This window comes from Saccharopolyspora gregorii, assembly GCF_024734405.1.
Lineage (GTDB): Bacteria > Actinomycetota > Actinomycetes > Mycobacteriales > Pseudonocardiaceae > Saccharopolyspora_C > Saccharopolyspora_C gregorii.
In genome coordinates, this window is record NZ_CP059556.1 from 3,837,488 (window position 1) to 3,952,830 (window position 115,343).

Annotated in this window: 69 protein-coding genes and 1 riboswitch (2 of these 70 running past the window's edge); of the genes, 33 read left to right on the top strand and 36 right to left on the bottom strand. The window is 73.8% G+C overall.

Annotated elements, in window-relative coordinates:
- Together H1226_RS16710 and H1226_RS16715 are read right to left on the bottom strand one after the other, a co-directional pair.
- Window positions 1–21 carry the 5' end (the start) of a chitinase gene (locus H1226_RS16710; protein ID WP_258341561.1) on the bottom strand. It extends 981 nt beyond the left edge of the window, so the window shows 21 of its 1,002 coding nt (coding positions 1–21); it begins with the start codon at window positions 19–21; its stop codon lies beyond the left edge, outside the window.
- A gap of 17 nt (window positions 22–38) precedes the next feature.
- Window positions 39–1,052 carry a chitinase gene (locus H1226_RS16715; protein WP_258341562.1) on the bottom strand — a complete coding sequence of 338 codons (1,014 nt, stop codon included), beginning with the start codon at window positions 1,050–1,052 and terminating at the stop codon, window positions 39–41.
- 296 nt (window positions 1,053–1,348) lie between these two features.
- Here H1226_RS16715 and H1226_RS16720 point away from each other — a divergent pair, with 296 nt between their 5' ends.
- The 3 genes from H1226_RS16720 to H1226_RS16730 all read left to right on the top strand — a co-directional run bounded on the left by H1226_RS16720 (window position 1,349) and on the right by H1226_RS16730 (window position 3,784).
- A complete protein-coding gene (locus tag H1226_RS16720; protein ID WP_224967167.1) occupies window positions 1,349–2,236 on the top strand; it encodes a universal stress protein in 888 nt (295 codons plus the stop codon).
- Between the two features lie 97 nt (window positions 2,237–2,333).
- The gene (locus H1226_RS16725; protein WP_258341563.1) at window positions 2,334–3,035 is read left to right on the top strand and encodes a (2Fe-2S) ferredoxin domain-containing protein; all 702 of its coding nucleotides are present in this window, start codon (window positions 2,334–2,336) and stop codon (window positions 3,033–3,035) included.
- Window positions 3,036–3,169: 134 nt separating this feature from the next.
- On the top strand, window positions 3,170–3,784 hold the full coding sequence (locus H1226_RS16730) for a TetR/AcrR family transcriptional regulator (protein WP_258341564.1): 615 nt from the start codon (window positions 3,170–3,172) through the stop codon (window positions 3,782–3,784).
- Window positions 3,785–3,814: 30 nt separating this feature from the next.
- Here H1226_RS16730 and H1226_RS16735 read toward each other — a convergent pair whose 3' ends face one another.
- On the bottom strand, window positions 3,815–5,425 hold the full coding sequence (locus H1226_RS16735) for an FAD-dependent oxidoreductase (RefSeq protein WP_258341565.1): 1,611 nt from the start codon (window positions 5,423–5,425) through the stop codon (window positions 3,815–3,817).
- A 112-nt stretch (window positions 5,426–5,537) separates the two neighbouring features.
- Entirely contained in the window at window positions 5,538–6,449 is a 912-nt protein-coding gene (locus tag H1226_RS16740; RefSeq protein ID WP_258341566.1) for an AurF N-oxygenase family protein, read from the bottom strand.
- A gap of 309 nt (window positions 6,450–6,758) precedes the next feature.
- Here H1226_RS16740 and H1226_RS16745 point away from each other — a divergent pair, with 309 nt between their 5' ends.
- From H1226_RS16745 to H1226_RS16755, 3 genes are all read left to right on the top strand, one after another.
- Window positions 6,759–7,664: an alpha/beta hydrolase gene (locus tag H1226_RS16745; protein ID WP_258341567.1), complete on the top strand. Its 906-nt coding sequence runs from the start codon at window positions 6,759–6,761 to the stop codon at window positions 7,662–7,664.
- Window positions 7,665–7,780: 116 nt separating this feature from the next.
- Window positions 7,781–8,806, top strand: a complete 1,026-nt coding sequence (locus tag H1226_RS16750) for an SDR family NAD(P)-dependent oxidoreductase (RefSeq protein WP_258341569.1) — start codon at window positions 7,781–7,783, stop codon at window positions 8,804–8,806.
- Window positions 8,807–8,907: 101 nt separating this feature from the next.
- Window positions 8,908–10,113 carry a cytochrome P450 gene (locus H1226_RS16755; RefSeq protein WP_258341570.1) on the top strand — a complete coding sequence of 402 codons (1,206 nt, stop codon included), beginning with the start codon at window positions 8,908–8,910 and terminating at the stop codon, window positions 10,111–10,113.
- Window positions 10,114–10,160: 47 nt separating this feature from the next.
- Here H1226_RS16755 and H1226_RS16760 read toward each other — a convergent pair whose 3' ends face one another.
- From H1226_RS16760 to H1226_RS16775, 4 genes are all read right to left on the bottom strand, one after another.
- Window positions 10,161–10,961, bottom strand: coding sequence for an ESX secretion-associated protein EspG (locus H1226_RS16760; RefSeq protein ID WP_258341571.1), 801 nt, complete (start codon window positions 10,959–10,961; stop codon window positions 10,161–10,163).
- Entirely contained in the window at window positions 10,958–11,305 is a 348-nt protein-coding gene (locus H1226_RS16765; protein ID WP_258341572.1) for a hypothetical protein, read from the bottom strand. The genes H1226_RS16760 and H1226_RS16765 overlap by 4 nt, the downstream gene beginning before the upstream one ends.
- Before the next feature lie 9 nt (window positions 11,306–11,314).
- Entirely contained in the window at window positions 11,315–12,487 is a 1,173-nt protein-coding gene (locus H1226_RS28185) for a WXG100 family type VII secretion target (protein WP_309148737.1), read from the bottom strand.
- A 96-nt stretch (window positions 12,488–12,583) separates the two neighbouring features.
- Window positions 12,584–15,466, bottom strand: a complete 2,883-nt coding sequence (locus tag H1226_RS16775; protein WP_258341573.1) for an AfsR/SARP family transcriptional regulator — start codon at window positions 15,464–15,466, stop codon at window positions 12,584–12,586.
- A 251-nt stretch (window positions 15,467–15,717) separates the two neighbouring features.
- Between H1226_RS16775 and H1226_RS16780 the strand changes: the two genes are divergently transcribed.
- Complete coding sequence (locus H1226_RS16780) at window positions 15,718–16,287, top strand: acetyltransferase (protein ID WP_258341574.1); 570 nt, start codon at window positions 15,718–15,720, stop codon at window positions 16,285–16,287.
- Here the strand turns inward: H1226_RS16780 and H1226_RS16785 are convergent, their stop codons facing one another.
- Entirely contained in the window at window positions 16,288–17,265 is a 978-nt protein-coding gene (locus H1226_RS16785; protein WP_224957480.1) for a cation diffusion facilitator family transporter, read from the bottom strand.
- 83 nt (window positions 17,266–17,348) lie between these two features.
- Here H1226_RS16785 and H1226_RS16790 point away from each other — a divergent pair, with 83 nt between their 5' ends.
- The 3 genes from H1226_RS16790 (at window position 17,349) to H1226_RS16800 (ending at window position 19,283) form a co-directional block, all read left to right on the top strand.
- Window positions 17,349–18,287 carry a magnesium transporter CorA family protein gene (locus H1226_RS16790; RefSeq protein ID WP_258341575.1) on the top strand — a complete coding sequence of 313 codons (939 nt, stop codon included), beginning with the start codon at window positions 17,349–17,351 and terminating at the stop codon, window positions 18,285–18,287.
- Window positions 18,288–18,356: 69 nt separating this feature from the next.
- The gene (locus H1226_RS16795; protein WP_258341576.1) at window positions 18,357–18,731 is read left to right on the top strand and encodes an alpha/beta hydrolase family protein; all 375 of its coding nucleotides are present in this window, start codon (window positions 18,357–18,359) and stop codon (window positions 18,729–18,731) included.
- Window positions 18,732–18,950: 219 nt separating this feature from the next.
- A complete protein-coding gene (locus tag H1226_RS16800; RefSeq protein ID WP_258341577.1) occupies window positions 18,951–19,283 on the top strand; it encodes an alpha/beta hydrolase in 333 nt (110 codons plus the stop codon).
- A gap of 109 nt (window positions 19,284–19,392) precedes the next feature.
- Here the strand turns inward: H1226_RS16800 and H1226_RS16805 are convergent, their stop codons facing one another.
- Window positions 19,393–20,559 (bottom strand): FAD-dependent monooxygenase, encoded by a 1,167-nt coding sequence (locus H1226_RS16805; protein WP_258341578.1) that lies wholly within the window; start codon window positions 20,557–20,559, stop codon window positions 19,393–19,395.
- Window positions 20,560–20,786: 227 nt separating this feature from the next.
- Entirely contained in the window at window positions 20,787–21,611 is an 825-nt protein-coding gene (locus tag H1226_RS16810) for a GNAT family N-acetyltransferase (RefSeq protein WP_258341579.1), read from the bottom strand.
- Between the two features lie 305 nt (window positions 21,612–21,916).
- Here H1226_RS16810 and H1226_RS16815 point away from each other — a divergent pair, with 305 nt between their 5' ends.
- The 4 genes from H1226_RS16815 (at window position 21,917) to H1226_RS16830 (ending at window position 26,156) form a co-directional block, all read left to right on the top strand.
- A complete protein-coding gene (locus H1226_RS16815) occupies window positions 21,917–23,290 on the top strand; it encodes a flavin monoamine oxidase family protein (protein ID WP_258349436.1) in 1,374 nt (457 codons plus the stop codon).
- Window positions 23,291–23,327: 37 nt separating this feature from the next.
- A complete protein-coding gene (locus H1226_RS16820) occupies window positions 23,328–23,834 on the top strand; it encodes a flavin reductase family protein (RefSeq protein ID WP_224957475.1) in 507 nt (168 codons plus the stop codon).
- Window positions 23,835–23,962: 128 nt separating this feature from the next.
- The gene (locus tag H1226_RS16825) at window positions 23,963–25,351 is read left to right on the top strand and encodes an LLM class flavin-dependent oxidoreductase (protein ID WP_258341580.1); all 1,389 of its coding nucleotides are present in this window, start codon (window positions 23,963–23,965) and stop codon (window positions 25,349–25,351) included.
- 19 nt (window positions 25,352–25,370) lie between these two features.
- Window positions 25,371–26,156 (top strand): 2-keto-4-pentenoate hydratase, encoded by a 786-nt coding sequence (locus H1226_RS16830; protein ID WP_258341581.1) that lies wholly within the window; start codon window positions 25,371–25,373, stop codon window positions 26,154–26,156.
- Window positions 26,157–26,212: 56 nt separating this feature from the next.
- On the opposite strand, the gene H1226_RS16835 is transcribed toward H1226_RS16830, so the two are convergent.
- A complete protein-coding gene (locus tag H1226_RS16835) occupies window positions 26,213–27,541 on the bottom strand; it encodes a sugar porter family MFS transporter (protein WP_258341582.1) in 1,329 nt (442 codons plus the stop codon).
- Window positions 27,542–28,053: 512 nt separating this feature from the next.
- Between H1226_RS16835 and H1226_RS16840 the strand changes: the two genes are divergently transcribed.
- On the top strand, window positions 28,054–28,854 hold the full coding sequence (locus tag H1226_RS16840; protein WP_224957469.1) for an IclR family transcriptional regulator: 801 nt from the start codon (window positions 28,054–28,056) through the stop codon (window positions 28,852–28,854).
- A gap of 121 nt (window positions 28,855–28,975) precedes the next feature.
- Window positions 28,976–30,826 (top strand): Hsp70 family protein, encoded by a 1,851-nt coding sequence (locus tag H1226_RS16845; protein WP_258341583.1) that lies wholly within the window; start codon window positions 28,976–28,978, stop codon window positions 30,824–30,826.
- Window positions 30,827–31,097: 271 nt separating this feature from the next.
- Here H1226_RS16845 and H1226_RS16850 read toward each other — a convergent pair whose 3' ends face one another.
- Entirely contained in the window at window positions 31,098–31,676 is a 579-nt protein-coding gene (locus H1226_RS16850; RefSeq protein WP_258341584.1) for a TetR/AcrR family transcriptional regulator, read from the bottom strand.
- Between the two features lie 392 nt (window positions 31,677–32,068).
- Here H1226_RS16850 and H1226_RS16855 point away from each other — a divergent pair, with 392 nt between their 5' ends.
- Window positions 32,069–32,935: an LLM class flavin-dependent oxidoreductase gene (locus H1226_RS16855; protein ID WP_258341585.1), complete on the top strand. Its 867-nt coding sequence runs from the start codon at window positions 32,069–32,071 to the stop codon at window positions 32,933–32,935.
- Here H1226_RS16855 and H1226_RS16860 read toward each other — a convergent pair.
- The 3 genes from H1226_RS16860 to H1226_RS16870 are packed head-to-tail and all read right to left on the bottom strand — an operon-like array spanning window position 32,925 to window position 35,730.
- Window positions 32,925–33,698: an ABC transporter ATP-binding protein gene (locus H1226_RS16860; protein WP_224959612.1), complete on the bottom strand. Its 774-nt coding sequence runs from the start codon at window positions 33,696–33,698 to the stop codon at window positions 32,925–32,927. The two genes, H1226_RS16855 and H1226_RS16860, sit on opposite strands and share 11 nt — an antisense overlap.
- A complete protein-coding gene (locus tag H1226_RS16865) occupies window positions 33,695–34,717 on the bottom strand; it encodes a FecCD family ABC transporter permease (protein WP_258341586.1) in 1,023 nt (340 codons plus the stop codon). Before H1226_RS16865 ends, H1226_RS16860 begins: the two co-directional genes overlap by 4 nt.
- Window positions 34,714–35,730, bottom strand: a complete 1,017-nt coding sequence (locus H1226_RS16870; RefSeq protein WP_258341587.1) for an ABC transporter substrate-binding protein — start codon at window positions 35,728–35,730, stop codon at window positions 34,714–34,716. Before H1226_RS16870 ends, H1226_RS16865 begins: the two co-directional genes overlap by 4 nt.
- Before the next feature lie 62 nt (window positions 35,731–35,792).
- A riboswitch (cobalamin riboswitch) is annotated at window positions 35,793–35,983 on the bottom strand.
- A gap of 290 nt (window positions 35,984–36,273) precedes the next feature.
- Between H1226_RS16870 and H1226_RS16875 the strand changes: the two genes are divergently transcribed.
- Window positions 36,274–38,451, top strand: a complete 2,178-nt coding sequence (locus H1226_RS16875) for a DEAD/DEAH box helicase (protein ID WP_258341588.1) — start codon at window positions 36,274–36,276, stop codon at window positions 38,449–38,451.
- Between the two features lie 3 nt (window positions 38,452–38,454).
- Here the strand turns inward: H1226_RS16875 and H1226_RS16880 are convergent, their stop codons facing one another.
- From H1226_RS16880 to fabD, 10 genes are all read right to left on the bottom strand, one after another.
- Window positions 38,455–39,660 carry a cytochrome P450 gene (locus H1226_RS16880; RefSeq protein ID WP_258349437.1) on the bottom strand — a complete coding sequence of 402 codons (1,206 nt, stop codon included), beginning with the start codon at window positions 39,658–39,660 and terminating at the stop codon, window positions 38,455–38,457.
- Between the two features lie 109 nt (window positions 39,661–39,769).
- On the bottom strand, window positions 39,770–40,591 hold the full coding sequence (locus H1226_RS16885; protein WP_258341589.1) for an SAM-dependent methyltransferase: 822 nt from the start codon (window positions 40,589–40,591) through the stop codon (window positions 39,770–39,772).
- A gap of 398 nt (window positions 40,592–40,989) precedes the next feature.
- Entirely contained in the window at window positions 40,990–42,003 is a 1,014-nt protein-coding gene (locus H1226_RS16890) for an NADP-dependent oxidoreductase (protein WP_258341590.1), read from the bottom strand.
- Window positions 42,004–42,018: 15 nt separating this feature from the next.
- Window positions 42,019–44,463 (bottom strand): PfaD family polyunsaturated fatty acid/polyketide biosynthesis protein, encoded by a 2,445-nt coding sequence (locus H1226_RS16895; protein WP_258341591.1) that lies wholly within the window; start codon window positions 44,461–44,463, stop codon window positions 42,019–42,021.
- A gap of 1 nt (window position 44,464) precedes the next feature.
- On the bottom strand, window positions 44,465–50,476 hold the full coding sequence (locus H1226_RS16900; RefSeq protein ID WP_258341592.1) for an SDR family NAD(P)-dependent oxidoreductase: 6,012 nt from the start codon (window positions 50,474–50,476) through the stop codon (window positions 44,465–44,467).
- Complete coding sequence (locus tag H1226_RS16905) at window positions 50,473–75,000, bottom strand: SDR family NAD(P)-dependent oxidoreductase (protein WP_258341593.1); 24,528 nt, start codon at window positions 74,998–75,000, stop codon at window positions 50,473–50,475. Before H1226_RS16905 ends, H1226_RS16900 begins: the two co-directional genes overlap by 4 nt.
- Before the next feature lie 40 nt (window positions 75,001–75,040).
- Window positions 75,041–84,694 (bottom strand): SDR family NAD(P)-dependent oxidoreductase, encoded by a 9,654-nt coding sequence (locus H1226_RS16910; protein WP_258341594.1) that lies wholly within the window; start codon window positions 84,692–84,694, stop codon window positions 75,041–75,043.
- A 111-nt stretch (window positions 84,695–84,805) separates the two neighbouring features.
- Window positions 84,806–86,773, bottom strand: coding sequence for an asparagine synthase (glutamine-hydrolyzing) (asnB, locus tag H1226_RS16915; RefSeq protein ID WP_258341595.1), 1,968 nt, complete (start codon window positions 86,771–86,773; stop codon window positions 84,806–84,808).
- 4 nt (window positions 86,774–86,777) lie between these two features.
- Window positions 86,778–87,032 (bottom strand): acyl carrier protein, encoded by a 255-nt coding sequence (locus H1226_RS16920; RefSeq protein WP_258341596.1) that lies wholly within the window; start codon window positions 87,030–87,032, stop codon window positions 86,778–86,780.
- Window positions 87,033–87,076: 44 nt separating this feature from the next.
- Window positions 87,077–88,621: an ACP S-malonyltransferase gene (fabD, locus tag H1226_RS16925; protein ID WP_258341597.1), complete on the bottom strand. Its 1,545-nt coding sequence runs from the start codon at window positions 88,619–88,621 to the stop codon at window positions 87,077–87,079.
- A gap of 1,251 nt (window positions 88,622–89,872) precedes the next feature.
- Here fabD and H1226_RS16930 point away from each other — a divergent pair.
- On the top strand, window positions 89,873–90,982 hold the full coding sequence (locus H1226_RS16930) for a type I-E CRISPR-associated protein Cas7/Cse4/CasC (RefSeq protein ID WP_258341598.1): 1,110 nt from the start codon (window positions 89,873–89,875) through the stop codon (window positions 90,980–90,982).
- A 4-nt stretch (window positions 90,983–90,986) separates the two neighbouring features.
- On the opposite strand, the gene H1226_RS16935 is transcribed toward H1226_RS16930, so the two are convergent.
- Window positions 90,987–91,568 (bottom strand): TetR/AcrR family transcriptional regulator, encoded by a 582-nt coding sequence (locus H1226_RS16935; RefSeq protein ID WP_258341599.1) that lies wholly within the window; start codon window positions 91,566–91,568, stop codon window positions 90,987–90,989.
- 159 nt (window positions 91,569–91,727) lie between these two features.
- On the opposite strand from H1226_RS16935, the gene H1226_RS16940 reads away from it, so the two are divergent.
- Window positions 91,728–92,360 carry an MSMEG_1061 family FMN-dependent PPOX-type flavoprotein gene (locus tag H1226_RS16940; protein ID WP_258341600.1) on the top strand — a complete coding sequence of 211 codons (633 nt, stop codon included), beginning with the start codon at window positions 91,728–91,730 and terminating at the stop codon, window positions 92,358–92,360.
- Between the two features lie 39 nt (window positions 92,361–92,399).
- Here H1226_RS16940 and H1226_RS16945 read toward each other — a convergent pair whose 3' ends face one another.
- Window positions 92,400–96,569: a tetratricopeptide repeat protein gene (locus tag H1226_RS16945; protein ID WP_258341601.1), complete on the bottom strand. Its 4,170-nt coding sequence runs from the start codon at window positions 96,567–96,569 to the stop codon at window positions 92,400–92,402.
- Window positions 96,570–96,959: 390 nt separating this feature from the next.
- Here H1226_RS16945 and H1226_RS16950 point away from each other — a divergent pair, with 390 nt between their 5' ends.
- The gene (locus H1226_RS16950; RefSeq protein WP_258341602.1) at window positions 96,960–97,313 is read left to right on the top strand and encodes a hypothetical protein; all 354 of its coding nucleotides are present in this window, start codon (window positions 96,960–96,962) and stop codon (window positions 97,311–97,313) included.
- Between the two features lie 238 nt (window positions 97,314–97,551).
- Here the strand turns inward: H1226_RS16950 and H1226_RS16955 are convergent, their stop codons facing one another.
- Window positions 97,552–97,797: a hypothetical protein gene (locus tag H1226_RS16955; RefSeq protein ID WP_258341603.1), complete on the bottom strand. Its 246-nt coding sequence runs from the start codon at window positions 97,795–97,797 to the stop codon at window positions 97,552–97,554.
- A 562-nt stretch (window positions 97,798–98,359) separates the two neighbouring features.
- Here H1226_RS16955 and H1226_RS16960 point away from each other — a divergent pair.
- Genes H1226_RS16960 through H1226_RS16970 form a run of 3 tightly spaced genes read left to right on the top strand, consistent with a single transcriptional unit; the run spans window position 98,360 to window position 99,669 of the window.
- On the top strand, window positions 98,360–99,217 hold the full coding sequence (locus tag H1226_RS16960; RefSeq protein WP_258341604.1) for a helix-turn-helix domain-containing protein: 858 nt from the start codon (window positions 98,360–98,362) through the stop codon (window positions 99,215–99,217).
- A complete protein-coding gene (locus tag H1226_RS16965) occupies window positions 99,214–99,444 on the top strand; it encodes a DUF397 domain-containing protein (protein ID WP_258341605.1) in 231 nt (76 codons plus the stop codon). Before H1226_RS16960 ends, H1226_RS16965 begins: the two co-directional genes overlap by 4 nt.
- A 15-nt stretch (window positions 99,445–99,459) precedes the next feature.
- Window positions 99,460–99,669, top strand: a complete 210-nt coding sequence (locus tag H1226_RS16970) for a DUF397 domain-containing protein (protein ID WP_258341606.1) — start codon at window positions 99,460–99,462, stop codon at window positions 99,667–99,669.
- Between the two features lie 320 nt (window positions 99,670–99,989).
- On the opposite strand, the gene H1226_RS16975 is transcribed toward H1226_RS16970, so the two are convergent.
- Window positions 99,990–100,295 (bottom strand): HigA family addiction module antitoxin, encoded by a 306-nt coding sequence (locus H1226_RS16975; protein WP_258341607.1) that lies wholly within the window; start codon window positions 100,293–100,295, stop codon window positions 99,990–99,992.
- 473 nt (window positions 100,296–100,768) lie between these two features.
- Here H1226_RS16975 and H1226_RS16980 point away from each other — a divergent pair, with 473 nt between their 5' ends.
- From H1226_RS16980 to H1226_RS17000, 5 genes are all read left to right on the top strand, one after another.
- Window positions 100,769–102,394 (top strand): ABC-F family ATP-binding cassette domain-containing protein, encoded by a 1,626-nt coding sequence (locus H1226_RS16980; protein WP_258341608.1) that lies wholly within the window; start codon window positions 100,769–100,771, stop codon window positions 102,392–102,394.
- Between the two features lie 368 nt (window positions 102,395–102,762).
- Window positions 102,763–103,314 carry an asparagine synthase-related protein gene (locus tag H1226_RS16985; RefSeq protein ID WP_258341609.1) on the top strand — a complete coding sequence of 184 codons (552 nt, stop codon included), beginning with the start codon at window positions 102,763–102,765 and terminating at the stop codon, window positions 103,312–103,314.
- A 23-nt stretch (window positions 103,315–103,337) separates the two neighbouring features.
- A complete protein-coding gene (locus H1226_RS16990) occupies window positions 103,338–103,466 on the top strand; it encodes a hypothetical protein (protein WP_258341610.1) in 129 nt (42 codons plus the stop codon).
- The gene (locus H1226_RS16995) at window positions 103,466–103,735 is read left to right on the top strand and encodes a lasso peptide biosynthesis PqqD family chaperone (protein ID WP_258341611.1); all 270 of its coding nucleotides are present in this window, start codon (window positions 103,466–103,468) and stop codon (window positions 103,733–103,735) included. The genes H1226_RS16990 and H1226_RS16995 overlap by 1 nt, the downstream gene beginning before the upstream one ends.
- The gene (locus H1226_RS17000) at window positions 103,732–104,154 is read left to right on the top strand and encodes a lasso peptide biosynthesis B2 protein (protein ID WP_258341612.1); all 423 of its coding nucleotides are present in this window, start codon (window positions 103,732–103,734) and stop codon (window positions 104,152–104,154) included. Before H1226_RS16995 ends, H1226_RS17000 begins: the two co-directional genes overlap by 4 nt.
- Before the next feature lie 51 nt (window positions 104,155–104,205).
- Here the strand turns inward: H1226_RS17000 and H1226_RS17005 are convergent, their stop codons facing one another.
- The gene (locus H1226_RS17005; protein ID WP_258341613.1) at window positions 104,206–104,811 is read right to left on the bottom strand and encodes a TetR/AcrR family transcriptional regulator; all 606 of its coding nucleotides are present in this window, start codon (window positions 104,809–104,811) and stop codon (window positions 104,206–104,208) included.
- Window positions 104,812–104,893: 82 nt separating this feature from the next.
- On the opposite strand from H1226_RS17005, the gene H1226_RS17010 reads away from it, so the two are divergent.
- Window positions 104,894–106,117, top strand: coding sequence for an oxygenase MpaB family protein (locus tag H1226_RS17010; RefSeq protein WP_258341614.1), 1,224 nt, complete (start codon window positions 104,894–104,896; stop codon window positions 106,115–106,117).
- 30 nt (window positions 106,118–106,147) lie between these two features.
- On the opposite strand, the gene H1226_RS17015 is transcribed toward H1226_RS17010, so the two are convergent.
- Window positions 106,148–107,050, bottom strand: a complete 903-nt coding sequence (locus tag H1226_RS17015; protein ID WP_258341615.1) for a serine hydrolase — start codon at window positions 107,048–107,050, stop codon at window positions 106,148–106,150.
- Window positions 107,047–107,940, bottom strand: coding sequence for a LysR family transcriptional regulator (locus tag H1226_RS17020; protein ID WP_258341616.1), 894 nt, complete (start codon window positions 107,938–107,940; stop codon window positions 107,047–107,049). Before H1226_RS17020 ends, H1226_RS17015 begins: the two co-directional genes overlap by 4 nt.
- 129 nt (window positions 107,941–108,069) lie before the next feature.
- Between H1226_RS17020 and bla the strand changes: the two genes are divergently transcribed.
- Window positions 108,070–108,978, top strand: a complete 909-nt coding sequence (gene bla, locus H1226_RS17025; RefSeq protein ID WP_258341617.1) for a class A beta-lactamase — start codon at window positions 108,070–108,072, stop codon at window positions 108,976–108,978.
- A 311-nt stretch (window positions 108,979–109,289) separates the two neighbouring features.
- Here the strand turns inward: bla and fgd are convergent, their stop codons facing one another.
- From fgd to H1226_RS17040, 3 genes are all read right to left on the bottom strand, one after another.
- Window positions 109,290–110,297, bottom strand: coding sequence for a glucose-6-phosphate dehydrogenase (coenzyme-F420) (fgd, locus tag H1226_RS17030; RefSeq protein WP_258341618.1), 1,008 nt, complete (start codon window positions 110,295–110,297; stop codon window positions 109,290–109,292).
- A 679-nt stretch (window positions 110,298–110,976) separates the two neighbouring features.
- Entirely contained in the window at window positions 110,977–113,703 is a 2,727-nt protein-coding gene (locus tag H1226_RS17035) for an MFS transporter (protein WP_258341619.1), read from the bottom strand.
- 142 nt (window positions 113,704–113,845) lie between these two features.
- The gene (locus H1226_RS17040; RefSeq protein WP_258341620.1) at window positions 113,846–114,586 is read right to left on the bottom strand and encodes a FadR/GntR family transcriptional regulator; all 741 of its coding nucleotides are present in this window, start codon (window positions 114,584–114,586) and stop codon (window positions 113,846–113,848) included.
- Window positions 114,587–114,793: 207 nt separating this feature from the next.
- Here H1226_RS17040 and H1226_RS17045 point away from each other — a divergent pair, with 207 nt between their 5' ends.
- Complete coding sequence (locus H1226_RS17045; protein ID WP_224958654.1) at window positions 114,794–115,333, top strand: MaoC family dehydratase; 540 nt, start codon at window positions 114,794–114,796, stop codon at window positions 115,331–115,333.
- On the top strand, window positions 115,330–115,343 hold the beginning of the coding sequence (locus H1226_RS17050; RefSeq protein WP_258341621.1) for a CaiB/BaiF CoA transferase family protein. Its footprint extends 1,216 nt past the window's final position; 14 of the gene's 1,230 nt are visible here — the first part of the coding sequence; it begins with the start codon at window positions 115,330–115,332; its stop codon lies off the right edge, out of view. The genes H1226_RS17045 and H1226_RS17050 overlap by 4 nt, the downstream gene beginning before the upstream one ends.

A 115,343-nucleotide genomic window follows, 5' to 3' on the forward strand; every position in this document is an offset into this window, starting at 1 on the left:
CAGCTTCGGAAGCTTCTTCATCAGGTTTCTCCTGACCATCACTGGTATTCGGCGAGGATCTTGGTGAACTCGTACGGCGCCTGCTCGATGCTGCTGCACTTCCCGTCGGCCCAGCCGCCTTCTTCGGTGCACACGCGGTCCCGGTTCAGCGCCCAGTACGAGAAGCGGCCGATCTGGTGCTCGTTCGCGTAGTCGAGCAGCGCGCGGAAGGTGTCGGGGGTGAACAGCTCGCTCGGCTGGTCGGTGTGGCCGTTCATCAGGATGACGCCGGTGCGCGCGTAGGCGGCCGCGTCGTCGTACTCGGGGTGCAGTTCGCGCAGCTGCCCGTGGAACGCCTCGGCGACGGAGATCGCGCTGTTCGCCATGTCGTCGCCGGGGCCGCCGTAGTCGAAGTCCATGATCTTGAACAGGTCGATCTCGGCGCCGATGTCCTTGGCGCGCTGGATCTCCGCCTTGCCCGCCTCGTTGAGGCCGACCGTGGTCATCGGCAGGGTGAGGGTCACGTGCAGCTCGGGGTTGCGCTCCTTCAGCGTCTTGATCGCTTCGAAGCGCTTGGTCTCGCCCGCGACGTCGCCGAGGTCGTCGCCTTCGACGTCGAGGTCGATGTGGGTGAGCTCGTACTTGTCGATCACCTGCTGGTAGGCGTCGGCGAGCGCGGCCGAGTCGGCGCAGGCGGCACCGAGCTCGATGCCGTTGTAACCGCCGAAGGACACCGACAGGTCACCGCCCGCCGCGCGCACCGCGTCGGCCTTCGCCTGGACCGCGGTGTCGGTGGCGACCTCCTGGTCGGCCTTGCCGTCCCAGGTGGGAGTGCAGCTCCCTTCGTCGGGGGCGAGCACGAACGCGAAGATGTAGTCGCGCTGGCCGCTGGATTCGATCGCCTCGGCGATGTCCTGCGGATCGTTGTCCAGCGGCATGTAGTAGGGCGCGGCGCGCAGGTCGCCCGCGGCCGCCGGGGCGGGTGCGTGGGTGGCCGCGACCGCGGCGCCGGTGAACGGCAGCACCAGCAGCCCTGCCGCGAGCGCCGCCATGCGGATCGTTCTGGTCGTCAACGGGTACTCCCCTCATACCGGTCCGGCCGGGGTGGCCGGGCGGTGGTGCGGACGAGAGATCCGGAGCGCGCCGCGCTCGGCCCCGGGTCCGGCGCGGGCGCGGTCCCGATCAACTGCCGAACGCGCAGCACCGTATGTGGACTAGACCACACCGTCAACGGGTCCAGACCACTTTGGCGTAGATGCGACGCGACCCCGTCGCCGAGCGGCGACCACCCGGTCGGTGCGTCAGCATGGAGGCCCGCCGGCCGCGGATTCCCCGCCGCTCGGCGGACTCCCACGGTGAGGGGGACGAGATGAGCGAACTCGGAACCGGACCGCTCGTGGTGGGCGTCGACGGATCGGGCACCGCGCGCGGCGCCGTCCGGTGGGCCGCCGCGGAAGCCGCTCGCCGACGCCGCGCGCTGCGCATCGTCTACGCCGACGTGTTCGCCCTGCCCGCGCTGCCCGGGATCCCCGGCGTGCGGTGGTCGCACGCGCCCCGCGCCGAAGTGCGCGCCGAGGTGCGGAAGTGGCTCGCCGACGCCGCCGAGATCGCCCAGCGGCAGAGCCCCGACCTGGAGGTGCGCACCGAATCGGTGCCCGGGTCGCCCGCCTCGGTGCTGATCGAGGAGTCGGTCTCGGCCGGGCTCGTGGTCGTCGGCGACCGGGGGCTCGGCGGGTTCTCCGGGCTGCTCGCCGGTTCCGTCGCGGTCGCGGTGGCCGCGCACGGGCACTGCGCGACCGTGGTGGTCCGCGGGCGCGGCGAACCCGCGGACGGACCGGTCGTGGTGGGCCTGGACGGGTCCCGGCAGGCGCCGCTGCTGCTGGAGCACGGGTTCGCCGCGGCCGCCGCGCACGACGTGCCGCTGCACGTGGTGCACACCTGGAACCTCGTCGGCGTCGACTCGAAGTGGATGCGGGTGGGGCTCGCCGCCGACGAGATCGAGGAGGGTTCGCACCGGCTCCTCGCCGAACTGATCAGCGGCAGGCGGGAGCACCACCCGGACGTGCGGGTGCAGCGGTTCGTCGCCAAGGGATCGCCCGCCGCGACCCTGCTGGAGCACGCGGCCGGGGCGACGCTCGTCGTGGTCGGCACCCGCGGGCGCGGCGGATTCACCGGCATGCTGCTGGGCTCCACCAGCCAGGCCCTGATCCACCACGCGCCGTGCCCGGTGCTCATCGCCCGGACGCCGAAGCGGTGAGCTGCGTCCCGGACCACTCGGAATCCACCGCCGGGTGACGCATGATCGGGCGCGGCCGTCGCACCGGCGGCCTCCCCGAGCTCCCGGAGGTCACCGGATGCCCGAACGCGACGACGTGCCGCAGCGGGCGCTGGTGCTGGTCGTGCGGCCCACCCCGTCCGGCGTGGACGAACGGTCGCTCCGGGCCGTCGTGCGCGCCGTCGCCGAGCGGGCCGGCGGCCCCGTGCTCGCCGCGCACCTCGACCAGGGCGAACCCTCGGTGCACGACGTCCTGGACCGGCTCGACGCGAACGGCGCGAGCACCGCCGTGCTCGTCCCGCTGGCGCTGCCCGACGACCGGTACCTGGCGTCCTGGCTGGCCAAGGCCGTCGCGAACTGGCGGGAGACCCGCGCAGGCGCGCTCGACGTGCGGATGGCGCGCGGGCCGGCCGCCGCCACCGGTCTCGCCGAGGCGATCGCGGGGCTCGCCGACGAGACCGCGCCGATCACCGCCTCCCCCGCCGGGTTCCGCAGCCCCTCCTGGTCCGTGCTCGACGTCCCGGACCGGCACCTGTTCGTCTGCCGCGGCCCGCGCTGCACCGCGCACGGCGCGGGGCCGGTGCACCGTGCGCTCGCCGACCTCGTGCGCGGGACCACCGCCAAGGTGACGCCCGCGGGCTGCTTCGGCCCGTGCAACCTCGGCCCCCTCGTCATCGACCACCCCGGCGGCACCTGGCACCAGCACGTCGACGCCGACGGTGCCGCGAAGCTCCTCGACCGGCGGACGGGCCGCCGAGCGGGCGGTGCCGGGTGCCGATGATCAGCCAGGTGGAGGCGCTCGGGGACTGACGTGGGCAAACATGTGATGATGTGGGGACGATGCCGCGAACCAGTGAACTTCCGACCCCACCGGACTCCGAGGCCGGGCGGCGCGGTGAGCGACCGCGCCGCCGGATGAGCCCCGAGGAACGCCGGGAGCACCTGCTCGCCACCGCCCTGCAGCTCTACGGCGAGCGTGCCATGGACGACGTGTCCGTGGACGACATCGTGGCCGAGGCCGGGGTCTCCCGCGCCCTGTTCTACCGCTACTTCTCGAACCTGCGGGAAGTGCACGTCGCGGCGCTGACCACCGTCGTGGACGAGCTGATCGAGCGCATCACGCTGCCGCAGGACGGCGACCTGATCACGCAGCTGCGCTCCGCGCTGACCGAGTTCGTCTCCTCCGTGGAGGCGTTCGCCAGCAGCTACACCGCGTTGCTGCGCAGCGGTTCCACCATCGCCACCAGCGAGACGGAGACGCTGGTGGACAAGGTGCGCAACCACGTGGTGGACCTGGTGTGCCAGCGGATCGGCATCGTGGACCCGTCCGCGCTGCTGCTGCTGACGCTGCGCGGCTGGGTGGCGCTGGTGGAGACCACGTGCGTGACGTGGCTGGCCACGCACAACCCGCCGCGCGAGGTGTTCGAGCACTGGCTGACCGACCAGCTCATCACGATGGTCGGCACCACCGCGGGCCACAGCGAGCGGGCCGCCGAGGAGATCGCGCCCCTGCTGCGCGAACTGAGCTGACCGCCGGTCCGCCCGCGCTCGGCGGCGGAGTTACCGGCCGAAGCGGCGGGCCGCGCCCAGGAGTTCCGGCACGGTCGCGAACTTGACCCGCGGGCGCCCGGTCCGCTCGCCGCGCTCCCGCTCCGCCCGGTCGATGTTCAGCATGCCGCGCCGGCCGATGGACCGGGGCGCGCAAGCGCGCACCAGCCGGTCGAACCCGGTGCGCGCCGGTTCGCGCAGGTGCCCGGCGGCGGCGTCGTCGAGCAGCGAGCCGACGGTGTCGCGCGCGCACCCGCGGTTGGTGCCGATCCCGCCGGACGGGCCGCGCTTGGCCCAGCCCACCACGTAGGTGCCGGGCAGCGGGTTCCCCGCGGCGTCGAGCACCCGGCCGCCCCGGTTCGGCACGGTCGCGGTGACCTCGTCGAACGGCAGCCCGGCGATGGGGGTGGCGCGGTAGCCGATGGCGCGGACGAGCAGTCCGGTCGCGATCTCGCCGCCGTCGCGGACCCGCACCGCGCGCACCCGGTCGGTGCCGCGGACCTCGGCCGGGGCCGCGCCGAAGCGGAACACGAGGCGCTTGCCGTCGGCGGGAGCCTCGGCCAGGTCGACGTCCTCGACGGGGAGTTCGGCGAGCAACTGCGCCTTGCCGCCCGGTTCCGGTTCGGCGAACGCCTTGCGCACCTCGGGCCCGTCCTCGACGACGGCCCGCACCCCGGGGAGGTGGCGCATGGCGTGGAACTCGGGCGCGGTGAACGCGGCGTGCTCCGGTCCGCGCCGCGCCAGCAGCACCACCTCCCGCACCCGGCTGCCGCGCAACCGCTCCAGCGCGTGGTCGGCGATGTCGGTGCCCGCGAGCTCTTCCGGGTCGCTGAGCAGGATGCGCGCCACGTCCAGCGCCACGTTGCCGTTGCCCACGACGACGGCGCGCTCCGCGGACAGGTCCACGTCCAGGTCGGCGAAGTCCGGGTGCGCGTTGTACCAGGACACGAACGAGGTCGCGGAGACGCTGCCCGGCAGGTCCTCGCCGTCCACGCCGAGTTCGCGGTCCGTGGCCGCGCCGACCGCGTAGATCACCGCGTGGTGGTGCGCGGCCAGGTCCTCGTGCGCGACGTCCCGGCCCACCTCGACGTTCATGTGCATCCGCAGCCGCGGGTGCTGGTACAGCCAGGAGAAGCCGTCGGCGATCTTCTTCGTCGACTGGTGGTCCGGCGCCACCCCGGAGCGCAGCAGCCCGCCGGGCAGCGGCAGCCGGTCGAGCATGGTGATCTCGGCGCCGGTGTCGCGCAGCAGCGCCTGCGCCGTGTAGCAGGCGGCCGGTCCGGTGCCGACGATCGCGACGCGCAGCGTGCCCGGGTACTCCGGCAGCGAGCGCGGGAAGGTCGGCGCGGTCCACTCGTTGGACACGTCCGCGGTCTCGTAGTACTCCCGGTTCATCCGGGCGTACTCGGTGTCGGCGCCGCGCAACCGGTCCACCGGGAAGATCGCGTCCACCGGGCACGCGTCGGCGCAGGCCCCGCAGTCGATGCACGCCTGCGGGTCGACGTAGAGCATGTCGGTGCGGCCGAAGTCCGGTTCGTCCGGCGTGGGGTGGATGCAGTTGACCGGGCACACCGACACGCAGGAGGCGTCGGTGCAGCAGGTCTGGGTGATCGCGTAGGCCATGGTGGTTCCTCGTCCGCCCGACGCCTGCGCGCGGCAGGTCGTTCCGTTCGCTGCCCGGTGCTCCCCCGCCCGGGCCGCCGCGGGCACCGGTCCGCGGCGGCCGGCTCCGGGCTCAGATCATGTTGATGCGGCGGTAGATCGCCATCGCCGGGCGGTTCAGCAGGCCCGCCTCGGACAGGAAGTCCATCAGGTGCACGCAGCTGTTGCGCAGCATGGACTTGCGGTGCTCGTTGCGGTGCACCGCCGCGACCGCGCGGTCGGGGTCCAGGCCGACGGAGGCGTAGACCTCCTTCTGCACCAGGTTGGAGGCGACGATGTCGGCGACCACGGCGATGAGCACGGCGCTGGCGTTGCGGCGCACCCGGCCCGCGCCGCGCATGCTCTCCTTGATCTCCTGGCGGGCGAACTTCATGTGCCGCGCCTCCTCCACCACGTGGATCTTGCTGGTGGTGCGCACGATGCCGAGCACGTTCTCGCCGCGCATCCAGTCGCGCTGCATGACGTCGAGGATCTCCTCGGCCACCAGGATCCCGCCGTACGCGGACTCGGCGCTGGCGAGCGTCTTGAACAACCGGCCGAGCTGGGCGATGAGCCGCGGCGGCAGGTAGGCGGGGACGTCCATCTTGGCGCAGGCGCGGGCGAACATGATGGAGTGCCTGCACTCGTCGGCGATCTCGGTGAGGGCGAACTGGAACTCGGCGTTGGCCGGGTTCTTGACGTACTGGTCGCGCAGCACCATCTGCTGCAGGATCATCTCGAACCAGATGCCGATGCTCATCACCGAGCACACCTCGTGCCGGGTGAGCGTGACCCGCTGCTGCTCGGTGAGCTCGTCCCACAGCGGGGTGCCGTAGAGGGTGCTCCACTCCGGGTTCAGGCCGTACTCGTCCGGGGGCAGCGGCGATTCCCAGTCGACCTCGGTGGCCGGGTCGTAGGACAGGGTGGCCGCCGAGTCCAGCAACCGCTGCGAGACGTCTTCGTCCGCGGCGGTTCGCTGCGCGGATTCCGCTGGTGCGCTGGTCATCGTTGACACCTCCACTGGGCCCTCCCACGGGCCGGGCCGGCTGCGGGCTGGTGGGGCGGCCGGGTCGGGCGCGGCACCCCTGCGAGACACGGTGTCATATTAGACAGAGTGTCAATAAGGTGTCGAGCCGTCCTCCTCGACGGCACCCGACCAGCCGAGCGCGCCCGCGCGGCACGCGGCGAACGACGGCCCGCTCGCCGCCCGGAGGGCCCGGGCAGCCGCCCGCCGACTTCCCAGTCAGTCGACTGCCTTACAGTGGGTCGTGCGCCGACCGGTCCGCCGGGCGAGGCCGACGAAAGGAGCGATCCGATGTCCGTCCTGTCCCGCCCCGCGGTGGCCGCCCTCGCCGCGAAAGCCATGCAGCGCGCCGTCGCCCGGGTCCGCCCGCCGCGCGACCGGTTCCCCGAGTTCCCGGGCCGCACCGAGGAGCTCACCGTCCCCACCGCGGCGGGCCCGGCCCGCGCGGTGCTGTACCGGCCGGACGCGACCGGGGGAACCGTGCCGCTGCACGTCAACTTCCACGGCGGCGGCTTCGTCATGGGGCTGACCGAACTCGACGACCCGCTGTGCAGGCTCATCGCCGGGACCGCGGAGGTCGCGGTGCTCAACGTCGATTACGTCCTCGCGCCGCAGCACCCGTTCCCCGCCCCGCCGCGGCAGGCGTTCGACGTGGTCCGCTGGGCCGCCGAGCACGGCGATCGGTACGGCTGGGACGGCTCCCGGCTGTCGGTCGGCGGGCAGAGCGCAGGCGGCTCGCTCGCCGCCGCCGTCGCGCGCCAGGCCTTCGAGCAGGGCGGGCCGCGGATCGCGCTGCAGGCGCTGCACTACCCGTCGCTGGACCTGGTCACCCCGTTCCGGGACAAGGGATCGCCGCTGCCCAAGCCGATGCTGCGCCCGTGGATGGCGGAGGTCTTCAACGCCTCCTACCTCCGGGACCCGCGCTGGGCCGACGACCGGTTGCACTCCCCCGCCGCACCCGGGGACACCACCGACCTCACCGGCATCGCGCCCGCGCTGGTCGTCACCGCCGAGCACGACGTGCTGCGCGGCGAGGGCGAGCGCTACGCGGAACGGCTGCGCGAGGCGGGAGCGCTCGTGCGGCACCACGTGGTCGCCGGGGCCGACCACGGCTACGACGTGCGGGACCCGGACCGGGCCCGCGCCGGCTACGACCTGATCGCCCACCACGTGCGGCGAGCGCTGCACGCGGACTGACACCGCCCACCGGCTCCCGCAGCACGGGGCGCGAAGCCCGGCGCGGGAGGCGCAAAGCCGGACGGATCCCGCGCTCGGCACCGCCCCCGGGATCCGGTCGACAGGAGGGAAACCCGATGACCGCCACCCCGCTGTCCCCCGAGTCCACAGTGGCCGAATGGCTCGACCACCCCGCGGGCGGCCCGATCCTGCGCCGGATGCTGGCGGAGAACGGGCAGAGCGCCGCGGCGCTGCGCTCGGTGCGCCGGTTCCGGATGAGCAGGCTCGTCGCGCTCAGCGGCGGGCGGCTCAGCACCGAGGAGGTGGACCGGCTGGCCGCCGAGGCCAACGCCACCGCCGTCCCCGACGCGGCAGACGCTCCCACCCCGCCGCCGCGCCCGGAGTGGCGAGAGCGCACCACGCCCGGCCGCTTCACCGGCAGCACCGCCATCATCACCGGCGCGGGCTCCGGCATCGGCCGGGCCACCGCCTCCCGCGTCGCCCGCGAGGGCGGCCGGGTCGTGGCGGCCGACGTCGACCCGGGCCGCCTCGACGCGCTGGTCGCCGAGCACGCCGAGCACGAGGTGGTGCCGGTCCGCGCCGACATCACCGACCCGGACGGGATCGCCGCGATCGTGGCCGCCGCGGACGGCAGGGTCGACGCGCTCGCCAACGTCGCCGGGATCACCGACGGGATGGTGCCGCTGCACGAGGTGGACGACGAGCTGTGGCACCGGGTCTTCGAGGTCAACCTGCACGGCATGTTCCGGCTGACCCGCGCGGTGCTGCCGCTGATGCGCGCCGCCGGGCGGGGTTCGATCGTCAACGTGTCCTCGGAGGCGGCGCTGCGCGGCTCGACGGCGGGCACCGCCTACACCGCGTCGAAGCACGCGGTGGTCGGGCTGACCCGCAGCGCGGCGTTCATGTACGGACCGGACGGGATCCGGGTGAACTCGGTGGCGCCGGGCGGGGTGGCGACGGGCATCGAGGGCGCGATGAACTCGGCGCTGGGCCGGGAGCGGATCGAGCCGACGCTGGCGGCGCTGCCGGACATCGCCGAACCGGAGCACGTGGCCGCGTCGATCGCGTTCCTGCTCAGCGAGGATTCGGTGAACCTCAACGGCGTGCTGCTCCCCTCCGACGGAGGCTGGTCCGTCCAATGAGGACACCCGTTCGCGGCGGAGTGGCGTGGGGCGCTTGCTTTCAGTCAATCGACTGAATTAGTCTCGTGGGCGCCACCACACCGCCACCACCAGGAGCCCGCGTGAGCCAGCCAGCCCCGCCGAATGACCAGCCGATCTCCACGCGCCGCACCGGTTTCGACCCGGCACCGGACGTCGCCGCGCTGCGCTCACGCGACGGGATCACCCGGATCCGCACCCCGTTCGGCCCGTCCGCCTGGCTGCTCACCCGGCACGCCGACGTGCGGCGCATGCTCGGCGACGCCGACGCCTTCCGCAACGGCTGGGGTCCGGAGGACCTGGACGGCGCGCGGCGCGACCCGCGGCAGCTCTCCGGGGAGCGCAGCGGCAACCTGCTCGCGCTCGACCCGCCGGACCACACCCGGCTGCGCCGGATGCTCACCCCCGAGTTCACCGTCCGCCGGATGCGTCGCCTCGAACCGCGCATCGTCGAGATCGTCGACGAGCACCTGGACGCGCTCGAACGGCACGGCCCGCCCGCCGACCTCGTCGCCGAGTACGCGCTGCCGATCCCCTCGCTGGTCATCTGCGAACTGCTCGGCGTGCCGCCCACCGACCGGCCCGAGTTCCAGGAACGCACCAACCGCCAGCTCGACACCACCCTCCCGGAGGAGGAGAAGGTCGAGCTGTCCCGGCAGTCCCTCGCGTACATGACCGAGCTCGTCGCCCGGGCGCGGCAGGACCCGGGCGAGGACCTGCTCGGCATGCTCATCCGGGACCACGACGCGGAGCTGAGCAACGCCGAGCTGATCGGCATCGGGAACCTGCTGCTCGTCGCCGGGCACGAGACCACCTCGAACATGCTCGGCCTCGGCACGCTCGCGCTGCTGCGCCATCCCGAGCAGCTGCGCATCGTGCGCGACGAACCGGACCGCGTCCCGGGCGCCGTCGAAGAACTGCTGCGGTGGCTCAGCGTCGTCGGCAGCGGGTCGCCGCGGATGGCGACCCGGGACGTGGAGCTGGCGGGCGCCACGATCCGCCGCGGTGACCTCGTGTCGTTCAACCTGCCCGCCGCCAACCGGGACCCGGAACTGCTCGACGACCCTGAGCTGCTGGACGTGACGCGGTCCGCGAGCCCGCACGTCGGCTTCGGGCACGGCATCCACCACTGCATCGGCGCGCCGCTGGCGCGGATGGAGATGCGCATCGCGTTCCCCGCGCTGCTGCGGCGATTCCCGCAGCTGCGGCTGGCGATCCCGGAGGACGAGGTGGCGTTCGCCAGCGACCACGCCATCTACGGCCTCAAGGAACTCCCGATCACCTGGTGAACCGGAGCGCCGAGCTGGGGCGGCCGGGGCCCGCGGCGGCCGGCCGCTCAGCGGGCCGACCTGGCGGCGCCCACCAGCTCGGTGACCGCGACCTCCAGATCGGGCGGGCGCAACGGGTTGACGCTCACCCAGCCGCCCGCGGTGCCGATCCGCAGCCGCCCGGCCGGACCGTCCACCCAGGACAGTTCGGTGCCGTCCCGGACCACGCCGCCCCGGCCGCGCCGGGTGGCGCCGAGCTGTCCGCGCCCGGTCACCACCGGCAGCACCCGGACGAGCTGGTCGAGCTGCGCGGGATCGCCGCCGCAGTCGCGCACCAGCTCCCGGAGCCGCCGCTGCCGTTCGGCGTCCCGGTCCACCTCGTCGAGCACCCCGGCCGCCCCGTGCACCGCCCGCGCGGGCAGGGTGATCGGCATCGTGCGGGCCCCGCCGAGCCTCGGCAGCATCGCCAGCACGGCGCGGACCAGGTCGTCCTGCCCGATCCAGCGCACCTCCACCTGGTCGGACAGCGCATCGCCGAGCGGGCGGAGGCAGAGCACCGCCCACGACCGGTGCAGCAGCACCGCGACCGCGGTGGTCCCGTCCGGCCCGGTGAGCAGCAGGTCGATCGCCGCCCGGTGCGCCCCCAGCGCGTCCGCCAGGTCCGCCGCCGCCCCGGTGGGACCGGAACCGTCGGCGAGGCCGCGCAGCTCCAGCGTCTGACCGGCCGTGCGCAGCAGCACCTCCCGCTCGCCCGCGATCCGGCCGAACGACGGCACCTGCAGCGGGAACGGGCAGGCCACCCCGGCGTGCGTGGCGAGCAGGTCCAGCTCGACCAGCCCGAACCGGACGCCCTCGGCGGTGGCGATCACGATTCGCCCCCGGCCGCCGCGCGCAGCGCCCGGCTGGCCTCCGCCTCGCGGTCCCGGTAGCCGGTCACGGTCCGGCGCAGCGCGGTGTGGAACTCGTTGACGCCGGTGTCGGTGGCACCGACCTCCCCGGTCAGGCCGGTCGCGCCCGCTTCCGCGCGCAACCGCATCGCCAGGTGCAGCGCCGGTGGCGCCGTGCCGCGCAGCGGCAGCCGCTGCGCCAGTTCACCCGCGGTGCGCACCAGGCCCGCGGTGTCCTCGCCGATCGCGGCGAGCGCGGCGACCTGCGCGTCCAATTCTTCCGGTGTCAGCTGGAAACCGCCGCCCGGAACGTCCCCAGTGGTCATGCTCGATCCTCACTCCCCGATCACCGGGGGCATCACCGGCTCGTCGACGTCGAAGAGCCGCTGGTCGACGACGGGCAACCGGTTGCGGTGCTCGCCGGATTCCTCGTCCCGGCCCCGGGTGCCCGCCCCGGCCGGGGCCATGCCGCCGCGTCCACCGGACCGGCCCGCCGGGGACGCGCCCAGCGCGGCACCGCCGAACCGCCCGGCCGCACCGCCGATCCCCGCACGCCCACCGGGTGCCAGCGCCGCGTCGAGCGGTCCGCCGCCGACGAGCTTCCCCCACGGCACCCCGCCACCGGACGCACCGCCGAACCCGCCACCGGTGCCCGCCGCCGAGCTCGCGCCGAACCCCGCCGCGGTCGTCGCTGCGGGCTCCTCCCCCGCCTCGGCCGCACCCCCGGCACCGGCCGAGGCGGAGGTGATGTTCCGGCTGCTGCCCGCGAGGCACTGCTCGTAGCGCTGCATCACGTGCACCGCCTGCGCCTTCTGCTCGGCGGCGGCCACGCTGGCCAGGAACGCGCTGCCCGCGCCACCCGCGATGCCGCCGACGGCGGCGCCCATCATCGCGCCCGGGCCGGCGCCGACCCCCGCGGCACCCGCGCCGAGCGCCCCGCCGACGACGGTGCCGACCGCGGTGCCCGCGGCGGACCCGGCCGACCCGGCCGCCACCGGATCGACGCCCGGCGGCGGCATCTCGTTGCGCGCCGATTCGAGCGCGTCCCCCGCTTCCCGGGTCGCGCGCCCCACCGCGCCCGCGCGGGAGCCCGCGGCTCCGGTCCGCTCACCGAGGTCGCCGAGCGCACCGGAGGCCTGCCGGGCCGCCTGCCCGTCCCAGTTCCGCTCCAGCGCCCCCCGCTGGCCGCGGAGCCCGTCGGCGTGGCCGGTGAGCTCGGTGCCGTGGCGCTGCCACTCGTCGGCGACCCGGCCGACGTCACCGACGTCGGCGCCCTGCCACAGCATGTCGTAGAGCTGCTGGTGCGAGTACGCGTTCCAGTTCGTCCCGCCCTCCGCGAGCGGTGAGCCGAAGTAACCCTCCCAGGCGTTGCGCAGCGCCTCGACCACCGGCTGGGCCAGCACACCCGCCGGTCCGGCCTGCGCGAGCACCGCCACGGCCGCGTCGGCGAGGTCCTGCACCCCGTCCGAGGCCGTGCTGATCAGTTCATCGGCACCGTCGTCCGCCATGTCCCGTTCCATCTCCCCCAGGCGTGCGTGGAAAGCGACGAGGGAAAGCTATGGGGTGGCGATGAATTTTCGATGAAGCGCCCGGCGGCGGGGTGCTCAGCAGGAGCGGAGCGCCTCGCGGGCGGCGGCCAGCTCGTCCGGGCGCCCGGCGAGCTCGGCGAGCGCCACCGCCGCCTCGAAGTGCTCGCGCGCCTCGTCGCGCAGCCCCGCCAGCAGGCAGGTCCGGCCGAGCCGGTCGCGGAGCTCCACCTCCATCGACGCGTGCCCGCGCGCCGGGAACAGCTCCAGTGCGCGCCGCTGGGCGGCGAGCGCGGCGGTCAGGTCGCCGCGCGCCTGCTCGGCCGAGCCGAGCCGGGTGAGGCTGGTGGTGAGCAGCGCCGGATCGGCGGACCGCTCGGCCAGGTCGGCGGCGGCGCGCAACGCCTCGGCCGCGGCGTCGACCTCGCCGACCACGAGCCGGACGCTGCCGGTGTGGCACAGCGCCCGGCCCATCATCCCGGTGCTGCCGAGCTTCTCGCCGAGCGCGTGCAGGTCGGCGAACCACCGCAGCGCCGCCTCGTGCTCGCCGTCGAGGTGCCGCAGGTAGCCGATGACCGAACCGGCGCGCTCCACCGTCCGGTCGTCGCCGAGCTCGGTGGCGAGCCGGATCGCTTCGTCCAGCGCGGCGAGCCCTTCCGCGCGGGCACCGGCCATCGCGGTGGCCATGCCGATCCCGGTCTTCGCCCGGGCCTCCTCCCCGCGCTCGCCGCGGCGGCGCGCGGTGGCCGCGGCGTCCTCGAACAGGGTCAGCGCCTGCGGGTACCGGCAGCGGGCGATCTCCACGGCGCCGAGGCTGGAGCGCAGCGCGGCCACCATCCGCTGGTCGGTGGCCTCCGGGAGGTGGTCCAGGGCGATCCGCACCGCGTTGTGGCACTCGTGGGCCCGGCCGCGCGGCAGCAGCTGGTCGACGACGGCCTCGGCGATCCAGCAGGCGTGGTCGACGTGTCCGGTGGCCACCGCGTAGGCGACCACGTCGGACAGGTCGCCCGCCGAGTCCAGCCAGTCCGCGGCCTCCCGCACCCCGCGGAACGGGGCCGGGGCGCGCTCCGGCGGGATCACCTCGCCCGCGCAGCGCGCGGCGGACAGGTACAGGTCCAGCAGCCGCCCGGCGGCCGCGGTCGTTTCGGCGGTCTCGTCGGCGGCGAGGCGGCGGGCGAACACGGCGACCAGGTCGTGCAGCCGGTAGCGGCCCGCGACCGGCTGCTGCACGAGGTTCGCGTCGACGAGGTCCTCCAGCATCCGCAACGCCTGCGCGGGCGTGCGGTCCAGCATGGCGGCGACGGCGATGCAGTCCAGCTCCGGCGCGGGTGCGCGGCTGAGGGCGCGGAAGGCGGCGCGTTCCGGGACGGGGATCCTGCGGTAGGACAACCGGAACGCGGCTTCGACGCTGCGGTCTCCCGCGGTGAGCTCGCCGAGCCGCGCCTCGTCGTCGGAGAGCCGCGCCACCAGGTCGCCCGCGGTCCACATCGGACGGTTCTGCAGCCGGGCGCCCGCGATGCGCAGCGCCAGCGGCAGCCTTCCGCACAGCCGCACCAGTTCCGCGACGGCGGCGCGCTCCCGCTCGTCGCGCGGTTCGCCGACGACGCCGCCGAGCAGCCCGCGCGCCGCCGCGTCGTCCAGCGGGCCCAGCGAGACCCGGTGCGCCGCGTCGAGCCCGGCCAGCCTGCGGCGGCTGGTCACCAGCACGCGGCTGCCGGGCCCCGCGGGCAGCAGCGGGCGCACCTGCGCGGCGCTCGTCGCGTCGTCCAGCACCACCAGCAGCCGCAACCGGTTCGTCGCCGCGCGCCAGGAGGCCGCGAGCTCGTCCACGTCGTCCGGGATCGCGCTGTCGTCGACGCCGACGGCGCGCAGCAACCGCCGCAGCACCCGTTCCGGCGGCAGCGCCTCGCGGTCCTCGCGGTGGCCGTGCAGGTCCACGAACAGGCAGCCGGCCGGGCAGTGCGCGCGCAGCGCCCGGGCGGCGGTGACGGCGAGCGCCGTCTTGCCCGAACCGGCGACGCCGTCCACGGCGGCGACCGACACCGCACCGGGATCGGCCGCGCCGGTCAGCAGCGCCAGCTCCTGCTCCCGGCCGGCCAGCGGGCCCACGTCGGCGGGCAGTTCGTCGCGGGTGGCGGGACGGGCCGCGACCGCCCGGCGGCGCGGGGCGAGCGCCGCCTCGTCGCCGAGCAGCACGGCCCGCTGCACCCGCTGCGCCGCCGCTCCCGGTTCGACGCCGAGGTCTGCCACCATCCGCTCGCGCAGGTCGGTGAACACCGCGAGCGCGTCCGCCCGCCTGCCGCTGCCGTGCAGGGCGCGCATCAGCAGCACCGCGAGCGCCTCGTCGTCGGGGTGGGCGACGGCGAGCGCCGAGAGCTCGCCCACCGCTTCGGCGTGCCGCCCCAGCTCCAGCAGGCAGTCCGCCTGCTGCCGGGCGAGCGCGAGGCGGCGCTCGACCCACTCGCGCCGCCGGGCCGCCGCGCACGGACCGGGCAACCCGGCCAGGGGTTCGCCGCCGAACAGGGCGAGCGCGTCGGAGCAGTTCCGCACCGCGGTCTCCGGATCGCCCGCCCGCCGGGCGCGGTCCGCCGCGGCGGCGAGCTCGTCCAGCCGCGCCGAATCCAGCCCCACCCCGGCGCCGTGGAACCGGTAGCCACCCCGGTCGGCGCTGATCACCGGGTCCTGCTCGGTGCCCCCGAGGCTCTTGCGCAGCCGGTACACGTAACCGGGCACGACCTTCACGCCCGTCCCCGGCGGTTCGTCGCCCCAGACCTCGTCGAGCAACCGCTGCCTGCTGGTGGTCACGTCCGGCCGCAGCAGCAGGCTCACCAGGAACGCCTGTTGCCGCACCGGACCGAGGTCCAGCTCCGTCGTCCCGCGCCACGCGCGCAGCGGGCCGAGGACGGTGAACCCGAGTCCGGCGCCGGGCACCGGACGGCCGCCCTCCCGCTCCGCCGACATGATCCGGAGCTTACGGGGCCGCCGCCCGCCGGAGGCGCGGTTCGCCCGCACGGCCCCGGATTCACGCGGTCAGCGGGCCTCGTCCAGCCGCCGCGCCCGCACGGCTCGCTCGAACGGGGTGTCACCGCGCACCCGCTGCCCGGCGAGCTCGCGCCGGGGCATTGCCAGCCGAACGGAACAATGGTTAGGCTAACCTAACTAATACGGCGCGGTCGATCGAGCAGGCCCGCTCGCAACCCGACGGAGGCACCATGGCGTGGAGCAGGACCCCGCAGGACATCTCGTTCAGCACCTTCGACCTGAACTGGGGCTTTCTCGCCATCCGGCCCATCGACGTGCGCAACGACGTGACGCTGCTGCACCGGTGGCTGATCGACCCGCGCACCACGCCGCGCTCTCCGGGCCGGGTCTCCCGGGTGCGGCGGCTGCTCGAAGCGATGCTGGTGGAGCCGGAACGCCGCCTGTACCTCGGATTCCGGGACGACATCCCGGCTTTCCTGTTCGAGACCTTCCGCCCCGAGCACGATCCGCAGGCCCCGCGACCGGGCGCGGTGGGCGTGCGGATGCTGTCCGCGCCCGGCGAGGAGGACACCCCGGGGTTCTCCACCGCGATCCTGCGCACCATCGTGAAGCTGGTCCTCGACGACCCGGTCCACGACCGCGTCGTGCTGGAGTCCGATGTGGCCGAAGCCCGGCTGACCCGGCTCGCCGCCGGGTTCCACACCGAGCAGCGGATCACCGCGCACGGCAGTGAGATCTTCGTCAGCACCTGCTCCCGCGCGGACGTGCGCACCGAGTTCGGGCTGGAGGCCGCGGGCTGATCAGCCCCCGTCGAGGCCGTAGCGGGCGAGCCTGCGGGCGCGCACGTGCGGGTCCTCGCGCGGCACCGGCTCCAGGAAGATCTCGTCCAGGTCCGGGAACCGCGCGCGCAGCTCGTCGTCCAGCCGCACGCACAACCGCTCCACGTCCCCCGCGCTGAGGCTGTCCCGGAAGTCGAGGCGGGCGCACAGCAGCACCCGGTCGGTGCCGGTCATCATCGTCATCAGGTCCACGACGGCGCTGATCCCCTCGTGCCCGGCCAGGTGCTCGCGCACACCGCGCACCAGCGCCGGGCCCGCCGAGCGGCCGATCAGCAGCCCCATGTTGGCGCGTCCGAGCGCGTAGGCGACCCCCGCCAGCAGCACGCCGATCAGCAGCGACGCCACGCCGTCCCACACCCCGGAGCCAGTCAGCTGGTGCAGGCCGACCCCGGCGAACGCCAGCAACAGCCCGATCAGCGCCGCCCCGTCCTCGAAGAACACGGTGACCACCGTCGGGTCGTCGCTGCCGCGCATCCAGCGCACGAAGGTGGTGCCCTCGGCCTTCGCCTCGGCGCGGACCTGGAGCACGGCCCGCAGCCACGAGGTGCCCTCCAGCAGGAACGCGCCGCCGAGCACCGCGTAGGCGACCCACGGCAGGGTCTGCTCGGACTCGCCGCTCGCGACGGTGCGCACCCCTTCGATGATGGCGAACACCCCGCCGGAGACGAAGATCGACACGGCGGCGATCAGCGCCCAGAAGTAGCGGGCCTTGCCGTAGCCGAACGGGTGGCGCCGGTCGGCCGGCCGGGACGAGCGCCGCAGCCCCGTCAGCAGCAGGCCCTGCGTGGTGGTGTCGGCCGCCGAGTGCGCCGCCTCCGCCAGCATCGCCCCGGATCCGGTGATCAGGCCCGCCACCAGCTTGAGCAGCCCGATCGCCAGGTTCGCGCCCAGCGCGAGCAGCACCGTCGCCGTGCTCTCGCCGCTCTCCTCCTCGGCCATCGGCCGATCGTAGAGCAGCCGACCGCCCGGAGGCGGTCCTCGCGCGGGGGCCGGCCCGAGCCGCGCGCTGCTAGCGTCGGCGGATGGACATCCTGCGGTCGGTCGACGTCGAACGGATGCGGGCGCTGCGCGAGCGCGGCGAGTTCTTCTGGCTCGACCTGACGGACCCGAACGGCGACGAGCTCGCCACCGTCAGCTCCCTGTTCGACGTGCACGCGCTGGCCATCGAGGACAGCCACGAGTTCGGCCAGCGCGCCAAGATCGACGAGTACGAGCACGGTTCGCTGCTGGTGTTCTTCGGCGCCGAACCCGGCGAGCACGGGCACCCCGCGCTGGTCGAGGTCCACCTCCACCTGTCCGAGCAGGCGCTGATCACCGTCCGGCGCGTGCGGCTGACCGCGGTGGACGACGCGGCCCGCCACCTGTCCGAGAACCCGCCCGCGCACTTGGGCGAGGCGGTGCACGCCGTGCTGGACGCGCTCACCGACAGCCTGCTGACCGCGCTGGAGGGGTACGACGACGACATCGACGAACTGCACGACGCGGTCGCGCTGCAACCCACTCCGGCCACCCGCAGGCGGATCTTCGCGTTGCGCCGCCAGCTGTCCCGGCTGCGGCAGGTCGTGGTGCCGCAGCGGGACCTGCTCGCGCCGGGCGGCACCGTCCTCGACGCGGTGCCCGCGCTGCGGGGGAAGGGTTCGGCGGTCTCGATCCGGGACGTGCACGACCACCTGGACCAGGCGACGCGGCTGCTCGGCTCCTACCGGGAGCAGCTGGCGAGCCTGCTGGACCTGTACCTGGCGGAGGTCTCCACCCGGCTCAACGAGTTCATGCGGCGGCTGTCGGTGATCGCCACCGTGTTCCTGCCGCTGTCGTTCTTCGTCGGTTTCTTCGGGATGAACTTCGGGTGGATGCAGGACAAGATCACGCCCGCGTGGACGTTCTTCGTGTTCGGCATCGGGCTGCTGGTCGCCTCCGGCGCAGTCGTCGCCTGGTACCTGCGGCGCACCGGCGCCCGTTGACGTTCCGCCCCACCACCCGGCACGGCCGGTGCCCGGCGCGGGTGCCGAGCCCGGCGGTAGCGTCGAGCGGTGCGATTCGACGGGATCCGGTTCGACCCGCGGCTGGCCCCGCTGATCGACGAGACACGAGCCTTCTACGCCCGGCGCTCCCCCGGCCGCGGCCCGCGCGGTGCGGACGAACTCCGGTCGATGCGTGCCGCCGCACCCGTTCCCGCACCGTCGGATCCGCCCGCGAGGTGCGAACTCGCCGAGAGCGGCGGGCGTTCGGTTCCGGTCCGGGTGCAGCTGCCCCGCGCGGGTTCGCCCGCGGGGGTGCTGCTCGACCTCCACGGCGGCGGCTTCTACCTGGGTTCGGCCGCCGACCACGACGTCCGCAACCAGGACCTGGCCGACGCGCTCGGCATCACCGTCCTCCAGTTCGGGACCTACGGCCTGACTGCCTGACGCTGAACCTGCCCGGCGGGTCGGTTTCCTGTCAGCGGCGAAGCCGCTGAGCCGACGACCACCTGAGACACCGGCACCGCCGCGGGTTCTCAGCGGCTTCCTCGCGAGGACAGCGATGTCGCCGTGTGTCGGACACACATCAGACATCGATCCCGCAGCGAGGAAGTCGCTGAGGTTCCGCCACCCGAGCACTACGCGACAGAAGTAGCGAGACAGGCAGTGAGCGGGCGGACGCCGAGCGGGCGGTTGATCGCCGACGAGTACTTCATCGAGGCCTACGCGGGGCACGTGCCCGACCGCGCCCACCCGGACGTGTCACCGATCTACGCCGACCTGTCCGGCCTGCCGCCGGTGCGGCTGGTCGTCGGCGCGGAGGACGTGCTGCTCGGCGACAACCGCGCGATGGCCGCGCGGCTGGCCGCGGCCGGTGTCGACGTGGACCTGCGGGTCTACCCCGCCGCACCGCACGGTTTCACCGCCCACCCGACCCCGATGGCGGACGCCGCGCGGGCCGACGTGCGGCAGTGGCTCGCCGGACATCTCGGCGCGTGACGTGCGGGCGGGGGGCGCCGTTCGTCCCCGCCCGCTCCTCGCCGGTCGAGCGGCATCGCACGAGTTCCCGGCACCCGGCGTTGACCTGCCGCCGGGCGGCCGGTGCGCGCTACGGGCGGGTGGCGGCGGCTCGGGCGTCGTGCGAGTGGATCCAGTGCAGCGTGGTGCCGATGCCGGTGAGCTGGTGGTCGCGCCGCTCCGCTTCCGCACCGTCGGGCAGGTGCAGCAGGTCGGAGGCGATCCAGGAGCTGCGCTGCACCGCGCGGGTGCGGGCGCGCCGCAGCCGGGCGTAGCGCCGCAGCGCGGTGCCGCGGTCGCCGTCGCGGAGGCATTCGGCGAGGGTCACGGCGTCCTCGATGGTCTGGTTCGCGCCCTGCCCGTGGTGCGGCAGCATCGCGTGCGCCGCGTCGCCGAGCAGCACCGCGCCGCCGCGGTACCAGCGGTTCAGCGCCCGCTGCCCGAACAGCGCCCAGCGCTGCGGCAGCGAGGTGCGCTCGACCAGTTCCCGCACGCCGGGGTGCCAGTCCGCGAAGCGGTCCCGGATCCGCTCCACCGGCACGTCCTCGGTCCAGCCCGGCGCGGACCACCGCTCGGGTTCGTGCACGACGGCCAGGAAGTTCACGATCGAGCCATCGCCGATCGGGTAGTGCAGCAGGTGCGCGCCCGGACCCATCCAGAACTGGATCGCCTGCGGGTCCGGCAGCGACGGCAGCTGCTCGACCGGCACCAGCCCGCGGAATCCGCTGGTGCCCGAGTAGGTGGCGGGGTCCTCGCCGGTCACCCAGCGCCGCACGGCGGAGTGCACGCCGTCGGCGCCGACGACCACCTCGGCCTCGGTGACCGAGCCGTCGGCGAATTCGAGCCGGTGGCCGGAACCGGCCGCAGAGATCCCGACCAGCCTGCGGCCGAGCCGGACCCGGTCCCCGCACTCCGCCGCGAGCAGCCGTTGCAGGTCGGCGCGGTGCACGCCGTAGTAGGGGGCGCCGAAGCGGCGTTCGTAGTCGGCGGCGACCGGGTGGTCGTGCACCCGGGCGCCGCTGTCCCAGCGCCGGTAGATCAGCTCGGTGGGCACCGCACCGCAGCGGGCGAGCCCTTCGCCCAGGCCGAGTTCGCGCAGCACCCGGGTGCCGTTCGCGGACAGCGCCACGGCCGCGCCGACCTCCCGCAGCTCGGGAGCCTGCTCGTGCACCTCCGCGTCCACCCCGCGCCGCCGCAGCGCCAGCGCGAGCGTGAGCCCGCCGATCCCGCCGCCGATGATCGCCACCGGTGCCGCCATCGCCCTGCCACCCCGATTCCCACAACATCGTTCGTGTACGTACGGACACTGCGGAGGATCTGCCCGATCGCCCGTCCGGTCAAGACCTCTTGGACGCCCGTCGCAACGCGCACCGCGTCGCACTCGTCGCCCGTCCCGGCCTGCGGCGACGGCCCACCAGTCCCCTCCGGCGCGGCACCGCCCGGCGATCCCCCGCGAGTCCGTCCCGGCACCGGACGGCCGAGCGGTCACCGCACCCAGCGGTACGGGGTGGTGGTCGAGACGGCGCGCAGGCCGGAACGTTCCAGGATCGAGCGCGAGTACTCCGTGCAGTCGCTGTGCACCAACGACTTCCCGAGCTCCAGCGCGGCCCGCGCCCGCGCGGCGGTGAGCGCCCGGTAGATCCCGCGGCCGCGCCACTCCGGCCGGGTGGCGCCGCCCCAGATCCCGGCGAAGTCGGTGCCGGGCACGGGTTCGAGCCGTCCGGTGCACACGACGACCCCGGCAGCCTCGGCGAGCCACAGCTGCATGCCGTCGTCGAGCGCGAGCCTGCGCAGCACCGCATCGACCGCGGCGGCGGAGACGGGCTCGCCGAACACCTCGTCCTCCATCGCGCACATCGCCCGCACGTCGGGCTCGTCCACCACCCGGCGCAGCGCGACGCCCGCGGGCAGCGGCACGTCGGCGACGAGCGCCCGGACGGGGCCGATCATGATGGTCTCCGGCTCATCCGGCGCGAATCCGGCGGCGAGCAGGGCGTCGTGCAGGCCGGGGGCGCGGTCGTGGCCGCGGGTCTTCCACTCGACGCGCTCGATCGCCGGGTCCGCGCGGTAGTGCTCGACGACGTCGGCGACCAGCCGCCGGACCTGCCCGGCGCCGGCGCCACCGAGGTCCCGGTAGGTGACGAACCCGCGCCCGCCCGCGTAGGTCGCCAGGCGCAGCGGGCCGCACCTGGCCACCGACAGGGCGCCGGGGATCTCCGCATCGGTGCGCAGTTGGTCGTCGTAGGCCGCCAGCAGGCTCGTCGAGTCGTCCACGCGGATCATCTTCAGCGGCACCATCGGCGCGGACAACCGGTTTTCCGGGCGCGGCCCGGCTCCCCCGAGCGGACGAGCACTCGCGCGACGCGGTCACTCCTCCCGCACATCTGGACCGTTCGTTCACTTACCGAACACCCCATTCGGAGTAGTTCGCATCCGGCTCCGGATCGTGTCAAGTCTCGGTTTCCCGATACATCCTCCGAAAAACCCCTCGACGCGAGTCTTGACGCGGCGAAATCCGCGGGTCCACAATACGCTCGTTCCGTTCATATATTGAACGTTCTGTTCCTAGAACGAACACTCGAAGTCCGTCCCGCGGTGCGCACCCCGGTGCCGCCATCGCAGCTCCGTCCCACCCACCGGCAGCACAGCGCTCGGCCCACCGAGCGCGGCACCGACGACGAATGGAGTGCACAACCGTGACCGAAGAAACCGACGTCATCGTGGTCGGTGGCGGCGTCTCCGGCCTCATCGCGGCCCGCGAGCTCAGCGGACGCGGACTGCGGGTCACCGTGCTGGAAGCCAGGGACCGGCTGGGCGGCCGGGTGTGGACCGACCACCGGCTGGGCCGCGACCTGGAGATCGGCGGCACCTGGCTGCACTGGGTGCAGCCGCACGCGTGGGCCGAGGTCAGCCGGTACGGGCTGGAGGTCACCCGCGGACCGCGTCCGGAGGAGGCCTACTGGCTGGCGGGCGACGAGGTGCGCACCGGCGACCTCGACGAGTTCATGCGGCTCATCGACCCGGGCATGCGGCGGCTGCTGGACGAGACCATGCGGCGCATCCCCCGGCCCGACCAGCCCGCCGCGGGCGCCGAGATCGCCGACGTCGACGGGTTCAGCGTCCAGGACAAGCTCGACGAGCTCGACCTGCCCGTCGAGGAGTACCGGGCCAACGAAGCCGCCTGGGTCGGGCACTTCAACGCCCCGCTGCAGGACGGCGCGTTCACCGCCGCGCTGCGCTGGACGGCCGCCACCGCCGGGTCCTGGCACCTGATGCACGAGGCCTCCGCCGTGTTCCGGCTCGCCGCCGGGACCAAGGCGCTGGTCTCCGCGATCGCCGCCGACGGCGACGCCGACATCCGCACCTCCACCGAGGTCCGGCGGATCGAGCACGACGCCGACGGCGCCACCGTCACCACCGCCGCCGGCGACCGGCTCCGGGCCCGCCGGGTGGTGCTGACGCTGCCGCAGAACATCCTCGGCGAACTGGACGTCTCCCCCGCGCTGTGCGCCGAGAAGCGCGCCGCGACCGAGGAGCGGACCGCGTCGCGGGGCGTGAAGGCCTGGATCCGGGTCCGCGGCCCGATCCGCCCGTTCTTCGCCTACTCCTCGGCCGAGCACCCGCTGTCGGTGGTGCGCACCGAGTTCAACGGCGAGGAGGACGCGGTGCTGGTGGCCTTCGGCGCCGACTCGGAGCGCATCTCCCCGAACGACGTCGAGGCCGTGCGCGCCGCGCTGCGCGCGTGGCGCGACGACCTCGACGTGCTCGAAGTCTCCGGGCACGACTGGATGGCCGACCCGCATTCCAGGGAGACCTGGCTGATGCAGCGGCCGAACCAGCTCACCCAGTACTTCGAAGCCCAGCGGCGCCCCGAGGGCGTCCTTCACTTCGCGGGCGGCGACGTCGCCTCGCTGTGGGCGGGCTTCATCGACGGGGCCGTCGAGAGCGGCCTTCGCGTGGCACGTGAGATCAGCGACGACCTGCGCTGACGCACCCCTGACCAGAACCGGACGAGGAGGCACCACCATGACAACGTCGACTTCGATCATCGAGCCGCGCCAGTTCCGCGACGTGATGGGACATCTGCCCACCGGCGTCGTCGTCGTGGCCGGGCGCGACCACGAACGCGGGACGCCCGCCGGGCTCGTGGTCGGCACCTTCCAGTCCCTCTCGCTGGACCCGCCGCTGGTGTGCTTCAGCGTCGCCACCAGCTCCCGCAGCTGGCCGAAGATCCGCCCGAGCGGCTTCTTCAGCGCCAGCGTGCTCACCGACGGGCAGGACGCGGTGTGCCGCGCGATGTCCGGCAAGCAGGAGGACAAGTTCGCCGAGGTCGACTGGCACGAGTCGGCCGACGGCTGCCCGCAGATCATCGGCGCGCACGCCTGGATCGACTGCCGGACCGTGCAGGAGCTCGAAGGCGGCGACCACCTCATCGTGATCGGCGAGGTCCGCGGCATGGCCACCGGCAGCGGTGATCCGCTGGTGTTCCACCGCGGCAGGCTCGGCGGCTACCGCGAGCCCCTGCACGCCTGATCGCACGTCCCCGGCGCCGCGGCCTTCGGCAGCCGGATTCCCGCACCGCAGCACGCACTTCCCGGGGTGGGCCGTCGCGCGACGGCCCGCTCCGGTCCCCGGCACGCCCCGCTACCGAACTGGAGCCGATGATGTCTCGCCGCATTCGACTGTTCGCTTTCGACTTCCAAGGCCCGGCGCACCTGTCCGCGGGGCTCTGGCGGCACCCCGAGGACCAGGGCTCGCGCTACAAGGACGTCCGCTACTGGACCGAGTACGCGAAGATGCTGGAGGAGGCCCGCTTCGACGGCGTGTTCTTCGCCGACAACGCCGGGTACCACGACATCTACGAGGGCAGCGCCGCCGGCGCGCTCGCCGACGCCGCGCAGCTGCCGGCGAACGACCCGTCGCTGGTGATCTCGGCGATGGCCGCCGCCACCGAGCACCTCGGGTTCGGGCTCACCGGCTCCACCACCTACGAGCACCCGTACGCGCTGGCCCGGAAGTTCGCGACCCTCGACCACCTCACCGACGGGCGCATCGGCTGGAACCTGGTGACCTCCTACGCGGGCAGCGCCGCGCGCAACCTCGGCAACGGGCTGCTCACCCCGCACGACGAGCGCTACGACGTGGCGGCCGAGCACCTGGAGGTCTGCTACAAGCTGTGGGAGGACTCCTGGGAGGACGGCGCCGTGGTCCGCGACGCCGAGCGCGGGATGTGGGCCGACCCGTCGCGGGTGCACGACATCGACCACCGCGGCAAGTACTTCACCGTGCCCGGTTTCGCCCTGTGCGAGCCGTCCCCGCAGCGCACCCCGGTGCTGTTCCAGGCGGGCGGGTCCTCGAAGGGCCGCGCGCTGGCGGCCGCGCACGCCGAGGGCGTGTTCGTGAACTCGCTGTCCAAGACCTCGCTGCGGCGGCAGGTCGACGCGCTGCGCACCGAGGCCGCCGCGTTCGGCCGGGACCCGCGATCGCTGCGGGTGCTGCAGATGCTCAACGTCGTCGTCGCCCCCACCGACGCGCAGGCGCACGCCAAGCACGAGGAGTACCGCAAGCTGGTCAGCTACGCCGGCGCGATGGCCCGCTACAGCGGCTGGACCGCGCTGGACATGTCCCGCTTCGACCCGGACGTGCCGCTGCGCCACGTCAAGACCGACGCCGGGCAGACCATGGTCGACCTGTTCTCGAAGCTGGACCCGGACAAGGAGTGGACGCCGCGCGACATCGCCGAGTTCATCGGCATCGGCGGCAGCGGACCCACCATCGTCGGCTCCCCGCAGACCGTCGCCGACGAGCTGCAGAGCTGGATCGACGAGGCCGACATCGACGGCTTCAACCTCGGCCACGCCGTGAAGTACCGGGACATAGCGGACTTCGCCGAACTCGTCGTGCCCGAGCTGCAGCGCCGCGAGGTGATGTGGACCGAGTACGAGGGCCGCACCCTGCGCGAGAAGCTCCACGGCCCCGGCACCGTCCGCCTGCCCGCCGACCACCCGGCCCGCAAGACCGGCCGCACCCAGCTCGCCGCCGCGATCTGACCACCGGAGGAGGCTTCCCGTGCAGGACCAGGACATCCGCGACGTCGCCACGCTGCTGCGCGACGCACGCGCCAACCGGACCCCGGTGCCCGCGCCGACCACCAAGTGGCCGGAGCTGGACGCCGACGCCGCCTTCGCGGTGCAGCGGCACAACGCCGAGCTGGCCGTCGCGGGCGGCGACCGGATCGTCGGCTACAAGCTCGGCAACATCGCCAAGGCCATGCAGGCCGCGTTCGGGCTGGACCGGCCCGACTACGGGTACCTGCTGGCGAGCGGATTCGCGCCCGAGGGCGTGCCGATCGCGCGGGACCGGTTCATCGCCCCGTTCGTCGAGTTGGAACCGGCGTTCCTGCTGGCGGCACCGCTGCGCGGGCCGAACGTGACGGTCGCCGACGTGATCGGCGCCGTGGACTGCGCGATGCCGGCCATCGAGATCATCGACTCCCGGGTGCAGGACTGGGCGATCTCGCTGCCGGACACCGTGGCGGACAACGGTTCCACCGGGGCGGTGCTGCTCGGCGGGACGCCGCGGCGGCTCACCGAGCTGCGGCTGAGCGACACCAGGGGCGCGCTGCGGCTCGACGGCCGGGAGGTGGTGGCGGGCAACACCCGCAACGTGCTGGGCAACCCGCTGGCCGCGACGGCGTGGCTGTGCAACCGGCTCGCCGACTACGGCATCGGGTTCGAGGCCGGGCAGGTCGTGCTGCCGGGCAGCTGCCTGGAAGCGGTGCCGGTGGACCGGGCCGGGCACTGGTCCGGTGAGTTCACCGGCTGGGGTTCGGTCGAGTTCGAGGTCACCGAGTGACCTCCGCGCAAGTGACGGCGGGGTTCCGGGGCGCACCCGGAACCCCGCCGCGCGCGCTAGTCCTGGTCCGCGGTGGAGATCCCGGTCAGGGCGCGCCCGGTGGTCTCCGGCGCCAGCACCTGCGAGACGACGGCACCGACCACGCAGATCCCGGCCGCGACGAGCATCGTGGTGGCGGGCCCGAGGTCCTGCATCGACCACGGGAACAGGAAGGTGCCGATCGCGGCGCCGACCCGGCTGACCGCGGTGGCGAACCCGGTGCCGATGCCGCGCAGCTCGGTCGGCAGCACCTCGCCCGGGTAGACGCCGGTCAACCCGGTGCACATCGCGTTGGCGAAGGCGAACACCAGGAAGCAGGCCAGCACCAGCACCGGCGGTGCCGAGGACCACAGCGCGATGATCACCAGCACCACCGCGCAGACCCACTGCTGCGGGATGGTGAGCATCCGCCGCCCGACCCGCTCGATGAGCAGGCAGGAGACCACGACACCCGCCAGCGCGACCCCGTTGACGCCGATCGCGCCGACCAGGCCGTCCTCGCCGAGCCCGTAGCGGGCGAGCACGCTCGCGGAGAAGGTGGCGATGGCGAAGTACGGGGTCACGGTGCAGAACCAGAACACCGAGATGAACGTGGTGGAGCGCCAGTGCTCGCGGGAGAACAGCATGCCGAACCGGCCGGGCCGCTGCTGCTCCTCGGTGATGTCCGCGCGGTCGGCGCGGTCGGCGATCCAGGTGGTGGCGATCCGCTCGGCTTCCTCGGTGCGCCCCTTGCTCATCAGCCACCGCGGCGATTCGGGCACGCCGAGCCTGCCGAGGAACAGGATCACGGCGGGCACGGTGCTGGTGCCGAGCACGAGCCGCCAGTCCGCGTCGACCGCGGTGAGGGCGAAACCGACGATGAAGGCGCCGACGAACCCGATGTACCAGGCCACTTCGGCGAACGACAGGCACCGGCCGCGCAGCCGCGCCGGGGCGAACTCCGTCATCAGCGGCCAGCTGATCGAGTACTCGGCGCCGATCGCCACGCCCATCAGCAGCCGCACGAGGAACAGCTGCCAGCTGGAATCGACGAAGAACTGCAGCACCGAACCGACCACGAACAGCGCCAGGTCGAGGGTGAACATGGGTTTGCGCCCGAACCGGTCGGCGAGCCAGCCGCCGAGCGGCCCGCCCGCAAAGATGCCGATCAGCGCGGCGGCGCCGATCAGGCCTTCGCCGTAGACCGACATGTGCAGGTCGGTGGTGATGGCGCCGATCACGGTCCCGACGATGCCGAGCACGTAGCCGTCGATGAACATGCCGCCGGCGACGACGAGGGTCAGCCGGAGCAGGAACCGCTTCCGCTCCTCCGGCGTGCGGGTGGCGGCGACTGCGGTGGTGGTCACCAGTGCGTTTCCTTCCTGGTGGAGCACCCGCGAGCGCGGTCGGTGCGCGGCGGCGGGTGCGCGGAGGTGCGGCGGCGGGCCGCACGGTCGGGGGTGAACGCGCGGCACCGACCAGTCCCTAGCGCGTTCACCATGTGAACACAACGGCCGAGAATCCTTCGGGAAATCGGCGGCGGAGTCAAGGATCCACCGCACATCTCCGGATTCCGCCCAGGCCGGCGAACCGAACGAGCCGACACCGGAACCGGACACGACGTCCACCATGCGACCACGGAGGGTGCCGAGCCGAACACCGACAGCAGCGGCACCTCGTCGTGCCTCGCCCCCGTGCCCGGAACGCCGCGCCGGACCGTACCGGTCGCCGCGCACCCGGCCGCGCCCTCCCCCGGGCCCACCAGGAGGGACACCCCCACCACGCCACCGCGTCCACGAAGTGAACGCGGCTGTTAGGGTGGCCGCACGGCTCGGGCCGCGCGGCCCGGGAACGGGCCGGAGCGGGAGGCGGAAGCGGTATGGGCGACGACGACACGCCCGAACAGACCGGCATGGTCAACAAATCGGTGACCAAGGCCGTGCGCCTGCTCCGCGAGATCGCCGCCCAGCCGCGCAACGGCGCCACCGTCACCACCCTCGCGAAGGCCGCCGGGCTCAGCAGGCCCACCGCGTTCCGGCTGCTCTACAGCCTCGAGCAGGGCGGGCTGGTGGACCGGATCGACACCCACTACGTCCTCGGCTGGGAACTCGCCCGGCTCGGCCGCTCCGCCGACCCGTACGCGGGCCTGGTCGCGCACGCCCAGCCGCTGCTGGACGAACTGGCCGACTCGTTCAACGAGACCGTCACGCTGTCCATCCCGAACGCGCAGGACGGGCTCGACCTGGTCGCCGAAGCCGCCGGATCGCACGTCGTGGGCGTGCTCACCAGCAACCTCGTCGGGCAGCACTACCCGGTGCACGCCAGCTCCACCGGCAAGGTGCTGCTGGCCGACCTGCCCGCCGAGAAGCTGCGCGCGATGCTGCCCGAGAAGCTCGAAGCCTTCACCCCGGACACCATCACCGACCGCACCGCGCTGATCAAGGAACTGGAGCAGGTGCGGGAGCAGGGCTTCGCCATCATCGACAACGAGCTGGAGCACGAGCTGCTCTCGCTGTCGCGCCCCATCCGGGACAGCGCGGGAACGCTGGTGGCGATCCTCACCCTCAACGGGCCGCGCAGCCGCTTCGGCCGGGCCCGGATCCCCGAGGCGCTGCAGCACATGCAGCGGATCGCCGACCGGCTCACCGAGCTGTTCTGGCGCGACTCCCTCGCGGGCTGAGACCGGTTGCCCCCTTGTGGAGGTAGGGCGAATACCGCACCCGCGCATAGACTTGCCCGCGCTCGAGTTGTGATCGTTCTTCACTTTCACCGAACTCAGGGGGGCGCGCGTGCGGTACGGCGTGGGGATCGATCTCGGAACGTCCTTCACCTCGGCCGCGATCAGCGGCCCCGACGGCACCCGCATGGTGCCGATGTCCCCCGCGGTGATCGTGCCCTCGGTGGCGCGGCGCGGCGACGGCGGCATCCTGCTCACCGGCGAAGCGGCGGCGGACTCCGCGGGCGACCCCGCCTCGACCAGCCGGAACTTCAAGCGCCGCCTGGGTGATCCGACGCCGCTGGTGCTCGGCGGGTCGACCTACTCCCCCGCGGCGCTGATGGCGGCGCAGCTGCGGGACGTGCTGGCCACCGTCACCCGGATCTCCGGCGAGCCGCCGCACTCGGTGGTGCTGACCTACCCGGCGATCTGGGGGCCGTACCGGCGCGAGCACTTCACCGAGGTGCCCCGGCTGGCGCGCGTCCCGGACTTCCGGCTGATCACCGAGCCGGAGGCCGCGGCGACGCACTACTCCAGCGAACGGCGGCTCGGCGACGGCGAGATCATCGCCGTCTACGACCTCGGCGGCGGCACCTTCGACTCCACCGTGCTGCGGATGCGCGGCGGGGAGGTGGAGATCCTCGGCACCCCGGAGGGGATCGAGCACCTCGGCGGCATCGACTTCGACGAGGCGCTGTTCGCGCACGTGGACCAGCGGCTGGACGGGGCGGTGGGCGCGCTCGACCCGGCCGACCCGGAATCCGCGGCGGCGATCGCGGCCGTCCAGGCGGCGTGCGTGCGCGCCAAGGAGGAGCTCTCCACCGAACCCGACGTGCGGCTGAGCCTCCCGCTGCCCGCCGGGACCCGGGAGATCACCATCACCCGCCTGGAGTTCAACGAGATGATCAGGCCGTCGGTGCGGCTGACCATCGAGGCGCTGCACCGCACCACCGCCTCCGCCGGGCTGCGCACCGAGGACCTCTCGGCGGTGCTGCTCGCGGGCGGCTCGTCGCGGGTCCCGCTGATCTCGCAGCTCGTGGCGCAGGAGTTCGGGAAGCCGCTGCGGGTGACGCTGCACCCGAAGTACACCGTCGCGCTCGGCGCGGCGCTCGTGTCCGCCCGGCCGGCCCCGCGGCCCGAGCCCGTCCCCGCACCCGCCGCGACGCCGGGCCTGGCGGACGCTCCGACGACGCGCACGCCGCTCCCGCCTCCCCCGCCCCGCGCGGCGCCCGAGGAACCGACGGTCCGGGTCGCGGCCCCTCCCGGGCCGCCGTCCCGCCGGAAGTGGTGGTGGCCCGCGATCGCGGCGGCCGCGGTGGTCGTCGTCGGTCTCGTCGCCGTCCTCGCCGTCGCCACGCGATCCACCGCTCCCGGCGGACCGCTGCCGCTGTATGAGGGCGGCGCGGTCGCCGAGTCCTTCGCCGGGTACCTCGGGTCCGACAGCAACTGGAGCGGCACCGCCATCCCGCCGGAGGGGGTCGCGCACCCCGGCGAGATCGCGGCCACGCCCGACGGGGACGGGATGCGGGTGGTGTGGAGCGGGGACTCCACCGCGCAGGTCTACCTGCAGACCACGAACCCGGAGGGCTCGCTCGACCTGACGCCCTACGTCGACGGCGGTGGCGCGCTGGTCTTCGACGCGCGGCTCAACGCGGAACCGGGCGAGGGCACCGCGGAGATCGCCGAGCACTGCCACTACCCGTGCGCCGGCGCGCTGCCCGCCGCGAAGCTGTTCGGGGAGCTGCCGGTGGGGCGGACGACGACGGTGAAGATCCCGCTGACCTGCTTCACCGCGGCGGGCCTGGATCCGGAGCGGGTGAACACGCCGTTCCTGGTCTCCGCCCAACGACGCCTGGACGTCACCTTCTCCGACGTGCGCCTGGAACCCGACACGGCGGAGGACCCGGACACCAGACCCTGCACGTCGATCCGCTGACACCCAGGTGAACGCCCCACCCACCCAACCTCCCCAGGCAAGTGGCCCACTCACCCCACCAGGCTCACCAGGTGAGTGGCCCCTTCGACCAACCACGCTGGGCAAGCGGGCCACTCACCTCGGGTGGTCGCGGAACACGAGCCGGGTGACCCCGCGTAGCCGCTAGGTGAGTGGGCCATTCGACCAACCACGCTGGGCAAGCGGGTCACTCACCTCCGCAGGTTGCGCGCGGAGTGGGCGTTGGGTCGGGTCGGCTGGTGGGTGTTCGGGGTCAGGGCGCGGTGCGGAGGCCCGCGACGAGGACGTCGACGAGGCGGCGCGCGTCGTAGCGCGGGTCGTCTTCCGCGCCGATGCAGAGGTTCCCGACGCCGCGCATCAGCTCGATGGCCTCCAGGTCGGCGCGGATCTCCCCCGAGCGCGCGGCGGCGGCGAGCAATTCCGCGCACACCGGCAGCAGCCGGTCCAGGAAGTAGGCGTGCAGCGCCTCGAACCCGTCCTCGTCGGAGCGCAGCACCTTCGCCAGCCCGTGCTTGGTGACCAGGAAGTCGACGAACAGGTTGATCCACCGCCGCAACGCGGCGTACGGGGTCGCGCAGCCCTCCAGCAGCACCGGCCCGGCTTCGGCGCAGGCTTCGATCTGGTGCCGGTAGACGGCGATGATGAGATCGGACCGCGTCGGGAAGTGCCGGTAGATCGTGCCGGTTCCGACCCCGGCCTGCGCGGCGATGTCGCGCACCGGGGCTTCCACGCCGGAGCGGACGAACACCGCGGCGGCGGCGTCCAGCAGCGTCCTCTCGTTGCGCTGGGCGTCCGCCCGCTTGGGCCGCGCCGCGCCGTCGTCTCCGCCCACCGTGCTCCCCTCCCGATGCGGACTTGCCATGCGGAACGCTGTTCCGTATAGTTTCCGGAGTGCGGTTCCGGTTGTTCCATGATGCCAGAGCGGGGCGGCCACCGGAACGCCTCGCCCGACCGCGGCGCCGGCGCGAGCGGGAGCGCTCCACCGGCGCGGCTCCCCGCCCCGAGCGGACCCGGTGCGATCGAGCGACCACCGTGCGACGAACCTGAGGAGAACGGCACTTCCGCGACTCCTCGCCGGGGAAGCCGCGGCACGGCGACCGCGGATGCCGCCACCGCCGACCGGCCGACCCGCGCCGCACCCGTCCTGCCCACCACGATCCCACATCTGCACCAATTAAACGGAACTTTGTTCCGATTGCACTCGACAACACTGGAGGATCCCTCGTGACGCACTCCACCCGCCCCAGCTTCGGGATCGCGACCGCCCCGCAGAACCTGCACCACCGCGACCTCCTGGAGGTCTGGCGCGAGGCCGACGCGATCCCCGAGATCGAGCACGCCTGGCTGTTCGACCACCTGATGCCCATCGGCGGTGACCTGGACGGCCCCGTCTACGAGGGCTGGACGATGCTCGCCGCGCTCGCCGCCGCCACCCGCCGGTTGCGCGTCGGCGTGCTGGTGACCAGCAACCGGTTCCGGCCGCCGGCGGTGCTCGCGAAGATCGCCACCACGGTGGACGTCATCTCGGACGGACGGCTCGACTTCGGCATCGGCGTCGGCTCCCGGCCGGACCACCCGCTGGCCCACCGCGAGTACGCCGCGCACGGGATGCCGTTCCACGACACCGCCCGCGCGGTCGGCGCGCTCGACGAGGCGTGCACGGTGATCCGGCGGCTGTGGACCGAGGACGAGCCGTTCGACTTCGACGGCGAGCACGTGCAGCTCACCGGCGCGTTCGGCAACCCGAAGCCGGTGCAGCGCCCGCACCCGCCGATCCTCATCGGCGGGCGGGCCGCAGCGACGCTGCGGATCGTCGCCGCCCACGCGGACGTGTGGAACATCCCCGGCGGCGACATCGAGGACGCGAAGTCCCGCAGCGCCATGCTGGACCGCCGCTGCGCCGAGATCGGCCGCGACCCGGCGGAGATCACCCGCTCGATCCACCTGGCGGTGGACTACGAGCGGCCCGCCGAGACCCGTGAAGCGATCGGCGCGGCGGTCGAGGCCGGGTTCACCCACGTCGTGCTGGGCCTGCCCGCGCCGTTCCCGCCCGAGGTCGCCCGCTGGGTCGCCGACGAGCTCATCCGCTGACCGGCAGCTCCGGCAGGAACCGGACGTGCGGGTGGCCGTCCACTTCGGACACCTCGCAGCGGACGCCGTAGACCTCGGCGATGGTCCGCTCGGTCAGCACCTCCCGCGGGGTGCCCGCAGCCACCACCCGGCCGCCGGAGAGCACCGCCAGCTCGTCGCAGAACATCCCCGCCAGGTTCAGGTCGTGCAGCGCGATCACGCTGGTCACCGGCAGCCGCCGCACCAGCGCCAGCAGGTCCAGCTGGTGGGCGATGTCCAGGTGGTTCGTCGGCTCGTCCAGCACCAGCTCCACCGGTTCCTGCGCCAGCGCCCGCGCGATCTGCGCGCGCTGGCGCTCCCCGCCGGAGAGCCCGTGCCAGCGCCGGTGCGCCAGCCCGTCCAGGCCGGTCTGCGCCAGGGCGCGGCGGATGATCTCCTCGTCCGCCGCGCTCCGCCCGCCCCAGCCGCTGCGGTGCGGGGTGCGGCCGAGGGCGACGACCTCGGCGACGGTGAGGTCCACGTCCGTGCCGACCTGCTGCTCGACCACCGCCACCCGCCGGGCCAGCTCGCGGCGCGGCCAGCGGTCGGTGGTCCGGTCACCGACCGCCACCGTCCCGCTCGCCGGGCGGCGCAGGCCCGCGAGCAGCCGCAGCAGCGAGGACTTCCCGGACCCGTTCGGCCCGAGCAGACCCACGGTCCGGCCGGGTTCCACGCGCAGCCGCACCCCGTCGAGGATCAGCGCTCCCCCGGCCGACCAGGACACGTCGTTCGCGGTCAGGCTCACGAGACCCTCCCCCGCTTGGCCAGCAGCACGGCGAACGCGGGCACCCCGACGAGCGCGGTGACCACGCCGACCGGCACCTCCTGCGGCGCGGCGATCGTGGTGGCCAGCACGTCCACCCACACCAGCAGCACCGCGCCCAGCACCGCCGTCACCGGCAGCAGCGCGCGGTGCCGCGGCCCCACCAGCAGCCGCGCCGCCTGCGGCAGCACCAGGCCGACGAACCCGATCGCGCCCGCGGCGGCCACGAGCGTCGCCGCCAGCAGCGCCGTCGCCACCAGCAGCACGATCCGCAACCGCTGCACGTGCACCCCGAGGGAGGCCGCCGCGTCCTGGCCGAACGCGAACGCGTCCAGCGCCCCGGCCCGGGCCAGGCACAGCACCAGGCACGCCGCGCACACGATCCCGGCCAGCACCACGTCGTTCCACCGCGCCCCCGACAGCGACCCCAGCAGCCAGAACAGCACCCCGCGGGTCTGCTCCGCGTCCGCCGACGTGATCACGATGTAGGAGGTCAGCGCGGAGAACAGCTGGGTGCCCGCGACTCCGGCCAGCACGGTGTGCCCGGCGGCGCCACCCGCGACCGACGCCAGCAGCAGCACCAGCGCGAACGCCACCAGCGCTCCCGCGAACGCCCCCGCGGTCAACCCGATCGCCCCGGCCCCGAGCCCCAGCACCACCACCGACACCGCGCCCGTGGAGGCCCCGGCCGACACCCCGAGCAGGAACGGGTCGGCGAGCGGATTCCGCAGCAGCGACTGCAGGACCGCCCCGCACACCCCCAGCCCGGCACCGCAGATCGCCGCCAGCAGCGCCCGCGGCAACCGCAGCTGCAGCACGATGCCCTGCCCGATGCGGGACACCTCGGTGTCCACCAGCCCGAGCCGGTGCCCCACCACGCTGCCCACGTCGGCGACCGACAGGTCCGCGGGCCCGAGGGTGACCGCGGCGGCGATCGACAGCAGCAGCGCCGGGATCCCGGCCAGCACGATGGCGGAGGCGGGCAGCCGCCCCGCCGTCACCGCTGCCGGTCCAGCTCGACGAGCCGGTCCGCGAGCCGCTCGATGCCCTGCACGGTGCGGAGGCTGATGTTCAGCTCGGTGCCGGTCATGCTCAGCAGGTGGTCGTCGCGGACCGCGGCGAGCCGGGACACCGCCGGGTCCTCGTGCAGGAACCGCTCCTTCGCCGCGAGCCCGTCGCCTTCGCCGTCGCGGGTGAGGTCGCCGAGCACCAGCAGGTCCGGGTCGCGGGCCAGCACGTCCTCCCAGGACACCTGCGGCCACATCGAGGTGACGTCGTCGTAGGCGTTGCGCACGCCCAGCTCCCTGGCCATGATCGCCGGAGACCCGGTGGAGCCCGCCACGTACGGGGATTCGGTGCGGGCGAACCAGAACAGCACCGAGGTCTCGCCGCGCGAGTCCAGCCCGGCGACCTTCTGCCGCGCCGCCTCCACCCGGCCGCGCAGCTGCTCGTTGAGCGCCCGGCCCCGCTCGGGGACGCCGAACAGGTCGGCGATGTCCTGCACCTCCTGGTGGATGTCGGCCAGCTGCACCGGTTCCGGCAGCGGCGCCTCCTCCGGCAGGCAGTTGCTCGGCGACAGGTAGGTGGGCACGCCGAGCTCGGTGAACCGCTCGCGGTCGGCGACGCGCTCGTCGGTGAACATGGCCTGGTAGGCGCCGAGCACGATGTCCGGTTCGGTGTCCAGCACGGACTCGAACGACGGGGTGTTCTCGGCGAGCTTCGGCACCCGCGCGTTCGCCGCGGCCAGCGGCGGGTCGACCGGCTCCGTCCAGGTCGCGGTGCCCACCATCCGGTCGGCCAGTCCCAGCGAGAGCATGATCTCGGTGGTCGACTGGTTCAACGACACCGCCCGGCGCGGCGGTTCCGCGACGGTGACCTCGGTGCCGCAGTTGTGCAGCGTCGTCGCCCCGGCCACGGGTGCGGTGTCGTCGGCGGGGGCGGCGCAGGAGACCAGCACGGTCGCGGTCAACGCCACCAGTCCGGCCCGGAACGCGCGGGGGCGCGAGAACGGCATGTCACGTGGTTCCTCACCCCGGACCCATGCGCGGGGCCCGGCAGGCTGCGACCCGGCACCGAGTGCGGTCCGGGGAGCCAGCCAGGTCTTCGGGCTCGGGTTCGCCGGGCGAGGTCCCTTCCCGGACCCGGTGGTCCAGTGGTCGCGGCCGTGCGGCCGTTCCTCGCCCATCGCCCCTACCGCTGCGCGTCAGCTCCGGATTCCGACCGGATTCCCTGCCCTCGCGGGCGCGACTGGCTCCCGAGCACCCTAACCGGACATACCACTACCCCATCAAGGTGATGTTCCTCGCTGGAAGCACCGCCACTCGTTCTGCTTTCGGGGATGGGTGGCGGAACCTCAGCGCCCGGCGTGCGGCGGATGTTCTCCGTCGACGGGGGTATGTGCAGCTGTTCGCATTCGGTGACCGGCCGGACGGGCGGGCCCTGCGGAGCCTGCCTCGGGTGATCCGTCAAGCTGGAGCCGGGGCCGCACCACCCGCTCGGCGGCTGCCCGCGCGCCGGTGGTGCGGTACTGACGAGCAGGGATTCCTGGGGAGGAAGCATGGGGCTCGACGACGGGCCGGGTGCGGTGCGGGCGGGTCGCGCGGCGCGCGCCGTGCTGGCGGGCGCGCGGTCGTTCCGCGCCGCCGCGCACGGGCTGCTCGCCGAACCGGACCGGCTGCGCGAGCAGGCCCGGCAGCAGTACGACGCGTTCCGGCAGCGGGAGGCGTGGGAGCGGCTGCGCGGGATGCCGGTCGGCAGGCTCCGCGACGCCGCGCGGACCAGGTTGCGGCTCGGCGAGCTGGAGCGCGCCGGGTACCGCACCGCCGCCGACGTGGCCGCCGCGACCCCGGAACTGCTGCAGGCCGTGCCCGGCGTCGGCCCGGCCACCGCGCAGGAGGCCGCGGCCGCCGCCGCGCGGCTCGCGCGGGCGAGCGCGCAGGACGTGGTGCTGCGCATCGACCCGGACCGGCGCGACCCCGAGCACGCCGCGCTGCTGGCGACCGTGCGGGCCTGGGAACTCGCCGGCGAGCGGATCTCGGCGCAGCAGCAGGAGATCCGGCGCGGCCTCGACGCGCTGGACGAGCTGGAACCGGTGGCGCAGCGAGCGGGCAGCAGGCTGCGGATGTGGTTCACCGGGGCCGCCCGCCGCACCACCGCGCTCGACGCGCTGGCGCGGGTGGACGAGCTGCTCGCCGAACCCGGCATCCGGCGGATCGCCGCAGCGCAGCCGACTCCCGACGTCGAACGGCCCGATGAGCTGTGGCAGGACTACGAACGCCGCGCCGCCACCTACAACACGCTGCTCGCCGAGCTCACCGGCCACGCCGGGACCGCCGCCGGAGCCACCACCGGGCAGCTGCCGCCGGAGCAGGAGCGGCAGGTCACCGCGACCGGGCTCGACACCGGCCTGATGCGGGTCGCGCTGCGCGGCTACCAGGCGTTCGGCGCGAAGTTCGCGCTGGCGCGGCGGAAGTCGATCCTCGGCGACGAGATGGGCCTGGGCAAGACGGTGGAGGCGCTGGCCGCGATGGCGCACCTCACCGCGCGCGGCGGCACCCACTTCCTGGTGGTGTGCCCGGCCGGAGTGCTGATCAACTGGGTGCACGAGACGTCCCGGCGCAGCGCCCTCGTCCCGCACCCGCTGCACGGCCCGCACCGGGACGCCGCCACCCGCGAGTGGCTGCGCGACGGCGGGATCGCCGTCACCTCCTTCGACACCCTGCAACGGCTGCGCGGGGTGGCGGACGCGCCGCTGTCGATGGTCGTGGTGGACGAGGCGCACTACGTGAAGAACCCGCAGGCGCAGCGCTCCCGCGCGGTGGTGTCCCTGGTGGGCCGGGCGGACCGCGCGCTGCTGCTCACCGGCACCCCGATGGAGAACCGCGTCGACGAGTTCCGCACCCTCGTCGGCTACCTGCAACCGGAGGTGGCCGCGCGGCTCGACGCGCGGGACGCGCTGGCGCCGGGCCGGTTCCGGCGGGCGGTGGCACCGGTGTACCTGCGGCGCAACCAGGAGGACGTGCTCACCGAACTGCCCGAGCTCATCGAGCTGGAGGACTGGGTCGAGCTCACCGGCGCCGACGACACCGCCTACCGGAACGCGGTGGCGTCGGGGAACTTGATGGCGATGCGGCGCACCGCCTACGAGCAGGCCGGTTCGGCGAAGCTGGCGCGGCTGCGGGAGATCGTCGAGGAAGCCGCGCAGCAGCGGTGGAAGGTCGTCGTGTTCACCTTCTTCCGGCCGGTGCTCGCCGCCGTCCGCGAGGCCGTCGGGCCCGCCGCGATGCCGAAGGACCTGGACGGCGACCTCACCGACAAGCAAGGGCTCGTCGACGAGTTCTCCGAACGGGACGGGCACGCCGTGCTGCTCGCGCAGATCGACGCGGGCGGCACCGGGCTCAACATCCAGGCCGCGAACGTGGTGGTGCTCGCCGAACCGCAGCTGAAACCCAGCGCGGAGGAGCAGGCCATCGCCCGCTGCCACCGGATGGGCCAGACCCGCAAGGTCCACGTGCACCGCATCCTCGCCAAGGACACCGTGGACCAGCGGCTCCGCGAACTCCTCGAGGGCAAGTCGCGCCTGTTCGACGCCTACGCCCGGGAGAGCGCCGCGAAGCTCACCGACCCCGAGGCGCTCAACACCCGGCCTCTGGACGAACGCCGCCTGCACGACGCCACCGTCCCCGTCGAACGCCGCATCGTCGAGGTGGAACGCGACCGCCTCGGCCTCGGCTGATCCTCACCAGGTGACGGGGAGGGCGTGCAGGCCGAAGATGGCCGCGTCGTTCTTCAGGGGGAGGTCGTCGAGGGAGGCGTCGGGGCGCAGGCCGGGGATCTTGCGGAACAGGGTGTTGTAGACGATCTCCAGCTCCATCCGGGCCAGGTTCTGGCCGAGGCACTGGTGCGGGCCGTAGCCGAACGCGACGTGCTGGCGGGCGCCGCGCTCCACGTCGATCTCCTCGGGGCGCTCGAACGCGGCCGGGTCGCGGTTGGCGGAGCCGCCGAGCGCGAACACGCCCTCCCCCGCCTTGATGGGCTGGCCGCCGATCTCCAGGTCGTCCTTGGCGATCCGCACCGTGATCAGGTCGGTGATGCTGAAGTAGCGCAGCAGCTCGTCCACGACGTCGAGGGTGCGTCCCGGTTCGGCGATGACCCGGTCCCGCAGCCGCGGGTTCTGCATCAGCGCCAGCGAGCCCAGCGAGATCATGTTGCCGGTGGTGTCGTGCCCGGCGGTCAGCAGCAGGAACGCGAGGTCCACGAGCTCGGCGTGGTCGTAGGAGCGCTCCTCGGCCGGTTTCGCGGCCTGTCGGCTGAGCAGGTCGTCGCCGGGCTCCGCCTCCTTCGCCGTCACCAGTTCGTCCAAGTAGGACTGGAGGTCGAAGAAGGCGCGCTGCCGGGCCAGCGGCGGCTCGGTGGTGTTGAGCATCGTCGAGGTGCGGTCCTCGAAGAACTCGTGGTCGGCGTAGGACACGCCGAGCAGTTCGCAGATCACCAACGACGGCACCGGGAACGACAGCGCGCGCACCAGGTCGGCGGGCTTCGGCCCGGCCAGCATAGCGTCCACCGCCTCGTCGACGATCTGCTGGACGCGGGGGCGCAGCGCCTCGGTCTTGCGCACGGTGAACTCGCCGACGACGGCGCGGCGGGCGCGGGTGTGCACCGGCGGATCCATCCCGGCCAGCGACAGGGTGGAGTCGTTGTCGCTCTTGGCGAGCTCCACCATGTGCGGGAAGTCCGGGTCGCCGCGGTCGGAGCTCAGCCGCGGGTCGATGAGCGCCTTGCGCACGTCCTCGTAGCGGGTGACGATCCACGCGTGCCTGCCGGTGGGCAGCAGCACCCGCTGCACCGGCGAGTTCTCCCGCAGCTCCGGGTACTCGTCCGGTAGCCGGTACGGGCACCTCCGCGGCGGCGGGAACGCCAAGGCGGTGTCGTCGTGTTCGACCATCTCGGTCACAGCAGACCATCCCTTATCAACGATCGGCGGGGAGGTGAACGGCCCACCGGCCCGCGTTCCCGGGACGGATGGGCCATTCACCTGGGGGGACCCGCGGAGATCAGGCGGGCTTCTCGGCGGTCAGCAGGACCGAGCCGAACTCGTCCACGTCCACCATGTCGGCGGGGCTGAACTTCGTGTCCGCCTCCTCCTGGAAAACCGGGTCGAGCTGGTCGTTGGCGGCGCTCATCTGCTGGAAGGTGGGGCGCACGCTCTGCTCGGTGATGTCGAGCAGTTCGGCGAACCGCAGCCCGGCGCGGCGCAGCATCGGCAGGTAGTCGTCCCCGTCGGCGAGGGTCATGATGAAGTCGCGCAGGCAGCGGTCCACGTGCTCCTGCTTGTCCGCGGGAATGGGGCCGCGGGCGAAGAAGTCGGTGAGGGTGAGCCGGCCGCCGGGCTTGAGCACGCGCTGGATCTCGCTCAGCACCTGCTCGCGGTCGGGCATGTGGAAGATCGACTCGATGGCGATGGCCGCGTCGAAGGACGCGTCGGGGAACGGCAGGTTCATCGCGTCGGCGTGCTGGAACTCGACCTGGCCGGCGAGCCCGGCGTCCTGCGCGAGCTCGGTGGCGCGGCTGATCTGGTCCCGGCTGATGGACACGCCGGTGACGTGGGCGCCGGTGCGGGCGGCGATGCGGCTCGCGGGCTGGCCGAGTCCGCAGCCGACGTCGAGCACGCGGTGCCCGGCCCGCAACCGCAACCGCTCGGTCATCATGTCGGTGAGCCGGTCGGCGGCCTCCACCAGCGGCACCTCGGTGTCGTCGAGGTCCCAGAATCCTAGGTGCAGGCTGCCGCCGGTGCCTTCGGTGTCGAGCGCGGTGAGGCGGTCGTAGAGCAGACCGACCTCTTCGGGGACGGACAGGGTGGCGTTCTGGGCGGACATGGTGGCCTTCCTTCTGTTCTCACTGGACCGGAGCGGTTCGGTGGCGTCCGCGCGATCGGCGGCGACCTGGCGCCCGGAGGTCGTTGCTGTGCCGGGGAAGCTGCGTCGGGGATTCCGTGCTGTCGTGGGGAGACCGGGCCGCGTCGGAGGTTGTCGGAGAAACGGCGCCGCAGCGGAGTTCCGCCGCCGCACGGGGAAACCGCCCTGCCCCGGACGATCGGGGCACACCGGAGATCGGCCGCGTCAATCGAAAACCCTTGCTGCGCCGAGGAATCGCGGCGTGATCGACGAACCGCCCCCCTCCCGGAAACTACACCGGCCGCGGGCCGACGTGGGACGCTTTCGCGGATTCTGCCGGAACCACTGGGGAATTCACTGGTCTTGATCTCCTGATCGGATCAGCCGACGCGCACGAGGGTCTTGCCGGTGTTCTTCCCGCCGAGCATGTCCAGGAAGGCCTGCGGGGTGTTCTCGACGCCCTGCACCACGGTCTCCCGGCACCGCACGTCGCCGCGGGCTAGCCAGCCGCCCATCTCCGCGAGGAACCGGTCCTTGACGTGCTCGTAGTGGCCCACCAGGAATCCGCGCAGCGTGATGCCCTTGCCGATGGCCTGCACCAGGTTCCGCGGCCCCACCACCTCCCCGCGCTCGTTGTACTGGGAAATGGCGCCGCACAGCGCGAATCGGGCGCCGGGCCTCGCCAGCAGCAGGGCGGCGTCCAGGTGGTCGCCGCCGACGTTGTCGAAGTAGACGTCGAACCCGTCCGGGGAGGCCTTGACCAGTTGCTGCCAGATCGGCCCGTCCCGGTAGTCGAAGGCGCGGTCGAACCCGAGTTCCTCGGTCAGGTAGCGCACCTTCGCCGGGCCGCCCGCCGAGCCGATGACCTTGGCGGCGCCGCGCAGCTTCGCGATCTGACCGACGATCGAGCCGACGGTGCCCGCCGCGCCGGAGACGAACACCGTGTCGCCGGGCCGGAACTCGGCGGCTTCGAGCAGTCCGGCGTAGGCGGCGTGGCCGGGCATGCCGAGCGCGCCCAGGTACGCCTCGGGCGGGGTGGCGGTGGTGTCCACCCGGGTCGCGCCGGCGGCGCCGACCACGGCGTACTCGCGCCAGCCGAGCCCGTGCAGCACCACGTCACCGGCCGCGAGCTGCGGGGACCGCGACACGAGGACTTCGCCGACCGCACCACCTTCGAGGGGTTTGCCGATCTGGAACGGCGGCACGTAGGTGCGCACGTTGTTCATCCGCCCCCGCATGTACGGGTCGACGCTGAGCACCAGGTTGCGCACCAGCACCTGGCCGGGCCCGACGTCGGGCAGGTCGGCCCGGGCGACGGTGAAGTTCTCGGGGACCGGCATCCCGTCCGGCCGGGAGGCCAGCCGGATCTCGGTTCCCGCGGTCGGCGCGGTCATCAGGACCTCCTCGTATCAGCCGACGGGTTCGGGCCGGGGGCCCAGGGTGGCCTGCCAGTGCTCGACGGCCGCGCCGATGGTCTCGACGGCACCGTCCAGCAGCAGGCGGCCGATCTCGTCCACGTGCCGGTGCTGCCACGGGTGCAGCTCGGTGCCCCGCACCCAGTCGTTGAAGGCGCCGAGCGCGGGACCGGTGTGCACCTGGCGGTTGACCTTGTCGTGCTCGTCGCCGCTCATCGCGAGCGTGGTGCTGTAGTGGAAGTACCAGCGGAACAGCCGCGCCAGCTTCAGCTTCGGCTGCTGCTCGGCCTGCGCGATCTGCGCTTCGCGGCCGCGGGAGCGCAGGTGGGCGCACACCTCGTCCCACACCTCCTCGGCGCTGCGGCGGAAGTAGGTGCGTTCGACGAGTTTCCTGGTGCGCAGCGGGATCTGCTCCCAGCCGTCGTAGTGCGCGTGCAGCGCGAACAGCTTGTTCGCCCGCGTCGGGAAGAACACGCCCTTGCGCAGCACCTGCACCTGGGCGCCCATCTCGAACATGTCGCCCGCCGGGGCGTAGCCGGTGTCGTCGACGCCGATGTCCTGCAGCACGTCCTTCACGGGTGCGCTCATCGCCGATTCGGCGGTGCACTGGTTGATCGAGCCGGTGAGCACGTAGTCGGCGCCGAGCAGGAACGCGGCGGCCACCGCCGACGGCGTGCCGATACCACCGGCGAGGCCGAGGCAGATCGGTTCGGCGTAGCCGTGCTCGCGCACCGCGCGCTGCCGCAGCCCCAGCATCGCGGGCATCAGCACCGCCGCGATGCCGCCGTCGGTGTGCCCGCCGGAGTCGGCCTCGACGGTGAGGTCGTGGCTCATCGGCACCTGGGCCGCCAGCCGCACCTGTTCGTCGGTGAGCGAGCCCTCCGCGCGCAGGCCGTCCAAGATGGACCGCGGTGGTGGCGCCAGGAACTCGGCGGCGATCTCGGGACGGGACACCTTCGCGAGGATCCGGTGCTCGCACAACGGCTTCCCGTCCGGACCGGCGCGCAGCCCGCTGGCGCGGAACCGCACCAGCGCCGGGGTGATCCGGACGAACGCGGAGGCCTCGACGGTGCGCACGCCGAGCCGCAGCAGCAGCTCCACCTGCTCGCGCTCGGCCGCGGGATCGTCGTGGTCGGCCAGCAGGTTCACCCCGTAGGCCCGGCCGTGCGGCAGGCCGCGCTGGATCTCGCGGACGCCGTGCTCGACCTCGGCGGGCGGGAGCCCACCGGTGCCGAGCACGCCGAGCATGCCCGCACGGCCGAAGCGCACCACCATCTCCGGGGAGGCGACCCCGCGGTAGAGCCCGCCACCGGCGTAGGCGTAGCGCAGGCCGTGGCGGCGGCGGAACACCTCGCTGCCGAGGTGGGTGGCGCGCTCGTCGGCGGCGGGAGGCTCGGTCGGCACCACCGGCGGTGCGGAACTCCCGTCGACCGGCGCGGTTCGCTCCGGAGCGCGGGGCCGCGCCGGTTCCGGGCTCGGGGCCGGTTCCGGGTGCGGCACGGCCTCGGCCACGGGTTCCGGACGGGATGCCGGTTCTGGTCGCAGCGCCGGTTCGGCCACCGATCCCGGACGCGGTCCCGGTTCCGCCACCGGCTCCGGTCGCGGCGCGGCGCGAATCTGCTCGACGAGCTTGCCGACGACGCGCCCGCCGAGCTCCACGAACTCGGTGACACCCGCGTCCAGCAGGTGCCGCACGCCTTCCGTCCACCGCACCGGGCTGACCACCTGCTCGGCCAGCAGCCGCGCGGTCTCCCCCGGCGGGTACGGCAGCGCGGTGGCGTTCGCGATCACCGGCACCAGCGGATCGCCGAGCCGGAATTCCGCCAGGTAGCGGGAGAATTCCTCCTTCGCGGCCGCCATCAGCGGGGAGTGGAACGCGCCGGAGACGTTCAGCCGGGCGCAGCGGACCTCGCGCGCCTCCAGGTACGGCACCAGGTCGCCGATCACCTCGACCGCGCCGGAGACGACCTGCTGCGCGGGCGCGTTGTCGTTGGCCACGACCAGCGAACCGAACCCGCCCTCGGCGAGCAGTTCCCGCAGCCGCGGCGGTTCCAGCCCGAGCACGGCGACCATGCCGCCACCGCGCGCCTGCGCCATCAGCTCCCCGCGGCGCCGCACCAGCCGCAGCCCGGTGGCGAAGTCGAAGGCGCCCGCCGCGTGCAACGCGCAGTACTCGCCGAGGCTGTGCCCGGCGTACCGGTCGGCCGCGCCGCCGTCCTCGCGCCACCGCCGGTGCGCCAGGGTGCCGACGACGTACAGCGCGGGCTGCGTGCAGCGGGTGTCGCCCAGCTCCTTGTCCGGGTCCTCCAGGCACAACCGCCGGATCGAGCGGCCGAGGATCTCGGAGGCCTCCTGCTCGGCGTCCGGGTAGGCGTCGAACAGCTCCGCACCCATGCCGCGCCGCTGCGCGCCCTGCCCGGGGAAGATCACCGCCCGCACGTCAGCGGCCTCCTTCCGGACCGTACAGCCGGTCGCAGAGCCGCAGCAGCTTCTCCAGCGAGGCCGGCGCGGTCATCACCTCGGAGTGCATCGAGGTGTCCACGTCGATGGTGAAGAAGTCGTCCAGCCGCTCCGGCCAGCCCAGCCAGTAGTCCGTTCCGTCCACTGTGGGCAGCGCGTCGTTGGGGAACAGCACCATGTAGTCGCGGAAGGCGCCGAAGAACTCCCGGCTGGCGTTGCGCAGGTAGTAGCAGCTCAGCCCGTCGGGCTTCGGCAGCGGGTGCAGCTCGTACCGCTCGGCCTGGGTGGCCTCCAGGTAGCGGGACAGCTGGCGCACCCGGGACCGCAGCTGCGACTCGGTCTTCTTCACTCCGCGCTCCAGCGCCTTCGCGATCAGCGAGTCCAGGAACGCCGGGCCGTCGAGCGTCGTGTCCACCTCGTCCCGGCGCAGGATCGGCATCCCGCCGCTGTGCGATTCGAAGCTGTTGTTGCCGAGGATCAGGTTCACCGCGCGGAAATCGCTGACCTTCGACACCACCTCGGGGCTGAAGTCACCGCCGACGATGATCTCGTTGGCCCGGTTGGTGGAGTCCGCGTCGAGGGTGTCGAGCATGACCAGCGTGCGCACCTCGGCGTCGCGCAGCTGCAGCTGCCGCACCACCTCGTAGGCGAACAGGCCGCCGAGGGAGAAACCGCCGATGTCGTACGGGCCTTCGGGCTGCACCGACATGATCAGGCCCGCGTAGAACTCGGCCATCGGGATCTGCCCGGTGAGGATCTCGGTGTCGTCGATCCACCCCTTCGGCTGGATCCCGTAGAAGGGGCGCCGGGCGCGGGCGGCGACCGGGGCGTACGACTCGACGCCACCGTTGCCGTGGTGCACCCAGAAGACCGGACGGCCTGCGGTGACGCCGTTCATCCGGACCAGTTCGGGGAAGTGCGCCGCCGGGACCGCTTCGGTGCGCGGGGCCGGGATCAGCGGCGGCGCGGGTTCGGCTTGCGCGGGTTCGACGACCGGGGGTTCGGCCGGCGCGGATTCGGCCTGCGCACCGGTGGCGGCGGCGATCGCGGCGGTGACGTCCTCCAGGGTGTCGCAGTCAGCGATCACGTCCAGGGTCAGGCCGGCGTCGATGTGCGTCTGCGCCTGGGTGAGGAACTGCATCATGAAGATCGAGTCGAAGCCGTAGTCCCGCAGCGGGGCGTCCGGCGGCAGTTCGGCGAAATCGATCTCCAGCAGCGAGGACATCAGGTCGGCGACGACGGGCGCCAGGTCGGCGGCCGTCGCTCCGGCACCGGTGTCCGGTTCGGGAGCCGTGCCGGGCCCGGAGCCCGCGTCGGGTGCCGGTTCGACGGCCCGCGCGGCGGAGGCGTCCTCGGCGGGAACGGCGGTGGAGGCGGGCGCGAACCGCTCCCGCAGCCGCCCGAGGTCCCCGTCCAGCGCGATGACCTGCGGTACCCGCGCCGCCCACGCGCGGTGCAGCGCGTCGATGCCGACCCGGGCGCGCATCGGGCGCATGCCGACCGATTCGAGCAACGTCACCGTGGAGGCGTCGCCGCCCATGCCGCCCTTGTCCCACAGCGGCCAGTTCACCACCAGCGTCCGCCCGGACCGCTCGCCGTCGGCCACCAGCCCTTCGCGGTGCGCGGCGTAGCCGTCCATGAACGCGTTCGCGGCGGCGTAGTCGGCCTGCCCGACGTTGCCGAACGCGGCCATCGAGGAGTAGCCGATGAAGCAGTCCAGTGCGGAGTGCGCGGTGGCCTCGTCGAGGTGGCGCAGCCCGGTGACCTTCGCGGCGAACACGTCGCGCACGTCGGCGGCGGACTTGCGGGCCAGGAAACCGTCCCGCAGCACCCCGGCCGCGTGCAGCACGCCGTGCAGCGCACCGTGCTGGGCTTCGACCTCGCGGACCGCCTGGCGCACCGCGTCCCGGTCGGTGACGTCGAGGGTGCGGTAGTCGGCCTTCGCCCCGGCCGCGCGCAGCCGCGCCAGCAGGTCCTCCTGGTCGGGCCCGGCGGGGCTGCGGCCGCAGAGCACCAGCGCCGGGGACTGCACCCGCGCGGCGATCTCCTCGGCGACCAGCGCGCCCAGCCCACCGGCGCCCCCGGTGATCAGGTAGACCCCGCCGTCGCGCCACGGCAGCTCCGGCGCTGGTTCGGGGATCTCCCGCCACCGCGAGGTGCGGCGGTCGCCGTCGCGATGGCGCACGGCCTCCTGCTCGGTGTCGGCGGCGTCCCGGCGCAGCCGGTCGGCGAGGTCGGCGGTGCCGGGCCGGTCGCCGAGCTCGATCCACTGGGTGCGCAGCTTCGGGTGCTCCAGGTGCGCGGTGCGCAGCATCCCGCTGAGCCCGCCGAGCCACGGCGCCTCGGCCGGGGTGACCACCTGGACCAGCCGCGGCGCGGGCTGGCGGGCCTGGTCGCGGATCAGCTCCAGCAGCCGCTGCGCGTAACCGGTGTAGCGGTCCTCGATGCTCCCGGTGCCCTGCCAGTGCTCGCAGCCGCCGCCGAGCAGCCCGCCGAGCGCGGTGGCGTCGACGTCGGGCAGTTCGCACAGCACCACGTGGTGGTTGAGCTGATCGGGCGCGTCCGCGGGCGCGGGCGCGCTCCGCCAGGCGGGTTCGAGCAGCAGCGCGGCGTCGGCGGCGGGCTCGAGCGGCAGCGCGGCGTCGGCGGCAGGCTCGGGCGTCCGCGGCGGCGCCCCGCCCTGCTGCGGCCGGGTGCTGAAGCCGAGCACGCGCACCCGCACCGCGCCGTCCTCGTCGCACAGGTCGACGTCCAGCCGCCGCACCCCGGAGTCGCGGCGGTCATCGGCGGCGCGGCGCACCACCGCCCACCCGGAGCTCGGAGTGTGGCCGAGCAGCTGCACCTCGCGCACCGCGAACGGCAGCGCCGCCGCGCCGGGCTCCCCGCTCTGCTCCCCGAGCACCAGGCCGAGCGTCGTCTGCAGCGCCCCGTCCAGCATGCTCGGGTTCAGCGGGAACGAGCCGGTGGCCGCCGCCGGCAGCCGCAGCCGGGCCACGGCGAGGTCCTCGCCGCGGTGCAGCTCCTCGATGGGCTGGAACGCGGGGCCGTAGCCCATGCCCATCCGGTCGAACAGCGCGTAGATCTCCGCTCCGGCGTGCCGGGCGGGGCAGATCGCGCGCAGCGCTTCGACGTCGTGCACCTCGGCGTCGCCGGTCAGCGCGGGGTCGACGAGCGCGGTGCCCTGGGCGTGCACGGCGCCGGATTCGTCGGCGCGCACCTCGAACCGGTCGGTCGCCGGGTCCAGTTCGACCCGCACCGAACGCGGGTCGGTGACGGCGAGCGGCCGCAGCCAGGTCACGTCCCGCAGCCGCACCCCGCGGTCGGCGCCGAGCGCGTCGCGGGCGAACTCCAGGTAGGCGGCACCGGGGAGGGTGGGGGTGCCCCCGACGCGGTGGTCGCGCAGGTAGAAGTCCTCGGCGTGCAGCTCGCGGCGGTGCGGCCCGCCGGAGCGCCGCGGTGCCGCGGCGGGTTCCGGCGCGGCCTCCGGCAGCGCGGACGGTTCGTCGGGAACAGGCACCCCGTCGGCGATCCAGTAGCGCTGCAAGCGGAACGGGTAGGTCGGCAGCGGCAGCCGTCGCATCGACCGGCCGGTGTGCAGCCGCCGCCAGTCGAAGTCGAAACCGGTGACCCACAGCTTCAGCAGCCGTCCCAGCTTGCCCTTCGCCACCCAGCTGTCGATGGCGACGGCGATGTCGTCGTCGCCGACCAGCTCGCTCCACGGGCCGCGGCGTTCGGCGCGCGCCCGGTGCAGGCCGTGCGCCTTCTCCCCGGCGAGGTGGGTGGCGAGCCGCTTGCGCACCTCCGCCACCGAGTGCGCCAGGAACGCGATCCGCTCCGGCATCGCCACCCGGCCCACCTGCAGGGTGTAGGCGAGGTTCGGCAGGTCCTGCTCGGCGACGCGGCCGGCATCGAGGTGCTCGGCGAGGCGACGCACCCGCGCTTCCAGCGTCTCCGGGGTCGCGGCGGAGAGCACGATCGCCACCGGGCCCGCCGCGGGTGCGGGCTGCTCGGCGCGCGGCACGTGCTCCTCCAGCACGACGTGCGCGTTGACGCCGCCGAAGCCGAACGAGCTCACCCCGGCGCGGCGCGGCAGCTCCCGGCCGTCGCCGCCGCGCGGGGCCGCCCACTCCTGGTTCTCCCGCACCAGGTGGAACGGGCTGCCGTCCAGGTCGATGTACGGGTTGACCTCCTCCGCGTGCAGGCTGCGCACCAAGGTGCGGTGGCGCAGCTGCAGCAGCACCTTCAGGACGCCGGCGATCCCGGCCGCGAGCTCCAGGTGCCCGATGTTGGTCTTCACCGAGCCGAGGCCGCAGTGCGCCGCGGTGACCGGTTCCCCGGCGTAGAGCTCGGTGAACGCCTCCTTGAGCCCGTTGATCTCGATGGGGTCGCCGAGCTCGGTGCCGGTGCCGTGCGCCTCGATGTAGCCGACGGTGCGCGGATCGATGCCGGCCTTCGCGTAGGCGCGGCGGATCACCGCGGCCTGCGCCTTCGGGTTCGGCGAGGTCAGCGAATTGGCCCGGCCGCCGTGGTTCTCGGCGGTGGCGCGCACCAGGCCGTGCACGTGGTCGCCGTCGCGCTCGGCGGCGGACAGGCGCTTGAGCACCAGCATCCCGACGCCCTCACCTCGGCCGTAGCCGTCGGCGCCGGCGGAGAACGTCTTGCAGCGCCCGTCCTCGCTGAGCATCCCGGAGCGGCTGAAGCTCACGTGCCCGTCCGGCACCACGATGGTGTTGATGCCGCCGACGACGGCCATCGCGCACTCGCCGCGCTGGATGGCCGCGACACCGCGGTGGAGGGCGACGAGCGAGCTGGAGCAGGCGGTCTCCACCGGTTCGCTCGGCCCGTGCACGTCGAGGAAGTAGCTCATCCGGTTCGGCCCCACCGAGGGCACGCTGCCGGTGGGGGTGACGCCGCGCCCGCGGGCGGCGCTGCGGTCCGACAGCAGCCCGTAGCCGGTGTCGTTGGTGCCGACGAACAGGCCGAGATCGGATCCGGCGAGGTCGTCGGCGGCGTACCCGGCGTCCTCGATGGCCTGCCACACGTACAGCATCAGCAGCCGCTGCTGCGGGTCCATGTGCACCGCGTCCTTGGGGGCGATGCCGAAGAACAGCGGATCGAAGTCGGCGACGCCGTCCATGAAGCCGCCGTGCTTGACGTTGGTGCGGCCCGGTTCCTGGCGCGGATCTCCCCAGTGGGCGCGCCAGTCCCAGCGGTCGGCGGGGACCTCGCCGATGCAGTCGCGGCCGTCGCGCAGGTTCTCCCAGTACTCGTCGAGGTCGTCGGCCTGCGGGAAGCGGCCGCTGATGCCGACGATGGCGATGGGGTCGTCGGCCGGCTCCGGGACGGCCCGGGCGGGTCGAGGGGCCGGGCCGGGGCCGGTCGCTGGAGCGGATCCGGTCGGTGCGGCGGGCACGGTCGGGACGGTCGCTGGAGCGGGCCGGGCCGGTGGGGCGGCGGCCGGTGGTGGTCGCCGATCGACCTGCGGCGCCGGTGAGGTCACCGCATCCAGGTCCTGTTGCGGTGCAACGGGTTCCGGTTCCGCCGCCGTGCCGAAGACCGCCGCCAGGCTCGGTCCGTGCTCGGCGGCGACGAAGGCGCTGAACGCGCGCAGCGTCGGGTGCTCGAACAGCACGGTCGGCACCAGGTCCAGTCCCAGCGACTCGTTCACCATGTTCACCAGCTGGCTGATGATCAGGGAGTCGAGCCCGTACTCGCTGAGCTCCACGTCCACGTCGAGGTCGGTGGGGTCCACCTTCAGCAGGCCGCAGACCTTCTCCACCACGACCTCGCACACCTGCTCCGCGAGGTCACCGGAGTCCGCGGCGGCGGTGCCGCGATCTTCTCCGGTGGCACCGGGATCCTCTGCGGTGGCCGGGATCGCGGGCGCGCCGTTCTTCCAGGCGCGGAGCAAGCGGAGCGCCTCGTCTTGACCGACTCGGCCCTCGCTGATCAGCAGGTGCAGTTCGTCGAGCGATTCGATCGGGGTGCTCATGCGAGGCTCCTCTTGAACTCGTCGGCGCTCAGCGAACGCCTGCCGATGGCTTCGATCAGGTCCAGCAGGTGCGCGTCCTCGTCCTGCGGCACCTCCGCGGTGCCGGTGTCCGGGGTGCCGGCGTCCGGGGTGCCGACGTCCGAGGTCGCGGCGTCCGAGGTCGCGGCGCCGACCCGGCGGACGCTGAACCCGCGCAGGCGCACGCAGACCTCGCCGTCGTCGTCGCACACGTCGAGGTCGATGCGGCGGACCTCGCCGCCGTGGTCGTCCTCGGCGAACCGGACCACCGCCCAGCCGGTCTCCGGCGTGGGGCGCAGCACCTCCAGCTCGCGCAGCGCGTAGGGCAGCGCGGCGCCCGCCGCATCGCCCTGGTCGAGGAACAGGCCGGCGGTGGCCTGCAGCGCGCAGTCGAGCAGGCTCGGGTTGAGCACGAACGCGGCGTCGCGGGCCGCGGCGGGCAGCACCAGCCGGGCCACCGCCCGGCGCGAACCGGTGTGCAGCGACTCGACGGCGCGCAGCGCGGGGCCGTAGTCCATGCCGAACCCGTGGTAGCGCTGGTAGCAGGCGTCGGCGTCGAGCACCGGCCCGTCGCAGTCCGCGCGCAGCGCCACCAGGTCCAGCCGCTGCGCCGGGTCCTGCGGGCGGCGGCGGAGCTGTCCGCGGGCGAACGTGGTGCGCTCCCCCGCTCCGTCGGCCGCGTACACCTCGTAGTCGGCGCCGTCGTCGGCGCGGGCGGTGAGCGCGACGTGCACCTCGGTCTCGTCCCGGACGGTCAGCGGGCGCAGCCAGGACGCCAGCCGGACCGTCCAGCCCAGCTCCTCGCCGGTGGAGCGGGCCGCGGCGGCGCGGGCCAGCTCCAGGTGCGCCACCGCCGGCAGCACCGGCACCGCGGCCGCGCCGCCTGCGGCGGCGTCGGTGCCGGGCCGCCAGCCGGACACCACCGCCATCACCTCGTCGCGGACCCGGTGGTCGTCGAGGAAGAACTCGCGGCCGGTGAAGCGCGAGGTGTAGCGGTGCTCGGCGAGGTCGGAGGTGTTCGCGTGCACCAGCGGGTGCAGCCGTCGCGGGGCGCCGGCGGCGGGCCGGGTGGTGTCCATCCAGTAGCGCCGCAGCCGGAACGGGTAGGTCGGCAGCGGCGTCCGGCGCGGCCGCGGACCGGTGTGCAGCCGTGCCCAGTCGATCTCGGCGCCTTCGACCCACAGCCGGACCAGCCGGTCCAAGTCCACTTCGGACATCGTCGTGGGATCGCCGGATTCCACCGGCGCCTCGGGCGGTTCCGCACCGCGCGCGACCTGTCCGGTGTGGACGTTCGGACGGGTTTCTCCGCGCAGCCAGGCGGCGATCCCGTCGCGGAGCTCGGCGACGGTGCTCGCCAGCACCGCCAGCCGATCCCGCATCGGGGTGCGCCCGGTCTGCGAGGTGAACGCGACCGAGGGCAGTTCCGCGTCGGTGCGCCCGTCCAGCGCGGCCAGCCAGTCGGCGGCGTAGCGGCGCAGCACCTCGGGGTGGCTCGCGGAGAGCACCACCGGCAGCGGGCCGGTCGGCGGCTGCTCGGCGGCCGGGCGCGGCACGTACTCCTCCAGCACCACGTGCGCGTTCACGCCGCCGAAGCCGAACGAGCTCACCCCGGCGCGGCGCGGCAGGTCCCGGCCGTCGGCGTCGCGCGGCGCGACCCAGTCCTGCCCCTCGCGCACCAGGTAGAACGGGCTGCCGTCCAGGTCCACGTACGGGTTGGCCTCGGCGCAGCGCACGCCCTGCACGAGCCTGCGGTGCCGCAGCTGGAGCAGCACCTTGATGACCCCGGCCGCGCCCGCGGCGAGCTCCAGGTGCCCGATGTTCGTCTTCACCGAGCCGACGCCGCAGTGCGGCTCGGCGACCTCGGCGCCCGCGTCGGCGTAGAGCGTGCGGAACGCGGCCTTCAGCCCGTTGACCTCCACCGGATCGCCGAGCTTGGTGCCGGTGCCGTGCGCCTCGATGTAACCGACGGTGCGCGGGTCGATCCCGGCCTCGGTGTAGGCGGCGCGCAGCAGCGCGGCCTGCGCCTTCGGGTTCGGCGCGGTGAGCGAGTTGCCGCGGCCGCCGTGGTTCTCCGCGGTGGCCCTGATCAGCCCGTGGATGTGGTCGCCGTCGCGCTCGGCGTCGGAGAGCCGCTTAAGCACCAGGAACCCGACGCCCTCACCGCGGGCGTAGCCGTCGGCGTCCGCGCCGAACGTCTTGCACTTGCCGTCGGGGCTGAGCATCCCGGCCTTGGAGATGCTGATGTGCCCGTCGACGCTGACCATCGTGTTCACGCCGCCCGCGATGGCCAGCGCGGACTTCCCGTCCCGCAGCGCCTGCACCGCGCGGTGCATCGCGACCAGCGCGCTGGAGCAGGCGGTGTCCACCGGCTCGCTCGGCCCGTTCAGGTCCAGGAAGTAGCTCATCCGGTTCGGGCCCATCGAGGGGGCGGCACCGGTGATGTCGTAGCCCTCGATCATCGGCTGGTAGCGGGTGACCAGCGTGCTGTAGCCGGTGCTGGTGGTGCCTGCGATCAGCGCGGTGTCGGTGCCCGCCACGTCCGCGGCCGAATATCCGGCGTCCTCCAGCGCCTTCCACACGTGCAGCAGCAGCAGCCGCTGCTGCGGGTCCATCAGCTCCGCTTCCTTCGGCGAGATGTCGAAGAAGAACGGGTCGAAGTCGCCGACCCCGTCCATGAAGCCGCCTGCGAGGACGTTCGTGCTGTTCGGGTCCTTGATCGGGTCGCCGTAGTGCTCGCGCCAGTCCCAGCGGTCGGCGGGGACCTCGCCGGTGCAGTCGCGGCCGTCGCGCAGGTTCTCCCAGTACCGGTCGAGGTCGTCGGCCATCGGGAACCGGCCGCTCATGCCGATGACGGCGATCGGCTCGGGCACCGGGCGCGCGGTGGCGGCGGATTCGGCGAGCGGTGCCGGTTCCGGTTCCGGCGCTGGAGCCGGTTCCCGTGCTGGTTCCGGTTCCGGTCTTGGTGCGGGTGCCGGTTCCGGTGCGGGCGCGACCTGCTCGGCGTGCTCGGCGAGCAGATGGTCGGCCACCTCGCCGAGCGTCGGGTGCTCGAAGAACAGCGTCGGCGCCAGCGACAGGCCGTACGCGGCGTTGAGCTCGTCGGCGAAGCCGGTCAGCGTCAACGAGTCGAAGCCGAACCGGGTGAGCTCGGCGTCGGCGGTGATCCGCTTCGCCGGCACGTCCAGCAGCACCGCGACCCGCTCGATCAGCTCCCAGACCAGTGCCTTGCGCACGGTCCCCCCGGTGTCGGCGGGGGCGTCGGGCTCGCGCCGGGCCGGTGGGTTCAGCGACCCGAACTCGTGGTCTTCGAGGAGGTGATCCACGACCGCTCCCAGGGTTGGACGTTCGATGAAGGACTTGGGGGCGACGGTGCCGCCGTGCGCCGCTTCGACCCGCCCGGCGAGCGCGGTCAGCGACACCCGGTCGAAGCCGTAGTCGGCGAGTTCGACGTCCGGGTCGATCTCGTCGGCGCGCACGCCCAGCACCGCCGCGGCGTGCCCGACGAGCTCGGCGAGCAGGCTCGCGCGGTCCGGATCCCTCTCCGCCGCAACGGTTTCCGGTCCGGAGAGCAGCGTGGCCTCGATCCGCGCCCGATCCCCGCAGATCGCCAGCACGTGCGGTTCACCGCTGCCCCACGCCCGGTGCAGCGCGGTCACGCCTTGCTCGGGACGCATCGGGACCATGCCGACCTCGGCGCGCATCCGGGCGGCGGTGGCGTCGTCCACGCCCATCCCGCCGGTCGCCCACAGCGGCCAGCCGACCACGAGGGTCCGGCCGCGCCGCGCCCCCCGGGCCCGCAGCTCCTCGCGATGCCCGGCGTAGGCGTCCAGGAACGCGTTGGCGGCCGCGTAGTCGCCCTGCCCGGCGTTGCCGAACGCGGACAGCGAGGAGAACCCGCAGAACACCTCCAGATCCACCTCGGCGGTGGCGGCGTCCAGGTTGGCGAAACCGGTGGCCTTGGCGGCGAGCACCTCGCGTACCTCGGCGGGGTCCTTCCGCGCGAGGTAGCCGTCCCGCAGCACCCCGGCCAGGTGCAGCACGCCGTGCAGCGCGCCGTGCTCGGCCAGCACCCCCCGCACGCAGCGCTCGACCTGCGCGCGGTCGGCGACGTCGAGCGGGCGGTAGCTCGGGTGCGCGCCGGCGTCGGCGAGTTCGCGCAGCAGCTCCGCAGGCCCCTGCGCGGACCGCCCGGCCAGCACCAGCCGCGCGCCAGGTGCGCGGGCCGCGATCGCGCGGGCGAAGGTGGCGCCGAGCCCGCCGGCACCACCGGTGATCAGGTAGGTGCCACCGGCCCGCCACGGCGCGACCTCCGGTGCGTCGTCCAGCGCGCTCCAGCGCGGCACCTCGCGGTGCTCGCCGTCGCGGCGCACCACCACCGCGTCGGTCGCGGCTTCGGCGCGCAGCAGCGCGGCCAGGTCCGCGACGCCGAGCGGGGTGGCGACCTCGACGAGCTGGGTGCGCAGCTTCGGGTGCTCCAGGCGGGCGGTGCGCAGCAGTCCGGCGAGCGCGGCGGAGATCCGTCCGGCACCGGCGGCGGGCACCACGACCTGCAGCAGCACCGGGCCGTCGCGCAGCGCGGAGATCGCCGCGCGCAGCCGGGCCAGCACCGACTCGGCCTGCGCGGTGAAGCGTTCCGCGAGGTCGTCGGCGTGCGGGAGCGCCGCGCAGCGAACGCCGAGCTGGTCCTGCAGCGCCCGCGGGTCGACGCCCGCCCCGGCCAGCAGCACTTCGCGGCGGGCCGGTGCCCCGGTGGTGGCGGTCGCCGGTTCGGGGCGCCAGCCGACGTGCACCAGGGTCGGTTCGGGGGTCGCGGCGGGGTTCCCGCGCTCCGCCGGGTCGGCGGAATCCCCGATTCCGGAGGCACCGGCGATTCCGGTGGCCTCGGCCATCCCCGTGGCGTCGTCCATCCCCGTGGCGTCGGCCATCCCCGTGGCGTCGGTGGTTCCGGAATTCTCGGCGGCTCCGGCGGTTCCAGCGTCCTCGGCCGGCAGCACCCGGGCGGTGAACCCGAGCAGCCGCACGCACACCGCGCCGTCCTCGTCGCACAGCTCGACGTCCATCCGCCGCACCGCGCCACCGCCGTCCGCCGCGGCCGGGCGCACCACGGCGTACCCGGCGCTCGGGCTCGGCGCGTGGACGCGCACGTCCTCCAGCACGAACGGCAGCGCGGCGGCGACCTCGCCGGACCCGGTCAGCGACAGCCCGAGGGTGGCCTGCACGGCCGCGTCCAGCATCGCCGGGTGCAGCGCCCAGCCCGCCCCGTCTCGGGCCGCGTGCGGCAGCCGCAGCCGGGCGACCACGAGCCCGTCGCCGACGTGCAGCTCCTGCACGCCGCGGAAGGCGGGGCCGTAACCGATGCCCATCCGGTCGAAGTGCGCGTAGAACTCGGTGTGCTCGACGCGCCGCGCGCACGCCGCGCGCAGCGCCGCCACGTCCAGGTGCCCGCCCGGCTCCGCCGGACCGGCCTCCACGAGCCCCTGGCCGTGCTTCCCGGCGGCGGTGCTGATCTCGAAGGTGTGGCCGCCGCCCTGCTCGCGCAGCGCGGTGCGCAACCGCACCGGTTCGGCGACCTGCAACGGCCGGGACCACACGACGTTGCGCAGTCTCGGGTGCTCGACGCCCGCGGCACGGGCCGCCTGCACCGCCGACTCCAGGTAGGCCACGCCGGGCAGCACCGGCACCGAGCGCACCCGGTGGTCGGCGAGGAAGAACTCGCGTCCGGTCAGCTCGACCGCGTCCCCGGCCAGCGGGGAGCGCGCGACCCGGCTCGTGCCGGGCCAGTACCGCTCCCCGGCGAACGGGTAGGGCGGCAGCGGCGTGATCCGGAACCCGCCGTCGGCGAACAGCGGCGCGAAGCGGAAGTCCAGCCCCTGTGCGAAGAACTCGGCGAGTTCGATCAGCGCGGGCCGGGAACCGTCGCGGAGCAGCCCGTCGACGCGCGCCGGCCCGGCCGGGTCCCGGCGGCGGTGGCCGTCGGCCGTGGTGCCGGTGACGACCTGTTCGGCGGTACCCGCGCGCAGCCACTCCCGCAGCGCGGAGATCAGCTGCGCGCGGTCGGCGACCACCGCGGCCCACCGGTGCGCGCAGTGCCTGCGCCCGGTGGCCAGCGAGTACGACACGTCCCCGAGATCCAGCTCCGGGTGCTGCTCGGCGTGCGCGAGCAGCCGTTCGACCTGGCTGCGGCGCACCTCCTCGTCCTGCCCGGACAGCACGACCAGCCACGCGGGCCGTTCGGCGTGCCCGGCCGGCCGGGGCGGGGCCTGCTCCAGCACGGCGTGCACGTTGGTGCCCGCGGCGCCGAACGAGCTCACCGCCGCCCGGCGCGGCCCGGTCGCGGGTTTCAGCCAGGGACGCAGCTCGGTGTTCACGTAGAACGGGCCGCCGTCCAGCCGGATCTCCGGGTTGACCTCGTCGAAGTGCAGCGTCGGCGGCAGCTTCTCGTGCTCCAGCGCGAGCAGCGCCTTGAGCACCCCGGCGACCCCGGCGGCGAACTGGGTGTGGCCCACGTTCGTCTTGATCGACCCCAGCGCGGTCCCGGCCGCGGGCGCGTCGCCGAAAACGGCGCGCAGCGCGGCGAACTCGATCGGGTCGCCGAGCGGGGTGCCGGTGCCGTGCGCCTCGACGAGCTGCACGCTCGCCGGGTCGATGCCGGTGCGCTCGTACACGCGGCGCAGCAACCGTTCCTGCGATCCGGCGCTGGGCGCGGTCAGCCCGTTGGTGGTGCCGTCCTGGTTCACCCCGGAGCCGCGGATCACGCCGCGCACGTGGTCGCCGTCGCGCAGCGCGTCGGACAGCCGCTTGAGCACCACCACCCCGGCGCCCTCACCGGGTACGAAACCGTCGGCGCGGGAGTCGAAGGTGTGGCAGCGCCCGCGGGTGGAGAGCATGTTCGCCCGCACCGCGGACCGGTAGAAGATCGGCGTGGACTGGACGAACACGCCCCCGGCCAGCGCCATCGAGGTGTTCCGCTGCCGCAGGTCCTGGCAGGCCTGGTGGATGGCCACCAGCGAGCTGGAGCAGGCCGTGTCCACCGAGATCGCCGGTCCCTGCAGGTCCAGGAAGTAGGAGATGCGGGAGGCGATGACCGAGGAGATGTTGCCCCACAGCGCCTGCGGCGGCGCGTCGTCGCCGAGCAGCTGCTGGTAGTCGCTGGGCGGCCCGCCGACGTAGACGCCGCAGCCGCTGCCGTCGAGGCGTTCCCCGGCGTGGCCGGCGTCTTCGAGGGCGTGCCAGCACTCCTCCAGGAACAGGCGCTGCTGCGGGTCGGTGCAGGCGGCCTCCTTGCCGGACATGCGGAAGAACCAGGCGTCGAAGCGGTCGGCGTCCTCGACGAAGCTGCCCTGCTGCCGCGCCCCGTCCGGGCCGAGCTCGGCGGTGAGGTCCCAGCGGGTGACGTCGCCGACGAGGTCGTCGCCCGCGGCGAGGTGCCGCCACAGCGCCTCGGCGTCCGGGGACTGGGCGAAGCGGGCGGCGAGGCCGATCACGGCGATCGGTTCGTCCTGCTGGGGATTCCCCGCGGAGTCCGATGTGGACTTCGCGGGGCGCGGACCATCAGCCGCCCCGTTCTCGACGACACCGCCCGCGTCGTGGCCGTTCGGGCTCGTTCCGCTCGGTGCGGCACCGTTCGTGCCGTGGCCGTTCGAGCACGTCCCGTTCCCCGCGAAGCCGCCGGTCCCGTGGCCGTTCGAGCTCGACCCGTTCCCCGCGGAACCGTTCGTGCGGCCGGCGACCTCGGACTCGGCGGCCGACACGTCGAACCCGTTGGCGGGCAGCGAGTTCAGCGCGTGCTCCTCGGATTCGGCGAGCGAGTCCCGCAGTGCGACGGCGTGCGCGTCCAGCAGGTGCGCCACCAGCCGTTCCAGCGAACTGTGCTCGAACAGCGCCGTGCTCGGCAGGTCCACGCCGAGCGCCGCGTTGACCGCCCGCACCAGCTTCACGCTGAGGATCGAGTCCACGCCGAAGTCGGAGAAGGACGCCTGCGGGTCGATCTCGTCGGGTTCCATCATGAGCACCCGGGACAGCTCGCCGAGCACCCGCTCGCCGACCAGGTAGCGCAGCGACGCCTCGTCCAGCGCGGGCCGGGCGGTCGCCGGAGTCGGCGCCGCGGCGGCGGTTCCGCGGCTCGCCCGCTTCGGCGGCTCGCCCGACGCCCAGTAGCTCTTGCGCTGGAACGGGTAGGCGGGCAGCGGCGTGCGCCGCACGTCCAGCCCGGCGAACAGCGGCGCGAAGTCCACCGCCGCACCGGACAGGTAGCGCTCCCGCACCGCCTCGTGCCCGGGATCGCCCGCGACGGGCGCGCCGTTCAGCCACGCGGCCAGCTGCCGCAGCAACGATTCCCGGTCGGCGGCGACGAACGCGACCCGGTGCGCGAAGTGGTCGCGGCCCTGCGCGAGGGTGCGGGCCACGTCGCCGAGCACCGCCTCCGGCGCGAGCTCCAGGTGCGCCCGCAGGTCCGCGACGCGCTGCCGCAGCGGGGCCTGCTGCGGGGCGGAGAGCACGAACAGGTGGGTGCCGCCCGCATCACCGCGCGTCGGGGCCGGGACGTCCTCGACGACCAGGTGCCCGTTGGTGCCGCTGAACCCGAACCCGCTGAGCCCGGCGGTGCGGCGCCCGCGGGAGTTCGGGAGCCACGGCCGCAGCTCGGTGTTCACCCGGAACGGTCCGCCGTCCAGCCGGATCGCCGGGTTCAGCTCGTGGAAGTGCAGCGAAGCCGGGATCTGCCGGTGCCGCAGCGACAGCACCAGCTTGAGCAGCCCGGCGACGCCGGCGGCCGAGGTGGTGTGCCCGAGGTTCGTCTTGATCGAGCCGAGCGCGATCGGGCCGGGCGCCCCGGCGAACGCGGCGGACAGCGCCTGGCACTCCAGCGGATCGCCGAGCTGGGTGCCGGTGCCGTGCGCCTCGATGACGCCGATCTCCGCCGGGTCGATGCCGAAGTCCTCGTGCACCTGCCGGATCAGCCGCTCCTGGGACAGCGCGCTGGGCGCGGTGATGCCGTTGGTGGCGCCGTCCTGGTTGACCGCCGAGCCGCGGATCACGGCGTGCACGTGGTCGCCGTCGGCGAGCGCGTCGGACAACCGGCGCAGCACCACCACGCCGACGCCCTCACCGGGCACGAACCCGTCGGCGGCCGCGTCGAAGGTGTGGCAGCGCCCGGTCGGCGACAGCATGCCGCCGCGCCCGGCGGCGAGCTGGGTGCCGGGGGTGGTGGTGACGCTGACCCCGCCGGCGAGGGCCAGCTCCGTCTCCCCCGCCCACAGCCCCTGGCAGGCCAGGTGCACCGCGACCAGCGAGCTGGAGCAGGCGGTGTCCACCGCGATCGCCGGGCCGTGCAGGTTCAGGTGGTAGGCGACGCGGCCCGGCACCACCGACGGCGCGTTGCCCCACGCCGCCTGCGCGGGCGGGGCCTCGTCGAACCGGTCGGCGTAGTCGCCGCCGGTGCAGCCGACGTACACGCCGCAGCGGCGGCCGCTGAGCTCGGCGCTCGCGTGCCCGGCGTTCTCCAGCGCCGCCCACGCCTGCTCCAGCAGCAGCCGCTGCTGCGGGTCGGTGTAGGTGGCTTCGATGCCGGTGAGGTTGAAGAAGCTCGCGTCGAACTCGTCGATGCCGTCCAGGAAGCTGCCCGCCCGGCAGTCCAGGTCGTCCACATCGGACAGGTCCCAGCGCTCGATCGGCCCGACCAGGTCGTCCCCGGCGGCGAGGTGCCCCCACAGGGCGTCGAGGTCGGGGGATCCGGCGAACCGGCCGCTGATGCCGACGATGGCGATCGGTTCCCGGGCGCCGCCGGACCTCGGCGCGGGCGCGGCGCGGATCGTCTCCGGTGCGGCGGCGTGCGGTGCGGAAGCGGGCGTTGTGGCGGCGTGCGGTGCGGAAGCGGCCGCCGCAGCGGATCCGGCCGCCCGGGCGGCGAGGTCCGCCGCCGCAGCGGGTTCCGCCGCCCGCACCGCGGGTTCGGGTGCCGAGGCAGCGGGTTCGGATCGCGCGGGCAGCTCCGGTGCGTGCTCGGCGGCGATGTGCTCGGCGAGCTGCGACACGCTGCGGTGGTCGAAGATGACCGTGGTCAGCAGGTCCACGCCCAGTTCCTCGTTGAGCCGCTGCACGAACTTGGCGCCGACGATGGAGTCCAGCCCGTAGTCGGCGAACGCCTGCTCCAGTCCGATCCGCTCGGCGGGCATCCGCAGCGCCTCGGCGAGCGCGGCCAGCACCACGTCGATGACCGTGGTGGCCGACCGTTCGACGACCGGCGGGGCCGCGGCGGCGGGCGCGGGCACCGCGGGTCGCACCTCGCGCGGCCCGCGGGCGAGCCCGTCGCTGTGCGCGACCACGATCTGCTGCCCCAGCGCCAGCGCGTCCGCCGCGGGGTGCGCGAGCCCGGTGAAGCCCTCCTGGTGCAGCACCCGCCGCCAGCTCTCCGGCGACAGCGCGGGGCTGCCGGGCGCGCGGAGTTCGGCGTCGTCGTAGAGCCACCAGCCGTCCAGCAGCCCGAACGTGAGGTGGTTGACCAGGTAGAACCCGCTGATCTCGTTGAGCGCCAGCAGCCCGCCGCCGCGCAGCAGCGCCTTCGCGTGCCGCAGCGCGGGCCGGATGTTCTCCGTCGCGTGCAGCACGTTCGCGGCGATCACCACGTCGTAGGCACCGGTGTCCAGCCCCTGCTCCTGCGGCGCGGTGGCCGCGTCGAACAGCCGGTAGCCGAGGAAGTCCCGGCCGGGCCCGAAGGTGTCCTGCGCGTTGTGCAGGAACGCCTGCGAGAGGTCGGTGTAGCAGTACTCGGCGAGCCGGATGCCGCTCCGCTCCACCGCGTCGAGCACCGGTCCGGTGGTGCCGCCGGTGCCCGCGCCGATCTCCAGCACCCGCAGCGGGGTGGCCGGGTCGGCGGCGAGCCGGGCGCGCAGGTGCGCCACGACCTGCTCGGCGAGGACCGCGTTGAAGTGCTCGGCGACCCGGTTGTCCCGGTACACCCCGGCGACCAGGTCGAACGAGCCCTGCGGGAACAGCACGTCGGTGGCGGTGGTGCGCCCGCGCAGCACGTCGCCCAGCGCGGGCAGGGTGCGCTCCAGCAACCGCAGCGGGGCCCGCAGGTCCGCGTTCAGCTCGGCCCACCGCGGCGCTTCCCGCTGCCAGTCGGCGCGGGCCGCGGCCGCGTCCTCGGTGCCCGGTACCCAGTTCCCGGCGGCGTCGATCAGCCCGTGCTCGGTGAGGGTGCGCAGCGTCGCGGTCAGCCAGCCGTCGAAGCGGGCGTCGAGGGCCTGCCGTGCCACCAGGTCACCGGCCGGGTCCAGCCCGGCCGCGCGCAGTTCGGCGGCGACGCACCGGCTCAGCGCCGCGTCGACCTCGCCCGGCACCGGTCCGGCGTGGTGCTCGGCGAGCGCGGCGGGCAGCGCCACCGGCGCGGGCTCGACGGTCCCGATCGGCGAGGCGGGGTGCTGTTCCAGGACTTCCCCGGTCAGCGCGCCCTCGACCGGCAGCGGCCTGCCGAGGCGCATGAACCCGATCTGGTCCAGCGGCCCGGCCAGCAGCCGCTCGATGGCCCCCATCGCGGTGGCCGCGTCGATCGGCGCCAGCCCCATCGCGGTCACGTCGCGCAGCAGCTCGTCCGGCACGTTGCCCCAGTAGCCCCAGTTCACCACCTTCACCGGGAACCCGAGGGCCTTGCGCAGCTCGGCGGCGCGGGCGTCTTCGAACGCGCAGGCCGCCGAGTAGTGCGCCTGGTTCGCGTTGCGGATGAAGCTCACCAGCGAGGAGATCAGCAGCAGGAAGTCCAGCCGGTGACCCGCGAACACGTCCGCGAAGTGCACGCACGGATCGACCTTCGCGCCGAGCGTCGCGTCCAGTTCGGACTCGGTCATCTCGGCCAGCGGCGTGTGGCTGAACACCATCGCCAGGTGCACCACGCCGTCGATGCGGCCGTGGCGGCGCAGCACCTCGTCCCGCATCCCGGCCAGCGCGGCCGGGTCGGCGGCGTCCGCGGACAGGTACTCGGGGGCGCGGCCACCGGCGGCGACCTGCGCGGCCTTCGCCCGGATCGAGTCGTCCTCGGCGCGGCGCCCCACCCACACGACGCGGGCGTCGTGGGTGCGCAGCAGGTACTCGGTGAGCATGACCCCGAGGTCGCCGGCGCCGCCGATGAGCACGTACACGCCGCCCCGGCGCAGCACCGGCTCCGCCGGTGCCGGGACGTCCGCCACCGGCAGCAGCTGCCTGCGCAGGTACTGGCCGCCGCGGCGGGCGAACGGGTGGGCCCGGCGGTCGGCGGGCAGCGCGAACACCTCGGCCGGGACGAACGGTTCGCCGTCGGCGAGGTCCACGGCGCGCAGCCGCCAGTGCGGCTGCTCCTTCGCCAGCCCGCCGAGCAGCCCGTGCAGCCCGGCCTGCGCCGGGTCGGCCGTGCCGGTGCCCTCCGGGTCGAAGGCGTCGCGGGTGAGCAGGGTGAGCCCGAGCGGCTCGTCGTCCAGGCCGAGCGCGGTGATCGCGCGCAGCACCCGGAACAGCCGCCGGGTCGCGGTGCGCTGCTCGGCGATCTGCCCGGCCGCGTCCGCCGCGATCCGGGTAGGGAACCGCATGATCACGTGGTCGACGGGGGTGCTGATCCGGTCCGCGTCGTCGGCCGCGAGCTCCACCAGCCGGGGGTGCTGCTCGCGCAGCGCGGCGAGTTCGGCGGCGTCGAGGCCGATGGCGATCAGCCGCGCGTCCCGGGCCGGGAACGGCTTGCCGCGCAGCAGGCGGGCCGGTTCCCACGCGGGGTGCAGGGTGAGGTCGCCCGCGGGGATCTCGTGGGGTTTCGCGGGCGGGATGGCCGAGCTCGGGGTGGCGGAGTTCGGGGTGGCCGAGCTCGGAGTGGCGGAGTTCGGGGTGGCGGAGTTCGGGGCGGCGGAGTTCGGGGCGGCGGAGTTCGGGGCGGTCACCTCGGCACCGGTGGCCGCAGCGGGCAGCGCCCGGCTCCGGCTCTGGCTCTGGTTCTGGGCCGAGCCGACCTCCGCGCGCACCACCGGGTTCGCGGGCAGTTCCCCGAGCCCGTCGGTGTACCAGTACTTCTCCCGCGCGAACGGGTAGCCGGGCAGCCCGACCTTGCGCGGACGGGGCCCGTCGGCGTGCAGCCGCGCCCAGTCCACGGGCAGCCCACCGGCCCACGCCTCGGCCAGCGGTGCGAGCTTCCCGCGCCGCACCCAGCGCAGCACGGTCTCCTGGAAGTCCTCGTCGGCGAGGAAGCCCTGCGCGGCACCGGTCTCGCCGTCGCGCACGTGCCCGCCCGGGGGCATCCCGCCGCGCGCGCAGGTGTCCAACGCCTCGATCAGCGAGTGCAGGTCCCGCACCACCACGGCGAACCGGGCGCGCATCGTCTCCCGGCCGACCTGCAAGGTGTAGGCGAGGTCGGCGAGGTCGGCGTCGGACCACTCCCCCGCGCGCAGCGCGTCCCGCAACCGGCCGGCGGATTCCCGCAGCCGCTCCGGGTCGGCGGCCGAGAGGACCACCACGACCGGTTCCACGGCACGCGGCGCCGGCTCGGGAGCGAGGTGTTCTTCGACGATCAGGTGCGCGTTGGCGCCGCCCGCGCCGAACGCGGAGAGCCCGGCCAGCCGCGGTGCGTCGCCGTCGCGCTCCCACGGTGCGGCCTCGCGCTGCAGCACGAACGGGGTCCGCGGGAAGTCGATGTCCGGGTTGGTGCGCTCGGCGTGCAGCGAGGGCACCAGGGTGCCGTGGCGCAGCTGCAGCAGCAGCTTGCTCAGGCCCGCGATCCCGGCGGCCGACTCCAGGTGCCCGATGTTGGACTTGGCGGAGCCGATGGCGCAGAACTCGCGGTCGTCGGTGAACTCGGCGAACGCGGCGGAGAGCCCGGCGATCTCGATCGGGTCGCCCAGCGAGGTGCCGGTGCCGTGCGCCTCCAGGTAACCGATGCGGCGCGGGTCCACATCGGACTCGCGCCAGGCGCGGCGGATCACCGCGGCCTGCGCGTTCGGGTTCGGCACGGTGAAGCCGTGGGTGTGCCCGCCGTGGTTGACGGCGCTGCCGCGGATCACGCCGAGCACCCGGTCCCCGTCGGCGAGCGCGTCGGCCAGCGGCCGCAGCAGCACGGCACCGACGCCCTCGCCGGGCACGTAGCCGTCACCGCCTTCGCCGAAGCTGCGGCAGCGCCCGTCGCTCGCCGCGAACCGGCTCTCGCCGATCATCAGGTACTTGCTCGGGTGCAGCGACAGGTTCACGCCCCCGGCCAGCGCCACCCCGCACTCCCCGCGTTCCAGCGCGGCGATGGCCAGGTGGATCGCGGTGAGCGACGAGGCGCACATGGTGTCGACGGCGATGCTCGGGCCGCCCGCGTCGAAGAAGTACGAGACGTGGTTGGCGATGGAGGCGAGGCTGCCGGGCACCACCACCGGGTCGCCCAGCGCGGTCCGCTCGGCGCCGTGCAGCTGGTACTCGGAGTACATGGCACCGACGAACACGCCCACGTCCCCGGCGTCGGCGCCCACCCGCGCCCGGGCCGCGGCGCGCAGCGCGTCGCGGGTGTAGCCGGCGTCCTCCAGCGCCGAGTACGCGGTCTGCAGGAACAGCCGCTCCTGCGGGTCCATCGTGGACGCCGCCTTCGGGGAGATGCCGAAGAACAGCGGGTCGAACTCGTCGACGCCGTCCAGGAAACCGCCCCACTTGGCGTAGGTCTTGCCGGGCACGCCGGGCCGCTCGTCGAAGTAGCGGTCGTGGTCCCAGCGGTCCACCGGGATCTCGGTGATGCCGTCCCGGCCGGCGAGCAGGTTCGCCCAGAACTCGTCGAGGTCGCGGGCTCCCGGGTAGCGCCCGGCCATGCCGACGACGGCGATGGCGGTGCCGTGCTCGGCGGGCACCGGCTCGGCGGCGGCCGGAGCGGCGGCGAGCGAGGTGACGACGGGCGACGTGGCGGTGGCCGGGCTCGCGGTGCCCGAAGTCGCAGCGGCCGGACTCACGGTGGCCGGGCTCGTGGTGGCCGGGCTCGTGGTGGCCGGGCTCGTGGTGGCCGGGCTCGCAGCGGCCGGACTCGCGGTGTCGGCCGGTGCCTGGACGGCCGCGGCCGCCGGTTCCTCCTCCGCGGACACCCCGACGAGCGCGGCCAGCGCCGCCGGCTGGGTGCGCAGGAAGTGCGCCACCAGCCCGTCCACGTCGCGGACCTCGAAGAACAGCGTGCTGCCCACCCCGTCGAGCACCCGCCGCACCGCGTCGGTCAACTGCACCACCAGGATGGAGTCGATGCCGTAGCGGTCGAAGGACACGTCGGAGCGGATGTCGGAGACGGGCAGCTGCAGCGTCTCGGCGACCAGTCCCCGGAAGTAGTCGGCGGCGGCATCCCGCACTCTCCGCTCACCATCCACATCGGACGAACGAGTTTCCGCCGCCACTGCGGGGTTTTCGACCGGTTCGGGCGCGGCTGCCGAGCGCCCCGGTGCCGCGTCGGCCAGCACCCCGCGGAACGCGGAGCTCTCGCGCGGCTGGCGCACCACGCCGTCGCTCTCCGCCACGATCACCTGCTGGCCGAGGTCGTCGGCCCCCTCGGCGCCGACGAACGCGCCGCGGAACCCGACCTCGGCCAGCAGCCGCGTCCAGTTCCGCGGGGACAGCCCGGGGGATCCGGCGATGCGCGGCGCCGGGTCGTCGTAGAGCCACCAGCCGTCCAGCAGCCCGAACGTGAGGTGGCTGAACACGATGTTGTCGGACAGCTCGTTGAGCAGCAGCACCCCGTTCGGCCGGGCCGCGGCCTTCGCGTTGCGCAGCGTGTTCCGGATGTTGCGGGTCGCGTGCAGCACGTTGGTGGCGATGACCACGTCGAACTGGCCGGGGTCGGTGTCCTGGCCGGCGAGCGGCTGCTCCGCGTTGAAGATCCGGCCGTCCAGGTAGGGCGCGATCGGGCCGTAGGTCTTCTTGGCGTGCAGCAGGAACGCCTTCGAGATGTCGGTGTAGCGGTAGGTCTCGACGTGCTCGGCCCACGGCCGCAACCGGCGGAACACGACGGCGCTGGTGCCGCCGGTACCGGCCCCGATCTCCAGGATGCGCAGCCGCGCGCCGGGGTCCTGCTCCAGCCGCCGCCGCAGGTAGTCGACGAGGGTGTCGGCGAGCACGTCGTTGAAGTGGTCGGCGACCGGGTTGTTCTTGTACACGGCCTCGACGAGGTGCAGCGAGGTGCCGGGGAACATCACGTCGGTGGCGGGGCGGCGCCCGGTGAGGACGTCCGGCAGCGCCCGCAGCGTGGTGTCCACCAGCACCGCCTGGGCGCGCTTGGCGTCCTCGGCGAGCCAGCGGTCCTTGTCCCGGTCCCAGTTCGCCCAGGCCGCGTCCAGGTCGACGGGGCGGCCGTCGGTGCGGGCGTAGCGGCCGTCGCCGTCGTGGCGCAGGTGCCCGGATTCGGTGAGCACGGTGAGGCTGTGCTCCATCCACCGCTGGTAGCGGTCCTGCACGCCGCCGACAGCGCGCCATTCGGCGGCGGTGGCGGCGCGGTCCTCGGCGAACAGCCCGAGCGAGCGCAGCAGCGCCCAGGTGATCCGCACCAGCGCGTCGTGCATCGACCCGGCGTGCCCGTCGGCGCCCGCCCGCAGCCGCGCCACCTCGTCGCGCCGGTCGGGCCTGTCCTCGCGCAGGGCCTCGATCAGCGACGGGGTGGTGGCGGGCAGGTGGGTCAGCGCGTCCGCGGAGTAGCGGCCGTCGATGCTGCGGGTGTCGGTGGCCTTGAGCAGCGCCAGCTGCGGGTGCGGGGAGGCCAGCAGCGCGTCGAACGCGGCCATCCCCTCCTCGGGTTCGATGGAGCCGAGCCCGAGCTGCGCCATCCGCTGCCGGTAGCCGTCGGCGGTGACGATGCCGACGCCCGCCCAGTAGCCCCAGTTCAGCACCTTCACCGGGCAGCCCAGGCGCTCCTGGAGCGTTTCGGCGCAGGCGTCGGCGAAGGTGCAGCCCGCCGCGTAGTTCGCCTGGCCGGGCGCCTTGAAGAACGCCTGCATCGAGGAGAAGAACGCGGCGAACCGCAGCGGCTGACCCGCGAACACCTCGGCGAGGTTGACCGTCACGTCGGCCTTGGCGGCGAAGGTGGTGCGGAACCGCTCCTCGTCCATCCGGGCGAGGGTCTGGTCGCCGAGGACGATCGCCGAGTGCAGCACCCCGGTGATGGGGCCGTGCCTGCGCACGATCTCGTCGCGGGCGCGGGCGAGCGCGTCCCGGTCGGTGGCGTCGGCCCGCACGTAGTCGGGGCGCGGGCCGTGCGCGGCGAGTTCGTCCTGCTTGGCGGTGATCTCGGCGTCCTGCGGGCGGCGGCCGAGCCACACGACCTGCGTGCCGTGGTGGCGCAGCAGGTGCTCGGTCCACACCTGGCCGATGCCGCCCGCGCCGCCGATGGCGACGACGACGCCGCCGGGCCGCGGGGGCGCGGCGGTGGTGCCGGGCGCGGGAACTTCGAGCAGGCGCTGGCGGTACCACTCGCCGTGCCGGTGCGCGAGGGTTTCGCCGTTCGGGTCGGCAGGCAGCGCGCGCACCTCCGACCACGGCACCGGTCCGTCGAGGTCGGCGCCCCGGACCTGCCAGTGCGGGTACTCCTTGGCGAGGGTGCCGAGGAGCCCGTGCACCCCGGCCTGCGCCGGATCGGATCCGGTGTCGCCGGGCAGCAGCCGCGCACGCCGGGTGAGCGCGGTGAGGCCGAGCCCTCGGGCGTCGGCGCCTCCGGCCAGCAGCGCCTTGACCAGGCGGAACAGCGCTACCGGTGCCTCCTCGGGCCGGTCGGTCGCCGGGGCGGTCCAGTACACGTGCTCGACCTCGGCGGGCAGCAGTCCGGTGAGCTGCTCGACGGTCGCGTCGGCGGGGACGTCGAGGACGGTGGCGCCCGGGTGGTGGCGGCGCAGCTCCGCCTGCTCCTCGGGGGTGCCACCGGCGAGCACCACCCGGGCCTGCGGCGCCGGCCAGAGCGGCGCGTCCTCGTCCGCGGGCAGCGCGTCCCAGGCCGGGGCGAGCAGCGTGGCGAGGGGTTCCTCCGCACCGGTCACCTGGCGGGAGGCGTAGCCGCGCAGGCTGGCGCTGAGCCGGCCGCCGTCGTCGTAGAGATCGATGTCCACTTTGGTCACGTCCCGGTCGGGGGCGGGCTCGTAGCCCGCGGTGTGGCGCAGGTGTGCCCACATGCGCGCGGTGGTGGGGGTGAAGAGGTCGACGTGCTCCAGCGCGAACGGCAGCGCGGGGGCGCCGCGGCGTTCGGCAAGCGCGCCGGTGGCGTCGCCGTGCAGGCCGACGACGGCTTGGACGGCGCCGTCCAGCATCGCCGGGTGCAGCGCGAACTCGCCGGGATCACCGGTGTCCGCGGGCAGTTCCAGCCGGGCCAGCACCTCACCGTCCCCTATGGACAGACCTTGCACGGCGCGCAGCCGGTCGCCGTGCCGGATGCCGACGGCCTCCAGCGCGTCGTGGCACTGCTGCCGGGTGAGGGTGCGGCGGGAGCAGCGGGCGCGCAGCACGTCGAGGGATTCCGGTTGCGCGGCGGCGGGTTCCGCGATGCGCCCCTGGGCGTGCACCTCGGTGCCGTCGCGCAGCACCCGGAACGCGTCGCCGTCGAGGCGCACCGCCAGTTCCGCGCCGCCGTCGGCGACGGGGAACGGCGCGGGCCACACCACGTCGCGCAGCCGCAGCGGGGCGGTGCGGTCGCCGGTGATGGCGCGGTGCGCGAACTCCAGCGAGAGCACACCCGGCAGCACGGCCCGGCCGTTGACGTGGTGGTCGGCGAGGAAGAACTCGTCGCCGGTGAGCCGGGTGCAGTAGGCGGGGTTCACCGGGGCGGTGACCTCCGCGGTCCGGGCGGTGGCCTGCGCGCTCCGCGGTGCCACGGGCACGGCGACGGCCCGCTCCGCCGGGGCGGTGGCGGCGGGTGCGCCGAAGCCCGTCGCGGCCGGCCGTTCGATCCAGTACCGCTGCCGCTCGAACGGGTAGGTCGGCAGCGGCATCTGGCGGCGCGCGGCGGACGGGAAGCTCGCGGAGAACCGGTCCACCTCGCCGCGCACGTACGCCCACGCGAGCCCCTGCGGGGCGAGCGCGCGGTCCCCGTCGGCGGGCCGCGGATCGGCGGCGGTCTCCCCCACCAGCACCTCGGTCCCGGCGGTCCCGTCGAGCCAGCCGCGCAACCGCTCGGCCAGCGCGGGCAGGTCGGCGGCGGTCGTGGCCAGCCGGTGCGGGAAGTGCGCGCGCCCGGCGGCGAGGCTGTGCGCGACGGCTCCGGCCGGCAGGCCCGGCTCCCGGTCGAGGTGTGCGAGCAGCCGCCGCACCACCTCGCGCAGCGCGGTCGGAGTGCGCGCCGAGAGCAGGAACGCGTGCTCGCCGGGGGTGACGGCGACCGGTGCGCCGCGGTGCTCCTCCAGCACCACGTGCGCGTTGGTGCCGCTGGCGCCGAACGAGCTCACCGCGGCGCGGCGCGGCCCTGACGGGGGTTCCGGCCAGTCGCGGGTGTGCCGGTCGATGCGGAACGGGCCGCCGTCGAGGGCGAGCGCCGCGTTCGGCTCGCCGAAGCCGGGCCAGCCGGGGATCCGCCGGTGCCGCAGCGCCAGCAGCGACTTCAGCACCCCGGCGATCCCGGCGGCGAACTGGGTGTGGCCCAGGTTGTTCTTGATGGTGCCCAGCGAGGCCGATCCGGCGGGGGCGCCGGCGAAGGCGCGGGTGAGCGCGCGGAACTCGATGGGGTCGCCGAGCTGGGTGCCGGTACCGTGCGCCTCCACCAGCTGGATGCCGCCGGGTTCGATCCCGGCCTCGGCGTGCACCTCGCGCAGCAGCCGCTCCTGGGAGGCGGCGCTGGGCGCGGTGAGGCCGTTGGTGGTGCCGTCCTGGTTGATGCCGGTGGCGCGGATCAGCCCGTACACGTGGTCGCCGTCGCGTTCGGCGTCGGCGAGCCGCTTCAGCAGCACCGCGCCCGCGCCCTCCCCGGGCACGAACCCGTCGGCGCGGGCGTCGAAGCCGTGGCAGCGCCCGGTCGGCGACAGCATCCCGGCGCGGCTCGCCGAGCGGTACAGCCGCGGCGTCGTCTGCACGAACACGCCACCGGAGATCGCCAGGTCGGTCGCGCCGGAGCGCAGGTCCCGGCAGGCCAGGTGCAGCGCCACCAGCGAACTGGAGCAGGAGGTGTCGGTGGTCAGCGCCGGTCCGCGCAGGTCCAGCTGGTAGGCGATGCGGGAGGCGACGACCGAACCCATCGTGCCCCACAGCGCCTGCGCGGGCGGGGCGTCGTCGAGGTGGTCGTGGTAGTCGCCGGTGTAGCAGCCGACGTACACGCCGCAGTTGCGCTCGCGCAGCCGTTCGCCGGTGTAGCCGCCGTCTTCGAGGGCGTTCCAGCACTGCTCCAGGAAGATCCGCTGCTGCGGGTCGGTGTAGGTGGCTTCGACGCCGGACATCGCGAAGAACACCGGGTCGAACCGGTCGATGCCGCGCAGGAAGCTGCCGGAGCGGCAGGTGATCTCGGGGCCGAGCTGCCAGCGGGTGACGGGTTCGAGCAGGTCCGCGCCCGCGACGAGGTGGTCCCAGAGGGCGTGCGGGTCTTCGGCGTCGGCGTAGCGGGCGGCCATGCCGACGACGGCGATCGCCTCCTGCTGCCCGGCGGCGGAGTCCGCTGCCGCCGCGGCGGTGCTCCCCGTTCCGGCGGGGGATCCCGGGCCGGTCGTGGTCTCGTCCCGCTCGGCCCCGGGCGAGCGCAGCGCCGTGCCGTAGGTGTCGAGCAGGTGGGCCCGCAACCGTTCGACGCTGCCGTGGTCGAACAGGTCGGTGGTCTCCAGCTCGGTGCCGAAGGCCGCGTTGAGGGTGTGCACCAGGTCGACGCCGAGGATGGAGTCCAGGCCGTGGTCGGCGAACGGGCGGCGCCGATCGATCTCGGCGACCGGCATGTCCAGTGCCTCGCCGACCGCGTCGAGCAGCACCCGCTCCACCTCGGCGGGCGAGGCCGCGGGCCGCTCGGGAGTGCTCGCGGCGGTGCCCTGCTCGACGAGGTCTCCCCCGGCGGTGCCGTTCGCCGCGGTGCCCTGCTCAGCGGTGTCGTTCGCAGCGGTGCCCTGCTCAGTGAGGTCGTTCGCAGCGGTGGCGTTCGCGGGTGACGAGTTCTCCGCGCGGGCGTCGTCGGCGCCCCCGAGCGGGAACCGGCGCCCCGCGAACGGGTAGGCCGGCAGATGCACCCGCCGCTCGACCGGCCGCAGCGCGGTCCAGTCCAGCGGCATGCCCTTCGCCCAGAACGCGGCGAGCTCGCCCAGCTCGCCCCGGGCGATCCACTCCGCGACGAGCGCGCGCAGTTCTTCCTTGCCCGCCAACGCGTTCAGCGTCTCCCGGGCGGCGCGGACCCGGCCGCGGTGCCACGGCCCGCCGCCGTCGGGGTCGGCGAGGAAGTCGCGCAGCCGCCCGCGGAACTCGGCAGCGGTGCTCGCGAGGAAGCACACCCGCTCGTCCATCGGCTCACGCCCGAGCTGCAGGGTCGCGGCGATGGCGGGCAGGTCCGGGTCCGCGGCGGCGTCCAGCCACCCGGCGAGCCGCGCGGCGCGGGCCAGCAGGTCCTCGGTCGTGCGGGCGGACAGCGGCAGCAGCACCGCGTGCGGCTCGACCGGGCCGACGGGCCCGGTCCGGTGCTCGGCGAGCACCAGGTGCGCGTTGGCACCGCCCGCGCCGAACGAGGACACCCCCGCGATCCGCGACCGGTCGTCCGCGGCCGGCCAGTCGGCGGCGGTGGTCTGCAGGACGAACGGGGTGGTGGCGAAGTCGATGTCGGGGTTGGGCCGCTCGGCGTGCAGCGTGGGCGCGAACGCGCCGTGCTCCAGCTGCAGCACGGCCTTGGTGAGCCCGGCGATGCCCGCCGCCGCTTCCAGGTGGCCGATGTTGGACTTGGCGGAGCCCAGCGCGCACCGCTCGGCCTGCCCGGCGAACGCCTCGGTCAACCCCTCGACCTCGATCGGATCGCCGAGCCTGGTGCCGGTGCCGTGCGCCTCCAGGTAACCCACTTCTCCGGCGGAGACGCCCGCGCGGTCCAGCGCCTCGCGCACCACGGCCGCCTGCGCACGCGGATTCGGCACGGTGTAGCCGTTGCTCCGGCCGCCGTGACCGATGGCGGAGCCGAGCACGATCGCGCGGATCGGGTCGCCGTCGGCCTCCGCCCGCGACAGCGGTTTGAGCAGCACCGCCCCGACTCCTTCTCCGGGCACGAAACCGTCGCCGCCGTCGCCGAAGCTGCGGCACGCCGGCCCGGAGGCGAGCATCCGGGAGCGGCACAGCTCCACGTAGGTCGACGGGTGCAGGTAGAGGTTCACGCCCCCGGCGATGGCCAGTTCGCAGTCGCCGTGACGCAGGTGCTCACATGCCTCGTGGATCGCGGTCAGCGAGGACGAGCACATGGTGTCGATCGGCATGCTCGGCCCGCGCAGGTCCAGCAGGTAGGAGACGCGGTTGGCCAGCGAGGCGAACGAGGTCCGCGGCGCCGCGTCCGTGCGCTGACCGGTCCGGTCGAAGCCGTTCTTGGTGATCCCGGCGAACACGCCGACGCGGCCGCCGTGCCGGTCGGCGAGACGCGCCCGGGTGTAACCGGCGTCCTCCAGCACCGACCAGGCCGCTTCCACGAACAACCGTTCCTGCGGGTCCACGTCGGCGGCCTCGCGGGGGGCGATGCCGAAGAAGGCGGCGTCGAAGCGGTCGAAGTCGTCCAGGAACGCGCCCCACTTGCCGTAGCTGGCGCCCCGCTGCACGGCGCGTTGCGCGTCGGGTTCGTGGAAGCCGTCCAGCGACCAGCGCTCGGCGGGGATCTCGCGGACGCTGTCGCGCCCGGTGCGCAGGTTGTGCCAGAACTCGTCGAGGGTCGGGGCGTCGGGGTAGCGGCCGGTGAGGCCGATGATCGCGATGGGTTCGGCGGGGTCGAGCGGGCGGGCGGGCCGCGGTTCGGCGCCGGCCGACTCAGTGCTGGCCGGTTCGGCGCGGGCCGACTCGACGCTGGCCGGACCGGTGCGGGCCGGTACGGCGCTGGTCGACTCGGCTCTGGTCGACTCGGCTCCGGCCGGTTCGGCGCTGGCCGGGCCGGTGTCGGCCACCGGCTGCTCGGGCGCGCTGTCCGCGAGCCACCGCCTGCACCCCTCCGGGTCCCGTTCCGCGAGGTGCCCGGCGAGGTCGTGCAGCGTCGGGTGCTGGTAGAGCAGGGTCTTCGGCAGCGCCCCGAACCAGCGCGCGAAGGCCCGGTTCAGCCGGGTCACGGCCAGCGAGTCGATGCCGAACGAGTCCAGCGGCGCGGCCGCGTCGAGCTTCGCCGGGTCCAGCCGCACCGTCGCGGCGACCAGCTCCTTCAGCGCGGGCAGCACCGCCGCCCGCAGTTCTCCCGGTCGCTCCGGCACGTCGCCCTCCTCGTCGATGACCAGCAGTTGGGGTGCTCCGACGGCCAGCGCCTCGCGCAGGGCGCGCAGCGCGGTGCCGGTCGCGAGCGGGTGCCCGAAGCGGGCGGTGAGCGCCGGGACCTCCTCGGCGGCGACCCGCATCCCGCCGTCCTGCCACAGCGGCCAGCCGATCGAGGTGCTGGTCCCGGAGCGGGTGCCTGCGGCGACGAGCTCGGCGCGGTGCGCCAGGTGGGCATCCAGGAAGCCGTTCGCGGCGGCGTAGTCGCCCTGCCCGGGGTTGCCGAGCGTCCCGGCGCCGGAGGAGAACGCGGCGAAGAAGTCCAGCGGCAGGTCGCGGGTGGCCTCGTCCAGGTGCACCAGCCCGGCGACCTTCGGCGCCAGCACCCGCTGCGCCTGCTGGAAGGACTTGCGGATGAGGTAGTCGTCCTCGACCAGCCCGGCGGCGTGCAGCACGCCGTCGAGCCGGCCGTGCGCGCGCACCACGTCGGCGACGAGTGCGGCGACGGCGGCGCGGTCGGTGACGTCGAGGCGCCGGTACTCGCCGTGCGGCACCTCCCGCGACTCGGACCGCCCGCACAGCACCAGGTGCGCGCCGGGGGCGTGCCGGGCGGCGTCGGCGGCGAGCAGCCCGCCGAGACCGCCCGCTCCCCCGGTGAGCAAGTAGACGCCGCCGGACTTCCACGGCACCGGCGCGTCCGGTCGCGACACGGGTTCCCAGTCCCGCACCCGGCGGCGGCCGCCGTCGTACCGGACGTGCTCGTCGGCGGATCCGAGCTCGGCGGCCAGCACCCGCGCGAGTTCCGGCCCGGCGGGGACCCGGTCGAACTCGACGAGCTGCCCGCGCAGCCCCGGGTCCTCCTGGGACGCGGTGCGCAGCAGCCCGACGAGTCCGGCGTACCCGGTCGCGGTGCCCGCCGGGCACACGACCTGCACGTGGCACGGGCCGCCCGCGGTGAGCACCCGCTGGAGTTCGCCGAGCAGTCGGGTGGCGGCGTGCTCGAAGCCCGCGGCGGCACCGTCCGCGCGACCGTCCACCTGCGCCACCGACACCGCGGCGGACCGCAGCGCGGCGGCCTCGGTGCCGGGGACGTCGCAGAGCACGACGAGCCGCCGGGCGGCGACCGGTTCGGCGCCGGGCCGCGCCGGTGCGTCGCGCCAGATCGGCAGGCGGAGGATCGGTCGACTCACGTGGGGCTCCGTTCGGGGGCGCGGTGGCGCGGGCTCGTGGTCAGGCATCGCTGAGGGCGTCCGGTCCGAGGCGGTCGTCGAGGACCGCGTCCAGCAGCGCCGCGTAGGCACCGGTGTCGAACCCGGCCTCCGGGGATCTCCCGTCCACCACCGCAGTTTCCTCCGCGAGCGCTGCGGTTTTCCGCACAACCGAACCGGTTCCCCGCCGCGCACCGGGGTTTTCCCGGTCGTTCCAGTGGTTCCCGGGAGCGGAGTCCGGCACCCGGTACCGCTCCCGGGCGAACGGGTAGCCCGGCAGCCGGACCACGCCGGTACCCGCCGGGTGCAGCACCGACCAGTCCACATCGGACCCGTCGCACCACAGCCGCACGACCTCGTCGAGCCGCCCGTCCCGCAGCGCCCTGGCCACCTCCGGGGAGTGCGCGGTGCCGCGCCGCACCCCGGTGCCGCGGGAGCGCGGGACACCGCCCACGTGCAGCCCGCTGCTGTCCCCGGCCAGGTAGCGGTCCAGGGCGCCGGCCAGCTGCTCGACGCTGCCGGCGACCAGTCCGAGCCGCCGTTCCATCGCCTCCCGGCCGACCTGCAGGGTGTGCGCGAGCTCCGGTAGCTCGGTGGCCGGGGCGCCGCGCAGGTGGTCCCGCAGCCGCCGCGCGGCCTCCCGCAGCCGTTCGTCGTCGCGGGCGGACAGCAGCACGGCCTGCGGTCCGCCGTCGGCCGGGGTGCGCCGCGGTCGCGGCGGTGCTTCGAGGACGACGTGCGCGTTGGCGCCGCCGAAGCCGAAGCTGCTCACCCCGGCCCGCAGCGGCCACGCCCGACCGTTCGCGTCGGCGCGCGGCTCCCAGACCTGACCGCGGCGCACCACCTCGAACTCGCCGCCGGACAGCGGCAGGTGCGGGTTGAGCCGGTCGCAGTGCAGCGTCGGCGGGAGCTCCCGGTGCCGCATCGCCAGCAGCACCTTGAGCACCCCGGCCAGGCCCGCGGCCGATTCGGCGTGCCCGATGTTCGTCTTCACCGAACCCAGTGCCCACGGCCGCCCGTCCGGGCCGGGCCCGCCGAGGTCGCGGTAGGCGGTGGCGAGCGCGTTAACCTCCACCGGGTCGCCGAGGGCGGTGCCGGTGCCGTGCGCTTCGACGTAGCCGATGCTGCCGGGGTCGAGCTCGCCCATCGCCTCCCGCACCAGCGCGGCCTGCGCCACGCCGTTGGGCGCGGTGAGCGATCCGGCCCGGCCGCCGTGGTTCTCGGCGCTGCCGCGCACCACGCCCCAGATCGCGTCGCCGTCGCGGACCGCGGCCGCCAGCGGCTTGAGCAGCACCACCGCGACGCCTTCGGCGCGCACGTAGCCGTCGGCGTCCGCGGCGAAGGTCTTGCACCGGCCGTCCGGGCTGAGCATCCCGGTCTGCTGGGTGGCGGCGAAGGTGTCGACGCTGAGCAGCAGGTTCACCCCACCGGCGAGCGCCATCTCGCAGCGCCCGGACCTGATGTCCTGCACCGCCCGGTGCAGCGCCACCAGCGAACTGGAGCAGGCCGTGTCGATCGGTTCGCTGGGCCCGTGCACGTCGAGCACGAACGAGATCCGGTTGGCCAGCACCGAGTGCGCGTTCCCGGTGGCGGTGTAGCCGTCGGGCGCGACGCCGCTGGCGTTGAGCAGCTGGTGGTAGTCGTTGCCGGACACCCCGAAGTAGACGCCGGTGCGTTCCGGCAGCCGCGCCGGCGCGTACCCGCCGTTCTCCAGCGCCGCCCACGTGGTCTCCAGCGCGAGCCGCTGCTGCGGGTCCATCAGCTCGGCTTCCAGTCGGGACAGGTTGAAGAAGCCGGCGTCGAACCGGTCCACGTCGGCGAGCTGCCCGGCGAACTTCGGGAAGTCGGTGCGGGCCACGGTGTCCGTGTAGCGCTCGTCGAACCGGTCGCCCGGGTAGGGGGTGACGAGGTCGTCCCCGGCCCGCAGCCGCTGCCAGAACTCGTCGAGGCAGGCGGCGCCGGGGAACCGCCCGGCGGCGCCCACGACGGCGACCGCGTCCGAGGCGGACTCGGCTGCGGGAGGCTGCTGCGCCGGGCCGAGCGGAGCCGGGGCCGCGGGAGCGCGCTCCGGAGGCGCCTGCGCTGGTGCCGATGCGGCCTGCGCGGGTGCCGCCGCGGTCTGCTCGGATGCCGCCGCGCGGTCCGGCCACCGCTCGCGGAGGTGCTCGGCCAGGCTGCGGATGTTCGGGCACTCGAAGAACACCGCCGGGCTCAGCTCCACGCCGAGCAGGCCGTTGAGCTCGGTGGCGAGCGTGGCGAGGGCGATGGACTCGAACCCGTAGGCGTGGAAGTGGGTGTCGGCGTCGATCTCGGCGAGGTCGAACTTGAGCTGGTCGGCGACGGTCTCCCGCAACGCTCGGACCAACCGGGACTCATCGTCCGATGTGGACTCGGGCGCAGCGGCCGAGCTCGGGTCCGCCACCGGCGCGGCGAGCGCCGGAACCACCGCGACCGCGGACCCGCGCACCGATCCGGGCAGCTCCCCGGTCCCGAACTCGGCCCGGTCGATCCGGCCCAGCACCCGGCCGCGCTCGTCGGCCAGGTCGATGCGGAACTCGGCGTCGGCGACCCGGTCCAGCACCAGCACCCGGGTGCGGTCCAGCTCCTCGCCGTGCAGCTCGGCGACCCGCAGCGCGGTCGCGTCGGGGTCGCCGAGCGCGTGCTGCACGCCTTGCAGCACCCCGGCGAGCACCCAGGCCGGGACGTGCACGTGCCGCTTGTGCGGGTCCTGGCACAGCGCGGGCTCGCCGACGCGCACCAGCAGCCGCCCGTCGCGGAGCCGGGCCACGCCCTCGACGCTGCGCGAGTAGGGCCGCGCGTCGAGCCCCGCTGCGCCCAGCGCCGCGTAGAAGCCGTCCTGGTCGAGTTCGTCGGGCACGTCCACCGGGACGTCCGGAACCCGTTGTCCCGCAACGGCTTCGACGGTGGCGGCGAACCGCGGCGTGCCGTCGGCGTGCCGCAGCTCCACCCGGTGCGCCCCGGACGCGCCGCCGAGCCGCCATTCCAGCGTCTCGGTCTCGTCGGCGGGCGCGGGCAGCGCCGCCCACTCGGCGTCGCGGACCCGCAGCGGCCCGTCGATCCCGGCGACCCGGGCGAAGGCCAGCGCGCCGTCCAGCAGCGCCAGGGTGGCGTACCGCCGCTTGCGGCCCGCGGTGTGCACGTAGTCCAGCAGTTCGTCGCCGCGCGGCTTCAGCTCGTAGCGCACGCCGTGCAGGTCGGAACGGTTCTCCCCCACCCACGGGTGTGCGCGGCGGGTGAACGCCAGCGGCCGCAGCACGCTGGGCGCGTCGTCGAACTCGGGGTACCAGCAGCGGACCCGCTCGAACGGGTAGGCGGGCAGCGAGAGCTTCGCGGGCCGGGTGCCGAGCGGCCACAGCCGGTCCCAGTCGACCGCGGCGCCCTGCGACCAGTGCCGGGCGAGCGCGGCCAGGTCGCGGTCGGCGACGGCCTGCTCGACGGTGGCGGCGTTCGCCGCGCGGCGCTGCCGCAGCGTGCTCGCGACGAACTCCACGCCCTCCGGGAGCACCGGAGCATCGGCGGTGAGGTCCACCCCGGACAGCGCGGTGAGCCGCTCCAGCGCGTGCCGCGCGTCGGTGGCCACGAACGCCAGCCGGCACGGCAGCTCGTTCTTACCGGTCTGCAACCCGTAGGCCAGCGCGTCCAGCCCGGGTCGCGCGGATCCCAGGTGGTCGCGCAGGTCGCCGAGCACCGTGCGCAACGCCTGCGGGGTCATCGCGGAGAACACCAGCAGCTGCGGCCCGCCGCTGTCCGGGGCGGCGACCACGGTGCCGTCGTGCTCCTCCACCACCAGGTGGACGTTGATGCCGCCCGCGCCGATCGAGGTGATCCCGGCCCGGCGCGGTACCTGCTCACCGCGCACCACCGGCCGTTCCCACGCGGCGCGTTCCCGCTGCACCGCGAACGGCGTCGCGTCGAAGTCGATGGCCGGGCTCAGCGTCTCGGAGTGCAGCGACGGCGCCAAGGTGCGGTGCCGCAGCTGCAGCAGCACCTTCGTCAGCCCCACCAGCCCGGAGCCGGACAGCAGGTGCGCCACGTTCGACTTCACCGAGCCCAGCGCGCAGAACCCGGTGTCGTCGGTGTCCCGGCCGAACGCGAGGCTCGCGCCCTTGATCTCGATCGGATCGCCCAGCGAGGTCGCCGAACCGTGCCCCTCCAGGTAGCTGATGGTGCGGGCGTCCACGTCGGCGTCGTCCAGCGCGCGTTCGACGGCGCGGGCCTGCTGCTGCGGGCTGGGCACGGTGAACCCGTTGCGCACGCCCGCGTTGGTGAGCCCGCTGCCCTTGATCACGCCGTACACGTGGTCGCCGTCGGCGACGGCCTCGCCGAGCGGTTTGAGCACCACCGCGCCGACGCCCTCGCCGAGGATGGTGCCGTCCGCGCCGAGCCCGTAGCTGCGCACCACGTCGGCGGACTTGGTGGTGAAGTGCGCCTGCGAGGTGGAGATCAGGTCGTAGGGGTGCAGCATCAGGTTGATCCCGCCGACCACCACCATCCGGGTCTCGCCGTCGCGCAGCAGCCGCACCGCCTGGTGCACGCACGCCGCGGACGAGGCGCACATGGTGTCCACGAACACCGACGGGCCGGTGAACCCGTAGTGGTAGGACAGCATGTTCGCCATCACGCCGACTTCGCTGCCGCTGGTGGTGGTGCCGCGTTGCAGCATGTTCTGGAAGCCGTAGTAGGCGTAGCTGTTGTTCATCGAGCCGACGAGCACGCCCACGTCGCCGTCGTAGCGGCGGCGCAGCGTCTCCCGCGAGTACCCGGCGTCCTCCAGCGCGGTCACCCCGGTCTGCAGGAACAGCCGCACCTCCGGGGACATGATCTCGGCATTGCGCTGGGAGATGTTGAAGTAGCGCGGGTCGAACGCGTCCACGTCGCGCAGGAAGGTGCCGGTGCGCACGACGGTCTTGCCGAGCACGTCGCGCTCGTCGAAGTGGATGTCGCCGTGGCGCCAGCGGGATGCGGGCACGGTCTCGAAGCTGTGCCTGCCTTCGCTGAGCAGGTCCCAGAACTCCTCCAGGGTGTCCGCTCCGGGGTAGCGCCCGGCCATGCCGACGACGGCGATGTCGTGCCGGCCGGGGTCGTGGCGGGGGTCGGCGGGGCGCGGGGTCGTGGTGGCGGTGGGGGTCGCGGCGATGGATGAAGTCGTTGCGGCGACCGGACTTCCGGCGGAATCCGGAGTCGCGGTAGCCGAAGTTCCGGCGGTGGCTGGAATCGCGGCGGCCGGAGTGGCCGGGATCGTGCTGGTCGTCGCCGCGACGGCCGGCTCCAGCACCGGCCTCCCTTGCGGCCCAGCGGCATCAGATCCCGCGGCAGCGCTCTCGTCGCTCGCCTCCACAGTGGACTCGACCGGCGCGACGAGTTCCAGCAGCCGCTCCCGGTGCTCGGCGACGAAGTACTCCGCCACCCCGCGCAGGTCCACGTGCTCGAAGAACAGCGTCTTCGGCAGCGAGCCGAACGAGTCCTCCAGGGTGCTGGTGAGGTCGACGATCGCGATGGAGTCGATGCCGTAGTGCTCCAGCTTCTCGTCCGCCAGGATGCCGTCCGGGTCCTGCCGGGTAACCTCCGCGAACACCGCGCGCAGGAAGTCCTGGGCGCGTTCGGCCAGCTCCGCGTCGTCGAGCTCGACGGCCGGAGCCGCCGGCCTCGGCATCGGAGCCGCCGGAGCCGGGACCGCCGCGACCGGCCGGTCCAGCCCGGCGTACACCCGCAGCTTCGCGCGCTCCCCGTGCAGCACGACCCGCCGCACCGGTGACCCGGTGCGCAGCGCCCGCTCGATCGCGGCCAGCCCGGCCTCGGTGGGCAGCGGCACGGTGCCGGTGCGCTTGCGCAGGTAGGCGGTGGTGGCGGCGTCCATCCGCATCCCGCCGTCGGCCCACAGCGGCCAGTCCAGCACGCGGGTCTCGGCGCCGGTGGCCTGCCGCCGCAGCGCGAACGCGTCCAGGTGGGCGTTGGCGGCGGCGTAGTCGGCCTGCGCGGCGCCGCCGAAGGCACCCGCGACGGAACCGAACAGCAGCAGGAAGTCCAGGTCGAGGTCCTCGGTGGCGGCCGCCAGGTGCGCGGTGCCGTCGACCTTCGGGGCGAGCACGGCGGTGGTTCTCGCGAGGGGTTTGGTGGCGAGGTAGCCGTCGTCGAGCACCCCGGCCGCGTGGAACACGCCGTCCAGGCGCCCGTGCTCGGCGCGGATGGTGCGGACCGCATCCCGGACGCTCGCGGCGTCGGTGACGTCGGCCCGCACGTAGTGCACCCGCTCGTGCGGCGGGGTGGGCGCCTGCTCGGAGCGGCCGCTGACCACCACGGTCGCGCCGTGCCGGACGCACAGGTGCTCGGCGAGCAGCCGCCCGATGCCCCCGGCGCCGCCGGTGATCCAGTAGACGCCGCCGGTGCGCAGCAGGCTCTCCCCCGCCGCTGCGGCCGGGAGCTCGGTGGTCTCGTGGCGCCACCGCCGCCCGTCGCGGGTGTGCGCGACCTCGGCGTCCTCGGTGGCGGCTTCGGTGTGCACGGCGCGTTCGAAGCGGGCCGCGTCGCGCGGGTCGAAGCCGTCGAGGAGCACCAGCGTGCCGCGGAACGCCGGGTCCTCCAGCCGCGCGGTCTTGAGCAGCGCCGCCAGCGGCCCGAACACCGGCGAGTCCGGTTCGCCGGGCGCCACCACCAGCACCCGGCCCTTGCCGAGGCGTTGCAGGTGCGCGTAGCAGCTCTCGAACGCGGCGCGCATCGCGATCGCGTCGGTGGTCCCGGCGGGCACCGGCAGCGGCAGCACCTCCGCGCCGAGCCGAGCCGCGCTCGCGGGCACCAGGTCGTCGTCCAGGGCGGCGTTGAGCACCACCACCGGCCCCGCCCTTCCCTCCGATGTGGACGGTGCTTCGACCCAGTTCCCGGTGACCTCCAGCAGGTCGTGGCCGGGTTCCGCGGCCGGTTCGCCGCCGAGGGAGCGGGCGGTGTAGCCGGTGAACCGGACGCACAACCGGCCCGCGTCGTCGAGCAGGTCCACGTCCACCTTGCCGCGCCCGCGCGCGCCCGCGGCCGGGCGCAGCCACGCGTGCGCGGTGGCGGTGGTCGCGGCGGGCGCGGACAGCTCGTCCAGCGCGAACGGCACCGCGGGCGCCGACGGTTCCCGCCAGCCGCCGTCCGGGCCGCCGACCGCGAGCGCGGCGAGCAGCGCGCTGTCCAGGATCGCGGGATGCAGCCGCGGCCCGGGCGCCGCCGCTGCGGGCAGCCGCAGCTCCGCCAGCACCCCGTCCGGGCCGGTGCGCACCGAGGTCAGCGCGCGCAGCGCGGGTCCGTGCTCGATGCCGCTGGCCCGCAACGCCGCGTACCCGGCGTCGGCGGCCAGCTCCCGGGGGTGCCGTGCGCGCAGCTCGGCCAGGTCCACCGATTCCGTCGCGTCCGCACCGGGTTCGACGCGGCCGCTCGCGTACGGTTCGCCCGCCGCATCGGCGAGCGCGTAGTCGTGCCCGTCGCCGCCGGGGGTCAGCCGCAGCCGGGCGTCCAGCCCGTCCGGCCCGACGGCCAGCGGGCGGATCCACACCGCGTTGCGCACCCGCGGCGTCCGGTGCCCCGCGGCCCGCGCGGCGGCCAGCGCCAGGTCCAGCACGGCCACGCCCGGCACGATGCGGGTGCCGCCGACGACGTGGTCGCGCACGTAGCCCTGGGTGTCGTCGAAGCGCACCGGGAAGGTCCAGTCGTCGCCGGAGCGCTCCCCGGCGCCCAGCGCGGCGGTCTCGGGCGCGGCGGGCTCGGGCACGGCGGTCTCGGACGCGGCGGTCTCGGACGCGGCGGTCTCGGGCGCGGGGCTCTCGGACACCGCCGGGGCCGGGGCTTCGACGGGCCGCGGGCTCAGGTTCGACGGCGCGGTGGGCGTGAACCAGTGCGGGGTGCGGGCGAACGCGTAGCCCGGCAGGTGCAGCCGCCGCCCCTGCGCCGGCCACTGCGACCAGTCCACCGGCAGCCCGGTGGCCCAGGCGGCGGCGAACTTGTCGTACCGCCCCTGCTCCAGCCAGCGCGCGCCGAGCTCACCGAGGTCCTCGGCGTCCAGCCCGGCGGGCACGTCCTCGCCCGCGCGGCCGCGCTCGCACCCGGCGGGGCGTTCCCCGACGGCGAGGGATTCCAGCTGGTCCGCCCAGGTCTCCAGGTCGGTGGCGCGGAACGCGGCGCGTTCGGCCATCGGCACCCGGCCGTCGCGCAGGGTGCGGGCGATGTCCGCGAGCGCGGGCCGCTCGCCCCGCTCGACCCGCCGCCGCACCCAGTCCGCGAGCACCGCGCAGCTCGCCCGCAGCCGTTGCTCGTCGCGCGCGGACACCGGCAGCCAGTGCTCGCCCGGCCGCTCCGCGTCGGCGGGGACGTCCGCCCCGGATTCGAGCAGCACGTGCGCGTTGGTGCCGCCGAAGCCGAAGGAGCTCACGCCCGCCCGCAGCGGCCCGGGCGCCTCCCAGTCGGTGAGCTCGGCGACGACGTGCAGCGGGCTGCCCGCGAGCTTGATCAGCGGGTTGAGCTTGCGGAAGTGCACCGTCCCCGGCAGCTGCCGGTGCCGCATCGCGAGGATCACCTTGAGCATCCCGGCGACGCCGGCGGCACCTTCCAGGTGGCCGATGTTGGTCTTCACCGAGCCGACGCCGCAGCGGTGCTCGGCGGGCACCTCCGCACCGCCGCGCAGGTCCGCGAACGCCTTCTTCAGCCCGCGGATCTCGATCGGATCGCCGACCGGGGTGCCCGGGCCGTGCGTCTCCACGTAGCTCACCGTCTCCGGCGCGACGCCCGCTCGCCGGTAGATGCCGCTGATCAGCTCGGCCTGCGCGTCCGGGTTGGTGACGGTCAGCGAGCTGGTGCGCCCGCCGTGGTTGCTGCCGATGCCCTTGATCACCGCGTGCACCGGGTCGCCGTCGCGCCGCGCGTCCGCGGCCCGCTTGAGCAGCACCACGCCGCCGCCCTCGCCGCGCACGTACCCGTTGGCACCGGCGTCGAACGCGCGGCACTTCCCGTCCGGGGAGAGCATCCCGGCCTTGGCGAACGCGATGAAGTGCCGCGCCGACCAGGTCAGGTTCACCCCGCCCGCCAGCGCGTACTCGCAGTCCCCCGTCAGCAGCGCCTGCACGCCCTGCTGCACCGCGACCAGCGAGCTGGCGCAGGCGGTGTCGTTGACGACGCTGGGCCCGCGGAAGTCGAAGTGGTGCGAGACGCGGTTCGCGATGATCGCGTAGGCCGCGCCCGTCGGGTAGTAGGCGTCGACCTCGGCGACCTCCTGCTCGACGAGCTCCGCGTAGTCCCAGTGGCACACGCCCAGGAACACCCCGGTCGCCGAGCCGGCGAGCCGGTCCGCCCGGTACCCCGCGTCCTCCACCGCGTGCCAGCTGAGTTCGAGGGCCATCCGCTGCTGCGGGTCCATGGATTGCGCTTCGCGCGGGGAGATCTGGAAGAACTCGGCGTCGAAGCAGTCCACGTCGTCGACGAACCCGCCCCAGGCGCAGCTGGTCTTGTTGAACTCGCGGCGCGGGTCGCCGAGGTGGTCCTCCTTGCGCCAGCGCCGCTCCGGGACCTCGCTGATCAGCGAGCGTCCCGCGGCCAGGTGTTCCCAGAACTCGTCCATCGTCCGCGAGCCGGGCAGGCGCAGCGAGGTGCCGATGATGGCGATGTCGTGGTCATCGGTTCCGTGGTCCATCGAAGTCGTCTCCGTCTCAGCACCGGTGCCGCTGCGGCCCGCGTCGGCTCGTCCGGTCGTGGTCGTGCCCGTCCCGCGCGCCCGACCGGGGCGGCCCGCGGGACTCGGAGGTCAGGCGGCCGCGCAGGTGCGCTCGTCGACGACCCGCAGGGGCACCTTCAGGGGATCGCGGTTCAGACCGTGCCCGCGCACGAACCAGTGGTGCAGCCACACCGTGGAGGCCAGCAGCACGAACGCCTGGTTCTCCTTGGTGCCGATGCGTTCCGGCGGGGCGTCGTAGACGCGGTTGACGAACTTGCGCACGAACCGCGCGTCCAGGGCGGGGATCTCGCCGAGCACGTCCGGGTCCAGCAGCAGGTCCCGGTAGTCGGGCCGGGAACGCACGAACACCGCGGAATCCGGCGCGCGGTAGGGGAACTTGCCCTTCTTCACGATGCGCTCCGGCAGCACGTCCGCGTAGGCCAGCTTCAGCAGGTGCTTCTCGTCGTAGGGGTCGCCGAAGCGCCCGTTGACCGAGTTCGCGCGGCGCACCACCGCCGGATCCAGGAACGGGCAGCGGTTCTCCACGCCGTGCGCCAGCGCCATCCGCTCGCCCTGGGTGGACAGCAGGTAGCCGGCCAGCAGGGTGCGGAACTCCAGCCACTGCGCCTTCCGCACCGGGTCCAGTTCGGCGTAGCCGGGTTCCTCGGCGACGAGCCGTTCCACCGCGGCCAGCGGATCGCCGGGCTCGGCGAGCAGCCGGGCCGCGAACCGGCCGTTCTGGAACCGCATCTGGTGCGAGAACAGGCCGGGCCGCTGCTCGGTGGAGAACTGCTGGTAGAGCCCCAGCATCCGGCGCTGCTCGTCGGCGCCGCTGAAGTGCGCCAGGTACGGGTGGAGCCGCCCCATCCGCTCCCGGCGGGTCTCGTCGTCGAGCGCGTCCCACTCGGACAGCAGCCGGGTGTCCTTGAAGATGCCGTAGCCGAGGAACGCCTCGTCGGCGCCTTCGCCGCTGAGCACCACCTTGATGCCCTCGCGCCGGACCTGCCGGGACAGCAGGTGCATCGGCACGAACGCGGTGCGGAACGCGGGCACTTCGGCGTGCCGGACGGCGTCGGGGAACGCTTCGGCGACGTCGGCGTCGGTGACGCGCAGCTTCGAGTGGTGGGTGCCGAGGTGCGCGGTGAGCTCGTCCTGCTCGGCGGACTCGTCGAACTCGGCGTCCTCGAACTCGATCGAGAACGTCCGAAGTGGACGGTCGGTGCGGCGGGCGGCGAGGTGCGCGATGATCGACGAGTCGAGGCCGCCGGAGGCGTACACCCCGACCTCCACGTCGCTGCGCAGCCGCACGTCCACCGCGCGTTCCAGGTCGCCGCGCACCAGCTCCACGGCCTCCTGCTCCGACTCCGGCGCCGGGCCGGGGGTCAGGTCCAGCGGTGCCCACCGGCCGCGCCGCTCCTGGTCACCGCGCACCGACAGGTACTCGCCCATCGGGACCTGCTCGATCCCGCGGTAGCCGCTGTGCGCGGGCAGCGGCGTCCAGGTCGCGTAGAGCGAGGCCAGCTGGTCCGGGTCGAACTCGAAGCGGAACCCCGGGTACGCCAGGAACGCCTTCATCTCGGAGGCGAACAGCAGGGCGCCGTCGTGCCGGGCCACGAACAGCGGCCGCTTGCCGTACCGGTCGCGGGCCAGGTGCAGCTCATCGGTGACCGCGTCGTGCACGGCGAACGCGAACGCCCCGTTGAACTTCGGCAGGCAGTCCGGGCCCCACTCCGCCCACGCGTTCAGCACCACCTCGGTGTCCGACCCGGTGCGGAACGCGGCACCGCGCGCCCGCAGCTCGGCGCGCAGCTCCCGGTAGTTGTAGAGCTCGCCGTTGTAGCACAACCGGAATCGCCGGTCGGCGCTGAGCACGGGCTGCTGGCCGCCGGCGAGGTCGATGATGCTCAGCCGCACCGTGCCCATCGCGATCCGGTCGTCGAGCAGGCAGCCCGCCTCGTCCGGGCCGCGGTGCTCGATCTGGGCGAGCATGTCGTGCATCAGGTCCGCGTACTCCCGCGGAGGGCGCGGGCTGCGGTAGAACCCGGCGATGCCGCACATGGCGTCACCGGCTTTCGAGCGCCCGCTCGCGGGCACCGTCGACGAAGGCGGCGATGCCGTTGAGCGACACCATGACGTTGCCGAGCAGCTCGTCCTCCTCGAACTGCACGCCGTAGCGCTCCTCGATGTGCGTCATCAGCGAGATGTAGCCGAAGGAGTCGAGGATCCCGGCCTGGAACAGGTCGGTGTCCTCGGTGGTCTCGGCGTCGAACTCGAACAGGAACTGCTCTTCGAGGTAGTCCTTCAACTCGTCCTTCATCGCGGTCCTCCGCATCGTCGTCGTGGTCGTCCCGGAACCGGCCGCTACGCGGCGAACGCGGAACCGGCGATCCGGGCCAGCGCGGGCCACTGCTCCCGGATGAAGAAGTGGTCGCCGGGGAACCGGTGGGTGCGCAGCGGCCGGGTGCTCTCCCGCTGCCAAGCGCCGATGTCGTCCCCGGTGAACCACTCGTCCTCGCCGCTGAGCGCGGTGATGGGCACGTCCAGCGGTGGCACGCGCGGGTGCCGGTAGGCGCCGAGCGCGGTGAAGTCGGCGCGCAGGATGCGCTCGTAGAACGCCAGCAGGTCCGCGTGCTCGCGCAGTTCGGCGGGCAGTCCGCCGAGGCGGTCCAGGTGCGCCCAGAACTCGGCGGTGGGCAGCCGCCAGGTGTCGCGCTCCCGGCTGGGGAGGGACGGCCCGCTCTCGCCGGAGACGAGCAGGTGCGCGGGCGCGGGCAGCCCTTCCTCCCGGATCCGGTGGCACAGCAGGAAGGCGAGCCGCGCGCCGAGGCTGTGCCCGTACAGCGCGTACGGCCGGTCCAGCCGGTCGCGCAGCTGCGCCAGCAGGTCGTCGACGATGGCGCCGGGGTCGGTCAGCAGCGGTTCGGAGATCCGGGCGCCGTGCCCGGGCCGTTCCAGCACCGCCACGTCCAGGTCGGTGTGCTCGGCGAGCCCGGCGTAGGCGCGTTCGTCGCCACCGGCGTAGGCGACGCAGAACAGCCGGGGCCGCGGTTCCGCGGCCTCCGGGGTGGCCTCGATCTGGCGGACCATGCGGGTGAGCACCTGGGTGTCGCCGACTTCCCGGCAGTCGTCCAGCCCGGTGTGCCGCAGCAGGTAGCGGACGCTGTCGAGCCAGCGCACCGACCCGGCGATCTGCTCGCTGAGGGTGGCGGCGAGGTCCCGCTCGGCGTAGGGGCGGGCGGTGAGGTTGGCGATGACGGTGGCGCGCAGCGGCGCGAACCGGAATCCCTTGAGGAACGCGGCGAACTCGTCGCGGGCGGGTGCCATGTGCCGGGAGTGGAAGGCGGCGGAGACCTTCAGCCGCGCGACCCGCACGTCCTGCTCGCCGAGGACCTGCTGGGCGCGCTCGATCCGCTCCCGCTCCCCGGAGAGCACCAGCTGCGCATCGGTGTTGATGTTCGCGAGGTCCAGGTCGGTGAGCCCGTGCTCCACGAGCAGCGCGCGCAGCTCGGCGCGCGAGGTGCCCAGCACGGCGAGCATCGCGCCACCACCGGCGCGGGACATCAGCTCACCGCGCTTGAGCACCAGCTTCAGCCCGGTCTCGAAGTCGAAGGCACCGGCCGCGTGCAGCGCGTTGTACTCGCCGAGGCTGTGCCCCAGCAGGTAATCCCCTGCCGGCGCACCGCGTTCCAGCGAGTCCACGTAGGACAGCGCGTTCACCACGTACAGCGCGGGCTGGGTGCAGCGGGTGTCGTCCAGGCGACCGTCCGGGTTCCGCGCGCACAGCTCGGGCAGGTCGTAGCCGAGCACGTCGCAGGCGCGGGCGGTGAGCTCGGGGTGCCGCTCGAACAGCTCGGCGCCCATCCCGGGGCGCTGCGAGCCCTGGCCGGGGAACAGCACCGCGCTCACGCCGCCTCCGCCACGCGGGTCCGGTGCAGCGGCTCGGCTGTTCGCATCACGCGCCTCCTGAATGAGCGATCTCCCCGATCGGGATCAATCTGGAGACCACGCTAGAGACGGCGCGGAACCGCTCGCAATCTTCAGAACCACCATTCCGGCACGTCTAAGGAAATCACCAGGCGCACTTCTAGGGAAATCACCAGCAACTCCGCCGAATCGACCGGAGACCACCGGCCGCCCGAGCTTCGCGCCTTCTCGGAGCACCGGGACCGGCGGGGAGCGCCTGCCGCCTCCCGAGCCTCCGGCGGACGGGCCCGCAGCAGAGGCGACCCCGCTCACCTGCGCCCGTTTCCGCGCGGGACGGCGGAATCCGGTTGCGCACCGCGGTTCCGGCCCACCGCCCGCGACTCGCGACCCGGAGATCTCCGCCCATTCGGGCCCGCGGCATTCCCGGACCGGGACGAGGTGAGGATCGCACGTTCCGGGTGCGCCGATCCCAGGAGCGACCGGACTCGATCAGCGGGCGGGCACAATTTCCGGCGAATCGCCCGACCGGCGACGACACCGGCCTTTTCCTCTCTCCAATTCCTTTCCATCCCAGGACCGGCCGAAACCGGCGGACGAGACCGTCGCACCGAATGGAGCCGTCGCGGACTCGGCCAAACGGCCGCGGCGAACGGGAAAGGAAGATCACAGGAAGATCCCGCAGCGAGACCATTCCGTTCCGGTAATCGTGGCCAACGGCCATCGTCGCTGGAAGCGCTTCCGGCGACGCTCGGTCATCCGATGTTCCCGGCACCGATCCCCGCGGTCTCCGCAGTTCACGGCGCCGAGAGGGGCGCGTTGGCAGCGCGGTCCGGGCTTGCTACCGTCGATCGAGGTCGCATTCCGGAACGCACTCAGCGAGGAGTGCACCTGGATTCTCCGCTTCGCCGAGCGGAAAACCGATGGCCCCACCGGTCGCAGGAGCGACGCGTCCCGCGGCACTCCGCTCGCCGATGGTCCCCCTGACTCCCCGTCGTGCCCCTTCCTGCCCGGAGGACAGCCCGTGAGTTCCGGTCCGCCGGACGAGCCGCCGCCCCGATCGGCCGGACCGCCTCCGGGTGCCGCCGCGCGGGGAACGACGCCCGCCGCCGGAGCCGGTGCACCGCCGGTGCGGGTCGGCGCCACGACCTGCCCGCGCACGCCCGGTGCGCCCGTCCGACCCGCGCGCAGCGGCCTGCCGCGCTCCCGCGAGCTCACTCCCCGGAGGAACACCACATGATCGTCGAACTGCACCTGCTCCAGTCCGTCCCGGCCACCGAGCTCGGCCGGGACGAGGGGGAAGGGCCGCGGCGCGCGACCTTCGGCAACGTCGCGCGCGAGCAACTCCCCTCCCGGTACCTGCGCCGGTCGGCGCGCGCCCTGCTGGCCGAGCAGGACCTGGCCCTCGCCTCCGCCGGGGTCTCCACCCGGCGGCTGATCGCCGACGCGGCACGCTGGATCGACGCGGCGAGCTGCGCCGACGATCCCGGTGCGGACACCGAGGACCTGGTGCGGGAGGCGTTCTACGAACTGGGCCTCGGCCTCGCGAGCGGCGAGCTGACCCCGGCGGTGGTGTTCACCGCGGACCTGGCGGGTGAGCGCCTCGCCCGGTTCTGCCTGGAGAACCGCGAGGACTACGCCGACCGCGCCACCCGCCGCAAGAAGATCATCGCCAACGCGGCGGATCCCGAGCAGGCGCGGCAGGACGAACTGGCGCTGGCGAACGTGAAGACGGCCGCGCAGCAGCGGGAGGCCGCCGAGCGCGTGCTCGCCCCCCGGCAGGCGATCGACGTGGCGCTGTTCGGCGGCACGATCTCCGACGAGGACGAGTTCACCGCCGAACCCGCCTGCGAAGTCGCCGACGCCCTGTCCACCCACGCCGCCGGGACCACCGCGGAGTCCGCGGAGCTCGCGGCGGCCTGCTACTACCGCTACGCCCGCCTGGACCTGGCGAAGCTCACCGCGAACCTCGGCGGGGACCGCGCCCAGGCCGAGCGGGCCGCGCACGGCTGGCTGCGGGCGCTGGTGCGCGCCGTCCCCGATGCGCGCCCGAACGAGACCGCCGCCCGCACCCTGCCGGAGGTGGTGTTCGCGGTGGTGCGCGAGCACGGCTCCTGGAACCTGGTCAACGCGTTCCTCGACCCCATCGCCGGCACCGATCCGCTGGCCGGCTCGGCGCGGCGGCTCGTGGAGTACTTCGGCCAGGTCCGCGCCTTCTACGACACCGGCGAGATCCGCGAGGTCCTCGGCTCCTCGGTCACCGGGGAGCTGCCGCTGGAACGCACCCGGCAGCCCGCCACCCTCGACGACCTCGCCACCCGAGCCATCGGCGCGGCCCTGGTCTGACGGCTCACCGCAGCGGGCCGCCGGTGAGGTAGCGGGTGAGCATCGTGGTCAGCTCGTCCTCGAAGGCGGGGATGTCGATCGGGTCGGCCGACGAGATCAGCTGGTGCACCACGAGTTCCACAGTGGACACGACGAGCCGTGCCGCGGTCCGCGGATCGCCGACCCGCACCTCGGAGTACCGCTCGATGAGTTCGCGGGCGCGGGTGACGTGCTCCTGCTCCAGCCGCTCGATCTTCTCCAGCAGCTCTCGCGACCGCGGCGCCTGTTCGAGCAGGACGCGCAGCAGCTTCGGGTCGTCCAGGTGGTTCGCGATGGCGGCCCGCACGAACCCGCGCACCTCTTCCTCGACGGAGGCCGGCCGCTGCGCGGCAAGGTGGGCGCGGGTCGCCGCGATGCCCTCGTCGAGGTGCTTGGTCAGCAGCTCCACCAGGATCGCGTCCTTGTTCGGGAAGTACTGGTAGAGCGAGCCGATCGAGATCCGGGCGCGCTCGGCGATCCGATTCGTGGTGCCCGCCGCGTAGCCGTGCTCGGTGAAAACGTGAGCAGCCGCGGTGAGGATGCGTTCCCTGGTGAGTTCCGCGCGCACCTGGCGCGGTGTCTTCCGAGGTCGCAGCCGTCGTTCTCCCGAGCTCACGGAACCTCCCTGACCGGCGCGAAAGCGAGTGGCGCGCGAACCGAACGATTGCTCATAATCGTGCCACGACCTGCGAAGACCTCGCCACCAGCGCTGCGGAAGGAGCCCCGGATGACGCCCGTCGGCACCCGGCCACGACGAGTACCGATGGCGGAGCTGCGCGCCCGGCTCGGCGAACCCGACGACGTGGTGCGGGCACTCAAGTCCGGCGACCGGGTCGACGCGCACGCGCACCGGTTCATCGCGCACTCCCCGTACCTGTCGATGTCGACCTCGGACGCGCGAGGCCGCGCCGACTGCTCCCCGCGCGGTGACTACCCCGGGTTCGTGAAGGTCCTCGACGAGCGCACGCTCGCCATCCCGGACCGCCCGGGCAACAAGATCGCGGACTCGTTCCGCAACCTCGCCGAGAACGACGGCATCGGCCTGCTGTTCCTCGTGCCCGGCGTGGTGGAAGTGCTGCGCATCAACGGGAGCGGCTACCCCACCGACGATCCGGACGTGCTCGCCCGGATGCGCGTGGCGGGCAAGGAGGCGATGTTCGCGATCATCGTGGAGGTGGAGCAGGTGTTCTTCCACTGCGGCCGCGCCCTGCTGCGTTCCCGGCTCTGGGACCCGGAGATCCAGTCCCTCGCCGCCGAGATCCCCTCCCCCGGCGAGATCGCCGCCGCCCAGTCCGGCCTCGGCATCGACCCCGCCCACCTGGAGCACGAACTCCAGGAGGGCTACCGGAAGCTCTACTGACCCGGGGTGCGGCCCACCCGGGTCGGGTGGGCCGCTCCGCTAGCCGGCGCGGAGCATCCGGCGTTCGCGCACGGCTTCGGTGACGGGATGGCGCGCGCCGTAGACGCGCTCGTGGTCGGCCAGCACCCAGTCGAGCAGTGCGGCGGCGCCCGCCGCATCGCCGCTGTCCCCGAGCGAGAGGGCGGCCAGTTCCCTGGTGCGCAGCGCGTCGGGATCGTCGGGTCCGGCGGTCGCGGCCCAGCCGAGCGCGGTCTCGCGGTACAGCTGTGCTGCGGCCGCCGCCTCCCCACCCCGGGCGCACCAGTAGGCGAGGCGCTCGTGCGCGGCGAGCTCCTGCGCGGTGCGCGGGCACGGGCGCGGGTACGGCCCGACCGCGATTCCCCGCGCGGCGGCCAGAGACGCGGCGCCTGCCACGTCGCCGCTGTTACCGCGGTGCTCCACGACGACGGACCAGGCGTCGAGCACCCGCAGGTCCGTCGCCCCGAACAACACGGTGCTCCGCTGCGCCCAGTCTTCGAACGCCTTCACCGCCTCGGCTCGGTCACCGGCGGCATCGAGGTTGATCGCGATGGACAGGCAATGGTGCTCGATCTCGTTCGGATCAGGGAAGCTGATCCGCCCCTTCGAGCCGAGGACTCGGCGGTGCACATCGGCTGCCGCGGCGTGGTTCCCATTGCGGACGTGCCAGCACGCGAGCCGTTCGAGCAAGCGGAGCACGTCCCGGTGATGGGCGCCGAGCGCCTCCTCCGCCACCGCGGTCAATTCCAGGAGGGCCGACTCCGCCCCGGCGGGATCCCCGGCCAGTCCGTGCCATTCGGCCGCGACGCCTCGGGCGATCATGGCGGCGGAGTTGCCCGGGCCGAACTCGACCTCCAGGGCGGCGGCGATCCCGTCGAGCGTGGCGGCCGAGGCGGCAGCGCTGCCAGGGGTCCCGCGGGTTCCCGGTGCGGGCTCGTCGAGGTCCGGATGGTCCGGACCGAACGCGTCCACCCGGTCCACCGCGAGCCGGTCGAATTCGATCATCGCGCGGTACGGATTGCCGGCCGCGGCCCGCATCTCCGCCAGGTCCCGGCGCACGCGCAGCGTGTCCGGGTGCGCCGCGCCGAGCACCCGTGTCGCGTCCTGCACGAGCAACTTGAGGTCCGCCACCGCCGCCGCGGGATCCGCTGCCGCGCCGCAGATCACCCGCCGGTGCCGGACGTCCACTGTCTCCGGGTGGTCCGGGCCCGCGATGCTGCTGAGCCTGATCACCAGTTCGTCGTACGTGCGCCGGGCCGCGGCGAAGTCACCCGCGGCCGCCCACGACTGCGCGGCCGAGTCCGCGGCCCAGATCGTGCTGGACGCGATCGGGCCGTGAACCCGCGCGTGGTCGACCGCGAGCGCCGCGTACTGCTCCGCTGCGCCGACGGCATCTCCGTTCGCGCGGCGCCACGTCGCCAGCGCCCCGTCCACGACCAGCTTCGTCGGATCGTCGGCGTCGAGTGCGCGCCCGCAGTCCACGGCGAGCTCCTCGGCGAGTTCCACCGCGCCCGCGGCATCCCCGGCCCAGCCGGTCCAATCCACCAGTGCGTAGCGGGTGCTCAGCACGTCCGGGTGGTCCGCCGCTTGGAACGCGAGCTGTGCGTCCCGCACCCGCCGGTACTCCGCCGCGGCCGCCGCCGGATCTCCACCCCAGCCGCGGAACTGCGCGAGGCTCAGGTGGTACGGCGTCCGCCGCGGATCGTGTTCGCCGTACGCGGCGCGGACGTCGTCGAGCAGTGCGGCGCTGGTCCGCACCGCGTCCTCGTACCGGCCCGCGGCGGACTGCCACCAGGCCAGCTCGGCGCGGAGTTCGAACGAGGCCTCCCCCGCCCAGTCGGCCTCGGCGGCGAGCCGCTCGGCCAGCGCGCTCAACCGGTCCGCCGCGGCGTGCGGGTCGCCGTTCTCCCCGAGCCGCACGGCCGCCTTCCGCTCGACGTGCACGGTCTGCACGTCCGCGGGGCCGACGGTGCGGGTGAGGTCGAACGCCAGCTGGTCGAGTTCCTGCTGCCCTCCCACCGGATCGCCGCACCAGCCCCGGAGGTATGCCGCGTGGTCGCGGGCCGCGAACGTCTGGTGGTGTTCCGCGCCGCATTCGCGCTCCAGCTTCCGGACCAACTCCTGCTGTGCGGCGAGCCCGCCTGCGTGATCACCCGACGTGCACCGCAGCCCCGCGATCTCCTGAGCCGCGAACACCGAGTCGGCGTGCGCCGTGCCCAGTGTGCGGCGCAGCACCGGCAGCAGGCCCTCGAGCTCCACCAGCGCGCCGGTGGTGTCGAACACCGACCGGAGCCGGGCGGCGTGCAGCCGAGCTCGCAGCGTGTCGGGGGCCGAGTGGCCGAGCGCGCGGGTGCGGTCGACGACCACCCGCGTCAGCAGCTCCAGGTTCGCCGCCGGATCTCCTCCCGGCACGCACGCGAGCTCTTCCCGGCAGTCCGCGGTGACCGGATGTTCCGTGCCGGGTGCCGCTTCCGCTCGGGTGATCAGCTCGCTGAGCTCCGCCCGCGCCCGGTCCGGGTCCCCGTGGGTGAGCACGCCGATCCGGTGGCGGTGCACCTGAATTCCGGTCGCTGCCGGTTCATCGGATTCCGGTGCTCGTTCGCTCAGCAGCGCGTCCCATTCGCCCTGCGCCGCCGCGGCATCGCCCAGCTCGTGCCGACGCCTCGCCACGTCCAGGGATGCGGCGACGGTGTCCGGATGCCCGGGCCCGAGCCGACGTGACCGGGAGTCGCGGGCGTGCGCGGCGACCTCCACCGCTGCGGCGGCGGCACCGAGTCCGTCGAGGACGTCGAGCAGCGCCTCCCGGCATTCGACGGTCTGGTCGTGGTCCGGTCCGGGTTCGATGTTCGCTGCGGTCAACGCCGATTCCAGGGCGGCACGAGTGGCTTCCGGATCACGATCTCGTTCCGCGTCGGCCATGGTGCGCAGCAACTTCGCCGAGAGGTCGTCGGGGCCGCGCAGGTCGGTGCACCGCGTCGCCATCCGGTGGAGGAAGTCCGCCTGGGCGGCGCCGAGCCCGTGGTCCCCGAGGCTCTGCACCACTTCCCCGACGGCGTCGTGCACCTCGGGCTGGATCAGGTGGTCGCCGAGGCCGAGCAGGAACGCGATGTTGGCCCGGAACATCCGATGCCCGGCGGCGTCCGCGTCGGCCACGATCTCGACGAGGCCGTCGGCGATCGTGGTGACGACCGGGCCTCGCTCCGCCTCTGGCAGGTCCTCCCACCGGACGCGGCGCGTGGCCCGGTGGCACCGGATGATGTCTCCCCTCTCGGTGAGCAGCTCCAGGTCGCGCAGCACGCGGAGTGCCGCCGACACGTCGTTCGGGCTCGGGTCCACCTCGGAGTCCTGGCGCAGGTGGCGCAGCACGGGCGAGCTGGTGAGGAGTTCGACCGGGACCCCGTGGTCGTCGCTGGCGGACAGGAGGTCCGCCAGCCGGCTCGCGAGCGGATTCGTGCGGCTCGCGAGCGCGAGCGCGCTGCGCGCGGGGAAGGCGCTCGGCGAGCCGCCTTCGGCCTGGAACCGCTCGAAGTACTCCTGGTGGCCGATCGGGTTCTGCCGGAGGTAGGCGGCGATCATCGCGAGCGCGAGCGGGTCGTCGCCCCACGTTCGGGAGACGGCCGACATGTCGTCGCTCGCACCGCCGGTTCCCCTCGCCGTCAGGTGCCGCTCCGGATCGATCGGCCCGGGCAGCTCGATCGTCGTGACGCCGGGCAGCACCTCGGCGATCCGGTCCGGTCCGATCCGCGACGTGGCGAGCACTCGACCACCCGCAGGCGGCACCAGTCCTTCGAGGACTTCCGGGCTCGCGATGTCGTGCAACACCACCACCCAGCGGCGAGTGGATGCCGCCAGGTGCTCCAGGAAGCGCACGGCGTCCCGCTCCGGTCCACGACCGGAGCGCAGCCCCAGTCTCGCCGCCGCCATCGCGTAGGTGGACAGGATCGATTCGCGCGATCCGGCCTCCGCCCACACCAGCAGGTCCACCTTGCCGGTTAACCAGGCTCGCTCCACCTGATCGACGATGGTGGCGGTCTTCCCGAATCCGTCGCCGTGGAACAGCGTCGTCCCCGCGGCCAGGAGTCCCGGCTCGTCCACCGCGACCATCGGCACGTACCCGGCAGCTTCCGGTGGCACCGTGCCCACCCGCAGCCATTGGTCCACTTCGAAAACACTCGCGCGCGCGTCCATCATCTTGCCAACACCACACCCACCGGTCGTTCGGAACCCGGTCGATCTTGCCAATCGGCGCCCCGGCGCGGGGGCGAAGCCGCCCGAGGAGACGCATGCCACGGTGAGATCCGCGGGTCGGCGACTGATCAGCACGTGGTGAAGGCGGGGTACCGGAACCTGCACTGGTGCGGAGACGTCACCCTGCCGGCGGCCCCGCCCCGCACCCGCGCGGCCTTGCCCGGGCCGGGATCACGCCGGGTGCGGACGGTCTCCCACCGGCTCACCCGGCGCCGTCGGGCGGCGCACCCGGTCGGCCCTGTCCTGCCGCACCTGCCGCCGACCATCATTCGAGCGGCACCGCTGGACGTCGGGGCCGGCCCGGTCGCAGCGGTCGCACGACGGGGGGGAACGATGTCGCGGCGCACGCATGACGACGGCTGGTTCGAGGACGAGCTCCAGGACGGATCCCCGTTCCGCTACCGGATCCACCTGGAGCCGATCTCCGAGATACATCCGGACGCGCTGAGCGTCCTGACCTTCGCGGCCGGGACCGAGGGCGTGCCGGTCACCGACTACATCCGCCGCGTCGCCGAGATGCCGAAGCAGGAGCTGCACATCTACCGGGACCAGGTCAAGCGCGGCGAAGGCGGCGACGGGCTGGCCCTGCGCTACGAGGCGTGGCTGGAAGCGCGCAGGACGGTCCAGGACGACATGCAGTTCCTGTCGAAGGGCGCGAAGCCCGGCGACCCGCCGTTCTGGATCTGACCACGACCCGCGGGCGAAGATCCGCCCCACGCGCCGGAACGGTGCGGCATGATCCACGGGTGTCGATCGGCGCAGCGGCGTCAGAGTTTTCGGAGACCGTCCAGGACTCGGGCGGGGGTCATCGGCGGCACCAGGTCGTGGTGAATGTTGCCGGTCAGGTGGCGGACGTAGCCGGTACGGCCTGGTGTCGCGAGATCGCCCGGGCGGGTCCGACCCGGTGCGGCTCGTGGTGGTTCCTTCATCCGGGTTCCCTGGATCGGTGGTGGTTTCTGGCCCAGTGGCGGGCTTTTCGCGCTACGTCGTTGTCGTCGATCCAGGGTTGGGTGACCGCGACGGTGTCGATGAGGGCGTGGTCGCCGCGCTCACCACGCCGGTCGCCGCGGTGCACGGTGAACACCGGATCGGGCCGCCCCCACCGCACGGTGACGTCCCGTTCCGGGAGGTAGTGCCAGGCGCAGGGCAGCCCGTAGGACCTGAGCATCATGGGAATTCCTCAGCAGGTGGAGGGAAATTGGGGAACCCGGCCGCACGATCTCGGGGGAAGGGGTGGATCGTGCGGCCGGGCGTGTCCGGGCGGCGCTCGGGGAAGCACGCCACCCGGCCCGCGACCGGCGCCCATCGAGGGGCACTAACGGGCACCGGTCCACCCGGCCGGGGTCGGGGCACGACCGGCCGGGATTCTCAACGGATCAGCAGAAGCCGATCACGCGGAAATTTCCACCAGGTGAATGACCCATCCGCCCAACGAGACTGGGCCGGTGGGCCATTCACCTGAGCGCAAACGTGGATCACGCGGTGCGGAATGCATCGTTTCTCGTCTCCTTCGGGGTGAGATGGGAGCGAGTTCTGCTTCGACGTGGGCGGGGACTCCCGATGGGGCACCGCGCTCAAATCCGCCGAGCCGGTCGAACTTGATCGAAAGCGTAGAAGTGACTTAGTCAGCTTGGCTAGATCCACTTTCGGGTTAAGGTGCTGGCGGTCCAGCGCGCGGGACGGAGATCATCTGGGGCGATCGAGTCGGAATGACGCGCGGAAGGAAATTGCTGATGAGCAACGGCAGCGGATCGATGGTGAGCCGACGGCGACTCGGGATCGAGCTGCGCCTGCTGCGAGAACGAACGGGGATGAGCGCGGCGGACGCGGCCGACCGGCTCGACGACCTCTCGCAGACCAAGATCTCCCGCCTGGAGCGGGGCAAGGTCCAGCGTCCCAGGATCGGGGATGTGCGGGCACTTCTGGAGCTCTACGGCGTCACCGGCGACGACTCCGAAGCCCTGCTCGACCTGACCCGCGGTTCACGCGGCCGCGGCTGGTGGAACTCGTACTCCGACCTGCTGCCGAGCTGGTTCCACGGCTACGTCGGCCTCGAAGCCGAAGCCGCCGAACTCATCAACTTCGAACCCCAGCTGATCCCGGGGCTGCTGCAGACGGAGGAGTACGTTCGAGCGCTGGCTCAGACCGCACCAGGGATCGCAGCGGACGACGTCGAGCGGCAGGTCAAGGTCAGAATGCTGCGGCAGGAAGCGTTGCGGCGGGAAGGCCCGTTCAAATTGTGGGCGATCGTGGACGAAGCCGTGATCCGGCGTCCGTTCGGTGGTCCGGCCGTGATGCGCGAACAGCTCGAACACCTCTTGGAAGCATCGACCTGGCCGAACGTCGTCCTTCAAGTGCTTCCCTTCGACGCCGGAAGCCACCCGGCGATCTCCGGAAGCTTCGCGGTGCTGGGCTTCCCGGACGCCAGCGATACGGACGTCGCCTACCTCGATTCCCACGGAGGCTTGTTCTTGGACCAGGCGAGCGACGTAGCCTGGTACCGGAACCTGTTCGACCACCTGCGCGCGCGAGCGGCCGATCCCGACCGAACGCGCGACTTGGTCAAGAAGACGGCGAAGGAGTTCACGTGACCCAGCTGAACGGGCGAGCTTCGGATGACTGCGGCTTAGTGAACGCGGCCTGGCGCAAGAGTTCCTACAGCACCCCGAACGGCCAGTGCGTCGAAGTAGCAGCACTCCCCGACCGCACCGCCGTCCGAGACAGCAAACTCGGCGCCCGCAGCCCGATACTCCCCTTCCCCGCGCAGGCCTGGACCACCTTCCTCACCAACCTCAAGACGGGCACCTACGACCGCTGACTTAGGGAGCGAAGCATGAACGCCCCGGACTTCAGCCAGGCGACGTGGCGCAAGAGCACGAGGAGCAACGGCGGCGGTGCGGCGTGCGTCGAGATCGCCTCGATCCCGGGTCTGACCGGTGTCCGAGACAGCAAACTGGGCGAAACCAGCCCGGTGCTGCCCTTCAGCGAAAGCACCTGGTCAACGTTCCTCAACTCGCTCAAGACCGGCACCTACGACCGCTGACCCCCACACGCCCCCACCAAACGAAAACGAGCACATCGCCACCTAAACCCCCCAGCTCAAAAAGCGTAATCCCCACGCACGCGGGGATGGGCCCTCGACGGCCGACCGCATCGAGGGCGGTGCGGAGTAAGCCCGCGCACGCGGGGATGGGTCCACCTGCTGGCCCTGCCGGGCGATCGCGGCCCGGTAAGCCTCGCGCACGCGGGGATGGGCCGGGCCGGGGCCGGTTCATGGCTGGATATCCGTCGTAAGCCCCGCGCACGCAGAAGTGGAGCCCGCCCCGTTCACCCCGAAAGGCGGAGCGGGGCTTCGCCTTATCGTCAGCAGACGTTGGCGAGCGGCGTGATCCGGTCGAGTTCTTCCCCGAGCCTGTCCTTCTCGATCTCCAGGTCGTAGTGCTCCTGGAGGTTGAGGAAGAACCTTTCGCCGGTGCCGAGGTAGCGGGCCAGCCGCAGCGCGGTGTTCGCGGTGATGTCGCGGTCGCCGTGCACGATCTCGTTGATTCGCCGGGCGGGCACGCCGATGTCCTTGGCGAGCCGGTACTGACTGATGCCGAGGGGCTGCATGAACTCTTCGTTGAGGATCTCGCCGGGGTGGACCGGGTCCACGGTGGTGTCGGTGTTCATCGTGACCCTCCTACCAGTCGTCGTCGATCTCAGGTCAATTCTCCGCGTCGTTCGATGGCCGGCCCCGCGCGGGGCTTGTTGGGACGCACCGCTGCGTTGAAAATCGGTTTGCCGCGTCGTGGTGCGCTGTTACGGTCCTTGGCGGTGGCCGGATCGCGGCCCGTTGTGAGGAGTGGTCGACGTGCTGGGTGAGGACGACATCTCCGGGTGAGGCCCGGTTCGGGACTCGGGTGAACCGTGGTTCGAGGCTCGGGTGAGAAACCCGGTCGGGGCCCGGTTCGAGCCGGAGTGCTCTGCGCCTCCTCCTGCCCTGGTTGGGGCGGTTCGGAGCGCTTGTCGTCGTACCCCACCACTGTTCGTTCCTCGGGCCGCCGCCCCGCGCTTCCTCTGATTCGCCGGTTCTCCTGCATCGCCGGCGTTCAGCGATCGGAAGCACGACTGCGGTGCGCCCGCCTGACGCGGGAGAGCTCGCCGTGGCCGATGCGTTGATCACCTGTTCCCACCTCACCTTCTCCTGGCCGGACGACACGCCGGTGTTCGACGACCTGTCGTGCACGGCGGGTCCGGGCCGCACCGGGCTGGTCGCGCCGAACGGCGCGGGCAAGAGCACGTTGCTGCGGCTCGTCGCCGGGGAGCTCACCCCGCGTTCCGGGTCCGCCACAGCGCATGGCGTGGTCGGGTACCTGCCGCAGACCCTGCCGCTGAACGGTGATCGCACGGTCGCGGAGGTGCTGGAGATCGCGCCGGTGCTGCGCGCGCTGCGAGCCATCGAAGCCGGCGACGTGGACGAGGCGCACTTCGCGGTCGTCGGCTCCGACTGGGACGTCGAGGAACGCGCCCGCGCCGAACTCGGCCGCCTCGGGCTCGACGAGATCGCGCTGGACCGGCCGCTGCGCACCTGCAGCGGCGGGCAGGCGGTGGCGATCGGGCTCGCCGCGCAACTGCTCAAGCGGCCGGACGTGCTGCTGCTGGACGAGCCGACGAACAACCTCGACCGGGACGCCCGCGACCGGCTGCACCGGGTGCTCGCCGAGTGGAGCGGCTGCCTGCTGCTGGTCAGCCACGACAGGGAGCTGCTGGACCGGATGGATCGCATCGCCGAGCTCGACCGGGGCGAGATCCGGTGGTACGGCGGGAACTTCACCGCCTACGAGCAGGCGCGGCTCGCCGAACGCGAGGTGGCCGAACGCAACGTGCGCAACGCCGAACAAGAGCTCAAGCGGGAGAAGCGGGAACGGCAGCAGGCCCGCGAACGCGCCGACCGGCGGGCGAGCAACGCGGCCCGCAACGCCGATTCCGCCGGGCTGCCGAAGATCCTCGCCGGAGCCCGCAAACGCCGCGCGCAGGAATCGGCCGGCCGCGCCGACGACACCCACGGGCAGCGCGTCGACGACGCCCGCCGCAGGCTCGACGAGGCGAACCGGGCGGTGCGCGACGACGACGTGCTCGCGCTGACGCTGCCCGGCACGCGCGTGCCCGCCGGGCGAACCCTGTTCCACGGCACCGGAATCCGGCTCGACCTCGGCGGGCGCGCGCTGTTCGGCGACGGCATCGACCTCGCCGTCCGCGGGCCGGAGCGCATCGCGCTCAGCGGCGGCAACGGGTCCGGCAAGTCGACGCTGCTGCGGCTGATCAGCGGCGAGCTCGCGCCGGACCACGGGGAGATCACCCGGTTCGACGGGCGGATCGCGACCCTGTCGCAGCGGCTCGACCTGCTCGGCCTGGACCGCTCCACCGCCGAGAACCTGCGGGACGCGGCCCCGGAACTGCCGCGGTCCGAGTTCATGCACGTGCTGGCGCGGTTCCTGTTCGCCGGCGACCGGATGCACCTGCCCGTCCGCGCGCTCTCCGGCGGCGAACGGTTGCGGGCGACGCTGGCGTGCGTGCTGTGCGCGGAACCGGCGCCGCAGCTGCTGCTGCTCGACGAACCCACCAACAACCTCGACCTGGTCAGCACCGGGCAGCTCGTCGAAGCGCTGAACGCCTACGAAGGGGCGCTGGTCGTCGTCAGCCACGACGAACGCTTCCTCTCCGAGGTCGACGTGCCGCGGCGGCTGCACCTGTCCGGCGGCGAACTGCGCGACACCGGCGGGAGATGACCCGCACCGCCCGGCCGGAGGCGCAGTGGAAATGTCCCGCTGGAATGTCGAAAGCGAAGCAGGGCGGGAAATCACCTCGCCACCCGCGCGAAAGTCACTCTGGAGCAGGAATTTCACTACCCGTTGGGGCGTACCCGGATACCGCCGGTTCGCGTAGCGTGGACATAACTGGGAAAGCGACGAATTCCGGACGCGTCGATGGGGAGATGCGCGCTGCCCGGAATCGCGGAGCACGACGCACCTGACCGACCGCACGGCCGCTCCTAATCGCGGCGAGAACACCCCTGCGAAAGCGGCTCCCGTCCGGCGGGGAATACCGCGGAGTGCTCGTTGCACTGCGCGGCCGCATCGTGCGAATTCGATGTGCCATGCCGATTCGGAGGAGGAAAGGTGCGGACCAGCGTTTCCGGCGACGAAGCCACGCGGAATCCGATCGTGCTCATCGCGCACGGCGTCCCCGCCTACCGGTGCGGCCTCGCCCTCGGCTTGCGGAACTCCGCGCCCGACGCGTTCGAGGTGCGCGAGTCGACCCCGCGTCGAGCAGCGCGATCAGCACGCCGTCCGGCCGGGCGCGGCGGAGCGCGGCGAGGGCGGCGAGGTCGCGGCACGGCACTTCGACGAGGCAGGCGTCCCAGCCGGTGCGCTCGGCCGCGTCCGCCGCCGAAGGCGTCCGGTTGTCCTCGCCGTACCTGGACGACGCCGTGATCGCCGCCTGCGCCGCGGTCCGGCCGCACGAACGCCGCTCGCCGTGGCGGTACAAGCCGCTGCTGGTGGAGGCGATGCGCGGGCTCGTCCCGGATCGATCGCTGCGGCGGTCCACGAAGGCGGAGGGCTCCAACCTGGAGCACAGCGGCATCCGGCGGAACGTCGCCGCGCTCGCCGCGCTGTGCGAGGACTCCCGGCTGGCCGCGCTCGGCTGATCGACGCCGACCGGTTGCGGTCGGTGTGCACCGGCCTGCAGCTGCGGCTGTTCACCCCGTACGCGATGTCCACGACGTTCGGCTGCGAGCGCTGGCTGCGCAATCTCGAAGCGCACACCGCACCGGAGCTCGCCGAGCAGGAGGTGTCCTGATGGGAGTGCGGTTGCACCACGAGGTGTCGCTGGCGGGCACCGACGAAGGATCGGTGCTGCCGGACCAGCGGTCCGGGGAGTACTGGCAGCTCAACGGATCAGCGGCGACCGCGCTGCGGATGCTGCTCGACGGCGCCGGGGAGCACGAGGTCGCGGCGGCGCTGGTCGCCGACAGCCCGCCCGGTGACGTCGGCCTGGACGAGGCGCTGCGCGATGTGCGGGAACTGACCGCACAACTGGCGGCGGCCCGGTTGGCGGTGCGCTCGTGAGCACCCCCGAAGCGCTGTTCCGCAGCGCCACCCGCCCGCCGCTGCGGGCCCGGCTGGCGGCACGGCTCGCCGTGGTCGTCGCGCTGGGCCTGTCCCGGTTGCCGCCGCGCCGGATTCGCGCGGTGCTCGCGGTGATCCGCGGCCGGGCTCGGCCCGCCGAGCACGATCGAGCACTCGCGATCCGGCAGGCCGTGGTGGCGGTGAGCCTGACCTGCGCTGGCAAGGGCTGCCTGCCGCGGTCGATCGCCATCGCCCTGCTGTGCCGCTGCCGCGGGCAGTGGCCGACCTGGCGGGTGGGAGCGCGCACCGACCCGTTCGGCGCGCACGCCTGGGTGGAGGCCGACGGCATCGCGGTCGGCGAGAACGCGAGCATCGACTCGTTCCACCCCCTGCTGACCGTGCCGCCGCTCGCGCGGTGAACTCTCCGGACGTGCGCCGGTGCCCCGACCGCTGCTTCCCGCCACCCTCGGTCAGCGTCGCTCCGGATCGAGCCTGGTCGCGAGGTAGCCGGTGAGCAGCGCGGTGATCTCCTCCACCGCGTCCTCCCGGTCCACCTCGGGCGGGTCCAGCACGTAGCTGATCGCCAGGTTCTCCACGGTCCGCACCAGCACCCAGGCCACCGCGTCGGCCCGGGCACCGCCGGGGAGGTACCCCAGCAGGGCGGTGGTGGCGAGCTCGTCGATGCGGTGCTTGAAGTCGGCGCGGCGGGTGTCCGCGTTCGGCGGCAGCTGCTCGTAGAGCACCCGCAGCAGGCCCGCGTTCTCCTCGAACGCGGTGATGAGCGCGAGCACGTTGCCGCGCACCGCGTCCGGCAGCGAGCCGCCCGCGAGGTTGGCGACGAACGCGCGCGAAATGCGAGCGCGCAGCCGGTCGGCGCAGCGGTCCACGACCTCGCCGAGCAGCACGTGCTTGTCCGGGAAGTACTGGTACAGCGACCCGGGGCTGATGCCCGCCGCCGCGGCGATGCGCCCGGTGCTCGCCCGGTCGTAGCCGTGCGCCAGCAGCACTTCGTACCCGGCGTCGAGGATGCGCCGCACCATCGCGCGGGAGCGCTCCTGGCTGGGCTCACGCCGCATCGGACGCCGGGTTCGAGCGGCCACGGACACCTCCGGAAACGCGAATTGAACGCGAATGAATCTTCGTGTCAGCATCATCGGCATGACCTCACCTGTGACGCAACGCACTCCCGGGGCGGTGTACCCGGACCGGTTCTTCGGCGCCCCGGAGCGCTCCCGGCGGATCGGGCGGGTGCTGCGGCTGGCCGCCCGGGTGGACGAGCTCGACGAAGAGCTGGTGGACCGCATCGGGCGGCGGATGTTCACCCGCGACGAGCCCGGGGCGCGGCTGGTGCGCGCGATGGGCCGCGAGGTCCCCGCCGAGCAGCGGGTGACGATGGCGCAGTTCGCCCGCGCGCTGGACGACGGGGTGCCGCCGGACGCGCCTGCGGCGTTGCGCGAGTTCTTCGCCGAGGTCGAGCGGACCCCGGACTGGGTGGACCCCGAGCTGGTGGAGCGCGGGGCGCGCGCCATCCGCCGGATGGGGCGCAACGTGGACGACGTGCTGCTGCAGCTGTCGCTGATCGGCGGCTACCGGTTCGGCGGGCCACCGGACCTGCTGGTGGCGACCGGCGGGCTGACCGGGGCGACGGCGATGCGCCGGCTCGGCGAGACGAAGAAGTGGGCGCTGGCGATCAGCCGCCCCGGCGGAATGCGCCGCGACGGCGAGGGATTCCGGCTGACCGTGCACGTCCGCGCCATGCACGCGCTGATCAACCACCGCTTCGAGACGAACGGGCGGTGGGACGTGCAGCGCTGGGGGCTGCCGATCAACCAGGCCGACCAGGCGGCGACGCTGGGGCTCTTCAACGGCACGCTGCTGCTGGGGGTGCGGGCGCTCGGCTGGCTGGTCACCCCGGCGGAATCGCGGGCGATCATGCACGCCTGGAAGTACGTGGGCTGGCTGCTGGGCGTGGACGAGGACTTCCTGTTCGACACCGAACGCGAGCAGAACCGGTTCAACTACCACGTGCTGCGCGTGCAGGACGACGTGACACCGGCCGGTGCGGCGCTGTCCGGTGCGCTGGTCGACGGCCAGCCGACGCTGGGGCGCGGTCCGCTGGCCGGGCGGTACGCGCGGCTGCGGCTGCTGAGCATGCTGCGCTTCTTCCTCGGCAAGCAGGGCCTGCGGGACCTGGAACTGCCGGTGACGCCGAGCTGGGCGATCCCGCCGATCTGGGCGGCGAACCTGGTGAAGTCCGGGCTCGTCGCGCGCAGCCGGCGCGGGCGCCGCCACCTGGAACGGGCCGGGGACCGCTTCGCCGACCGAGACCTGCGGCGCACCTTCGCCGGCGCCCGGCCCGAGATCGGCGCGCTGCCCGGCTGACCCGGCGCCCGATCGTCGCTCAGGACCGGACTACCAGCGGCGGAGGTGGTCGCGGAGCCTCCGGGCCGTGCGGGCCATCAGGAACTCGGCCTCCGGCTGGGTGGCGGCGGGCACCCGGGACTCGGTGAGCGCGGCGATCGCGAACCGGTGCCCGTCGTCGTGCTCGACGACGCCGACCTCGTGCCGCAGGTTCAGCAGCGTGCCCGTCTTCGACGACCAGGTCGTCGCGTCCGAGCTGAAGTCCGGGGCCAGCCGGTGCCGCAGCAGGTTCGCACCCAGCAGCTCCCGAGTCCGCTCGGCGACCGGTTCGGCGATGCGGTCGGGCCGCCACAACTCCTGCAGCAGGTCCACGAAATCCCGTGCCGACCCGGAATTCGCGCGCGTCACGTCGAGCTGCGCGAGCGGATGCCCGCGATCCGCGGTGCGGGCGCCGATGGCCAGCGCGTGAGCCAGGTGCACGTCGGCGGCGGCGAAGCGCTCGGCGGGCGTCTCCGACAGGTCGCCGACCAGGTGGCGGGCGGTGATGCCGCGCAGCCCCCACTCCCGCAGCATCCGGGTGACCTCGGCCGGCGAGGTGAGCGCGAACAGCGCGTCGGCCGCCACGTTGTCGCTGAGCGCCACCGCCAGGTACATCAGGTCGTCCAGCGCCACCCGCGCCGGATGCCGGAACCGGCTCAGCCCGGTCGGTCCGGGCTTGGTGATGGCGCCGGGTCGCACCAGCACCTCGGCGGCGCCGTCCAGTTCGCCGCGGCGGACGCGTTCCAGGGTCGCCGCCACCAGCGGGATCTTGATCAGGGAGGCGACGGGGTGGGCGACGTCCGGCTCGATGCCGATCTCGCGCCCGGAATCGAGGTCCCGCACCAGGAACGAGCCGCGCAGCCCGCCGTCGTCGAGTTCGGCGAGCAGCTCGCCGATCAGTGCTTCCGCGTTCACCCGTTCTCCAGTCCGGTTCCGTCCACCGCGCCGAGGCAGCAGGCGACGTCCGCCCGCAGCGCCGTCCGCAGCAGGTCCGCGTCGTACCCGGCCTCCGCGGTGATCCCGTAGCCGCGCGCCAGCGGCAGTTCCGCGACCGGGTGCCACAAGAACCCGAACTCGACGGCCTGCTCGGCCGAGCACAGCAGCAGGTCCGCCGACCCGAGTGCCTCGGCGGCGCCCGCGCTCAGCGACTCTGCCACAGCGACCTGCGCGGGCCGGAGCCCCACCGCGTCGCGCACCCGCAGCAACCGGTCCCGCACGTGCGGGACGTCGTCCTCCGGCTGGATCCACACCCGGCGCCGCGGCGATCGCTCGGCGCGGCCGGCGCGCAACGAATCCAGGTGCACCGGCCCGCGGTGCCGCTCGGTCGTGCCGGCGACGCCGAGCGGCACCGACCACTCGGCCTCGTCCGCGGGCACCGCCACCAGCGCGGCCCGCACGTCGAGGGTGCGCACCAGGTCCACCCGTTCGGCCGGGTCGGCGCGCCGGAACTCCAGGAACAGCTCGTGGGTGCGCGCCGCCGCGTCCAGCTCGGCCAGCGCGCGGGTGGTGCAGGTCGCGGGTACCGCCAGCCGCACCGGCCGCAGCCGGGCCCGCTTCGCGTCCTGCTCCAGGGCGTCGGCCGAGCGCACCAGCTGCCGGGCCCGCGGCAGCAGGTCCCGGCCGAACGGGGTCAGCAGCACGCGCCGCGCCGAGCGGTCGAACAGCCGCTCCCCGAGGTGCCGCTCCAGCGCGGCGATGCGGCGGCTCGCCACCGGTTGCGGGATGCCCGCGGCGGCCGAACCGCCGGTGAAGCTGCCCACTTCGCTGACGCTGACGAACGCCCGGCACGCACCCACCAAGTCCACGACCGCAGTGTATGCCGGACCCGCATGAGAACCTCTGTTTCCGTCTTGGACAGCATGGCCGCGGGGTGGTGAGACTGGTCGCGCCGACGGCCGCACCGGCTCGTCGGGCAGTGACGAAAGGGAAGACCCGTGCTCAAGCAGCGTTTCCACCAGGTCGCGGTCGCCGCGCTGGCCGCGCTCACCCTCGCGGGGTGCACCGGCGGCGTGAGCGCCGTGCCCGCCACCTCGGCCGCCGTTCCCCCCGCGTCCGCCGCCACCGCGCGGCAGGCCGAGTTCGACGAGCTGGAGCGGCGGTTCGACGCGCGCCTCGGGGTGTACGCGCTGGACACCGGGACCGGCCGGGAGGTCGTGCACCGCGCCGACGAGCGGTTCGCGTTCGCCTCCACGCACAAGGCGCTGTCCTCCGGCGAGGTGCTGCGGCGCAACTCCCCCGCCGACCTGGACCGCCGCATCACCTACTCGCAGGCCGACCTGGTCGAGAACTCGCCGGTCACCGAGCAGCACGTGGCCGACGGCCTCACCCTGCGCGAGGTGATCGACGCCGCGATCCGCTACAGCGACAACACCGCGGCGAACCTGATGTTCCGCGAACTCGGCGGACCGGCCGAAATGACCGCCGCGCTGCGCGGGCTGGGCGACACCACGACCCGCTTCGACCGGACCGAGACCGACCTGAACCTGACCTCCCCCGGCGACCCGCGGGACACCAGCACGCCGCGCGCGCTCGCCACGAGCCTGCGCGCCTACACCACCGGTGACGTGCTGGCGCCGGAGCAGCGGGCGCTGCTCAACGAGATGATGGGCGCCAACACGCTCACCACCGACCTCATCCCGGCCGGGGTGCCCGCGGGCTGGCGCGTCGGCGACAAGTCCGGTGCCGCGAACCACGGCACCCGCAACGACATCGCGGTGATCTACCCGCCGAACCGGGCGCCGATCATGCTCTCGGTGCTGTCGGACCGGGCGGCGGTGGACGCCGAGTACGACGACGCGCTGATCGTCGAAGCCACGAAGATCGCCACCAGCGCCCTGAACTGACAAGTCCACACCGGACCACACCCGAGAGCGCTCCCTCCCCCACCAGCCAGAGGGAGCGTTCCTCGGGCCACCGCGGAAGAACTCGTCCGCTACCCGCCCAGGCCCGGCGCGGCAGGTCGTGTCGTTTGCCGGTCAGCGGCGAAGCCGCTGAGCAGCGACCCAGCACGCAACCGGACCACCCGCGGGTTCTCAGCGGGATTCTCGCGAGGACAGCTTTTTCCCTCGTGGCGGAGCCACTCGGGAAAAAGATCCCGCAGCGAGAATCCCGCTGAGGTTCCGCCACCCGACCACTGAAGCAGCCGGACCGGAACTCAACCGGCCAGTTCGCGGATTCGGGGCGCTACGTCCGCGCCGAAGGACTCCAGGAACCGCGTCTGGTCCGATCCGGGGGCGTGGAAGACAAGGTGGTCGAAGCCCGCGTCGAGGTAGGCCTTCACCTCGGCGAGCACCTCCTCCGGGTCGGAGGCCACGATCCAGCGGGTCGCGACCTGCTCGATCGGCAGCTCCTCGCCCGCCTTCTCCATCTCCTCCGGGTCCGCCAGGCTGTGCTTCACCTCGGCGGGCAGCGACAGCGGCGCCCAGAACCGGGTGTTCTGCAGAGCGCGCTCGCGGTCCGGGTCGTAGGAGAGCTTGATCTCGATCATCTTCTCCAGGTCGGCGGCGTTCTTGCCGCCGGCCTCCGCACCGGCCTCCACCGCGGGCAGCAGCTTGTCGGTGTAGAGCTCCATGCCCTTGCCGCTGGTGCAGATGAAGCCGTCGCCGACGCGGCCCGCGTACTTGGCGACCATCGGCCCGCCCGCGGCCACGTAGATCGGCACCCCGCCCTCGGGGCGGTCGTAGATGGTGGCGTTGGAGGTGCGGTAGTACTCGCCCTCGTAGCTGACCCGGTCCTCCCGCCACAGGGTGCGGATGAGGTCGATGGCCTCGCGGAAGCGGCGGAACCGCTCCTTGAACTCGGGCCACTCGCGGGCGGTCACCGCGGTCTCGTTCAGCGCCTCACCGGTGCCGACGCCGAGCATGACCCGGCCCGGGTACAGCGACCCGAGCGTGCCGAACGCCTGCGCCACCACGGCGGGCTCGTAGCGGAACGTCGGGGTGAGCACGCTGGTGCCCAGCTGGACGCGCGAGGTGCGCTCGCCGACGGCGCTCATCCAGGACAGGGCGAACGGCGCGTGGCCCTGGTTGTGCCGCCACGGCTGGAAGTGGTCGGAGACCATCACGCTGTCCAAGCCGTTCTCCTCGGCCTGCACCGCGAACTCCACCAGATCGCGCGGGGCGAACTGCTCGGCGGAGGCCTTGTACCCGATCTTGATGCTCATGCTGGTTCGCTTACCTCACCCATCGCCACGGTCACGGGAACTTCGTGGCACTCGTCGTTGAACGCCGCGGGTCGGAGCGCCGACGCGCGGGTCCTCGCAGCGCCGTGCGGGCGCGACGACCTCGAACGCGTCGGAACCGGCGCCGACCGGTCCGCTGCGGCGGACCTCCGGCGCGGATCGGTCGATGCGGCACGACACCGACCACATCACTCCGCAACCGCTTCGCCGCGCACCCTATTCCGCGCGGGTCCGGGCGTGGCGGCCACCGGGGCTCCGGCCGTCCGGGCGGCGCGCGGGGGTGCCGCGGTTCGGTCGACGGGCGGGAACCGGGTCATGGTGGCCTTTCAGCGGCGCCGGATGCGCTCGTTCGGACAGTCCCACAGGGTGTCACGAGCGGCGGCGCGCCCGGGCGGCGAGCACGGCCGCGTGCTGTGGAACCGATCACAGCGCCGCCGCGGTGCTCACTGTCCGCGCTCGCGCGACGACGGCAGGTGCGGCCCCGGCACCCGTTGCGGTGGAACGGATCCGCTCCGCGACCGGATGGCCGGCGGCTCCTCCGCGCGGACCGCGGTGCCCGGCGCGCGGCCGAGCAACGCGGTCGTACCGGCGCGAGGCACCGGAGGGGCCGCCGGCATCCCCGGCTCGGCCCGAGCGCGCGGGACGAGCCGAGCTCCCGGGCTCAGCGGTACCGGGGAAGCCGCCGAGCCAGCACGATCCCGAGCACCGTGAGCACCCCGCACAGCACCAGGGTCAACGACAGCGGCACCGAGGAACCGCCGGACGAACCGACCAGCGCCAGCGCGCCGATCGGCAGCAGCCCGCCCGCGACGGCCGTGCCGAACGAGATGCACAGACCGGTGCCGGTGTAGCGAGCGTCCACCGGGAACAGCTCGGACAGCAGCGACGGCACCGCACCGTTGAACGCCGCGTAGCAGAGGGTGCCGACGAGCATCGCCAGCAGCATCGCACCGAACCCGCCGCCGTCGATCAGCCAGAACGCCGGGAAGGCCCACAGCACCAGCACGATCCCGGACCCCGCGGTGAGCCGTTCCCGGCCCCACCGGTCCGCGTACACCGCGAACACCACCGTCAGCACGACCAGCAGCAGCGAGGCGAGCACCAGGCCCAGCTGCACGTCCACCGCGCTGAGCGCGGGCACGTACTGCTTCGTGTACGCCACCAGCCCGGTCATCAGCACGTACAGGAAGGAGCAGGACGCCGACCACATCAGCGATCCGGCCAGCAGCGCGAGCCCGTGGTCGCGGAACACCGCGCGCACCGTGGGCCGGGCGCTGCGCTGCCCGCTCTCCCGCTCGGCGAGTTCCGCGAGGAACGCGGGGGTCTCCTCCAGACGCCTGCGCAGCACCAGGCCGAGCGCGATGAGCAGCGCGCTGGCCAGGAACGGCAGCCGCCACGCCCAGGACAGGAACGCGTCCTCGCTGACCCACAGGTTCACCACCAGGATCACCGAGCTGGCCAGCCCGATGCCGAGCACCGTGCCCAGCTGCACGAACGCGCCGTAGAGCGACTTCCGCTTCGCCGGGGCGTGTTCGACGGCGACGAGCACCGCGCCACCCCACTCGCCGCCGACGGCGAGGCCCTGCAGCAGGCGGCAGACGACCAGCAGCACCGGCGCCCAGAACCCGGCGACCGCGAACGGTGGCAGCAGTCCGATGGCGACGGTCGAGCCGCCCATCACGAGCATCGAGGTCAGCAGCGCGGTGCGCCTGCCGCGGCTGTCGCCGAGCTTGCCGAACAGCAGCGCGCCCAGCGGGCGCATCCCGAACGCGACGGCGTGCGTGGCGAGCGCGGCGAGCGTGCCCATCCACGGGGAGGCGCCGGGGAAGAACAGCGGCCCGAACACCAGCGCCGCCATGAACGAGTAGATGATGAAGTCGAAGATCTCGATGAGCGTGCCGAGCAGCGACGACCCGGCGATGCGGGCCGCCGACAGCGGGCGTCCTGCGGTGGCGGGTCTGTTCGCGCGCGCGGGTTCCGCGGCCGTTCCGGACATGGGGGTACCGCCTAGGGGTGAGGGGTGGGGAGGGTCAGGCCGCGCGCAGGGCTTCGGCGAAGTCGGCCGCGCTGCCCGCGCCGCCGAGCGCCAGCACGTGGTCCATCGTGGACCGGGCGTCGCCCCGAGGTTGGCGGCGAACTTCGCGCGGATGTCCGCATCGGAGAGCGGGCGTTCGGTGTGCCCGCGGTTGACGTCCTCGCGGCGGTGCAGCCTGCGGCCGTCGGTGAGCACGATCTCCACTTCGGCCGAGTATGCCTGCGGGAAGCGGCTGTTCGGGTCGTCGGCGATCTCCACGCGCTGCGCGAGGCGCAGGATCTCCTGGTCCGCCAACGCTTCGTCGGTGAACTCGGCGAGGGTGAGCCGGTCGCGGGCCAGGCAGGCCCCGGCGATGAACGGGAGGCTGAACTTGGCGTCGTAGTCGTCCTGCGGGGCGCGCTTGCGCTCGATCGGCTCGCACACGGCGGCGGCGGGCGTCTCGTGGATGCGGCAGCGCACCACGTCGACCTCGGCGGCGGTGAAGCCCTCGGCCTGCTTCAGGTGCAGGATCGCGTCGGCGAACGCGTGGGTGAAGTGGCAGCTCGGGTACGGCTTCACCGCGGTGGCCAGCAATTCCCAGCGTTCGCCGAGCCCGTCGAGCGCTTCGGTGGCGTCCCAGCCGTCCGCGCCGAGGTGCGTGGCGTAGAGCCCGTAGCGCCCCTCGTAGACCTGCTCGGGACCGGGCCAGCCGACGGCGGCGAAGGTGGCGGCGGTGAGCGCGCTGGTCGCCGCCCACCCGGGGTGCAGCCGCTTGGTCCACGCGCCGTCGGCGAGGAATTCGAGGATGCCCGAGGCCATCGAGCCGACGATCCGCTGCGATTCGGCGATGCCGCCGGCGTCCAGCCCGGCCAGCTTCGCCGCGCTCACCGCGGAACCGAAGGCCCCGGCGAGTCCGGTGGGGTGGAAGCCGCCCGCGTGGAAACCGCCGTGCGCGACGGTGCCCACCCGCGCGGTGATCTCGATGCCGAGCACGTAGGCCAGCAGCAGGTCCTCGGCGGAGCGCTCGTGCTTGATGGCGGCGGCGATGCTGGTCGGCAGCGCGCTGGCCGAGACGTGGGTGACCGCGGGCAGGTGCGTGTCGTCGAAGTCGAGGCCGTGCACCAGGACCGCGTTGAGCAGGGCGGCTTCGCGGGGGGCGAGCCGGTCCGGGAGCCCGATGACCGGCTGGTCGCCGGGGCCGAGTTCGGCGGCGGCGCGGCGGGCGCGGTGGGTGAACTCCTGGTCGGCCGCGGCGAAGGCGACGCCGACGGAGTCCAGTGCGAGGTGCCGTGCGCGGCGCAGCACTTCGTCGGGTACGTCCCGCAGCGTGGTGCGCGCGGCGAATTCCCCGAGCACGTCCGCGATGGCAGGCATGGGCGCCTCCTCGGCCTCGTCATTGATGACCCGGCGGATGCGCGGCCGCATCCGGCCCGCACAGTGTGCAACCACCCACCGCGCCACCACAAGACAAAAGTCTGACGTTTTCGCCGAGGCGGTTCGAGGAGTCCTCGGAGGACTAGTCCTCCATGCGTTCGTAGAGGGGCTTGAGGCCCAGGAGGTGTTCGCGCACCAGGGTTTCGGCGATGTCGGCCTCGCCACCGGCGACCGCCTCGTAGATCTTCACGTGGTCCTCGTCGATGCCGTCCCAGGCCGGGCGCGAGATCCGGTCCCGGTGCATCCGGCCGCGCAGCACCGCGTTGATCGGGCTGCACATCACGTGCAGCAGCGGGTTCCCGCTGATGGACACCAGCGTGGTGTGGAAGTCCCAGTGCACGGTGAAGCCCTCGTCGGGATCCAGGTGCCCGGTGCCTTCGACGGTCCGCCGCAGTTCCGCGAGGTCCTGCTCGCAGGCCCGGTCGGCGGCCAGCCGCGCGGCGTGCGGCTCCAGCAGCAGCCGCGCCTCGATGAGGTTGTCCACCGACATGCCGCGCGAGTTGACCAGCAATCCGAGGCTGCCGCCGAGGTTGTCGGCGATGCGCCCGGCATCCGGGGCGGCCACGAAGCTGCCGCCGGTGACGCCGCGGGTGGTGTCGATCAGGTGCTGGCTGGCGAGCTGGCGCAGCGCCTCGCGCACGGTGCTGCGGCTGACGCCGAACATGCTCCCGAGCTCGGTCTCGCTGGGCAGCCGCGACCCGGAGGGCAGCGCGCCGCTGACGATCTGGTCGCGCAGCTGCTCGGCGACCTGCCGGTACGCCGCCTGCACCGGGCGCACCCGCAGCTTCGCGGATTCGCCGCCTCCTGGCCGGGTGGCCGCCATGATGCCTCGCTCCTCCTCGCGCCGGACCGGGTTCCGGCCGCTCCCGGTCAGCGTACGGGACCGCACCGGACCGGCCGGAACACTGGGAACTCAATTGTCTGACGTATTGCGCGGCGGCGCTCGGCGGTCGCATACTCCGAGGCGTTCCCGGCGCGGCGGCCGACCCCCGGACCGCGTCCGCGACAGGCACGAACAGGAGGTGCGGCGGTGGCCGTGCACGGAGGTCAGCAAGGGCGCTACTTCGAGGACTTCGTCGTCGGAGACATCTACCGGCACCCGCTGGGGCGCACCATCAGCGAGGCGGACAACACCTGGTTCACCCTGCTCACGATGAACACGCACCCGGCGCACTTCGACGCGCACTACGCGTCGAAGACGCCGTTCGAGAAGGTGCTGGTCAACTCGGGCCTGACCATCGCGATGCTGCTGGGCCAGAGCGTCAGCGACATCAGCCAGCGGGCGGTGGCGAACCTGGCGATGAACAACATCCAGCTCACCCACCCCGTCTACGTCGGCGACACCCTCTACGGGGAGTCGATCTGCACCGGCAAACGGGAATCGAAGTCGCGCCCGTACGCGGGCCTGGTCAACGTGCACACCCGCGCGCTCAACGCCGAGGGCGACGAGTGCCTGTCGTTCGACCGCACCGTGCTGATCTACAAGCGGGACCAGGCCGAGGCCATCGACTCCTTCCCCACCGCCAAGAACGGCCCGCTGTCGCTGGACGACGACGGAGGTGCGCGGTGAACCGGCTCCC

Bases quoted from the DNA above. Each gene is read 5' to 3' on its own strand.
- H1226_RS16880 (WP_258349437.1), bottom strand. From the start codon at position 39,660: ATGGTCGAACACGACGACACCGCCTTGGCGTTCCCGCCGCCGCGGAGG.
- H1226_RS16875 (WP_258341588.1), top strand. From the start codon at position 36,274: ATGGGGCTCGACGACGGGCCGGGTGCGGTGCGGGCGGGTCGCGCGGCG.
- H1226_RS16950 (WP_258341602.1), top strand. From the start codon at position 96,960: ATGTCGCGGCGCACGCATGACGACGGCTGGTTCGAGGACGAGCTCCAG.
- H1226_RS16900 (WP_258341592.1), bottom strand. From the start codon at position 50,476: ATGAGCACCCCGATCGAATCGCTCGACGAACTGCACCTGCTGATCAGC.
- H1226_RS16740 (WP_258341566.1), bottom strand. From the start codon at position 6,449: ATGACCAGCGCACCAGCGGAATCCGCGCAGCGAACCGCCGCGGACGAA.
- asnB (WP_258341595.1), bottom strand. From the start codon at position 86,773: ATGTGCGGCATCGCCGGGTTCTACCGCAGCCCGCGCCCTCCGCGGGAG.
- H1226_RS16750 (WP_258341569.1), top strand. From the start codon at position 7,781: ATGACCGCCACCCCGCTGTCCCCCGAGTCCACAGTGGCCGAATGGCTC.
- H1226_RS16790 (WP_258341575.1), top strand. From the start codon at position 17,349: ATGGACATCCTGCGGTCGGTCGACGTCGAACGGATGCGGGCGCTGCGC.
- H1226_RS16825 (WP_258341580.1), top strand. From the start codon at position 23,963: ATGATGTCTCGCCGCATTCGACTGTTCGCTTTCGACTTCCAAGGCCCG.
- H1226_RS16960 (WP_258341604.1), top strand. From the start codon at position 98,360: ATGAGCAACGGCAGCGGATCGATGGTGAGCCGACGGCGACTCGGGATC.
- H1226_RS16745 (WP_258341567.1), top strand. From the start codon at position 6,759: ATGTCCGTCCTGTCCCGCCCCGCGGTGGCCGCCCTCGCCGCGAAAGCC.
- H1226_RS16735 (WP_258341565.1), bottom strand. From the start codon at position 5,425: ATGGCCTACGCGATCACCCAGACCTGCTGCACCGACGCCTCCTGCGTG.
- H1226_RS16975 (WP_258341607.1), bottom strand. From the start codon at position 100,295: ATGAACACCGACACCACCGTGGACCCGGTCCACCCCGGCGAGATCCTC.
- H1226_RS16725 (WP_258341563.1), top strand. From the start codon at position 2,334: ATGCCCGAACGCGACGACGTGCCGCAGCGGGCGCTGGTGCTGGTCGTG.
- H1226_RS16985 (WP_258341609.1), top strand. From the start codon at position 102,763: ATGCCGATTCGGAGGAGGAAAGGTGCGGACCAGCGTTTCCGGCGACGA.
- H1226_RS16840 (WP_224957469.1), top strand. From the start codon at position 28,054: ATGGGCGACGACGACACGCCCGAACAGACCGGCATGGTCAACAAATCG.
- H1226_RS16805 (WP_258341578.1), bottom strand. From the start codon at position 20,559: ATGGCGGCACCGGTGGCGATCATCGGCGGCGGGATCGGCGGGCTCACG.
- H1226_RS17040 (WP_258341620.1), bottom strand. From the start codon at position 114,586: ATGGCGGCCACCCGGCCAGGAGGCGGCGAATCCGCGAAGCTGCGGGTG.
- H1226_RS17035 (WP_258341619.1), bottom strand. From the start codon at position 113,703: ATGCCTGCCATCGCGGACGTGCTCGGGGAATTCGCCGCGCGCACCACG.
- H1226_RS16885 (WP_258341589.1), bottom strand. From the start codon at position 40,591: ATGTCCGCCCAGAACGCCACCCTGTCCGTCCCCGAAGAGGTCGGTCTG.
- H1226_RS16940 (WP_258341600.1), top strand. From the start codon at position 91,728: ATGACGCCCGTCGGCACCCGGCCACGACGAGTACCGATGGCGGAGCTG.
- H1226_RS16765 (WP_258341572.1), bottom strand. From the start codon at position 11,305: ATGACCACTGGGGACGTTCCGGGCGGCGGTTTCCAGCTGACACCGGAA.
- H1226_RS16720 (WP_224967167.1), top strand. From the start codon at position 1,349: ATGAGCGAACTCGGAACCGGACCGCTCGTGGTGGGCGTCGACGGATCG.
- H1226_RS16910 (WP_258341594.1), bottom strand. From the start codon at position 84,694: ATGGACCACGGAACCGATGACCACGACATCGCCATCATCGGCACCTCG.
- H1226_RS28185 (WP_309148737.1), bottom strand. From the start codon at position 12,487: ATGGCGGACGACGGTGCCGATGAACTGATCAGCACGGCCTCGGACGGG.
- H1226_RS16820 (WP_224957475.1), top strand. From the start codon at position 23,328: ATGACAACGTCGACTTCGATCATCGAGCCGCGCCAGTTCCGCGACGTG.
- H1226_RS16945 (WP_258341601.1), bottom strand. From the start codon at position 96,569: ATGATGGACGCGCGCGCGAGTGTTTTCGAAGTGGACCAATGGCTGCGG.
- H1226_RS16930 (WP_258341598.1), top strand. From the start codon at position 89,873: ATGATCGTCGAACTGCACCTGCTCCAGTCCGTCCCGGCCACCGAGCTC.
- H1226_RS16780 (WP_258341574.1), top strand. From the start codon at position 15,718: ATGGCGTGGAGCAGGACCCCGCAGGACATCTCGTTCAGCACCTTCGAC.
- H1226_RS16870 (WP_258341587.1), bottom strand. From the start codon at position 35,730: ATGCCGTTCTCGCGCCCCCGCGCGTTCCGGGCCGGACTGGTGGCGTTG.
- H1226_RS16730 (WP_258341564.1), top strand. From the start codon at position 3,170: ATGAGCCCCGAGGAACGCCGGGAGCACCTGCTCGCCACCGCCCTGCAG.
- H1226_RS16920 (WP_258341596.1), bottom strand. From the start codon at position 87,032: ATGAAGGACGAGTTGAAGGACTACCTCGAAGAGCAGTTCCTGTTCGAG.
- H1226_RS16785 (WP_224957480.1), bottom strand. From the start codon at position 17,265: ATGGCCGAGGAGGAGAGCGGCGAGAGCACGGCGACGGTGCTGCTCGCG.
- H1226_RS16955 (WP_258341603.1), bottom strand. From the start codon at position 97,797: ATGATGCTCAGGTCCTACGGGCTGCCCTGCGCCTGGCACTACCTCCCG.
- H1226_RS16970 (WP_258341606.1), top strand. From the start codon at position 99,460: ATGAACGCCCCGGACTTCAGCCAGGCGACGTGGCGCAAGAGCACGAGG.
- H1226_RS16995 (WP_258341611.1), top strand. From the start codon at position 103,466: ATGGGAGTGCGGTTGCACCACGAGGTGTCGCTGGCGGGCACCGACGAA.
- fgd (WP_258341618.1), bottom strand. From the start codon at position 110,297: ATGAGCATCAAGATCGGGTACAAGGCCTCCGCCGAGCAGTTCGCCCCG.
- H1226_RS16775 (WP_258341573.1), bottom strand. From the start codon at position 15,466: ATGTCGGCGGAGCGGGAGGGCGGCCGTCCGGTGCCCGGCGCCGGACTC.
- H1226_RS16890 (WP_258341590.1), bottom strand. From the start codon at position 42,003: ATGACCGCGCCGACCGCGGGAACCGAGATCCGGCTGGCCTCCCGGCCG.
- H1226_RS17010 (WP_258341614.1), top strand. From the start codon at position 104,894: ATGACCTCACCTGTGACGCAACGCACTCCCGGGGCGGTGTACCCGGAC.
- H1226_RS17005 (WP_258341613.1), bottom strand. From the start codon at position 104,811: ATGCGGCGTGAGCCCAGCCAGGAGCGCTCCCGCGCGATGGTGCGGCGC.